This window comes from Nonomuraea maritima (assembly GCF_900100395.1).
GTDB lineage: Bacteria > Actinomycetota > Actinomycetes > Streptosporangiales > Streptosporangiaceae > Nonomuraea > Nonomuraea maritima.
In genome coordinates, this window is record NZ_FNFB01000015.1 from 1 (window position 1) to 115,343 (window position 115,343).

At 71.6% G+C, this 115,343-nt stretch carries 89 protein-coding genes (1 of these 89 running past the window's edge); 46 read left to right on the forward strand and 43 right to left on the reverse strand.

Features of this window, described 5'->3' with window-relative positions:
- On the forward strand, nucleotides 1-308 hold a 308-nt coding region (locus BLR04_RS22815), incomplete at its 5' end, for a transposase (RefSeq protein WP_143022151.1).
- Between the two features lie 32 nt (nucleotides 309-340).
- Here BLR04_RS22815 and BLR04_RS22820 read toward each other — a convergent pair.
- Nucleotides 341-1,669 carry a hydantoinase/oxoprolinase N-terminal domain-containing protein gene (locus BLR04_RS22820; RefSeq protein WP_090768830.1) on the reverse strand — a complete coding sequence of 443 codons (1,329 nt, stop codon included), beginning with the start codon at nucleotides 1,667-1,669 and terminating at the stop codon, nucleotides 341-343.
- A complete protein-coding gene (locus BLR04_RS22825; protein WP_090768832.1) occupies nucleotides 1,666-2,658 on the reverse strand; it encodes an S-methyl thiohydantoin desulfurase family protein in 993 nt (330 codons plus the stop codon). Before BLR04_RS22825 ends, BLR04_RS22820 begins: the two co-directional genes overlap by 4 nt.
- Nucleotides 2,659-2,746: 88 nt before the next feature.
- Between BLR04_RS22825 and BLR04_RS22830 the strand changes: the two genes are divergently transcribed.
- The 3 genes from BLR04_RS22830 (at nucleotide 2,747) to BLR04_RS22840 (ending at nucleotide 6,333) form a co-directional block, all read left to right on the forward strand.
- The gene (locus tag BLR04_RS22830) at nucleotides 2,747-4,246 is read left to right on the forward strand and encodes a PucR family transcriptional regulator (protein WP_090768834.1); all 1,500 of its coding nucleotides are present in this window, start codon (nucleotides 2,747-2,749) and stop codon (nucleotides 4,244-4,246) included.
- Nucleotides 4,247-4,404: 158 nt separating this feature from the next.
- Complete coding sequence (locus tag BLR04_RS41885; RefSeq protein WP_090768836.1) at nucleotides 4,405-4,680, forward strand: heavy-metal-associated domain-containing protein; 276 nt, start codon at nucleotides 4,405-4,407, stop codon at nucleotides 4,678-4,680.
- A 132-nt stretch (nucleotides 4,681-4,812) separates the two neighbouring features.
- A complete protein-coding gene (locus BLR04_RS22840; RefSeq protein ID WP_176903239.1) occupies nucleotides 4,813-6,333 on the forward strand; it encodes an alpha/beta hydrolase-fold protein in 1,521 nt (506 codons plus the stop codon).
- Between the two features lie 70 nt (nucleotides 6,334-6,403).
- Here the strand turns inward: BLR04_RS22840 and BLR04_RS22845 are convergent, their stop codons facing one another.
- On the reverse strand, nucleotides 6,404-7,222 hold the full coding sequence (locus BLR04_RS22845; protein WP_090768840.1) for an IclR family transcriptional regulator: 819 nt from the start codon (nucleotides 7,220-7,222) through the stop codon (nucleotides 6,404-6,406).
- Between the two features lie 203 nt (nucleotides 7,223-7,425).
- Between BLR04_RS22845 and BLR04_RS22850 the strand changes: the two genes are divergently transcribed.
- From BLR04_RS22850 to BLR04_RS22870, 5 genes are all read left to right on the forward strand, one after another.
- Nucleotides 7,426-8,565 carry an ABC transporter substrate-binding protein gene (locus BLR04_RS22850; protein ID WP_176903241.1) on the forward strand — a complete coding sequence of 380 codons (1,140 nt, stop codon included), beginning with the start codon at nucleotides 7,426-7,428 and terminating at the stop codon, nucleotides 8,563-8,565.
- Nucleotides 8,566-8,630: 65 nt separating this feature from the next.
- Entirely contained in the window at nucleotides 8,631-9,575 is a 945-nt protein-coding gene (locus BLR04_RS22855; RefSeq protein WP_090768843.1) for a carbohydrate ABC transporter permease, read from the forward strand.
- Nucleotides 9,575-10,405 (forward strand): carbohydrate ABC transporter permease, encoded by an 831-nt coding sequence (locus BLR04_RS22860; RefSeq protein WP_090768845.1) that lies wholly within the window; start codon nucleotides 9,575-9,577, stop codon nucleotides 10,403-10,405. Before BLR04_RS22855 ends, BLR04_RS22860 begins: the two co-directional genes overlap by 1 nt.
- A gap of 8 nt (nucleotides 10,406-10,413) precedes the next feature.
- Entirely contained in the window at nucleotides 10,414-11,595 is a 1,182-nt protein-coding gene (locus tag BLR04_RS22865) for a mandelate racemase/muconate lactonizing enzyme family protein (protein WP_090768847.1), read from the forward strand.
- Nucleotides 11,592-12,791, forward strand: a complete 1,200-nt coding sequence (locus BLR04_RS22870; protein WP_090768848.1) for a fumarylacetoacetate hydrolase family protein — start codon at nucleotides 11,592-11,594, stop codon at nucleotides 12,789-12,791. Before BLR04_RS22865 ends, BLR04_RS22870 begins: the two co-directional genes overlap by 4 nt.
- Before the next feature lie 74 nt (nucleotides 12,792-12,865).
- On the opposite strand, the gene BLR04_RS22875 is transcribed toward BLR04_RS22870, so the two are convergent.
- Nucleotides 12,866-13,435 (reverse strand): DJ-1/PfpI family protein, encoded by a 570-nt coding sequence (locus BLR04_RS22875; RefSeq protein WP_090768849.1) that lies wholly within the window; start codon nucleotides 13,433-13,435, stop codon nucleotides 12,866-12,868.
- Nucleotides 13,436-13,560: 125 nt separating this feature from the next.
- The gene (locus BLR04_RS22880) at nucleotides 13,561-13,995 is read right to left on the reverse strand and encodes an Rrf2 family transcriptional regulator (protein ID WP_090768850.1); all 435 of its coding nucleotides are present in this window, start codon (nucleotides 13,993-13,995) and stop codon (nucleotides 13,561-13,563) included.
- Nucleotides 13,996-14,122: 127 nt separating this feature from the next.
- On the opposite strand from BLR04_RS22880, the gene BLR04_RS22885 reads away from it, so the two are divergent.
- Entirely contained in the window at nucleotides 14,123-14,878 is a 756-nt protein-coding gene (locus BLR04_RS22885) for an SDR family NAD(P)-dependent oxidoreductase (protein WP_090768852.1), read from the forward strand.
- Here BLR04_RS22885 and BLR04_RS22890 read toward each other — a convergent pair whose 3' ends face one another.
- Genes BLR04_RS22890 through BLR04_RS22925 form a run of 8 tightly spaced genes read right to left on the reverse strand, consistent with a single transcriptional unit; the run spans nucleotide 14,879 to nucleotide 32,526 of the window.
- The gene (locus BLR04_RS22890) at nucleotides 14,879-16,705 is read right to left on the reverse strand and encodes a non-ribosomal peptide synthetase (protein ID WP_090768854.1); all 1,827 of its coding nucleotides are present in this window, start codon (nucleotides 16,703-16,705) and stop codon (nucleotides 14,879-14,881) included.
- 3 nt (nucleotides 16,706-16,708) lie between these two features.
- A complete protein-coding gene (locus BLR04_RS22895) occupies nucleotides 16,709-21,994 on the reverse strand; it encodes a type I polyketide synthase (RefSeq protein WP_245740422.1) in 5,286 nt (1,761 codons plus the stop codon).
- Nucleotides 21,991-25,374: a non-ribosomal peptide synthetase gene (locus BLR04_RS22900; RefSeq protein ID WP_090768855.1), complete on the reverse strand. Its 3,384-nt coding sequence runs from the start codon at nucleotides 25,372-25,374 to the stop codon at nucleotides 21,991-21,993. The genes BLR04_RS22895 and BLR04_RS22900 overlap by 4 nt, the downstream gene beginning before the upstream one ends.
- On the reverse strand, nucleotides 25,371-27,677 hold the full coding sequence (locus BLR04_RS22905) for a lantibiotic dehydratase (protein ID WP_090768857.1): 2,307 nt from the start codon (nucleotides 27,675-27,677) through the stop codon (nucleotides 25,371-25,373). Before BLR04_RS22905 ends, BLR04_RS22900 begins: the two co-directional genes overlap by 4 nt.
- Nucleotides 27,674-28,402, reverse strand: coding sequence for a thioesterase II family protein (locus tag BLR04_RS22910; protein WP_090768859.1), 729 nt, complete (start codon nucleotides 28,400-28,402; stop codon nucleotides 27,674-27,676). The genes BLR04_RS22905 and BLR04_RS22910 overlap by 4 nt, the downstream gene beginning before the upstream one ends.
- Entirely contained in the window at nucleotides 28,399-30,063 is a 1,665-nt protein-coding gene (locus tag BLR04_RS22915; protein WP_090768861.1) for a beta-ketoacyl synthase N-terminal-like domain-containing protein, read from the reverse strand. The genes BLR04_RS22910 and BLR04_RS22915 overlap by 4 nt, the downstream gene beginning before the upstream one ends.
- A complete protein-coding gene (locus tag BLR04_RS22920; RefSeq protein WP_090768863.1) occupies nucleotides 30,063-31,406 on the reverse strand; it encodes a DUF6002 family protein in 1,344 nt (447 codons plus the stop codon). Before BLR04_RS22920 ends, BLR04_RS22915 begins: the two co-directional genes overlap by 1 nt.
- 19 nt (nucleotides 31,407-31,425) lie before the next feature.
- The gene (locus BLR04_RS22925; RefSeq protein ID WP_090768865.1) at nucleotides 31,426-32,526 is read right to left on the reverse strand and encodes a Rossmann-fold NAD(P)-binding domain-containing protein; all 1,101 of its coding nucleotides are present in this window, start codon (nucleotides 32,524-32,526) and stop codon (nucleotides 31,426-31,428) included.
- Nucleotides 32,527-32,966: 440 nt separating this feature from the next.
- On the opposite strand from BLR04_RS22925, the gene BLR04_RS22930 reads away from it, so the two are divergent.
- The 5 genes from BLR04_RS22930 to BLR04_RS22950 are packed head-to-tail and all read left to right on the forward strand — an operon-like array spanning nucleotide 32,967 to nucleotide 48,571.
- Nucleotides 32,967-33,173 carry an MbtH family protein gene (locus BLR04_RS22930; protein WP_090768867.1) on the forward strand — a complete coding sequence of 69 codons (207 nt, stop codon included), beginning with the start codon at nucleotides 32,967-32,969 and terminating at the stop codon, nucleotides 33,171-33,173.
- A gap of 3 nt (nucleotides 33,174-33,176) precedes the next feature.
- Entirely contained in the window at nucleotides 33,177-42,509 is a 9,333-nt protein-coding gene (locus BLR04_RS22935; protein WP_090768869.1) for a non-ribosomal peptide synthetase, read from the forward strand.
- Nucleotides 42,506-46,393 carry a non-ribosomal peptide synthetase gene (locus tag BLR04_RS22940; protein WP_090768871.1) on the forward strand — a complete coding sequence of 1,296 codons (3,888 nt, stop codon included), beginning with the start codon at nucleotides 42,506-42,508 and terminating at the stop codon, nucleotides 46,391-46,393. The genes BLR04_RS22935 and BLR04_RS22940 overlap by 4 nt, the downstream gene beginning before the upstream one ends.
- Nucleotides 46,368-47,663: an MFS transporter gene (locus BLR04_RS22945; RefSeq protein ID WP_090768873.1), complete on the forward strand. Its 1,296-nt coding sequence runs from the start codon at nucleotides 46,368-46,370 to the stop codon at nucleotides 47,661-47,663. The genes BLR04_RS22940 and BLR04_RS22945 overlap by 26 nt, the downstream gene beginning before the upstream one ends.
- Nucleotides 47,664-47,665: 2 nt before the next feature.
- Nucleotides 47,666-48,571 (forward strand): TauD/TfdA family dioxygenase, encoded by a 906-nt coding sequence (locus tag BLR04_RS22950; RefSeq protein WP_090768875.1) that lies wholly within the window; start codon nucleotides 47,666-47,668, stop codon nucleotides 48,569-48,571.
- 73 nt (nucleotides 48,572-48,644) lie between these two features.
- Here the strand turns inward: BLR04_RS22950 and BLR04_RS22955 are convergent, their stop codons facing one another.
- Complete coding sequence (locus BLR04_RS22955; RefSeq protein WP_245740423.1) at nucleotides 48,645-49,334, reverse strand: FadR/GntR family transcriptional regulator; 690 nt, start codon at nucleotides 49,332-49,334, stop codon at nucleotides 48,645-48,647.
- 248 nt (nucleotides 49,335-49,582) lie between these two features.
- Here BLR04_RS22955 and BLR04_RS22960 point away from each other — a divergent pair, with 248 nt between their 5' ends.
- From BLR04_RS22960 to BLR04_RS22975, 4 genes are read left to right on the forward strand one after another with little or no spacing between them, the layout of a single operon-like run.
- A complete protein-coding gene (locus tag BLR04_RS22960) occupies nucleotides 49,583-50,830 on the forward strand; it encodes an ABC transporter substrate-binding protein (RefSeq protein WP_218129113.1) in 1,248 nt (415 codons plus the stop codon).
- Nucleotides 50,831-50,834: 4 nt separating this feature from the next.
- Nucleotides 50,835-51,818: a carbohydrate ABC transporter permease gene (locus BLR04_RS22965; protein ID WP_218129114.1), complete on the forward strand. Its 984-nt coding sequence runs from the start codon at nucleotides 50,835-50,837 to the stop codon at nucleotides 51,816-51,818.
- Entirely contained in the window at nucleotides 51,818-52,645 is an 828-nt protein-coding gene (locus BLR04_RS22970) for a carbohydrate ABC transporter permease (RefSeq protein ID WP_090768883.1), read from the forward strand. The genes BLR04_RS22965 and BLR04_RS22970 overlap by 1 nt, the downstream gene beginning before the upstream one ends.
- A gap of 25 nt (nucleotides 52,646-52,670) precedes the next feature.
- On the forward strand, nucleotides 52,671-53,822 hold the full coding sequence (locus BLR04_RS22975) for a mandelate racemase/muconate lactonizing enzyme family protein (protein WP_218129115.1): 1,152 nt from the start codon (nucleotides 52,671-52,673) through the stop codon (nucleotides 53,820-53,822).
- 60 nt (nucleotides 53,823-53,882) lie between these two features.
- On the opposite strand, the gene BLR04_RS22980 is transcribed toward BLR04_RS22975, so the two are convergent.
- A complete protein-coding gene (locus tag BLR04_RS22980; RefSeq protein ID WP_218129116.1) occupies nucleotides 53,883-54,623 on the reverse strand; it encodes a FadR/GntR family transcriptional regulator in 741 nt (246 codons plus the stop codon).
- A 525-nt stretch (nucleotides 54,624-55,148) separates the two neighbouring features.
- Here BLR04_RS22980 and BLR04_RS22985 point away from each other — a divergent pair.
- From BLR04_RS22985 to BLR04_RS23005, 5 genes are read left to right on the forward strand one after another with little or no spacing between them, the layout of a single operon-like run.
- Nucleotides 55,149-56,579, forward strand: a complete 1,431-nt coding sequence (locus tag BLR04_RS22985) for a sugar ABC transporter ATP-binding protein (protein WP_176903242.1) — start codon at nucleotides 55,149-55,151, stop codon at nucleotides 56,577-56,579.
- On the forward strand, nucleotides 56,580-57,593 hold the full coding sequence (locus tag BLR04_RS22990; protein ID WP_090768890.1) for an ABC transporter permease: 1,014 nt from the start codon (nucleotides 56,580-56,582) through the stop codon (nucleotides 57,591-57,593).
- Entirely contained in the window at nucleotides 57,590-58,540 is a 951-nt protein-coding gene (locus tag BLR04_RS22995) for an ABC transporter permease (protein WP_090768892.1), read from the forward strand. Before BLR04_RS22990 ends, BLR04_RS22995 begins: the two co-directional genes overlap by 4 nt.
- A complete protein-coding gene (locus BLR04_RS23000; protein WP_090768894.1) occupies nucleotides 58,527-59,717 on the forward strand; it encodes an ABC transporter substrate-binding protein in 1,191 nt (396 codons plus the stop codon). Before BLR04_RS22995 ends, BLR04_RS23000 begins: the two co-directional genes overlap by 14 nt.
- Before the next feature lie 46 nt (nucleotides 59,718-59,763).
- Nucleotides 59,764-60,597 (forward strand): sugar phosphate isomerase/epimerase family protein, encoded by an 834-nt coding sequence (locus BLR04_RS23005; RefSeq protein WP_090768896.1) that lies wholly within the window; start codon nucleotides 59,764-59,766, stop codon nucleotides 60,595-60,597.
- A 58-nt stretch (nucleotides 60,598-60,655) separates the two neighbouring features.
- On the opposite strand, the gene BLR04_RS23010 is transcribed toward BLR04_RS23005, so the two are convergent.
- The 5 genes from BLR04_RS23010 to BLR04_RS23035 all read right to left on the reverse strand — a co-directional run bounded on the left by BLR04_RS23010 (nucleotide 60,656) and on the right by BLR04_RS23035 (nucleotide 65,682).
- A complete protein-coding gene (locus BLR04_RS23010) occupies nucleotides 60,656-62,752 on the reverse strand; it encodes a Xaa-Pro dipeptidyl-peptidase (protein ID WP_090768898.1) in 2,097 nt (698 codons plus the stop codon).
- A gap of 565 nt (nucleotides 62,753-63,317) precedes the next feature.
- Entirely contained in the window at nucleotides 63,318-63,716 is a 399-nt protein-coding gene (locus BLR04_RS23020; protein WP_176903243.1) for a hypothetical protein, read from the reverse strand.
- Between the two features lie 733 nt (nucleotides 63,717-64,449).
- Nucleotides 64,450-64,875, reverse strand: a complete 426-nt coding sequence (locus tag BLR04_RS23025) for a hypothetical protein (protein ID WP_090768903.1) — start codon at nucleotides 64,873-64,875, stop codon at nucleotides 64,450-64,452.
- Nucleotides 64,872-65,135, reverse strand: coding sequence for a CopG family transcriptional regulator (locus tag BLR04_RS23030; protein WP_090769085.1), 264 nt, complete (start codon nucleotides 65,133-65,135; stop codon nucleotides 64,872-64,874). The genes BLR04_RS23025 and BLR04_RS23030 overlap by 4 nt, the downstream gene beginning before the upstream one ends.
- A gap of 40 nt (nucleotides 65,136-65,175) precedes the next feature.
- On the reverse strand, nucleotides 65,176-65,682 hold the full coding sequence (locus BLR04_RS23035; protein ID WP_218129117.1) for a MarR family winged helix-turn-helix transcriptional regulator: 507 nt from the start codon (nucleotides 65,680-65,682) through the stop codon (nucleotides 65,176-65,178).
- 110 nt (nucleotides 65,683-65,792) lie between these two features.
- Between BLR04_RS23035 and BLR04_RS23040 the strand changes: the two genes are divergently transcribed.
- Entirely contained in the window at nucleotides 65,793-66,362 is a 570-nt protein-coding gene (locus tag BLR04_RS23040) for an NADPH-dependent FMN reductase (RefSeq protein WP_143022153.1), read from the forward strand.
- Nucleotides 66,363-66,676: 314 nt separating this feature from the next.
- Complete coding sequence (locus tag BLR04_RS23045) at nucleotides 66,677-67,123, forward strand: QcrA and Rieske domain-containing protein (RefSeq protein ID WP_245740424.1); 447 nt, start codon at nucleotides 66,677-66,679, stop codon at nucleotides 67,121-67,123.
- A 60-nt stretch (nucleotides 67,124-67,183) separates the two neighbouring features.
- Here BLR04_RS23045 and BLR04_RS23050 read toward each other — a convergent pair whose 3' ends face one another.
- A complete protein-coding gene (locus tag BLR04_RS23050) occupies nucleotides 67,184-68,083 on the reverse strand; it encodes a hypothetical protein (protein ID WP_090768905.1) in 900 nt (299 codons plus the stop codon).
- A gap of 25 nt (nucleotides 68,084-68,108) precedes the next feature.
- Complete coding sequence (locus BLR04_RS23055) at nucleotides 68,109-68,690, reverse strand: YdeI/OmpD-associated family protein (RefSeq protein WP_090768906.1); 582 nt, start codon at nucleotides 68,688-68,690, stop codon at nucleotides 68,109-68,111.
- Nucleotides 68,691-68,808: 118 nt separating this feature from the next.
- Between BLR04_RS23055 and BLR04_RS23060 the strand changes: the two genes are divergently transcribed.
- The 4 genes from BLR04_RS23060 (at nucleotide 68,809) to BLR04_RS23080 (ending at nucleotide 73,208) form a co-directional block, all read left to right on the forward strand.
- Complete coding sequence (locus BLR04_RS23060) at nucleotides 68,809-69,264, forward strand: pyridoxamine 5'-phosphate oxidase family protein (protein ID WP_090768908.1); 456 nt, start codon at nucleotides 68,809-68,811, stop codon at nucleotides 69,262-69,264.
- 225 nt (nucleotides 69,265-69,489) lie between these two features.
- A complete protein-coding gene (locus BLR04_RS23065; protein ID WP_245740425.1) occupies nucleotides 69,490-70,542 on the forward strand; it encodes a TerC family protein in 1,053 nt (350 codons plus the stop codon).
- A 318-nt stretch (nucleotides 70,543-70,860) separates the two neighbouring features.
- Nucleotides 70,861-72,477 (forward strand): DUF885 domain-containing protein, encoded by a 1,617-nt coding sequence (locus BLR04_RS23075; protein WP_090768912.1) that lies wholly within the window; start codon nucleotides 70,861-70,863, stop codon nucleotides 72,475-72,477.
- 83 nt (nucleotides 72,478-72,560) lie between these two features.
- Complete coding sequence (locus BLR04_RS23080) at nucleotides 72,561-73,208, forward strand: TetR/AcrR family transcriptional regulator (RefSeq protein ID WP_090768914.1); 648 nt, start codon at nucleotides 72,561-72,563, stop codon at nucleotides 73,206-73,208.
- A 127-nt stretch (nucleotides 73,209-73,335) separates the two neighbouring features.
- On the opposite strand, the gene BLR04_RS42420 is transcribed toward BLR04_RS23080, so the two are convergent.
- From BLR04_RS42420 to BLR04_RS23155, 16 genes are all read right to left on the reverse strand, one after another.
- Nucleotides 73,336-73,461, reverse strand: a complete 126-nt coding sequence (locus BLR04_RS42420) for a hypothetical protein (protein WP_281191606.1) — start codon at nucleotides 73,459-73,461, stop codon at nucleotides 73,336-73,338.
- A 100-nt stretch (nucleotides 73,462-73,561) separates the two neighbouring features.
- Complete coding sequence (locus tag BLR04_RS23085; protein ID WP_090768916.1) at nucleotides 73,562-77,860, reverse strand: cation-translocating P-type ATPase; 4,299 nt, start codon at nucleotides 77,858-77,860, stop codon at nucleotides 73,562-73,564.
- 39 nt (nucleotides 77,861-77,899) lie between these two features.
- Nucleotides 77,900-78,526, reverse strand: a complete 627-nt coding sequence (locus tag BLR04_RS40815) for a hypothetical protein (RefSeq protein ID WP_176903244.1) — start codon at nucleotides 78,524-78,526, stop codon at nucleotides 77,900-77,902.
- Between the two features lie 239 nt (nucleotides 78,527-78,765).
- The gene (locus tag BLR04_RS23095; RefSeq protein WP_218129119.1) at nucleotides 78,766-80,058 is read right to left on the reverse strand and encodes a DUF2252 domain-containing protein; all 1,293 of its coding nucleotides are present in this window, start codon (nucleotides 80,056-80,058) and stop codon (nucleotides 78,766-78,768) included.
- Nucleotides 80,059-80,160: 102 nt separating this feature from the next.
- Nucleotides 80,161-80,772 (reverse strand): acyl-CoA-like ligand-binding transcription factor, encoded by a 612-nt coding sequence (locus BLR04_RS23100; protein ID WP_218129120.1) that lies wholly within the window; start codon nucleotides 80,770-80,772, stop codon nucleotides 80,161-80,163.
- Nucleotides 80,769-81,980, reverse strand: a complete 1,212-nt coding sequence (locus BLR04_RS23105) for a cytochrome P450 (RefSeq protein WP_090769093.1) — start codon at nucleotides 81,978-81,980, stop codon at nucleotides 80,769-80,771. The genes BLR04_RS23100 and BLR04_RS23105 overlap by 4 nt, the downstream gene beginning before the upstream one ends.
- A 144-nt stretch (nucleotides 81,981-82,124) precedes the next feature.
- Complete coding sequence (locus tag BLR04_RS23110; protein WP_176903245.1) at nucleotides 82,125-83,039, reverse strand: alcohol dehydrogenase catalytic domain-containing protein; 915 nt, start codon at nucleotides 83,037-83,039, stop codon at nucleotides 82,125-82,127.
- Nucleotides 83,040-83,053: 14 nt separating this feature from the next.
- A complete protein-coding gene (locus BLR04_RS23115) occupies nucleotides 83,054-83,956 on the reverse strand; it encodes an N-acetylglucosamine kinase (protein WP_090768925.1) in 903 nt (300 codons plus the stop codon).
- Nucleotides 83,953-84,990, reverse strand: coding sequence for an SIS domain-containing protein (locus BLR04_RS23120; protein WP_090768927.1), 1,038 nt, complete (start codon nucleotides 84,988-84,990; stop codon nucleotides 83,953-83,955). Before BLR04_RS23120 ends, BLR04_RS23115 begins: the two co-directional genes overlap by 4 nt.
- Nucleotides 84,991-85,152: 162 nt before the next feature.
- Nucleotides 85,153-85,944 (reverse strand): GntR family transcriptional regulator, encoded by a 792-nt coding sequence (locus tag BLR04_RS23125; RefSeq protein ID WP_218129121.1) that lies wholly within the window; start codon nucleotides 85,942-85,944, stop codon nucleotides 85,153-85,155.
- Nucleotides 85,945-85,969: 25 nt separating this feature from the next.
- Nucleotides 85,970-86,950: an NAD-dependent epimerase/dehydratase family protein gene (locus BLR04_RS23130; RefSeq protein ID WP_090768931.1), complete on the reverse strand. Its 981-nt coding sequence runs from the start codon at nucleotides 86,948-86,950 to the stop codon at nucleotides 85,970-85,972.
- Nucleotides 86,947-87,729 carry a sugar phosphate isomerase/epimerase family protein gene (locus tag BLR04_RS23135; RefSeq protein WP_090768933.1) on the reverse strand — a complete coding sequence of 261 codons (783 nt, stop codon included), beginning with the start codon at nucleotides 87,727-87,729 and terminating at the stop codon, nucleotides 86,947-86,949. The genes BLR04_RS23130 and BLR04_RS23135 overlap by 4 nt, the downstream gene beginning before the upstream one ends.
- Complete coding sequence (locus BLR04_RS23140; protein WP_090768935.1) at nucleotides 87,726-88,460, reverse strand: ThuA domain-containing protein; 735 nt, start codon at nucleotides 88,458-88,460, stop codon at nucleotides 87,726-87,728. The genes BLR04_RS23135 and BLR04_RS23140 overlap by 4 nt, the downstream gene beginning before the upstream one ends.
- Nucleotides 88,461-88,484: 24 nt before the next feature.
- Nucleotides 88,485-90,119, reverse strand: coding sequence for a type 2 periplasmic-binding domain-containing protein (locus tag BLR04_RS23145; protein ID WP_090768937.1), 1,635 nt, complete (start codon nucleotides 90,117-90,119; stop codon nucleotides 88,485-88,487).
- A 25-nt stretch (nucleotides 90,120-90,144) separates the two neighbouring features.
- The gene (locus BLR04_RS23150) at nucleotides 90,145-91,032 is read right to left on the reverse strand and encodes a carbohydrate ABC transporter permease (protein ID WP_090768939.1); all 888 of its coding nucleotides are present in this window, start codon (nucleotides 91,030-91,032) and stop codon (nucleotides 90,145-90,147) included.
- Nucleotides 91,029-91,976 carry an ABC transporter permease gene (locus BLR04_RS23155; RefSeq protein ID WP_245740427.1) on the reverse strand — a complete coding sequence of 316 codons (948 nt, stop codon included), beginning with the start codon at nucleotides 91,974-91,976 and terminating at the stop codon, nucleotides 91,029-91,031. The genes BLR04_RS23150 and BLR04_RS23155 overlap by 4 nt, the downstream gene beginning before the upstream one ends.
- A 206-nt stretch (nucleotides 91,977-92,182) precedes the next feature.
- Here BLR04_RS23155 and BLR04_RS23160 point away from each other — a divergent pair, with 206 nt between their 5' ends.
- From BLR04_RS23160 to BLR04_RS23215, 12 genes are all read left to right on the forward strand, one after another.
- Entirely contained in the window at nucleotides 92,183-93,787 is a 1,605-nt protein-coding gene (locus BLR04_RS23160) for a beta-N-acetylhexosaminidase (RefSeq protein ID WP_245740433.1), read from the forward strand.
- Between the two features lie 28 nt (nucleotides 93,788-93,815).
- On the forward strand, nucleotides 93,816-95,174 hold the full coding sequence (locus tag BLR04_RS23165) for a GH1 family beta-glucosidase (RefSeq protein ID WP_090768943.1): 1,359 nt from the start codon (nucleotides 93,816-93,818) through the stop codon (nucleotides 95,172-95,174).
- A complete protein-coding gene (locus BLR04_RS23170; protein WP_090768946.1) occupies nucleotides 95,168-96,886 on the forward strand; it encodes a glycoside hydrolase family 9 protein in 1,719 nt (572 codons plus the stop codon). Before BLR04_RS23165 ends, BLR04_RS23170 begins: the two co-directional genes overlap by 7 nt.
- Nucleotides 96,883-97,494, forward strand: coding sequence for a GNAT family N-acetyltransferase (locus BLR04_RS23175; RefSeq protein WP_090768948.1), 612 nt, complete (start codon nucleotides 96,883-96,885; stop codon nucleotides 97,492-97,494). Before BLR04_RS23170 ends, BLR04_RS23175 begins: the two co-directional genes overlap by 4 nt.
- Nucleotides 97,495-97,527: 33 nt before the next feature.
- Nucleotides 97,528-98,145, forward strand: coding sequence for a TetR/AcrR family transcriptional regulator (locus BLR04_RS23180; protein WP_090768950.1), 618 nt, complete (start codon nucleotides 97,528-97,530; stop codon nucleotides 98,143-98,145).
- The gene (locus BLR04_RS23185) at nucleotides 98,145-99,881 is read left to right on the forward strand and encodes an ABC transporter ATP-binding protein (protein WP_176903246.1); all 1,737 of its coding nucleotides are present in this window, start codon (nucleotides 98,145-98,147) and stop codon (nucleotides 99,879-99,881) included. Before BLR04_RS23180 ends, BLR04_RS23185 begins: the two co-directional genes overlap by 1 nt.
- A gap of 37 nt (nucleotides 99,882-99,918) precedes the next feature.
- Nucleotides 99,919-101,874, forward strand: coding sequence for an ABC transporter ATP-binding protein (locus BLR04_RS23190; RefSeq protein WP_090768952.1), 1,956 nt, complete (start codon nucleotides 99,919-99,921; stop codon nucleotides 101,872-101,874).
- A gap of 82 nt (nucleotides 101,875-101,956) precedes the next feature.
- Nucleotides 101,957-103,393 (forward strand): hypothetical protein, encoded by a 1,437-nt coding sequence (locus BLR04_RS23195; protein ID WP_090768954.1) that lies wholly within the window; start codon nucleotides 101,957-101,959, stop codon nucleotides 103,391-103,393.
- 8 nt (nucleotides 103,394-103,401) lie between these two features.
- A complete protein-coding gene (locus tag BLR04_RS23200; RefSeq protein WP_090768956.1) occupies nucleotides 103,402-103,896 on the forward strand; it encodes a hypothetical protein in 495 nt (164 codons plus the stop codon).
- 94 nt (nucleotides 103,897-103,990) lie between these two features.
- A complete protein-coding gene (locus BLR04_RS23205; RefSeq protein WP_090768958.1) occupies nucleotides 103,991-104,446 on the forward strand; it encodes a MarR family winged helix-turn-helix transcriptional regulator in 456 nt (151 codons plus the stop codon).
- The gene (locus tag BLR04_RS23210; RefSeq protein WP_090768960.1) at nucleotides 104,443-105,294 is read left to right on the forward strand and encodes an ABC transporter ATP-binding protein; all 852 of its coding nucleotides are present in this window, start codon (nucleotides 104,443-104,445) and stop codon (nucleotides 105,292-105,294) included. The genes BLR04_RS23205 and BLR04_RS23210 overlap by 4 nt, the downstream gene beginning before the upstream one ends.
- Nucleotides 105,254-106,102, forward strand: coding sequence for an ABC transporter permease (locus BLR04_RS23215; protein ID WP_090768962.1), 849 nt, complete (start codon nucleotides 105,254-105,256; stop codon nucleotides 106,100-106,102). Before BLR04_RS23210 ends, BLR04_RS23215 begins: the two co-directional genes overlap by 41 nt.
- A gap of 42 nt (nucleotides 106,103-106,144) precedes the next feature.
- Here the strand turns inward: BLR04_RS23215 and BLR04_RS23220 are convergent, their stop codons facing one another.
- Nucleotides 106,145-108,493: an ExeM/NucH family extracellular endonuclease gene (locus tag BLR04_RS23220; protein WP_090768964.1), complete on the reverse strand. Its 2,349-nt coding sequence runs from the start codon at nucleotides 108,491-108,493 to the stop codon at nucleotides 106,145-106,147.
- Nucleotides 108,494-108,643: 150 nt separating this feature from the next.
- On the opposite strand from BLR04_RS23220, the gene BLR04_RS23225 reads away from it, so the two are divergent.
- Nucleotides 108,644-109,603: an alpha/beta fold hydrolase gene (locus BLR04_RS23225; RefSeq protein ID WP_090768966.1), complete on the forward strand. Its 960-nt coding sequence runs from the start codon at nucleotides 108,644-108,646 to the stop codon at nucleotides 109,601-109,603.
- Here BLR04_RS23225 and BLR04_RS40820 read toward each other — a convergent pair.
- The 3 genes from BLR04_RS40820 to BLR04_RS23240 form a co-directional block, all read right to left on the reverse strand.
- The gene (locus BLR04_RS40820) at nucleotides 109,593-109,868 is read right to left on the reverse strand and encodes a hypothetical protein (RefSeq protein ID WP_176903247.1); all 276 of its coding nucleotides are present in this window, start codon (nucleotides 109,866-109,868) and stop codon (nucleotides 109,593-109,595) included. The genes BLR04_RS23225 and BLR04_RS40820 overlap by 11 nt on opposite strands.
- Before the next feature lie 67 nt (nucleotides 109,869-109,935).
- The gene (locus tag BLR04_RS23235) at nucleotides 109,936-111,105 is read right to left on the reverse strand and encodes a YbfB/YjiJ family MFS transporter (protein ID WP_090769099.1); all 1,170 of its coding nucleotides are present in this window, start codon (nucleotides 111,103-111,105) and stop codon (nucleotides 109,936-109,938) included.
- Nucleotides 111,106-111,164: 59 nt separating this feature from the next.
- Nucleotides 111,165-111,782, reverse strand: a complete 618-nt coding sequence (locus tag BLR04_RS23240) for an SDR family NAD(P)-dependent oxidoreductase (RefSeq protein ID WP_090768968.1) — start codon at nucleotides 111,780-111,782, stop codon at nucleotides 111,165-111,167.
- 123 nt (nucleotides 111,783-111,905) lie between these two features.
- Here BLR04_RS23240 and BLR04_RS42425 point away from each other — a divergent pair, with 123 nt between their 5' ends.
- From BLR04_RS42425 to BLR04_RS23255, 3 genes are read left to right on the forward strand one after another with little or no spacing between them, the layout of a single operon-like run.
- The gene (locus BLR04_RS42425) at nucleotides 111,906-112,880 is read left to right on the forward strand and encodes a LysR family transcriptional regulator (RefSeq protein ID WP_090768970.1); all 975 of its coding nucleotides are present in this window, start codon (nucleotides 111,906-111,908) and stop codon (nucleotides 112,878-112,880) included.
- Nucleotides 112,877-113,173, forward strand: coding sequence for an antibiotic biosynthesis monooxygenase family protein (locus tag BLR04_RS23250; protein ID WP_090768972.1), 297 nt, complete (start codon nucleotides 112,877-112,879; stop codon nucleotides 113,171-113,173). Before BLR04_RS42425 ends, BLR04_RS23250 begins: the two co-directional genes overlap by 4 nt.
- A gap of 55 nt (nucleotides 113,174-113,228) precedes the next feature.
- Nucleotides 113,229-114,140, forward strand: coding sequence for a hypothetical protein (locus tag BLR04_RS23255; RefSeq protein WP_143022154.1), 912 nt, complete (start codon nucleotides 113,229-113,231; stop codon nucleotides 114,138-114,140).
- Between the two features lie 4 nt (nucleotides 114,141-114,144).
- Here BLR04_RS23255 and BLR04_RS23260 read toward each other — a convergent pair whose 3' ends face one another.
- Nucleotides 114,145-115,343: the 3' portion of a serine/threonine-protein kinase gene (locus tag BLR04_RS23260; RefSeq protein ID WP_143022155.1), read on the reverse strand. The gene runs 280 nt beyond the window's last position; the window shows 1,199 of its 1,479 coding nt (coding positions 281-1,479); its start codon lies beyond the right edge, outside the window — the gene reads right to left on this strand; its stop codon occupies nucleotides 114,145-114,147.

Sequence of the window (115,343 nt, forward strand, 5' to 3'; positions counted from 1 at the left end):
GTAAGAACTACGCCGGGACCTCCCCGATCACTCGCGCGTCGGGCAAGAAGAAGGTCGCCCTGGCCCGGTTCATCCACAACGACCGGCTCATCGACGCCCTGCTTACCCAGGCCTTCAGCGCACTGAGGCTCTCGCCCGGCGCGCGGGCCTACTACGACCGGCAACGAGCCCGCGGCTCCAGTCACAACGCCGCCCTGCGTCAGGTCGCCAACCGGCTCGTCGGCATCCTGCACGGATGCCTCAAAACCGGCACCCTCTACGACGAGACGACCGCCTGGTCGCATCACGCAGAGTTCGTTGCGGCTTGACATCTACGCTCCTGGGATGTCTTTCAGGGGGGTTACCAAGAGGACGGTGGCCCCGCCGCGCGCGCCCGAAGCCGGACGAACGGGCCGGGGAGGTAGGCGATCGGGGTCTGGTCCACGTCGATGAGCCGCACGTGGCGGGGGTCGGCCCCGGCGTGCACCGCCGCGGCCCTGGCCTCCTCCAGTACGGGCTCCAGCAGGCCGGGCAGTGCCGAGCGGTCGGGCAGCCGCACGATGCGCTCGTACTGGCCGCCGACCGGGCTGACGGCCGCGCCGATCGCGCCGGCCGCCGGCCCGTGCTCGGGATGCGTCCCTTCCGGTACGGCGTGCGCGCCGCCGCCCACGACGACCAGCGGCAGGCGTCCGGCGGCCGGCTGGAGCCGGTCCACCGCCTCTGCCAGCTCGGCCGGGTCGACCGGCCGCGGCACCCGGATCAGCCCGGGGATGCGCAGCCCGACGGGCACGCCGCCGATGTCCGCGCCGCCCACGGCCTCCTCGGGCCAGCCGCCGGCCAGCACGCCGACCCGCACCCGGACGGCGCCCACGTCGGCGACCACGGCGTCGGCCAGGCCGGTGAGCGCACCGGCGCCGCGCAGCATGCTGGCGGGGCCGCTGCCCAGACTGAGCGACGGGTGCCGGGCCAGGTGCTCCAGGCTCATCAGCGTGCCGTCGCCGCGGGTCACGAACGCCGCAGCGCCAGGGCACAGCGCCGCAAGCACCTCCGACAGTCCGCTGGACACCGAGGTCGCGAAACCCGACAGGGCGGCGTCCAGCACGGTCGCGTTCTCGCGTTCCAGCAGGCCGAGCGTGCCGAGGCCGGCCGACAGGGAGATCGGCACCGCCGCGCCCAGCTCCGCCCGGACGATCGCGGCGGCCTCGCGTTCCTGCTCGCCGTCCAGGGGTGAGAAGAGGCCGGCGATGGCGACCGCCTGCGCCTGTCCGGCGACCTGCGCGGCGAAGCGGGCCACGGCCTCCCGGTCGAGCGGGGTGCGGTCCTCGGGGTCGAGCCCACCGCCGCCGTCCACGATCGCGGTACCCGTACTGACGGCGTCCCGCAGGTCACGCGGCCAGCCGGACAGCGGGCGCACGGCGGTCGCGGACGCGCCGCCGATGCGCAGCACGGCCACCTTCCGCAGCCCGGCCCGCCTGGTGACGGCGGTGGCCGCGCCGCGCAGCCCCACCGCGATCTGCGCCGGCCCTCCGGGTGTCGCGGTGGCCGGCGGGAGACGTTCCAGGGCCACCCGGACGCTGGCGACCGGGTCGTCAGGGACGGTGGCCACCTTGACGGTGGCGAGGACCTTGCCGTCGGCGGCGACGAGGGCGGCGTCGGTGTTGGTGGCACCGACGTCCACCCCGGCCCTCACGACGGCTCCTGATCGCTGGGGGAGACGAGACCGGCCAGGCCGAACGCGGCGGGTCCGGCCAACCGCAGTCCCTCAGGGGTGTGCCAGACCGGGTCGCACGGGACGCGCACCACGGCTACCCGCAGCCCGTACCGGATCTGCTCGGCCTGCAGCACCTCTCCCGTCCGCGAGTCCAGTACGGCGATCACGTCGGGGACGGCCGCGAGCGGCGCGCCGTCCTCGACCACCGCCGGGAACTCGCTGGCCGCCTCGATCCTGACCAGCCGGCCGGCATCCGGGCCGAGGCCCTCCACCAGGATCGATCCCGACGTGTCCGCCACCTTGCCGGTGACGAGGGGGTCGGGCAGCCGGGTGCCGAGGCGCACGGCCCGGGTGACGGATCCGAGTGCGGTGGCGGCGGCGACCTGGTCGCCGCGCATGATGTACTCGCTGGTCGCGACCTGCCCGCCGAACGCGTCCAGCGACGCCCTGACGAGCCGTTCCAGCCACGCGCCCGTCACGCGGTCGATGACCACCGTGCGACCGCGCTCGTCGCAGAGCACGGCCGGGGTCGGCGCGATGCCGCGCAACTGCATCACGGTCTGGTCCATGCGGGGGAAGGCGCGGCTCATGCCGTCGGCGTCGACCAGCGGCAGCCCCACCCGGGCGGCCCAGGCAACGGCCAGGCAGCCGTTCGCGCCGCCGATCTCGCTGGCCAGTATCGCGCCGACGGGCACGCCGAACAGTTCCTCGACCTTCTCGCGCAGGTACGCGGGCTCGTCCACGCCGCCCACGCGTTCGGACATCACCGCGGACGCGCCCGCCGTGCCGACCGGCATGACGAGCAGGCCGGGGTCGAGGTCGGCGGCCGGCACGACGCGCACCGGGCCGCGGTCCTCCAGCGCCTGCAGCGCCGCCGCGCGCGCGATCGCGACAGAGCCGCCCCCGCCGGAGCCGAGCACGGCGCAGCCCCTGGCGAACGCGGGCAGCAGCCCGGTGTCGATGTCCACCCGTTGAGGGTACGAATGCGCAGTTCAGGGAGGTTGAGCGGAGAGCACCCCTTTTATGCCTTCTGTGTGCTGATGGCACACTTATGGGATGTATCTGGGGCAAGAGCTGCGGAAACTCGCCGGACCTGCGACTCCGGAGCCCGCCACCGGCGTGCGGCTCGTCGAGGACCTGAACCGGGTGGCGGGCCAGCCGCCCGGCGCGGTGCTCGTGCTGACGGAGGCCGCCTCGCGGCAGGCGGCCGGGTACCGGCTCGACATCGCGCTCAGGGACGCGGCCGCGGCGGGAGCGGTCGCCCTGGTGCTCACGTCCGAGGGGGCGGAGCTCGACCGCAGCGCCGCCGCGCTCGCCGAACGGGGCCGCGTCGCGGTCTTCGCCCTCGCCCCACCCACCGGCCAGGACGAGGCCGCACCGGATCAGGTCGCACGCGACCAGGCGAGGCGTGTCAGAGCGGGACGGGATTCCGGCGCACCGGACCTGGCCGGGCCGGGCAGGGCGGTGCCGGATTCCGGCGGGTCGGGTGTGGCGCAGGGCGATCTGGCCGGGCTCGTGGTGGCGTTGGCGGGGGCCATCGCGGGGGACGCCGCCGACGCGCTCGTCAGGACCGCGCGTGCGGCGGAGGACGTCGTCCGCTCCGGCGGCGTCCCGGAACGCATCGCGCAGGCGGCGAGCGCCGCGCTCGGCGTCAGGGTCACCGCCGAGGGCACGTCCTTCACCGCAGAGCCGCATCCCGGGCACCTGGGCCGGGCGAGCGCGATCGTCCTCAGGCTCGCGTCGCTGGCCGCCGCCGCCGGCCCGGCCGACGAGCTGCCGGGCCGCTCACGGGCACAGCTCCTGACCGAGCTGCTGGTCGCCCCGGAAACCCAGGCCCAGGAACTGGCCCCGCGCGCCCGCGCGCTCGGCCTGCCGGTGGACGACTGGCACGTCGTCCTCCGCCTCGAACCCGTCATGGACCCCGGCCAGGAACGCCACGCCCTGCTGGAGACCGCGGCCTCGCGGGCCCTGCGGGCGACGCGCGAGCTCGTCGGCCCCGTCTGGAACGCCACCCTGGCCGACGACGCCCTGGTGGTGGTCCGCACCGCCCAGCGCGACCCGGGCCGGACGGGCCTGCGGGCGGCGGTGCGCGACGCCACGCGGTTGCTGGAGCGGGTCCGCCCGGCGGGCGCCGAGCTGCGCTGCGGTGTGAGCACCGCGCACGAGGGCCTGCTGGGGCTGCGCACCTGCGCGTCGGAGGCCAGGACGGCGCTGCGGCGCAGCGAGCTGCCGCTGGCCACGTACGACCTGGCCGGGCTGGACCGGATGCTGGAGGAGTGGTACGCCTCCGACGCCGCCCAGCAGGCCGTCAGGGAACTGCTGCAGCCGGTGCTCGACCTCGGCGGTGAGCGGGCCGGCCGCCTGCTCACCATCCTGCGCGCCTACCTCGACCACCACGGCTCGCCCGCCCGCGCCGCCGAGGAGCTGCACCTGCACCGCAACGCGGTCAGCAGGAACGTCCGCCGCATCGAGCAGCTGCTCCAGGCCGACCTCGACGACCCGCGGCAGCGCCTCGCACTCCAGCTGGCCTGCCGCGCCGCCCGCGGCCACGCCTGAGGACTCACGTACGGGAGGCGACGGCCTCATGGTCCGCCGTGGCGCGGGTGCGCAGGGTGACGACGGCGGTCATGGCGGCCAGGCCGCAGGCCTTTCGTGCAGCACGATCGGATCTGGCGCGGCGCAGTACCCCGCTGTGAAGCAGAAGGAGGCATCCCTTGATCACTCTTGCCTGCAGCCTCGTCGCCTATCGGATCACCGGCCTGTCCGCGGCGACGTGCGATCACTGCCTGGCCGCCGTCAGGTCGGAGCTCATCCAGGTGCCGGGCGTCGTCGGCGTGGAGATCGACGCGCCCGAAGGGCGGGTCGGCATCCTGACCGACGGCCCTGTCGACGAGACAGGGCGTTGCATGATGTGCAACGGCATGGACGGGATGTGCAATCGGATCTTGACATTGTTGCGTATGTTGCTCACGATCATTGCGCATGCGTAAACGGCCGGGCCGAATGTCCATCACTTCCCATTCCTGGAGGAATGCAGCATGCCTCTGGCACATCCGCGTCCTTTATCGAGATCACAGCGGCGTGGGCGGCTGAGGTCGGTTCTGGCGGGTCTGACGGTCGCGGTGGGCATCGCGACCGTCGCGTTGGCGGGTCCGGCGTCGGCCGCTCCCGCCGCTCCCGCCGCTCCCGCCGCTCCTCTCGGGCCGACCGTGGTCAGGACCGACGCCCCGCCGAGCGGGTACGCGGTGAAGTTCCGGTACGAGGCCCCCGCCGGCGTCGAAGCCGTGCACATCTACGGCGACTGGTTCTTCTCCCGGCCGGAGAACGTCCAGTGCGCCGACTGCGGCGACGGCCGTCCCCCTTCGGAGTGGCAGCCGGGCGACATCCAGGCGACTCCGTGGCAGATCCTGCCCATGGAGAAGGGGGCCGACGGGGTGTGGGAGACCACGGTCCCGCTGCCCGCCGGCACGTACCGGTACGCCTTCACGCACGACTGCACGAGCCCGCTGGCCACCGGCTGTGACCTGCATGACGACCCGGTCAACCGGTGGGAGGTGCCGCCGCCGTACCCGGGCGCGCCGGGCGCGGTGCGCAGCCGGGTGTACGTACCGGTCAGCAAGGACTTCCCCACCTACGACACCGCCTACCAGAAGCCGGCCGCCAAGCTCGGCAAGCTGGAGCCGCGGCGGTACCCGTCGCCGCTGTCGACCAACCCGGCCGGGGTGCACGACATCGTCGTCTACACCCCGCACGGCTACGACCCGAACCGGGCGACGCCGTACCCGACGCTGTATCTGAGCCATGGCTCCGGTGACCACTCGACGGCCTGGACGATGCAGGGCGTGGCGCACCACATCCTGGAGAACGCGATCCGCGACGGCGCGGCGCAGCCGATGGTCGTGGTGTCGACCGATTTCAACGGCCTGCCCGGCGGCAACCAGGGTTACGCGAACGAGCTGCGGAACAACGTCATCCCGTTCGTGGAGCAGAACTACAACGTCTCGACCCGCTCGCAGGACCGCGCGTTCGGCGGGTTCTCGGCGGGCGGGAGCCGCGCCTTCACCATCATGTACGACAACACCGACCTGTTCGGCTACCACGCCGCGTGGAGCTCGGGCGGGCCGGCGGCCTCGCAGGCGCAGATCGACCGGCTGAAGACGGTGCCCGGCGGCATCTTCATCGGCACCGGCCTGCAGGATCGTCTGGGCAACATCGGGGAGAACTCGCAGCTGCGGGCCGCGGCTCTCAAGGCCGCCGGCGTCGACGTCACCGAGTACAACGTCGACGGCGTCCACACGTGGCACGTCTGGCGTCCGCTGCTGAACTTCTACCTGCGGAGTCTGGCGTTCCACACGACCACGACGAGTGTGGACGTCGACGCCGAGCCCGCCGGGAAGTCCGGCAAGGTCAGGCTCACCGCGACGGCGACGGTGGACGCCGTGAGCGCCAACGTCGCCTCACCGACGGGGAGGGTGGAGTTCTACGCGGGTGCGACCCACCTCGGGTCCGCGCCGGTCAGGCATGGTGCGGCCACCTTCCGCAAGGCCGTCGACGGCGCGCTTCTCGACGGTCCCGTGGTCGCCCGCTACCAGGGTGACAAGCTGTTCAACGCCTCGCAGAGCGCACCGGTGAACGCCGGCTGACCTGCGGGTTCTCCTCCGGCGAGCCCTTGCCGTGGCGCCTGCCCCTGAGGCGCCACGGCAAGGTGCCGTCTCAGCTCGCCGTCGGCGCGGACGGACGCTCGGGGGTGAACCCGAGCTCCTTGGAGATCAACTCCGAGGTCTCCAGCAGGAGCGGCAGCTTCTCCTTCAATTGGTGCAGGTTCGCGATCACCTCGATCGCGGTCACGGAGACGGCCGCGATGACCTTTCCCCGTGAATCCATGATCGGTGCGGCGATGCACATGACGTACGCGTCGTGCTCGCCGTCGTCGAGGGCCCAGCCGCGTTGGGCGACGCGGGCGAGTTCGGCGTCGAGGGACTCGCGGTCGGCGAAGGTGGTGTCGGTGTACCGCTCGAAGGTGACGTGCGCGAGCAGGCGATCGCGTTCCTCCCGGGAGAGGTGGGCGAGGATCACCTTGCCCACGGCGCTCGCGTAGATCGAGACGGCACGGCCGATCCGCGACGGCAGCTTCACCGCGTCGAACGCGGGGCTGTCGACCTTGTCGACGTAGATGATCTCGTCGCCGGTCAGCTGTGCGAGGTGCACGGTATGGCCCGTCTGCCGCTGGAGCAGGCGCAGGTGCTCGGACGCGAACTGACGGAGATCCATCGAGCCGAGCGCGAGTTCCGACAGTTCGATCAGGCCGCTGCCGAACACGTACGTCCCCGCGCCCGTCTTGCGCACGAACCGTGCGCCTTCCAGCGTCTGAAGGATCCGGAGCGCCGTGGATTTGTGGACGCCCAGCATCTCCGCGGCCTCCGTGAGGGACATCGGATGCTCTGCCGACCGGCGTATCAGATCGATCGCACGCTGGATCGATTGGGACACTACCGTCCTCCTTTGCGTTGCGTATGCTGCAATGTATCGCATGACCTGTGCAACTGCCACTTGACAGCGTTGCACATGTCGCTACGATCGTTGCGATTCCGGCGGAGAAGTGCCCGGTTTTTACTCAGGAGTAACAAATGAGGCTGCATCGCATTCGCCGCAGCATGGTTGCGGCGGTCAGCGTCACCGGTATGGCCGCTGCTCTCTTGGCCGGCTGCGGCTCCGACGGTGGCTCGGAAGGCGGCGTGACCAAGTTGACGTTCGCCGCCTCGACGCTCGGCGACCCGGGCCGCGGCCCGCTGCTGACGAAGTGGCTCGAGGAGTTCAACAAGAGCCAGAACAAGGTGCAGGTCTCTCCTGCGGCGGTGCCGTACCCGACCTTCGGCCAGACCATCCTCACCCAGATGGGCAGCGGTAAAGGTCCCGACCTGATCCGCTTCGACATGCCGGAGTTCGAGTCCGCCTCGGACGCCGGCCTCATCGCGCCGCTCAACGACCTGATCGACGTCAGCAAGTACGACCTGCTCAAGCAGCCCGACCAGTTCATGGTCCACGACGGCCAGCGGCACGGGATCATCTTCGAGGCGTCGAACTACGCGATGTTCTACAACGCCGACCTGATCAAGAAGGCGCCGACCACCTACGACGAGTTCGTCGAGACGGCGAAGTCGCTGACCAAGGGCGACACCTACGGCCTGGCGTTCCGCCAGACCGAGGCCGAGGAAGCCGGTGTGTGGCAGGACATCTTCAACTATGTCTACGGCTTCGGCGGCGCCTGGTCGGACGGCAAGCAGCTGACGATCAACTCGCCCGAGAACCTCAAGGGCCTGCAGGCGTACAAGGACCTGTACGACGCCAAGGTGATCCCGCGCGGCACGGACGCGGCGACGTTCCGCCGCATGTTCGCCGAGGGCAAGGTCGGCATGGAGCTCAACAACGGCGGCTACGTGACGGCGACCCGCGGTCAGAACGCCGACCTGAACTTCAACGTCGCCCCCATCCCGTTCCCCGTCCGCAAGCAGGGCACGATCCTCGCACCCATCGTCATCAACGAGGCGAGCCCGGCGAAGGAGGAGGCGGCGACCTTCATCAAGTGGGCGCTCGAGCCCGCCAACCAGGTGAAGCTGCAGGAGATCCTCGGAGCGAGCAGCGTGGCGACGGTCACCCAGCGAAGCCCTGAGAAGCTCAAGGAGACGCCGTTCCTGACCGTCTTCGACGACCTCACCGAGTCGAGCCTGCCGCAGATCGTCCTGGGCTTCGAGGCGAAGACGCCGGACATCCGCAAGGTCGTCGTCAAGAACGTCATCGCGGCGCTCCAGGGCACGGTCGACCTCAAGACCGCACTGGACAACGCCCAGCAAGAAGCGTCCCAACTGGTTGGCTGACCGAATGACGCCGCCGGCGAGACACTCCCGCGGGCGGCGTCCTGTTTTTCGAAGGACCGAACGCGATGACCGCGCTGGAACAGCAGCAGCTTCCAGGGCCTCGATCCGGCACCCGGCGTCGAGGCAGCCCGCTGGGGAGCAAATGGACGCCCTACTTCTTCCTGGCCCCCGCAGCCCTCTTCATCCTGGTGTTCCAGGTCGTTCCGCTGGCGCAGGAAGTCTTCCTGAGCTTCACGCGGACCTCGCTGCTGAACCCCACACACAGCACCTGGGTGGGGTTCGACAACTTCGCCCGCATCTTCGGCGATGAGGACTTCCGCCGTACCCTGCTCATCACCCTCGTCTACGTCGTCGTCTGCGTCGTCGTCGCCGTGGGGACCGGGCTCGCGGTCGCCCTGCTCCTCAACAAGGGCTTCCGCGGCCGCGGGCTGGCGCGGGCGCTGGTGACCATTCCGTGGGCGGCGCCCGGCATCGCGGTCGCGCTCATCGCGATCTGGATGCTCAACCCCGACTACGGGATCGTGAACCGGTTCCTGGACACGATCGGCCTCGGCGTGCCGGGCGGCGCCATCCTGGACAGCCCGCGGTACGCCCTCCCGGCGATCCTCGTGACGACCATCTGGCAGCTGTTCCCGTTCACCTCTGTGGTGCTGCTGTCGGCGCTGCAGGCCGTCCCGCCGCACCTCACCGAGGCCGCGACGATGGACGGTGCCGGAAGATGGTGGACCTTCCGCGCCGTCACCTGGCAGTCCATCAAGCCGACCGTCGGCCTGCTCGCCCTCCTCATGACCATCTGGTCGCTGCGGCGGTTCGAGCTCATCTGGCTCATGACGAAGGGGGGACCGGTCGGCGCGACCGAGACGCTGGTCATCGACCTCTACTCGCAGGCCTTCGACTCCAAGCAACTCGGCTCGGCGGCGGCGGTCGGCATGGTCGGCATCGTCATCTCGCTCATCGTCATCGCAGGTAGCCGGTTCGTCGCCCGTGCCGCCGAGAGGGAGGCCCGCTGATGAGACTGCCCCACGTGGGTCTGACCCTGCGGATCATCGGTGTTCTCCTCGTGCTCGGGGTCGCCGTCTTCCCGCTGTACTGGATGTTCGTCACCGCACTGACCGGTGATTCTGAGCTCTTCGCCTCCGAGGCCCGGCTCGTCCCCGACTTCTCGCAGTTCGGGGTCTTCATCGACGCGCTGGCCGAAGGCAAGGCGACGACCTGGCTGCTCAACAGCCTGGTGATCGCCGCCGGCACGACGATCCTGTCGATCGGGCTCGGCATCCCGCTCGGCTACGCGCTCTCGCGGTTCTCGTTCCGCGGCAAGGTCATCGTGACCGTCGTGCTGCTGTTCACGCAGATGCTGCCCGAGGCGCTCATGGTCGTGCCGCTGTTCGCGCTCTTCCGGCGATTCGACCTCCTCGACTCCCTCGGCGGGCTCATCCTGGTCAACTCGGCCTTCGTCCTGCCGATCGTCGCCCTCATCCTCAAGGGCGCGATCGACGGCCTGCCTCGTGAGGTGGAGGAGTCCGCGCGGGTCGACGGAGCACGACCGCTCACCGTTCTGCTCCGCATCAACGTGCCGCTGATCGCCCCCTCGCTCGCCGCCACCGCGGTCATCGCGTTCTTCCACGCCTGGAACGAGTACGTGTTCGCCGTGACGTTCGTCTTCACCCCCGGACTGCAGCCGGCCTCGGTCGGCATCGCGAACTTCATCGGCGAACTCGGCACCCCCATCCAGACGGTCATGGCGGTCTCGTTCATGTTCACGGCGCCCGCCGTCGTCTTCTACCTGTTCGTACAGAAGTATGTGGTCGCCGGCATGACCGCCGGCGCAGTGAAGGGCTGAGCGGGAAGATGAAGATCACCGCAGTCGACACGCTCGTCGTCGACTTCTACCGCACCAACCTGGTGATCGTCCGCGTCTCGACGGACGAAGGGATCGTCGGCCTGGGTGAGGCGACCCTGGAGGGCAAGGAACGCGCCGTCCAGGGCGCCGTCGCCGAACTGGCCGAGGCCGTGGTCGGCAAGGACCCCACCCGGATCTCCGGCACCCTGTACGAGCTGGCGCGAGACTGGTACTGGCGCGGCGGCCCGGTCGTCATGACCGCGCTGAGCTCGTTCGAGACGGCGTTGTGGGACATCACGGCACGAGAGCTCGGCGTCCCGGTCTCCCGCCTGCTCGGCGGCGCCACCCGCGACCGGGTCCGCGCCTACGCCAACGGCTGGTTCTCCGGAGCCGTCACGCCCGAGGACTACGCGGCCGCCGCGAAACGGACCGTCGCCGGCGGCTTCCGCGGCCTCAAGTGGGACCCCTTCGAGAACTACGACCTCACGATCACCACAGGGCAGCTGGACCGTGTGATCGCGCAGATCGACGCCGTCCGCTCCGCCGTCGGGCGCGACGTCGAGCTGTTCATCGAGGGCCACGGCCGGTTCGACGTCGCCCACGCCGTCAAGATCGCGCGGGAGATCGCGCAGTTCGATCCGGTGTTCTTCGAGGAACCCTGCCCGCCGGACAACCTCGACGCCCTCGTCGACATCCGCCGGGCGTCGCCGGTGCCCATCGCCGCCGGTGAGCGCTGGTTCGGGCGGCAGGGCTTCGCGCCGGCGCTCGCCCGCCAGGCGGTCGACTACGTCCAGCCCGACGTGACGCACGCCGGCGGCATCGCCGAGCTGGCCTTCATCTCGACGCTCGCCGCGACGAGTTACGTCGGTTTCGCGCCGCACAACCCCAGCGGACCGCTGAGCACCGCGGCGACGCTGCAGCTCGGGGCCGCGCTGCCCAACTTCCGTTACCTGGAGATCATGGCGACCGACGTCCCGTGGCGTCCGGAGATCACCAACGAGAGACTCGTCCTGACGGAGGAGGGCGACATTCTCGTCCCGACCGGGCCAGGTCTCGGCATCGAGCTCGATCTCGAGGCGATCGCCCGGCATCCCTTCACGCCCCACCCCTTGCGGATGTTCCAGGACGCCGTCTTCGACATCCGGCCCAGGGACGAGCGGTCCTTCTTCAACCTGGGAGACGACGTATGAGCCAGTCACCGACCGACCAGGCCGCCTGGTTCGGGGCGGCCGCGGACGCGCTGCCGGACGACGCCGCCGACAGCGTCCTGATCGGCCGGATCTGGGATCCCCTCGTCGAAGGGCCCTCACCCGTGGTCGTCCGCGACGGGGAGGTCTTCGACATCAGCGCGGACTTCCCGACGGTCCGCGACATCTGCGAGCTGCCTGACCCCGCGGCCGTGGTCTCCGCGCTGAACGGCCGGCACGTCGGCAGCTTCGCGGACGTGCTCGCCAACACCGGGGTCGCGGACCGCGACCGTACCCGGCCCTGGCTGCTCGCGCCGGTCGACCTGCAGGCGCTCAAGGCCGCCGGGGTGACCTTCGCCGTCTCGATGATCGAGCGCGTCATCGAGGAGCAAGCCGGCGGCGACATGTCGCTCGCGGCGGAGATCCGCGAGCGGATGCTCGCCGGCGTCGGCGCCGACCTGCACGAGCTGTCGCCGGGCTCCGACGAGGCGGCGCGGCTGAAGGACCTGCTCGTCGCCGAGGGCATCTGGAGCCAGTACCTGGAGGTCGGGATCGGCCCGGACGCCGAGATCTTCACCAAGGGCCAGATCCTGTCCTCCATGGGGACCGCCGTGCCGGTCGGGGTGCTCGCCGCCTCGACCTGGAACAACCCGGAGCCCGAGGTGTCGCTCATCGTCCAGTCGAGCGGCCGGATCGTGGGGGCGACGCTCGCCAACGACGTCAACCTGCGCGACATCGAGGGCCGGTCCGCGCTCCTGCTGCCGATGGCGAAGGACAACAACGCCTCGTGCGCGCTCGGCCCCCTCATCCGGCTCTTCGACGAGCGGTTCGGCCTGGATCAGGTGCGCGACCTCGTGGTGCGGCTGGACATCGAGGGCGAGGACGGCTTCCACCTGGAGGCGGTCTCGGAGATGGCGCGGATGTCGCGCGAACCGGAAGCGCTCGTACAGCAGATGATCGGCCCGCACCATCACTATCCCGACGGCGCGGTCCTCATGCTCGGCACGATGTTCGCGCCCATCCAGGACCGCGACCGTCCTGGCGAGGGCTTCACGCACAAGCCCGGCGACGTGGTGCGCATCAGCTCGCCGGCGCTCGGCACCCTGGTCAACCGCGTCCAGCACGCCGAGAACTGCGCGCCCTGGAACTTCGGCGTCCGCGACCTCATGGGGAATCTCCACCGGAGAGGACTGCTGTGAGCACGGGCAGCCGCCCACTCGTGCGTTGACCACCGAAGAGCCCTTCGTCCTGATGGACGAAGGGCTCTCGGGTTCTATCGGACGGCGGGTGCGGGGGCTTTCTCCAGAACGTGCATGAAGGCGCGGGACCATTCGGGCAGGTCCGGCCAGCCGCGGCAGGAGACCATCGTGCCGTCCACCACATCGGGGGCGTCCACGAAGGTCGCGCCCGCCATCTCCATGTCGGTCCGCAGCGGCGGGAACGCCGCCGTGGTGCGGCCGCGCAGCAGGCCGAACGCGGCCGGCACCTGCGGGCCGTGGCAGATCGTGCCCACCGGCAGGTCGCGGTCGAAGAAGTGGTGGACGATCCGGGCGACGTCGGGGTCGGTGCGGATGTATTCCGGTGCGCGGCCGCCCGGGATCACCAGCGCCTGGTAGTCCTCGGGACGCACGTCGGCGAACGCGAGGTCGACCGGCAACTGATGGCCGGGCCGCTCGGTGTAGGCGTCCCAGCCGGGCTCGAAGTCGTGGACCACCAGCTTGACCGCGCGCGTGGTGGGCGCGGCCACGATCGCCTCGTGACCCCCTTCACGGAGCCGAAAGACGGGGTACATGGTGTCCAGCTCTTCGGCCGCGTCACCGGTCAGAACAAGAACTCGGGCCATGATTCACTCCTGTTCTCCCATGGCGGAGCTTAATCCGCATACGGCCGATTGGGCAGACCCGGCGAAAGAGGAGATCCGGCGTTTGATCGGTATGTCCCGGGATGGGCAGACCTGGAGACGCGGCGCTAGCGGGGTGTCGCGAGGATGTCGCGGAGGACGTCCTCCATGGTGATGCGGGACAGCTCGTGTCGCAGGGTTTTCTCGATGCCCGCGTAGATGTCCTGCATCACGGGCTGGATGTTGCAGCCGATCGCGCAGGACTGGTCGGGGGTGGCGCGGTGCAACGCGAACAGCGGGCCCTGCTCGACGGCCTCGTACACGTCGAGCAGCGTGATCGCGTTCAGCTCTCGGGCCATCGACCAGCCCGCGCCGGCACCTCTGCGGGACTCGACGAGCCCGGCGCGGCGGAGTTCGCCGAGCAGCCGCCTGATCACCACGGGGTTGGTGTTCGCGCTGCTCGCGAGCTGTTCCGAGGTGGCTACCTCGTAGCCTTGGCGCTCGTAGAGCCCGATCCAGGCCAGCGCGTGGGCGGCGATGGTCAGCCTGCTGTTGGCGCTCATGAACCTCGTCCCCTCAGCCGTAACGCTCCATGTTACGACAAGCTCTGTCGTAACCAGAACAGTTGCGACCATGCTGTCGTAACCAATATGGTTGCGACTTCGAACGTCTGACAGCGAGGTGGGAAGCATGGACAAGCCACTCACGGGCAAGGTCGCCCTGGTCACCGGCGGGTCGCGCGGACTGGGGGCGGCGACCGTACGGCAGTTGGCCGAGCAGGGGGCCGACGTCGCGTTCACGTATGTCAGCTCCGACGAGCGGGCGAAGGCCGTCGTCGACGAGGTACGCGGCACGGGGGCGAACGTCGTGGCCTTCAAGAGCGACCAGGCCGACACGAGCCGGGCGGGGGCGCTGATCGACGACGTGGTCGCGCACTTCGGAGGCCTCGACATCCTCGTCAACAACGCGGCGATCTCGTCGGAGTCCGGCCGTACCGTGGACGACCCAGACGCCGACACCGCCGCGCTCGACCACATGCACGCCACCAACTACCTCGGCGTGATCGCCGTCATCCGGGCCGCGTCCAGGGTGCTGCGTGCCGACGGCCGCATCATCACGGTGAGCTCGGGGCTGGGGTCGCGGGTGGGTCTCCCCGGCGTCGCCGATTATTCGGCGACCAAGGCCGGGGTCGTGAGGTACACCATGGGCGTCGCCCGCGACCTCGGCCACCGGGGCATCACGGCCAACGTCGTGGAGGCCGGACTGATGGAGAACGGCATGGAGCCGCCGGACGCCGAGACCCTCAAGACCCTGCTCGGCGCGCTGTCCCTGCAGCGGATAGGCCGTCCGGAGGAGATCGCCGCGGCGATCGTCTTCCTGGCCGGCCCCACCGCGTCGTACATCACGGGCGCCGTACTGGACGCCCACGGCGGCTACAACGCCTGATCAGGAGTCGCGGGTGGCGCGCCGTTTGCGGCGGAGTGCCGCTCGGTCGGCGGGGGTGTGGGGACGGCGCGTTCCCGGGTCCTCCTTTCCCTCGATGAGCCACTCGGCGAGGGAGCGGATCGTCGGGTGGGCGTAGAGCGTGGTCATCGGGACGCGTCTGCCCAGGGACTTTTCGAGGTGGCGCTGGACCTTGGCCATGAGGAGGGAATGGCCGCCGGCGTCGAAGAAGTTCTGGTCCGGGTCGAGCACCGGCACCCCGAGGACGGCTCGCCAGGCCGCCGTGACGTGCTCGGCAGGAGCGGCGAGCGCACCTGTGAGCCGCGAGCCCTCGGCCGAAGCCCCATCGGCTGGGGTCCGCGCACCCTCGACAGGAGTCCCGGGGCTGGGGAGTGCGTCGGTGTCGACCTTGCCGGTGGGGGTGAGGGGGAGCGCGTCCGTCACCACGAAGGCCGACGGCAGCATGAAGTCGGGCAGCACCAGCTCCAGGCCGCGCCGAAGCGCGGCCGTGTCGATCGCGTCACCGAGGACGTACGCGACGATCCGCCGCTCACCGTTGATCTCCCGGGCCGTCACGGCGCACCTGGACACCCCGGGCAGCACGGCGAGCGCCGCCTCCACCTCGCCCAGCTCGACCCGGTGGCCACGGATCTTCAGCTGCCTGTCGAGCCGGCCGAGATAGGCGATGCGGCCGTCGGGGAGCAGACGGCCCAGGTCGCCCGTGCGGTAGAAGCGGGTGCCGTCCGGGTCGCGGCCGAACCTGGCCTGGTCCCGTTCGGAGGCGCCCAGGTAGCTCGCCAGGTAGGAGCTCCGGATGACGATCTCCCCTTCGGAGCCGTCGGAGCCGTCCAGGACGATCTCCGCACCGTCGAGGGGGAAGCCGATCGGCACCACCGCGGTCCCGATGCCCCTGGCCGCCGCCAGATCGGCCGAGGTCAGGTGGTTCTGGACGGCGAAGGAGATCTCGGTGGCGCCGTACCCGTTGACGAACACGCAGTCGTCGGTGAAGTGCCTGCGGAAGCGGTCGAGGTCGGCATGGACGACCTCCTCCCCGCCGAGCAGGACGACCCGCACACCGGCCAGGACGTCCTCCGGCGACAGCGAGTCGAGCAGGTACCGGTAGACGGTCGGGGTGGAGTGGTAGACGGTGACGCCCCGCTCCGCCAGCACCTCGGCCAGATGGGACAGCCCGTGCGAGCGGAGGTCGACCGGCACCACCGCGGCCCCGTTGAGCAGGGCGGAGAAGCTGTCGGTCACCGCCATGTCGTAGCTGAAGGAGGAGACCACGCTGAGCCGGTCGGACGGCTGGATACGCAGGTTGGCGGTGTGCGTCCCGACCTGGAACAACACCCCCCGATGCGTCTGCACGACACCTTTCGGCCGGCCGGTCGACCCCGAGGTGAACAGGATGTACGCCGGCGCGTCCTGGTCCACGGCGACCGGCCGCAAGCCCGGGGCAGGCGGCAGGACGGTGGCGTCCACGACGCCGGCGGCTCCCGGGAGCAGGTCCTTGTGCTCGGGCAGGGCGAGCAGCACGTCGGGCTCGGCCAGCTCGGCCATGCGGGCCAGCCGCACCCGCGGGTAGCCGGGGTCGAGCGGGACGTACGTCGCGCCGGCGGTGAGCGTGCCGAGGATGCCTGCCAGCATGCGGCGGCCGTGGCCGAGCAGCAGCCCGACCCGCCTGGCCCCGCGCACGGCCGCCGCGACGGCGCGCGCCTCCTCCGCCAGTTCGGCGTAGGTGAGCGCGCCGTCGTCGTCGAGCACCGCCGGGCGTTGCGGATGTTTCGCCACCACGGCCCAGAAGCGGGCCGTGATCGATGCGTCGAGCACCTGCTACCTCTTCCTCGACAGGCGCGGAATGGTCGTGGCGGGGGCCTGCGCCTGCTGTTCCGCCCTGAGCTGCTCGACCTTGGCCGCCATCTGCCGCACGCTGGGCGCCTCGAACAGGGTGCGCATCGGGAGCCGCACCCCGGCCACCGACCGCGCCTGCGCGATCAGCTGGACGGCGACCAGCGAGTTGCCGCCGAGGTCGAAGAAGTCGTCGTCGGCGCCGACCTCGGGCACGCCGAGGATCTCGCTCCACACCTTGGCCAGCGCGGCCTCGAGCTCCCCTTCCGGCGCCACGAAGTCCTCCTGGCGCACCCGGACGGGCGCCTCCAGGCTCTCCCTGGTCAAGCGCTCGCGCCGGGTGATCTCGTCGAGCGAGGTCGCGCTGACGGCGATCTGCGGGCCCAGGTCCGCTGCCAGGACGCGGACGAACGCCTCGGCGCCCTGGCCGGGCGCGATGCCGGTCGCGGTGGAGGCGGGGCCGCCCACCGTCAGCGAGCCGGTGACCGCGTCGGCGTCGATGCGGCGCAGCACGAACTCCTCGATCTCGACGAGCACGGCACCCGACTCGTCGAGCAGGGTGAGGTCCGCCGTGACGACCTCACCGCCGCCGTCGCCCCTGCGCCGGAGATGGCTGTAGAAGCGGGCGGGCAGCGCCGACCGGACGAGCAGCCGCCCGTAGCTCAGCGGGAGATACGCGCCGGTCCCTCTGCCGCTGCCGAAGGACGTGGCGAGGTCGAGCAGCGCCGGGTGCAGCCCCCAGCTGTCCACCTCGGCCGCGACCTGCTCGGTCCCTTCGACGAACGCGAGCTCCTCGTCCTCGCCGACCCAGATCCGCTCCGGTGAGCGCCAGCGCGGGCCGAAGGTCAGCAGGCTCGCGTGCTCCTCGCCCTCGTCGGTGCTGACCGCGCGCAGCCTGCCCCGCACCGCGGCGAGGTCCGTGGACGCGGCGGGCTCGGGCCTGATCCAGGCGGCCGCGCCCTGGGTGTGCCGGCGGCCGCCCGCCCGTACCTCGAAGGACGAGTCGTCGGAGAAGGCCACGGTGAGCTGGGCGGTCGTCCCGTCGGGCACCGCGAGAGGCTGGAGGAAGACCACGTCGCGCAGCTCGACCGCGTGCCCGTCGCCGGGGGAGGGCACGGCCGCCGCGAACGCGGCCCGCGCGCACTCCAGCTGGCCGGTGGCCGGCAGGACGGGCACGTCGCCGATGCGGTGCTCGTCCAGCACCCAGTGCGTGGCCGCCGAGAGCGGCCCGGAGCACTCCGCGCCGGTACGGCTGCGCACCACGGGATGGCCGACGGCGACGGTCACCGCGTCCCCGGACAGGGCGGGGACCGGTGCGGCGGCCGCGGCCATGCCGACCTCCAGCCAGGCGCCCCAGTTGATGCTGATCACGCGGGTTCTGTGCGAGGCCCTGGCGTAGGCGTCCAGGAAGGCGTTGGCCGCGCAGTAGTCGACCTGGCCGAAACCGCCGCTGATCGCGGTCACCGACGAGCACAGAGCGACGAAGTCCAGGTCGAGATCGCCGAACGCCTGCCACAGCGCGACCGTCCCTGCGAGCTTCGGATCGAGGACGGCCTGCGCCGCGGCGCGCTCCTTGATCTCGGCCATGCCGCCGCCCGGCAGGCCCGCCGCGTGCACGACGCCGTGCAGGGCGCCGTACGCGGCGAGCGTCTCGTCCCTGACCTGACGCAGCCGTACGGGGTCGGTGACGTCGGCCGCGAGTACGGTCACCCGGCCACCGGCCTGCTCGATCCGCGCGATGGTGGCCGCCGCCCTGGGCGTGACGGTGCCGCTCCTGCCGAGCAGCACCAGCCGGGCCCGGTACCGGGTGCCGAGGAGCTCGGCGAGGGTGAGGCCGATGCCGCCCAGACCGCCGGTGATCAGGTAGACGCCCTCCTGCCTGAGCCCGGACCCCTCACCGCCGTCCGGCAGGCTGACCGGCTGGAACTCCTTGACCCAGCGCCGCTCGCCGCGCAGGGCGAGCACGTCACCGTCGGCCTGCCTGCGCAGCTCGGCCAGGACGGTCCGCGTGGGGGTGCCGGTGGGATCGAGGTCGAGATGGCGCACGCGCAGGCCGGGGACCTCCAGCGGCACCACCCGGGCGATGCCGGCGACCGTGGCGTGCTCCGGCCTGGTCAGGTCGCCGCCGAGGACGTCCTCGGTGCCGGCGGTGAGGACGTCGAGCTCGACGCCGTCGGCGAGCTGCGCGGCGGTCAGCGCCTGGACGAGGCAGAGCAGGCTGAACAGGCCGTGCTCCTGCGCGTCCGCCAGGGAGCCGAGGTCCGTGCCCGCGGGCTCGCCGTCCAGCGCCCACGCGTGCAGCACGCGGCCCGGCATCCCGCCGTTCTCGGCCAGCGCGGCCACGAGCGCGTCGTAGTCGGCCCGCTCGCCCGGCCGCACGGTGAAAGGCTCGGCGGAGAACACGCCGCCCGGACGGACCTCGATCACCTCCCCGCCGGCCGCCCTGATGGCGGACACCAGCTCCGCGCCCCGCTCACCGGCCACGAACGCCAGGCACCTGGTGATCGGCTCGCCGGGTTCCGGCGGCGCCACCTGCCGCCAGGTGGGGATCTCGAACCAGTCCTCCGGGGAGCGCGGCCCCGCGGACCGCTTCGGCGCGGCGGCCCGGCCCTCACCCGGTGGGATGAACCGGTACGTGCGCTCGTACGGGTAGCCGGGCAGCGGCACCCGCCGGCCCGTCGTCGGAAGCTCGACCGGCACGCCCGCGGTCCACAGCCGCCCGACCGTGGCGTACAGCACCGTCAGGTCGCTCTCGCCGGGGCCGGGCAGGCTGGCGAGCGGCGGCAGTGCGCCCTTCGAGATCGCCTGATGCATCTGCATCCGCGCGAGACTCGCGAGCTGCTTGCCAGGCCCGCATTCGACCAGCGCCCACGCGCCGTCGGACAGCAGCCGGGCCACGCAGTCGGCGAAGCGCACCGGACGGCGGATGTGCTGGGCCCAGTAGCCGGGGTCGGTCGCCTGCTCGGCGGTGATCCAGTCGCCGGTCACGTTCGACAGGAACGGCAGGCTCGGCGCCCGGCGCGGCACGTCCGCCACGAGGCTCTCGAACTCGGCCAGGATCGGGTCCATCATCGGCGAGTGGAAGGCGTGCGAGGTGCGCAGCAGCGTCGACCTGACGCCCTGGCCCGCGAGGTGTTCCCGGAAGGCCGCGACGGCCTCGGACGTGCCCGCCACCACGCACGTGCCCGGCCCGTTCACCGTGGCGACGCTCACCCCGTCGGGGAGCATCGGGGCGATGTCCTTCTCGTCCTTCGTCACGGCCAGCATCGAGCCGGTGGGGAGCGACTGCATCAGGCGTCCGCGGGCGGCCACCAGGCGCAGCGCGTCCGGCAGCGCGAAGACCCCGGCGAGCGTGGCGGCGACGTACTCGCCGATGGAGTGGCCGATCATCCCGGCGGGCCGCGCGCCCCACTCCTGCCACAGCCTGGCCAGCGCGTACTCGATCGTGAACAGCGCGGGCTGGGTGAGGCGGGTCTCGCGGAGACGGTCGTCGCCGCCCTCGGTGAACAGCAGGGGCCTGATGTCCTCGTTCAGCTCGGCCCGAAGGATCTCGGCGCACTCGTCGACAGCGGCGGCGAACGCCGGCTCTGCGGCGTAGAGCTCGGCGCCCATGCCGGCGTACTGCGCGCCCTGGCCGGAGAACAGGAACGCCACCTTGGGCGCGGCGCCGCTCGCCGTACCGGTGTGGCAGCGCCTGCGGTCGCCGAGCGCGGCCACGGCGTCCGCCAGGTCAGCGGCGACCACCGCCGCGCGGTGGGCGTGGTCGGCGCGGCCCACCCGCAGCGTGTGCGCCACGTCGGAAAGGCTGAGGTCGGGCTGCGCGGCGAGGAACTCGGCGAGCTGGGCCCGCATGGTCTGCAGCGCGCTCTCGGTGCGGGCGGACAGCCAGAGCGGCCGCGGCCCGGCGGCGGCGGTCGCGGGCTGCCGCTGCGGCGCCTCCTGGAGGACCACGTGCGCGTTGGTGCCGCCGATGCCGAACGAGCTCACCGCGGCCCGCCTGGGATGCGCTCCCGCGTCCCACTTCGACGGCGCCGACACGACGTAGAAGGGGCTGGTGTCGAAGTCGATCTGCGGGTTGGGCCGTTCGAAGTTGATGGTCGGCGGGATCACGCCGCGCTCCATCGCCAGCACCGTCTTGATCACGCCGACCACGCCGGAGGCCTGGCTGAGGTGACCGAGGTTCGACTTCACCGAGCCGATGCCGCACCAGCCGCTGTCGTCGGTGGCGCGCTGGTAGACCTCGGTGAGCGCGGCCACCTCGATCGGGTCGCCGAGGGCGGTGCCGGTGCCGTGCGCCTCCACGTACCCGATCGTGCGCGGGTCCACCCCGGCCACGCCGAGCGCCTCGGCCACCACCTCGGTCTGCCCCGCGTGACTCGGCGCGGAGAAGCCGATCTTGTTGCTGCCGTCGTTGTTGATGGCGTTGCCGATCACGACCGCGCGGATGTGGTCGCCGTCGGCCAGCGCGTCCTCCAGCCGCTTGACCACGACCACCCCGACGCCGCTGCCCCAGATCGTGCCGTCGGCGCCCGCGTCGAACGGACGGACGTGCCCGTCGGACGAGGTGAAGCCGTCCATGGCCGGGTACCCGATCCCGTGCGGCAGTTCGACGCACACGCCACCGGCCAGCGCCATGTCGCACTCGCCGCCGCGCAGCGCCTCGCAGGCGAGGTGCAGCGCCACCAGCGACGAGGAGCAGGCCGTGGTGACGGTCATCGCGGGGCCGCGCAGGTTCAGCCGGTACGAGACCGTGGTGGCGACGTAGTCGATGTTGTTGCCGACGGACATGCCGAGCTTGAGCGCCTCGCTGTCCAGGTCGGGGTTGGTCTGCAGGTTCAGCCACTGGTACTGGCTGGGACCGGAGCCGGCGTACACGCCGATGGCGCCCTCGTAGCGGCCGGAGTCGTAACCGGCGTCCTGGAGCGCCGCGTGCGACTGCTCCAGGAACACCCGCTGCTGCGGGTCGGCCAGCTCCGCCTCGCGCGCGCTCATGCCGAAGAACTCGTTGTCGACGTGCTCCATGTCGATCATCACGGGCGCGGCCTTGACGAAGTTCGGGTCGTCGAGCTGGGCCTGGGTGGCCCCGCGGGCGCGCTGCTCGTCGTCGGTGAAGAACGTCACCGACTCCACGCCGTCGATGAGGTTGCGCCAGAACTGGTCGAGATCGTTGGCGCCGGGCACGCGGGCGCTCATGCCGATGATGGCGATGGGTTCGGCACCCGTGTCGTCGTACGTGTCGTCGTACTGGGGGTCCTGCGACAACTCCGTCACTGTCTCCTCCTGCGCTTGTCCCGCAGCTGGCGGCGTGCACCCGCACGCCGATCGGCTCGGCTCAGTTCTGGGTGCCCTGACGCGCCGTCGAGGTGAGCGGCCAGGGCACGCACGGTCGGGTAGCGGAACAGCTCGACGACCGTGGTCTCGCGCCCGGTCAGCGCGGCCAGCCGGTCGCGGACCATGACGACGGCCATGGACGTGCCGCCCACGTCGAAGAAGTTGTCGGTGGCGCTCACCTCGGCGCGGTCGAGCACGTCGCACCAGATCCCGGCGAGCAGCCGCTCGGTCTCGGTCTCCGGCGCGCTGTGCCCGGTGTCCGCCGCCGGCGCGCTCGCGACCGGCTCGTCGGCGACGCCTTCGGCGAGCGCCGCCATGCCGGGGAGCGTGAACGACTCCACCGGGCTGCCGGGCTCGGCGACGGCCGCGCCGAGCAGGGTCGTGTACGCGGTGAGCAGTCCTTCGATCCGCTCCGCCGCGTACAGGTCGGTGTTGTAGACGATGTCGATCGCGTAGCGGCCCTCGCGCTCCACCACGTAGACGGTCAGGTCGAAGGGCGAACCGGCGGGCGCCGTGGCGATGCCCGTCGAGCTCAGCCCCGGCAGGCGGAGCCGCGCCTCGGGGAAGTTGTAGACGTTGAACAGCACCTGCACCAGCGGCGCCCGGCCGGGGTTCCGCGGCAGCGCGAGCCCGTCGACGATGTCCTCGATCGTGGTGGACGGCCTGGCCAGGGCGTCGATGACCGCGTCGGCGCAGTCGCGGACCCGCTGGGCCAGGCCGGCCCCCTCCGCCGCCCGCAGCCTGATCGGCACGATGTCGACGAAGAAGCCGACGAGGTCGTGGAAGGCCTCGTGCCTGCGGTCGGCCGCCGGGGTGCCGACGACGATGTCGGCGCGCCCGGTGACGCGGCGTACGAGCTCGGCGAACGCGGCGAGCAGCACGTTCGGGGCGGTGGTGCCGAGCCGGGTCGCGAGGTCGCGGATCGCGGCGGTGGTCGCCTGCGACAGCGCGGCGGTGGCCAGCGCGCCCGCGTACGTCTGCACGACCGGCCTCGGACGGTCGCGCGGCAGGTCCAGCACGGTCGGCGCGTCCCCCAGGTGGTCGGTCCACCAGCTCAGGTCGGCCTTGCCGCGCCGGCCGTCGCGTCTGGCCCGCCACGCCGCGTAGTCGGCGAACCGGGCCGGACGTTCGGGCAGCGGCTCACCCGCGTAGGCGCGGGCGAGGTCCTCCAGGAAGGGCCGCTGCGACCAGCCGTCGAACACCGCGTGGTGGAAGGCCACCGACAGCACGTGGTCCTGCGGCCCGAGCCGGAACAGCCGGGCCCGCCAGAGCGGGCCTTCTGCCAGGTCGAACCGGTGGGCCGCCGCCGCGGCGAGCCGCTCGTGGAGCTCGCTCTCGCCGACGTCCTCGACGTCCAGCGACACCGGTGCGGGCGGATCGACCTCCACGTGCGGGACGCCGCCCGCGTCCGGCACCCGCCAGCGCAGCACGTCGTGGTGGTCGGCCACCGCCGCGAGCGCGCGTTCGAGCGCGGGCACGTCCAGGGGCCCGTGGAGGCGTTCGGCGATCGCGATGTTGTAGGCGACGCTGTCGGGAGCGAGCCGGCCCAGGAACCACAGGCGTCGCTGCGCGGCCGTCAGCGCGGGAGGGCTGCCCACGGGCAGGTCGTCGGTCACCGGCGGGGCCCCGGCGAGCAGGCCGGCGAGGGCTCCCAGCGTGCGGGCGGTGTAGACGTCCTCCACCGTGACCTCGCGGCCGACCGCCGCGCGCAGGCCGCCGACCAGGCGCATGGCGCTGACGGAATGGCCGCCGCAGGCGAAGAAGTCGTCCTCGAGCGCGGGTTCCAGGCCGAGCACCCGCGACCAGACCTCGGCCACGTCGCGCTCCATCGGCGTGCTCGGCGGAGTGCCGTGACCGATGGACCGTCCGGTGAGCAGCGCGCGCAGGGCGGCGCCGTCCACCTTGCCCGACGCCGAGGTGGGCAGGCTCGGGAGGAACAGCACCTCGCCCGGCACCATCACCTCGGGCAGCCGTTCGGCGCAGTACGCCCGTACCACCTCCGGCTGCGGGTCCGCGCCGAGCGGGGTGCAGAAGGCCACGAGGCGGGTGCCCGCCGGGCCGTCGACCGCCTCGACGACGGCGTGCCCGACGCGCGGGTGGCCGCGCAGCACGGTCTCCACCTCGCCGATCTCCACCCGCTGCCCGCGGATCTTGATCTGCCTGTCGGTCCTGCCGAGCAGCAGCAGCTCGCCGTCGGGCTGCAGGACGGCGAGGTCGCCCGTCCGGTAGAGCCGGGCGCCCGGCTCGCCGCAGAATGGGTCGGGGACGAACCGCTCAGCGGTCACCCCGGCGCGCCCGAGGTAGCCGCGGGCCAGGCCCGGGCCGCCGATCAGCAGCTCGCCCGGCACGCCGGCCGGCACCTCCCGCAGCTCCTCGTCCACGAGATGGACGCGATGGCCGCCCATCGCCCTGCCGATCGGCAGCGAGCGGTCCCAGCGTCCCGTCGCCTCGAAGCAGGTGACCGCCACCGTGGCCTCGGTGGGGCCGTAGTAGTTCAGGAACCTGCGTCCGCCCGCGGTCCACCGCTCCACCTGCTCGGGGCCCGGCGCCTCGGCCCCGGTGACGAGCGTCCGCCACGCGGGCAGGCCGTCGGGGTCCAGCAGGGGGAGCAGCGAGACGGGGAGGCAGCCCCACGTGATCCCGTGCTCGGCGCAGAAGCGCTGCAGCCGCGCCGGGTCGCGCCTGTCCGGCTCTCCGGCGAGCATGACGACGCCGCCCGCCGCCAGCGGGACGAACAGGTCGTGCACCGACACGTCGAAGCCGAGCGAGGCGAACGCCAGCGCGCGGGTGCGCTCGTCCACGCCGGTCGACTCGATGACGGAGCGCACGTACGCGCACGCACTGGCATGGCTGACCACGACGCCCTTCGGCGCCCCGGTGGACCCCGAGGTGTGCAGCACGTAGGCGGGGTTGCCCGGCAGCGCGGGTCCGGGGCCCTCCGGCGCGGCCGGGCGGCCCTCGACCGGGACCAGCCGTACGTCCATGCCGTCGAAGCGGTCCGCCGTGTCGTCGTCGACCACCACGACGTCGAGGCCCGCGCCCTCGACGATCTGCTTCCTGCGCGCGGCGGGCCCGTCGGGATCGAGCGGCACGTACGCGCCGCCCGCCACCAGGACGCCGAGCACCCCGGCCACCATGGCCGGCTTCCGCCGCAGGCACACCCCGGCCGGCCGTTCGGGCCCCACGTCCGGTAACCGGGCGGCCAGCCCGCCCGCCATGGCGGCGAGCTCGCCGTAGGTCAGCACGTCCTGCCACTGCCGTACGGCCGGCGCGTGCGGGCGCAGCGCGGCCTGCGCGAGCACCAACTCCGGCAGAGTCATCCCTTGCCTCCCTGCAGCGGGTCGACCATGTGCATCCGCAACTCCGTGAAGTAACGGCGGCCGGCGGTGTCGGGCAGCCAGGCCTGGTCAGCGGTGGGCAGCATCTCCGTCACGACGAGCCGGACGTCCTGCCCGGCGCTCTGGCCGGCGGAGCGGACCATCGAGCACAGCAGGTCGCAGAAGACCGGGCTGGTGAGATCGACGTACGTCGGCTTGGTCTCGCTGCTCAGCTTGACGAAGACCTGGTCGGGCAGCCCGAGCCGGTGCCGCCACCGGCGCACCGCCAGATACCTGCCCCGCTCGCCCTTGGCCTCGGCCAGGCCCGTGGCGTGGACGGTGGTCCGCCACGTCCTGCGGGCGACCACCAGCCGGTCGATGGTGATCCTCGGGCTGTGCCCGTGCCGGTCGGCGCCGCCCAGCTTGAAACCGTCGACCGCGTGCATCGACACGAGCTGCGAGAACACCTCGATCAGCGGCCAGGACCTGCCGCCTGCGGCAGTGGCGACCAGGTCGCCGTCCTCCTCGGTCACCAGCATCGCCGCCGCCGTGAGCAACCGGTCAGGATCGGCGCCCGGCGCGGCGGTCCAGCCGAGCTCCCTGTCCGTGGGGTGGCTGAGCGAGTGGGACACCCGGCCCGTGTAGCGCGGCCAGTCGACGGGATACAGGGGCCTGATCCGGTGCGGGCCGAGATCGGCGGTGAGCGCGTCGCGCAGCGCGTCAGGGTCGGGGTGGGCGAGGGTGAAGACCGAACAGTCGAACGTCGCCCAGGCCGCGTGCATCTCGCCCATGACCACGAGGTAGTCGCCGCGGTTCACCGCTTCGACGCTCTCGGCGCAGATCTGCAGGTCGGGGCTGTGCAGCCGGCCCGCGGACCAGCCGGGGCGGTCGGCGGAGAAGGCGTTCGAGGCGGACAGCTCCCGCGCGGTGAAGGTCAGCTCCGCCGTGCCCGGCGGCACGTCGGCGAGGCGGAAGAGCTCCGACCAGCGGCGCGCGAACTCCCCGGCGATGGCGTCGACGGGCCTCGGGCCCGCGCCGAACAGCATGCCCTGCGCCAGGTACCACAGGTCGGACAGCCGTACGGGCCCGTCGGCGCGCAACTCGTCGAACAGCTCGCGCAGCGCCCGGCCGTACGCGTGCGCCAGCTCGGCGGTCAGCCAGCGGGCGGCGTCGAGCATCAGCTCCAGCGGCTCGGCGATGTCCTCCAGCAGCGAAGCGCCGAACGTCACCTGGACGTCTCTGGTGGTGTCCTCGTAGACCAGGCCGCGCGCGGCGTACGTCTGGCCCGCCCTGCGCTCGCCCGCGACACCCGTGAACGCGGTGAACTCGGCGCTCAGCGCGTCCAGTGCGGCGGCCAGCGACTCGGGGTCGCCCGCCGAGCGAGCCACCCGGTCCCTCGCGGCGCGGAGCCGGCTGAAAGCCGCCGTCGCCCGCTCCCGCGCCGCGGGGTCCTCGATGCCGGCCAGCAGCTCGCCCATCCGCTCCTCGGCGGCCGCCGACTGCGGCAGGTCGCCCTGCCAGGACAGCAGCCCGCGTTCGGCCAGCCGTTCCAGCAGCAGACAGGCGTCCTCCTCGGTACGGATGCCGGCCTGGCCGAGCACGTCGGCGGCCACGTCCGACGCCCTGCGCCTGCCGTCGCACCGGGACAGCACCGCCGCCTCGGCCGCCGACACGGGCAACGGCGGCTGCGCGGGACGCCGGATCGTCCGGCCGTCCAGCGCGAGGTGCGGCTGCAGGACCGGAGGCAGCGAACGGCGGATCACCGGATCGGCCGCCAGCACCTCCATGGACGAGCGCAGCGCCCAGTCCTCGAAGCGCACCCGCCGGTCGCCCAACAGCTCAGGACCGGGCGTGACGGTCAGGGCCGGGCCGTCCTGCGTGCACGTCACCCAGCTCACCGGGCCGAAGAAGCCGACGGTCTCGTTCTTGGCGCAGTACCGCTGCCAGTACTTGACCACGACCCGCTCGCGCTCGCGCCTGCGCGGGTCGCGCTTGCCCGCCGGGCCGCCGCGCACCAGGGCGTCCAGCGAGACCAGGACGCCCCGGTTCTGCCAGGTGACCGCCTCGCGGAACAGCGGGTCGGCGGCGATGTCGCACAGCTCCTCTGCGCTGTCGCGCGCGGCCTGCTCCAGCGCCTCGTCGAAGACCTCCGCGCCGATCTCGCCCGCCAGGAACGCGTCCGCGGCGGCCGCGCACGCGGGGGCGGAGAGCCTGTCGAGCCCGTCGGCGGGAAAGCCGGTGCTGCGGAGCAGCGCCTCACGCCACACCGACCAGCCCGTGCCGCCCAGCGGCATGCGGTGACTCATGCCAGCGCCTCCCTGAGGATCTGCTCCCGCCGTTCGTGGAGGAAGAAGTGGCCGCCGGGCTGGATGCGCAGGTCGAAGCCGGCCGTGGTGTGCCTGGCCCATCCGCGCATGTCGTCCGGGGTGACGGACCGGTCCTCGGCGCCGGCGAAGGCCACGATGGGCACCTCGAGCGGCGGCCCCGGCTCGTACTCGTAGGTGTCGAGCCAGGTGAAGTCGGCGCGCAGGACGGGCAGGATCAGCTCGCACAGCTCGGGTTCGGCGAGGATCTCCTCCGGCAGCCCGCCGAGCTCGGCGAGCCGGCCCAGCACCTCCTCGTCACTGACCCACGACAGCTCGGCCAGCGGCTCCAGGATGTCGGGCGGCCGGCACCCGCCGAGGCACAGCCGCAGCGGCTGCCGCTCGCCGCGCCTGCGCAGCTCGCGGACCACCTCGAAGCCCACCCGGCCGCCCATGGAGTGGCCGTAGATCGTGTAAGGACGGTCGGCGCGGGCGGCGATGGCCGAGGCGAGCCCGGCGATGTCGACGTCGAACGGCTCGGTGTAGCGGCTCTCCCTGCCCGGCAGCACCACGGGCAGCACCTCGAGGTCGGGCCCCGCGGCGGCGGCCCAGCCCACGAAGGCGCTCGCCCCCGCGCCCGCGTACGGCAGGCAGAACAGCTGCCGTCGCGCCCGCGGCCGGGGCGAGGGATCGGAGAACCAGCGGGACAGCGAGGTGGTGTCGGTCATGGTCGGTTCTCCTGCCAGTAGCGCTGCCGCTGGAACGGATGGCCGGGGAGCGACACCGTGCGCCCGTCCGGCAGCGGCCAGCCGATGCCCGCGCCCGCCACCCAGGCGGCCGCCTGACGCCGCAGCTCCTCCGGCGCGCCGGAGGCCGCGGGGACCGCCGCGTCGTGCCGGAGCCCGGCGACGGCCTCGGCGGTGTCGCGGCACAGCACCGCCACCCGGTGTCCGAACGCCCGGCGGCCGGTCGCCAGCGTGTGGGCGACGTCGTCCAGGCGGGTGCCCCGCGCGAGGTGGTCGGCCAGCAGCGTCCGCGCCGTGCGCAGGGCCTCGGGGGTGCGGGCCGACAGCGGCAGCACGTGCCACCCGTCCGGCTCCGGCCTCGGGGGCTCGGCCGGCGCCTGCTCGACGATCACGTGCGCGTTCGTGCCGCCCAGGCCGAACGAGCTCACTCCGGCCCGCCGCACCTCCGCCTGCCAGCCGACGTTCTTGACCGGGACGTAGAACGGCGAGGAGTCGAAGTCGATGTCCGGGTTGGGCCGGTCGTAGTGGAGATTGGCAGGGATGACGCCGTGCCGTACGGCGAGGACGGCCTTGATCAGCCCAGCGGCGCCGGCGGCGGTGTCCAGGTTGCCGATGTTGGTCTTGACCGAGCCGAGCGCGACGGAGCGCTGCGGCAGCGGATCCGCGCCGAAGACCTGGGCGAGGGCGGCCACCTCGATCGCGTCGCCGACCGGGGTGCCGCTGCCGTGGGCCTCGACGTAGCCGATCGACGCCGGTGCCAGCTCCGCCTCCGCCAGCGCCTCCGCCACCACGCTCGCCTGACCGTCCAGGCCGGGCGCCGCGAACCCCGCCCGCAGCGCGCCGTCGTTGTTGACCGCCCACCCGCGCAGGACGGCGATGACCTGGTCGCGGTCGACGAGCGCGTCCTCCAGGCGCTTGAGCGCGAGCACCGCGACGCCGCTGCTGTACCCGCTGCCCTGCCCGGCGGCGTCGAAGGAGCGGCAGCGGCCGTCGGGGGAGACCAGGCCGCCCGGCCGGTGCACGAACCTCGGTTCCAGCACGCTCACCCCGCCCGCGAGCGCCAGGTCGCAGCGGTAGTCGAGCAGCTGCTGCCCGGCCATGCAGATCGCGACGAGGGAGCTGGAGCAGGCGGTCTGCACCGTGACCGCGGGCCCGGTCAGCCCGAGCCGGTAGGCCACCTGCGCGGTCAGGTAGTCGGCGGCGAACCCTGGCTCCAGCGGCTCGTCTGGGTCGCCGCCGAACTGCTGGAACAGGAAGTACCGGTTGACCGCGCTCCCGGCGAACACACCGATGAGGCCGTCGTAGCCGGCCGGGTCGTACCCGGCGTCCTCGAGCGCCACCCAGGACTGCTCGACGAAGAGCCGGTGCTGCGGATCCATGCGGACGGCCTCGTCCTCAGGAACGCCGAAGAACGCGGCGTCGAACCCGGCCACGTCCGGCAGGCGCCCGCCCGCGCGCACGTGCGCCGGGTCGGCGAGCAGGCGCTCGCCGACGCCCAGCGCGCGCAGCTCGGCGTCGGTGTGGTCGTGCACGGCGTCGATGCCGTCCAGCAGGTTGCGCCAGAACGTGGCCACGTCGGGAGCGCCGGGGAACCGTCCGGCCATTCCGACGACGGCGATCCCGTCCGCCGGGTGCTGCTCCATCACCCGCAGACCACCGCGGCGACGTCCTCGACGCCGGAGACCTCGTGCATCGCCTCCGGTTCGAGCGGCCGGTAGTCGGCCGCGGTGTAGCAGCCCGAGCCGTGCACGACGACGTCGTCCCAGGGGTCGGCCAGGCCGCGGTCGATCGCGTTCAGCACGCCGGTCATGGCCATCACCAGCGACCACTCGCGCAGCTGCCGGAAGTCGGCGGGCAGTTCGCAGCCGGAGCCGGCGAGCAGCTCGCGCAGCTCCGCGTAGCGCGCCACGCACTCGGCCAGCGAGACGACGATGCCGTCACCGCCGAACCGCTCGATCAGCCCGTTCATCTCCGGGGAGGTCGCCGGCCGGTGGGTGTAGAACGTCGGGTCGAGCACCTCGTCGGGGTCGTAGGTCACCTGCGGGAAGCGCGGGTCGGCCGACTGGCGGTAGAGCCCGCCGTCGCGCTCGTAGGCGGGCAGGCCGGCCCGGTCGAAGTCGCCGTTGCGCAGGTTGAGCACCATGTCGGGGGTGCCCAGGTGCTGCACGAGCAGGCTGGCCGGCCTGGAGTCCTGGCTCACCGCGCCCGAGCCCTCCAGGACGGCCCTGCCCCGGTGGTAGCCGAGCAGCCCGAAGGCGCTGGAGACGGCGTGCGCGTGCAGCCGGGGCGCGGCGCCCGCCGGGGCCGCCTGCTGTTCGAAGAACGCCCTGGCGGTGTCGGCCACCAGGTAGTTGCCCAGTTCCAGCGAGAACCACAGGTTCTCGCCCCTCGCCCGCAGGTCGCCCGCGTACTTCTCGCTGAAGGCCCGGCCGATCGCCTTCACCTGCTCCGGTTCGGCCCCGCCGTAGACCAGCAGCGGGTTCAGCGCGCGCAGCGCCGGGTCGGTGGACAACCTGCTGGAGCGCAGCTTCGCCTGGCACGAGCGGGGCGCCAGGATCACGGTGCGCAGCTGCTCGGGCTCGGCCAGCCCGGCGTCGATGGCGCGCAGCACGGCGTCACGCAGCGCCACGCCCTTGTTCGCCGACGTCGGGGAGAAGATCGTGACGGCCTCGCCGTACCGCCTGATGTACTCGACCGCGCGCGCGACGATGAGCAGTGAGGGGAAGGTCTTGGTCGTGCCCGTCGCCGGGTTGCACGTCAGGTCGAGCAGGTTGAGCCGATGGCCGGAGTAGGAGCCCAGGGGCTGCCAGCGGGCGGTGGCCACGGAGAAGAACTTCTCGAGCTTCGCGTCCGGCTCGGGCAGCAGGAAACCGGGGGAGAACCCGGTGTCGCCCCTGACGGGTTCGGTGCCGTCGACGCAGGCCGCGATCGAGGTGGGCAGACGATCGTAGAAGTCGAGCAACAGGTTCGCTGCGTGGTTCGGCATCGCGGTGACGCACCTCTTGTTATGTACGGGTGACGGGATGAAGGCTCTGTTCCGGGGCCAGGTCGCGGAGCCGCTCGCGCAGCCGGCCCAGCACCTCGCCCGCGGGCGCCAGGTCGGCGACGGGGAAGCCGTCGGCGAGCTCCGGCGCCGGCCTGGCCAGCTGCTCCTGGGCGGCGGGGCCGAAGGTGACGCGCCCGCCGTCGACGACGACGCCGTCGCGCAGCGCGGCACGCTGGTTGAACGCCACGGCCTCCGCCCGGTCGACGCCCGGGGGCAGCCGCAGGTCGAGGCGTCCGGGGGAGAGCCGTACCGGATAGCCGCCCGGCAGCCCGAGCGGTCCTGGCAGGTTGGTGTCGATCTCCGCGCCGGAGAGCAGACCGCTCAGCAGGCGCGCCGCAGTGAGGCCGGTGACGTGGTTGAGCTCGGCGCGCCCGGCGGCTCGCTGCGCCGCGAGCAGCGTGCTCACGCGGGTGAGCGGCCGGTCGCCGTGCCAGGCGAGCGCCTCGTCCTCCGGTGACGACGGGGTGTACAGGTGGACGTGGTGGGCCAGCACGCGCAGGTCCCGCTGGTCGGGGAGCCCGAGTGCGGCTTGCAGGCTGGCGGCGAGGAGCCCCGCGTTGCCGACGCCGCACAGCACGGGCACCCCGGAGGCGCTCAGCACCGGGTTGACCGCGTCGGGGAAGCAGGCGTTGACGAACCACGCGTCCGTGCCGGTGGCCGCGAGGGCCCGGCCGACGCGCAGGGCGGAGTCGGCCTGGAACGGCAGCGTCAGGCCGAACCCGGCGTGCTGGACGAGGGCCGTCCACGCCGACGGCGAGGTGCGCGCCTCCCAGGGTGACTGGCTGGAGGCCGCGAGCAGCACGCCGTCGGGAGCGGCGGCGGCCAGCGCGTCCGTCAGGGCGTCGGCGCGGGCCAGGTCAACGGCCACGGGGTGGAACTCCGCGGACGTCCCGGACACCGCGGCCCGGGTGGAGGAGACGTAGCAGATCTCGGCGGCCTTGGTGGGGTCGCGGCCCACCACGGTCACCCGGATCGGGTGGGAGATCACGGCCAGGGCGTAGGTGATGGCTCGGGCGAGGCCGCCCGTGCCGATGACGACCAGCGAGGCCGGGTCGGTCATGGGACGTGGGTCGCCTGCGGGATGGGCAGGACGCTGTGCACCGTCATCTGGATGGACCCCTCTCACTGCCTGTTTGGCGCGAAATAAGGACTAACTCCATGAAGCGGACAAACCATCTGGTTTGTCTCATTCTGTGGTGACGGAATTTGGGCGGGGTCAATATTGCACATCCTGCGTCAGTGGGGCAATAGACGTCAACCGTGTCAAACGCACATTCGATCGGTAAGGCCGTGATTCCCCGCAATCTCTTGACTTGCCAGTGTTGATCGACTTCAATCGGCGAGGCTTCTGGCGTTTCGAGCGAACACCGCTGCCGGCGTTGAGATTGTGCGCTGCCAGCGGGTCAAGGCCGTAGCTTGTTCACTTCACGGCCTGCGGTCCCACATCATTCTTTGGCGTGCCCGGATACCCGGGCGCCGCGAAAGGGAGAAGGCGTGCCAATGCCCGGGGACGACTACAAGGTTGTAATCAACGACGAGGATCAGTACTCCATCTGGTCCGCCGGCCGACCAGTTCCCGCTGGGTGGCGGGCGGAAGGGTTTACGGGCGACCGGAATGCCTGCCTCGACTACATTGACCGAATGTGGACGGACATGCGGCCACGCAGCCTCCGCGAGGCCATGCAGGAACCCGAACGGGCCGGCTAGACGGTGAGCGCGCCCCTGGATCCCGCCGGCGGTTACGAACTTCCCGCGTCCTTCGCGCAGGAGCGGCTCTGGTTCCTGGATCAGCTCGAACCAGGGCTCGCCGTGTACAACATCGGCTTCGGCACCCCGGTCCCGCCGGGTTGCGACGCCGCCGAGGTCACCGCCGCGCTCGCGCGGGTGGTCGGCCGCCACGAGATCCTGCGCACCAGGCTCGCCGCGCGCGACGGCGGGCTCGTGCAGGTCGTCGAGCCCGAGGTGCCGATCGACCTCCCCGTCACCGACGTCCGTGACGAGGACGAGCTGGCCCGGGTGCGCGCCGCCGAGGCCGCCCAGGCCATCGCGCTCGACCGCGCCCCGCTGTGGCGGGCTCGGCTGATCCGCACCGGCGGCGAGGCGGACCACCTCTTCTTCACCGTGCACCACGTGGCCTTCGACGCCGCCTCCGTGGCCATCCTCCAGAACGAGTTCCTCGCCGCTCTCGAAGGGCGCGAGTCCGGCCTGCCGGAGCTGCCGATCCAGTACGGCGACTTCGCCGGCTGGCAGCGCGGCCAGTGGGAGCGCGGCAAGCCGGCCGACCAGCTCGGCTACTGGCGCAAGCAACTCGGCGAACTGCCGGGACCGCTGCGGCTGTCGCCGCGCGCCCCCGACCAGGACGTCTCCCGCCACTCCGGCGGCGACGTGGGCTTCGAGCTGCCCGAGCAGACCGTACGCGCCTGCCACGAGCTGGCCAGGAAACTCCGCACGACCCCGTTCGTGGTGCTGCTGGCCGGGCTCAAGGCGCTGCTCGCGCGCCTGGCCGGCCAGGCCGACGTGGTGGTGGGCTCACCCGTGGGCGGGCGGCCGCTGCCCGAGCTCGAACCGCTGATCGGCAACTTCGTCAACACCTTGCTGCTGCGTACCGACTGCGCGCCCGAGGTGTCTTTCGGCGAGCTGGTCGAGCGGGCGCGGGCCACCGTCCTCGACGCGCTCGACCACGACGAGGTGCCGTACGAGCGGCTCGTCGAGGAGCTGCGGCCCGACCACGCCGAGGGGGCCGGCGCTCCGCTGCACCAGATCGTGTTCAACCTGCTGCCCTCGCTGGTCACCAACGGGCAGCTGCGCAACGGCACCGCGAAGGTCGACCTGCTGATCGACCTGGCCGAGGTGGACGGCCGCATCGACGGGCGGATCGAGTACGCCAGGGCGCTGTTCGACGAGCGGTGGGTGCTGCACTTCGCCGAGCGCTACCGGCGTCTCCTCGACGCCGCGCTGGCCGATCCGGCGACCCCGCTCGACCGGCTGCCGATCCTGCTGCCCGGCGAGGAGGAGCGCCTCCTGCGGGCCGCCGCGCCGGCGGAGCCCGTCGCGGTGACCGCGTCGGTGACCGACACGTTCGCCGCCCAGGTGGCGGCGCGTCCGGACCAGGTCGCGGTCGCCGACGCCGCGGGCCGCACCCTGACGTACGCCGAGCTCGACCGCAGGTCCAGCAGGCTCGCCCGGCACCTCGCGGGGACGGCCCGCCCCGACACCCCCATCGCGATCCTCCTGGACACCGACGTCGACCTCGCCGTCGCCGTGCTCGCCGTGCTCAAGAGCGGCGCCGCCTACCTGCCGCTCGACCTGGAGCACCCCCAGGAGCGGCTCCGCCACCTGATCGCCGACTCCGGCGCGACGGCCGTGCTGACCAGGTCGGGGCTGGACGTCCCCTCGACGGACGTCCCCGTCGTCGACCTCGACGCGGACGCCGACCTCGTCGCCGCCCACCCGGACACGCCGCCCGACGTGATCCGGCACCCCGACACGCTCGCCTACGTCATCTACACCTCGGGTTCGACCGGGCTGCCGAAGGGCGTGGGCGTCGCCGACAGGCATCTCACCGCCTACGTCGCGGGCGTCACCGGCCTGCTCGGGCTGGCGCCGGGGCTGCGGTCGTCGATGCTCCAGCCGCTGACGTTCGACTTCGGCGTCACCGTCTTCCACGGCGCGCTGCTCACCGGCGGCACCCTGTACCTGGTGCCCCGCGCCCAGGCCACGGACGCCGCCTGGGTCGCCGAGCACCTGCGCGACGACCGGATCGACCTGCTGAAGATCACGCCGTCGCACCTGGCCGCCCTGCACACCGGCGTCGCCGACCTGCTGCCCCGCCGTACGCTCGTGCTCGGCGGCGAGGCGTCCCGCTGGGAGTGGGTACGCCGCCTGCGGGCGCTGCCGGGCGCTCCCGCCGTCGTCAACCACTACGGCCCCACCGAGACCACCGTCGGCGTGCTCGCCCTCGCGGGCGACCAGGAGCCCGCCGGGGCCGGGGTCGTCACCCCCATCGGCCATCCGCTGCCGCACGCCGAGGCGTACATCCTCGACGAGAACCTGGGCCTCGTCCCGGACGGTGTGGTCGGCGAGCTGTGCGTCGGCGGGGTCACCGTCACCCGCGGCTACCTCGGCCGCCCCGGCCAGACCGCCGCCGCGTTCGTGCCCGACCCGTTCTCCGGGCGCGCGGGCGCCAGGCTCTACCGCACCGGCGACCGGGCGCGCCGGCTGCCCGGCGGCGCGATCGAGTTCCTCGGCCGCGCCGACCATCAGGTCAAGATCCGTGGACACCGCGTCGAGCCGGGCGAGGTGCAGGCCGTCCTGGCCGCGCACCCGTCCGTGGACGACTGCGTGGTGGTGGTGACCGGCGAGGAAGAACCGGCGCTGGCGGCCTACGTCGTCGGCGCCACCCCGTCCGCGGAGCTGCGCGGCTACCTGGCAGAACGGCTGCCCGACCACATGATCCCGGCACACCTCGTCGAGCTGCCCGCGCTGCCGCTGGCCGCGCACGGCAAGGTGGACAGGTCCGCGCTGCCCGAGCCGGGCGCGGTGTCCTGGCCGGTGCGGGAGGCGCCGCGCGGCCCGGTGGAGGAGCTGGTCGCGGCGCTGTTCGAGTCGGTGCTGCAGACCGGTCCTGTGGGGCGTGACGACGGCTTCTTCGCGCTCGGCGGCCACTCGCTGCTGGCGATCAAGCTCATGGGACGGCTGCGCAAGGCGTTCGGCTCGGGGCTGCCGCCGCGGGCGCTGTTCGAGTCGCCCACGGTCGCCGGCCTCGCCGCGCGGCTGGCGGCCGTCCGTGGCCGCGGGCTCGACCAGGTCCCGCCGGTCACCCCCGTGCCGCGCGACGGGCTGCTGCCCGCCTCCTACGCCCAGCGCCGGCTGTGGTTCCTCGACCAGCTGGAGACGGACGCCGCCGTCTACAACACGCACATCTGCCTCAGGATCAAGGGCCTTCTCGACGTGGGGGTGCTGGAGCGGGCGCTGCTGGCGCTGGCCGAGCGGCACGAGGTGCTGCGGTCGCGGTTCGTGCAGGTGGATGACGAGGTGCTGGTGTCGGTCCGGGCCGAGCCTGTGGTGCCGTTCGAGGTGGTGGAGCTTCCCGATGCTCGTCCGTTCCTGCTGGAGGCGGCGGGCCGGCGCTTCGACCTGACGGCCGAGCCACCGCTGCGGGCGCATGTCGTCCGGCACAGCGCACGTGATCACCACCTGCTGGTGACGGTGCATCACGTGGTGAACGACGCGTGGTCGGCGGTGCTGTTCGCCCGTGAGCTGGGCGAGCTGTACGCGGCGCTGTCGGAGGGCAGGGCCGCTGCGTTACCGGAGCTGCCGGTCCAGTACGCCGACTACGCGGCCTGGCAGCGCGCCCGGGTGGAGGGCGAGCTGCGGGACACCCAGCTGGCCTACTGGCGCGAACGGCTGGCCGGCATGCCGGAACGCCTCGAACTCCCCGCCGACCGGCCGCGCCCCGCCCTGCGCGACTACCAGGGCGCGAACGTCCCGGTCACCGTCCCCGAGCAGGTCGTGGAGCGGCTGCGCACCCTCGGCGCCGACGAGAACGCCTCGCTGTTCATGACCATGGTCGCCTGTCTCGCCGTCGCGCTCTCCCGCGCCACCGGCCAGGACGACATCGTGGTCGGCACACCCGTCGCCGAGCGGCCAAGGCCGGAACTCGAACCGCTGATCGGCTGCTTCCTCAACACGCTGGTGCTGCGTACCGACTGCTCGGGAGACCCCACCTTCCGCGAGCTGATCCGGCAGGTCAGGGCCACCACCCTGGACGCCTTCGCCAACGCCGAGGTCCCCTTCGAAACGCTGATCGAGGAGTTGCGGCCCGAGCGCGACCTCGGCGCGACGCCGCTGGTGCAGGTCCTGTTCAGCCTGGAGGACGCCGACCGTCCGCCGGTCGACGCCGGCGGCCTGAGCATGGCGTGGCGTCCGGTCGGCACCTCGACGGCCAAGTTCGACCTCACCTTCTACCTCCGCAGGGAGCCGGGCGGCATCGGCGGCATCCTGGAGTACCGCACCGACCTGTTCGACGCGGCCACCGCCGAGCGCGTCGCGGCCCTCTACACCGAGGTGCTCGCCGCCGCGGCCGCCGGGCCGGAGCAGCGGCTGTCCGCCGCTCCCGCGCTCACCGCCGCCGACACCGCGACGATCGAGCGGTGGAACGCCACGGGCGCCCCGGAGGGGTTCGCGTCGCTGCCCGAGCTGCTGGCGCGGCGGGTGGCCGCGACGCCGGACGCGCCCGCGGTGTGCGACGCCGACGGCAGGTGGCTGACGTACGCCGAGTTCGGCGGCCGGGTGAACGCGCTGGCCCGGGTCCTGCGCGAGCGGGGCGTGCGGCTGGGCGACGTGGTGGGCGTGTGCCTGCCGCGCGGCGTCGACCTGGTGGTGGCCGTGCACGCGGTGGTGGCGGCCGGGGCGGCGTACCTGCCGCTCGACCCTGGCCACCCCGACCAGCGGCTGGCGTTCATGGCGACGGACGGCGGGGCGCGGGTCGTGATCACCGAGGAGCCGGACCGCTTCCCCGGCCTCGTCACGACGGGCCCGGAGACGGCGGGCGACGGCGAGCCGTTGAAGCTGACGATCCCGCCCAGGGCTCCCGCCTACCTGATCTACACCTCCGGCTCAACCGGCACCCCCAAGGGCGTCCTCGTCTCCCACGAGGCGATCGTCAACCGGCTGACCTGGACCGACCACGCCTTCACGCTCACGCCCGGCGACCGGGTCATGCTCAAGACCACCTTCACCTTCGACGTGTCGGTCTGGGAGCTGTTCTGGCCGCTCATCGCCGGCGCCGGCCTCGTCGTGGCCCCGCCGGACGCGCACCGCGACCCGGCCGCGCTCGCCCGGCTCATCGCCCGGCACGACGTCACGACCATCCACTTCGTCCCGTCCATGCTGGACGCGCTGCTGGACGAGCCCGTGCTGGACCTGCCCTCCGTACGCAGGGTGATCTGCTCGGGCGAGGCGCTGCCGGCCGTGCTCGCCGCTCGCCTGCACGCCCGGCTGCCCGGCGTCGAGCTGCACAACCTGTACGGCCCCACCGAGGCCGCCATCGAGGTGACCTGGCACCGGTGCGAGCCGGGCGAGACGCACACCCCCATCGGCGCCCCGATCAGGGGCATCAGGATCGAGATCCTCGACGCCGACCTGCGCAGGACGCCCATCGGCACCCCCGGCGAGCTGTGCATCGCGGGCATCGGCCTGGCCGAGGGGTACGCCGGCCGGCCGGGGCTGACGGCGCGGCAGTTCGCGCCCGACCCGTACGGCCCGCCCGGCGCCCGCCTCTACCGCACCGGCGACCTGGCGAAGTGGCTGCCCGGTGGCGAGGTCGACTACCTCGGCCGGATGGACGACCAGGTGAAGATCCGCGGCATGCGGGTCGAACCCGGCGAGATCGAGTCGCTCCTCGCCGAGCACCCGGCCGTCCGCACCGCGGTGGTGCAGCCCGTACGCGGGGTGCTCGCCGCGTACGTCGTGCCGTCGGGCGACGTCCCGCCGGAACCCGCCGAACTCCGCGCCCTCCTGCACGAGCGGCTGCCCGACCACATGGTCCCCACCACCGTCACGTTCCTGGACGAGCTCCCGACCAACGCCAACGGCAAGCTCGACAGGTCGGCCCTGCCAGAGCCGGGGGCTGCGGCCGGGCCGGTGCGGGAGGCGCCGCGCGGCCCGGTGGAGGACTCGGTGGCGGCGCTGTTCGAGTCGGTGCTGCAGACCGGTCCTGTGGGGCGTGACGACGGCTTCTTCACGCTCGGCGGACACTCGCTGCTGGCGATCAGGATGGTCACCCGCCTGCGGGCCGCCTTCGCGATCGAGCTGCCGGTACGGGCCCTGTTCGAGGCGCCCACCGTGGCCGCCCTGGCCGAGCGCATCACCGCCGCCCGGCGCACGACAGCGGCCCCGGTGCCCGAGGTGCTGCCGTTGCCCCGTGGCGGGCTGCTGCCCGTGTCGTACGGACAGCGCCGGCTGTGGTTCCTCGACCAGCTGGAGACCGGGCGCGCCGTCTACAACACCCTGGTCTGGCTGCGGCTGCGCGGCCCCCTGGACGTGGGGGTGCTGGAGCGCGCGTTGCTGGCGCTGGCCGAGCGGCACGAGGTGCTGCGGTCGCGGTTCGTGCAGGTGGATGACGAGGTGCTGGTGTCGGTGGCGGCCGAGCCTGTGGTGCCGTTCGAGGTGGTGGAGCTTCCCGATGCTCGTCCGTTCCTGCTGGAGCAGGCGGGCCGCCGCTTCGACCTGACGGCCGAGCCGCCGCTGCGGGCGCATGTCGTCCGGCACAGCGAGCGTGATCACCAGCTGCTGGTCACGGTGCACCACGTGGTGAACGACGCGTGGTCGGCGGTGCTGTTCGCCCGTGAGCTGGGCGAGCTGTACGCGGCGCTGTCGGAGGGCAGGGCCGCGTCGCTGCCGGAGCTGCCGGTCCAGTACGCCGACTACGCGGCCTGGCAGCGCGCCCGGGTGGAGGGCGAGCTGCGGGACACCCAGCTGGCCTACTGGCGCGAGCGGCTGGCCGGCATGCCGGAACGCCTCGAACTCCCCGCGAGCAGGCCACGTCCGGCCCGACGCGGTCACGACGGGGGCAACGTCCCGTTCATGATCCCGAGTGAGGTCTCCGTGCGGCTGCGGGCGCTGGGCGCCGAGGAGAACGCCTCACTGTTCATGGTGCTGCTCGCCGCCTTCGCCGTCCTGCTCTCCCGGCACACGGGGCAGCGGGACATCTCCGTCGGCACGCCGACCACCGAACGGCCCAGGCCGGAGCTGGAGCACCTGATCGGGTTCTTCCTCAACACGCTGGTGCTGCGTACCGACTGCTCGGGAGACCCCACCTTCCGCGAGCTGATCCAGCAGGCCAGGACCACCACGCTGGACGCCTTCGCCAACGCCGAGGTCCCGTTCGAGGCGCTCGTCGAGGACCTGCAGCCGCGCCGCGACCTGGGCAGCACGCCGCTGGTCCAGGCCATGCTCAGCCTGGAGGACACGGAACGGCCGGCGCTGCGGGCCGGAGAGCTCGACGTCGAGTGGGTGTCGGCGAACACCACGACCGCCAAGTTCGACCTCTCGCTGCACCTCCAGCGCTTCCCCGGGCAGCTGGGCGGCATCTTCGAGTACCGCACCGACCTCTTCCACGCCGACGTGATCGAGCGCGTGGCCGAGCACTTCGTCGCCCTGCTCGCCGCGGCCGTGGACGACCCCGACGCGCCCGTCTCCGGTCTCTCCTTCTTCTCCAGGGACGTGGCCGCGGTGGAGGAGTGGAATGCGACGGGGACGGCGCGGGAGTTCGTGTCGCTGCCGGACGCGGTGGCCGCCCGGGTGGCCGCGACGCCGGACGCGCCCGCGGTGTGCGGCCCCGACGGCACGTGGCTGACGTACGCCGAGTTCGGCGGCCGGGTGAACGCGCTGGCCGGAGCCCTGCGTGAGCGTGGCGTGCGGCTGGGGGACGTGGTCGGCGTGTGCCTGCCGCGCGGTGTCGACCTGGTGGTGGCCGTGCACGCCGTGATGGCGGCGGGAGCGGCGTACCTGCCGCTCGACCCCGGCGACCCCGGCCGGCGGCTGGCGTTCATGGTGACGGACAGCAGGGCGCGGGTCGTGATCACCGAGGAACCTGAGCGTTTCGCCGGGTGCGACACGGTCGCTCCGGCGGCCGAAGGGAAGCCTGGACGCGTGCCGGTCCCGGAGAGCGCGCCGGCGTACGTGATCTACACGTCGGGCTCGACCGGGCGGCCGAAGGGCGTGGTCGTCCCGCATCGGGCGATCGCGAACCGGCTCGTGTGGATGGGCGAGGCCTTCCCGCTGGAGCCCGGCGACCGGGTGCTGCACAAGACGCCGTTCACGTTCGACGTGTCGGTGTGGGAGCTGTTCTGGCCGCTGATGTCCGGCGCGGGGCTGGTGGTGGCGGCCCCGAATGCGCATCGCGACACGTCCGCCCTGATCGAGCTGATCCGCCGGCACGAGGTGACGATGGTGCACTTCGTCCCGTCGATGCTGGAGGCGCTGCTGGAGGAGCCCGTCCTGGACGTGCCGTCGCTGCGGCGCGTGGTGTGCTCGGGTGAGGCGCTGCCGCCGTCGCTGGCGGGACGGTTCTCCGAGCGGATCCCGCACGCACGACTGCACAACCTGTACGGGCCCACCGAAGCGGCGGTCGACGTCAGCCGGCACGCGTGCGTGCCGGGCGAGACCCGCACCCCGATCGGCGCCCCGATCCGGGGCATCCGGCTGGAGGTCCTCGATGAGGACCTGCGGCGGGTCCCGCTGGGCGCGGCGGGCGAGCTGTGCATCGCCGGAGTCGGCCTGGCCGACGGCTACGTCGGCAGACCGGCGCTGACGGCGCGGCAGTTCGTCCCCGATCCCTACGGGCCGCCGGGCTCGCGGCTGTACCGGACGGGTGACCTGGCGCGCTGGTCGGCGGACGGCGAGGTCGACTACCTCGGCCGCATCGACCACCAGGTGAAGATCCGCGGGATGCGGGTGGAGCTCGGCGAGGTCGAGGCGGTGCTGGCCGGGCACCCGTCGGTCACGGCGGCCGTGGTGCGGCCGTACGGCGGCGGCCTGGCCGCGTACGTCGTCGGCGAGCCGGACGCGGAGGAGCTGAAGGGGTATCTGCGCGCGCAGCTGCCCGAGCACATGGTCCCGTCCTGGTTCACGGTGCTGGAGCGGTTGCCGGTCACCGCCAACGGCAAACTCGACCGCGCGGCCCTGCCCACGCCCGAGGCCCCGGCGGGCGTGCCGTACGAGGAGCCGAGCGGCGCGGCCGAACAGGCGGTCGCCGAGGTCTGGGCCGAGGTGCTGGACATCGCGCCGCCGGGCGCCCACGACGGGTTCTTCGCCCTCGGCGGCGACTCCATCAGATCACTCAAGATCGTCGCGCGCCTCAGGGCCCGCGGCTACACCCTCAAGCTCGAGGACGTCTTCATCCACCAGACGGTACGCGAACTGGCCAGGGCGATCAGCCTCGGCGACACCGACGAGAGCACGGGCAGCCAGGCGTTCGGCCTGCTCGGCTCGGCGGATCTCGATCGGCTCAAGCGGCGATTCCGAGGAGGCAGGCGTTGACGGCGACAGACTCCGTGACCGGGCTGGAGGACGCCTACCCGCTGACCGCGCTGCAGGCTGGCATGCTCTTCCACAGCGCCTACCAGGACGACTCCGCGACCTACCACGACGTCTTCACCCTGATGCTGCGCGGCACGTACCGGAGCGAGGTGTTCAGGTCGGCGCTGGCCGACGTCATGGCCAGGCACCCCGTCCTGCGGACCTCGTTCGACCTGACCGGGTTCGACGAGCCGATCCAGCTCGTCTGGGACGACGTCGAGCCGCCCGTGCAGGAGATCGACCTGTCCGGGTTCGAGGACCCGCGGCAGCGGCTCGGCATCTGGCGGGAGGAGGAGAAGCGGCGGCCGTTCGACTGGGAGGCCGCGCCGCTCTTCCGCGCCGTCGTCCACCACCTCGCGCCGGAACGGTTCGCGCTCACCCTGAGCTTCCACCACGCGATCCTCGACGGCTGGAGCGTGGCCACGCTCGTGACCGAACTGCTCGGCCGCTACGCCGCCAGGTTCGCCGGAGAGCCGGCGGGGCCGCGTGAGGCGCCGAAGCTGACCTTCCGTGACTTCGTCGCCAGGGAGAAGGCCGCGGTGGCGTCCGCCGGGACCGGGCGGTTCTGGCGGGACGTGCTGGCCGACGCGCCGGCCGCCACGCTGCCCCGGCTGCCCGGCTACCGCACGGGGGACGCGGAAGAGACGACGGCGCACGCCGTACCCCTCGGCAAGCCGCTCGTGGCGGCGCTCCAACAGGTGGCGCGCCAGGCCAGGGTGCCGCTGCGGACCGTGCTGCTCACCGGCCACCTGCGCGTGCTCGCACTGCTCACCGGCGACGCCGACGCCGTCACCGGCCTGGTCACGCACGGCAGGCCCGAGCACGAGGCGGCCGAGCAGGTCCTCGGCCTGTTCCTCAACAGCGTTCCCGTCCGGGTGCGGACGGACGAGGGCACCTGGCAGGAGCTCGTCAAGAAGGTCTTCGACGCCGAGGTGGCCCTCCTGCCGCACCGGCTCTACCCGCTGTTCGAGATGCAGCGGCTCACCGACCGGTCGCCGGTGATCGACGTCCTCTTCGACTACCGCGACTTCCACGTCTACCGCGACCTCGGCCCCGGCGGCCCGATCGAGGTCATGGAGAGCGAGTTCTTCGAGCAGACCAACCTGCCGCTCTCGGCCAACTTCACGTGGTCGCCGCAGAGCGGCGAGCTCGAACTGAAGCTGAAGTACGACGTCACCCAGTTCTCCGCGGACCAGGTCCTGCGCATGGGCGAGTACTACCACCAGGTCTTCACCGCGATCGCCGCCGACTCGGCGGGCGACCCGCGCGGCGCCGCCGAGCTCCTCGCCAGGGACGTGGCGGCGCTGGAGGAGTGGAACGCGACCGGCCCCGCGCACCCGTTCGTGTCGCTGCCCGAGGCCGTGGCGCGGAAGGTGGCCGCGACGCCGGACGCCCCCGCCGTCTGCGGCGGCGACGGGGTGTGGCTGTCGTACGCGGAGTTCGGCGCACGGGTGAGCGCGCTGGCTTCCGCCCTCCGTGAGCGGGGGGTGCGGCTGGGCGACGTGGTGGGGGTGTGCCTGCCGCGCGGCGTGGACCTGGTGGTCGCCGTGCACGCGGTGATGGCGGCGGGCGGCGCCTACCTGCCGCTGGAGCCGGAGTACCCGGACGAGCGGCTGACGTTCATGGTGGCCGACACCGGGGCACGGGTCGTGATCACCGAGGCGCCGGAGCGCTTCGACCAGGTGGAGACCGTCTCCGCCACCGCGCAGGACGCTGCGCACGAGCCGGTGGCCGTTCCTCAGGAAGCGCCCGCGTACGTCATCTACACGTCGGGGTCGACGGGGCGGCCGAAGGGCGTGGTGGTCTCGCATCGTGCCATCGCGAACCGGCTGGCCTGGATGGGGGAGGCGTTCCCGCTCGGAGCGGACGACCGGGTCGTGCAGAAGACGCCGTTCACGTTCGACGTGTCGGTGTGGGAGCTGTTCTGGCCGCTGGTGGAGGGCGCCGGCCTGGTGGTCGCGCCACCGGGCGCGCACCTGGACGCGCCGGCGTTGGTGGCGCTGATGCGGCGCGAGCGCGTGTCGGTCGTCCATTTCGTGCCGTCGATGCTGGACGCGGTGATGGAGGTGCCGGACCTCGCGGTGCCGTCCCTGCGGCGGGTGGTGTGCTCGGGGGAGGCGCTGCCGAGCGCGCTCGTGGCCCGCGTCCATCAGAGATGGCCCGGCGTGGAGGTGCACAACCTGTACGGGCCGACCGAGGCGGCGGTGGACGTCACCTGGCACCCGTGCCGGGTGGGGGAGGAGCGGACCCCGATCGGCGCGCCCGTCCGGGCCACGCGCATCGAGATCCTGGACGCCGACCTGCGGCGGGTGCCCGTCGGCACGGCAGGACAGCTGTGCATCGGCGGCGTCCAGGTGGCCGAGGGGTACGTGCGGCGGCCCGGCCTGACCGCCGAACGGTTCGTCCCCGACCCGTACGGCCCGCCGGGGTCGCGGCTGTACCTCACCGGTGACCTGGCGCGGTGGCTGCCGCACGGCGAGGTCGACTACCTGGGCCGGATGGACGACCAGGTCAAGGTCCGCGGGATGCGGGTGGAGCTGGGTGAGATCGAGGCGGTCCTCGTCCGGCACCCCGAGGTGCAGGCCGCGGCCGTACGGACGGCGGGCGACGTGCTGGCGGCGTACGTGGTGGGCCGGGCGGACGATCTGGTCGGGTTCCTGCGCGAACGGCTGCCGGAGCACATGATCCCCGCGTCGTTCACCGAGCTCGAACGCTTACCGGTCACCGCCAACGGCAAGCTCGACCGCGGTGCGCTCCCCGACCCGGCGCCGGCGTCCCGCGCCCCGTACGAACCTCCCCGGGACGACCTGGAGCGGACCCTCACCGAGATCTGGGCCGACATCCTCGGGGTCGAGCGGGTCGGCATCCGTGACGACTTCTTCGACCTCGGCGGTCACTCGCTGCTGGCGCTCCGCCTGGCGCTGCGCATGCGCCAGGAGCTCGACCGCGAGGTCCCGGTGGCGACGGTCCTCGCCGCCCCCACCGTGGCGTCGCTCGTCGAGGCGCTCGCCGACGAGGGCGACAACCCGGTGTCGCGCGGCCGGGTCGTCCCGCTGCGCACCACGGGCAGGCGTCCGCCGCTCTTCCTCGTCCACGCACTCGGCGGGCAGGTGTTCCGCTACCGGCCGCTCGCCCAGCACCTGGGCGAGGACCAGCCGGTGTACGCCATCCCGGCACACGGACTCACCGCGGGCGACCCCGTGCACACCTCGATCGACGAGATGGCGGAGTCGTACGCGGGCTACATCCGCGAGATCGCCCCGGAAGGGCCGTACTTCCTGGGGGGTTTCTGCATCGGCGGGAACATCGCCCTCGAAGTGGCCCGTCGGCTGCGCGCGTCCGGCGCGTCGGTGCCGTACGTCTTCCTCGCCTGGTCCTCGGCGGACGAGCCGGTGGTCGGCTCGACCCTGGAGGACGACACCGCGCTGATGGTGCACGCGCTCGCCGGCGGCGCCACCTCGCTCGACCCGCGCGAGCTCAGCCGGCTCGAACCGGCCGAGCGCCTGCTGCGGATCGTCAACGCGGCCACCAAGGAAGGGCAGCTGCGGACCGAGACCGACGACCTCGACCAGATCCAGCGCTACGTGGAGGTCTTCCGCGCCAACGCGCACGCGGTGGGCCGCTACCGGCACGACGTCTACGACGGGCCCGCCGTCCTGCTGATCCCAGAAGAGGACGACGCGCCCGCCGACGAGGACTACGGCTGGCGGCCGATCGTCCCCGGCCTGGACACCGGGCCCATCCCCGGCGCCCGCTTCAGCGCGTTGTACGAGCCCTACGTCACCAGAACCGCCCACGAATGGAGGAGGTGGATGGACCGTGGCCTCGGACACGCCGACCACTGAGACACCGGCACCCGCACCAGCCGTAGACAAGCCCCCGTCCCTGTGGAAGAACCGGGACTTCCTCAAGCTCTGGCTCGGCTACACCACCTCGCAGCTGGGCAGCCAGATCACCGTGGTGGCCATGCCGCTGGTGGCGATCGTCATCCTCAGCGCCAACGAGGCCGAGGTGGGCACGCTCGGCGCGGTCAGCCGCCTGCCGTTCCTGCTGTTCCTGTTCGCCGGGTTCTGGGCCGACCGGTTCCGCAAGCGGCCCACCATGATCGCCGCGGACGTCGGCCGCGCCCTGCTGCTCTTCCTGATCGTCGTCATGTACCTCACGGGGACGCTCACGCTCTTCTGGCTCGGCACGATCACCTTCTTCTCGGTCTCGATGTTCGTGTTCTTCGAGGTCGCCAACATGTCGCACCTGCCGTTCCTGGTGGGGCGCGAGCACCTCGGCGACGGCAACGCCAAGCTGCAGCTGAGCAACTCCGTCTCGAGGATCGCCGGCAACAGCATCGGATCCGCCCTGGTCAGCGTGTTCGCCGCGGCCCTCGTGCTGGTCGTCGACGTGGTGACGTTCCTCGTCTCCGCGGTCAGTTGCGCGCTGATCCGCAAGCCGGAGCCGGAGCCCTCCTCGGAAGGGGACCGGCCGAGCGTGTTCTCCTCGATCGCGGAGGGCCTGCGCTGGGTGTGGCGTGACCGGCTGATCAGGCCCAGCGTGCTCGCGGCCGGCTGCTACATGTTCTTCTACACCGGCATCGAGGTGCTGCTGCCGCTCTGGATGGTCGAAGGGCTCGGCCTCAGCCCGTACTGGCTCGGCATCCTGCTGGCCGTCGGCGGCCCCGGCGCCATCCTCGGGTCGCTGCTGGCCACGCGGTCGATGAAGTGGATCGGCATCGGCCCGGCCTTCTTCTGGCCCACCGTGGTCGGCAACCTCTCGCTGTTCCTCGTCGCGCTGGCCACCGGGCCGACCTGGCTGCTCCTCGTCATGATCGGAGCCACCCAGTTCCTGCTGGGCATCACCGGGCCCATCGCGATGGTGGCGAGCGCGACGCTGCGCATGGGCGCCACCCCGCAGCAGCTGCAGGGCCGGGTGATGGCCTCACAGCGGGCCGTCGCCCTCAGCCTCGCCCCGCTCGGCGCCCTGCTCACGGGCCTGCTCGCGGCCGGGATCGGGATGCGGGCCACGCTGCTGATCTGCGCGGCGGGCGCGGTCGTCCCGATCTTCGTGCTCGCGCTGTCACCCGTACTCAAGACCAAGGGCATGCCGGAACCGCAGGAGCACTGACCATGAACAGGATCACCTCAGGCGCGACCACGATCGCCGTCCTCGACGACGCCGCGCGCGGTCCCGCGGACGAACTGCTCATGCGGTACGGCGCCGTGCTGTTCCGCGGGCTCGGCCTCGCCTCACCCGCCGACTTCCACCGGTTCGTCGGCACGTTCGGCGAACCGTTCACCGACTACCGGCACGGCAACTCCCCCCGCACGGCCGTGCAGACCGGCGTGTGGACCTCCACCGAGTACCCGGCGGAGTACGAGATCTCCCTGCACAACGAGCTGTCGTACGCCCACCGCTGGCCCTCGCGCCTGTTCTTCTACTGCGACCAGGCCCCCGGGACCGGAGGCGCGACGCCCGTCTCCGACTCGCGGGCCGTGCTGGCCGGCCTCGCCCCCGAGGTCCGCGAGCGCTTCGCCGGCCGTGGCGTCGCCTACCTGCAGAACCTGCACGGGGGGTTCGGCTTCGGCAAGTCGTGGCAGGACACGTACGAGACGACCGACCGGGCCGAGGTGGAGCAGGCCCTGGCGGGGACCGGCGCGGAGTTCCGCTGGACCGACGACGAGGAGCTCCGCGTACGTCAGGCCCGCCCGGCCGTCCGGCGGCACCCCGTCACCGGCGAGGAGGTCTGGTTCAACCAGGCCGAGCAGTGGCACGTCTCCAACCTCCCGGACGACGAGGCCGAGGCCCTGCTGGAGATGGCGGAGACCGACGAGGACCTGCCCCTCCAGGCCACCTACGGCGACGGGACCCCACTGGACGTGGCCGACCTCCAGCACGTCCGCGACGTCGCCAAACAGAACGAGTGCTTCTTCCCGTGGCAGCAGGGCGACGTCATGATGATCGACAACCTCCTCGTCATGCACGGCCGCCACGCCTACACCGGCCCGAGAAGGATCCTGGTGTCGATGATCTGAACGGTGTCGGCCCCGACGCCCCACCCGGATCGAACCGTCCGAGGCGCCCTCGCCCTGATCCGTGCCCCCCGCGCTAGCGCTGCAGGCGTACGGGGTCGGCCGTTCCGCTGCGGCGGACGATCCAGGCCTCGGTGATGTGCTGGAACATCGCCTCGGCGGCGCCGTCGGGGTCGTGCGCGGCGATGCGCTCGTAGATGCGGCGGTGGCCGAGGTTCGAGGCCACGCACAGATCCCGCTCGGTCCGGCCCAGGTATCGGGCGGTGTTGACGACCTGGCCTTCCAGCGACCGTACGACGCCGCGAGCGATGCGGTTGCCGGACGTCCGCATGATGGTGTCGTGGAAGGCGCGGTCGCTCTCGGCGTACGTGACCGGGTCGTCCACGAGCTCGTCCATCTGATCCACCAGGGCGCGTAGCTGATCCACGACGTCCGGCCCGGCCAGGCGGGCGGCGACGTTGGCCATGTCGGACTCCAGCACGCGCCGCGTGACGACGAGGTCGTCGAGAATCGCCAGGCTTTCGTCCTCGGCGATGGTCGCGGTGAGGACGAGCTCGTCGAGCATGTCCCACGTCGCCGGTGGGGTCACCATGGTGCCGGAGCCTTGGCGGACCTGTACGAGTCCTTTCTCCTGCAGAATTTTCACCGCCTCCCGCACGACGGTGCGGCTCACGGAGAACGCCGCGCACAGCGCGGGCTCGGGCGGCAACGGGGTCCCCGGCGGGTGCACTCCGCGGACGATGCGCTCCACCAACTCGGCGGTCACCGCTCTCGCGAGACTCGCCGGGCGCCGCGCCCAGGCCGGTGGTGCCGGGACACTGTCGGCTGTTTCCTGCGATGCCGTCATGGCGCCTCCGGTGGCCTGGCAGGTGACAGCGTCACCCGGGTCAGTATACGCCAGCCTCTTGCCGTCAGACGTCATACGAATTATGTTCGGCCGCAGACGGCCCGGATCCGGCGGCCGCTCCCGGAAAGCGGGTAGCGATGAAGCACCGAGCGTTATGGTCGGCCCTGATGGTCGCGGCACTGGCCGTGACCGGTTGCGGCAGCGCGAGCCGGACGGACTCGCCGTCCGGGGACGCGCAGCAGAACCAGCGAAAACTCGTGGTCTGGGATTGGAAGTCCGGCGAACCGGCCGCCGCCGACTACATCGACAAGGCGAAGGCGGACTTCGCCGAACGGCATCCTGATGTCGCCGTCGAGTTCGTCGCCCAGCCGTTCGACCAGTACTACACCCTGCTCGGCACGGCGATCCAGGCCAGCAAGGGACCCGACGTCATGCTGTTCAACGGAGGTGGGCAGATCCGTGACCGGGTCGACGCGCTCCTTCCGCTGGACCCGTACGTGGCCGAGGACAGGAGCCGGCTGGCGGGCTGGGAAGCCTTCACCAAGGACGGCAAGGTCTACGCCGCACCGGTGACCCTGCAGGGGCACCCGATCTACTACAACAAGACGCTCTACGAGAAGGCCGGCCTCGACCCCGCCGACCCGCCCAGGACATGGAACGAGTTCGTCAGCGGCTGCGCCGCCATCAAGAAGGCGACCGGGGCCGCGTGCTTCGCGCTCGGCAACAAGGAAGGCATCGGGATCCAGTTCTTCCTGTCGGGCCTCGGATCCGGCGTCCTGACGCCCCAGGAGTACGACGACTGGATCGCAGGCAAGCGCGACTGGACCTCTCCTCGGGTGAGGCGGATCTTCGAGCTGTGGAAGGAGGCCGGCGACAAGGGACTGAACAGCAAGGGCGCCAACTCCACCGCGATGTTCAACGACATCTTCCGAGTCTTCGAGACCGGCGAGGCCGCTCACATCATCGGGCTGATGTCGGACATCGCGCACTGGCGGGACTTCGAGGAGTTCCTGCCGCCCGACAAGATCGGCGTCATGCAGGCCCCGGTCGTCACCGACGGATCCACCCCGAGCCTTCCGTACGACGGCGGCATCGGTTACGCGGTCGCGAAGTGGACCAAGGCCCCGGAACTGGCCGCCGATCTGGTGCGATCCCTGACCTCGACCGACGCCTTGACGACGTTCTACGTCAAGGCCGGCGCGATCGCGTCCGACACGACGATCGACGTCGGGCAGGCCGGCCCGGCCGTCGCCACGATCACCTCCGAGATCAAGGCCGGCAAGCCCGCCCTGCACGTGGCGCTGTCGTCCAAGACCCTGGACGTGATGGGAAGACTGTCCCAGCAGCTCCTGAGCGGGTCGACCACCGTGGACGAGGCGCTGGAGCAGCTGGCCGCCTCCGACCGGACGGGCTGACCGCGTGCCGACCGGAGGCCCGTCGCCGCCGGCCCGCCCCGCCGACTCGGAGCGGGCCGGCGGGGCAGCAGTGAAGCAGCCGGGACGCCGCGCCACCCGTACGGCAACCCGGCAGTCCTTTCGTAGGGCCCGCGCCGAGCGCCTCGCGCCCTACGTGCTGGTGGCCCCGGCCGTACTGATCATCGTGGCGCTGCGGCTGTGGCCGTTGGCCCTGGGAGTGAACTTCTCCTTCACAGGTGACGGCGAGCTCAACGGAACTGCCGTCGGGCTGGGCAACTACCTGGAGCTGGCCGGCGACCCGCTGTTCCGCACGTCGATGCGCAACGTCGGACTGCTGGTGCTGCTGCTTCCCCTGGCCGTGGCGATCCCGGGGCTGCTCGCGACCTTCATCTATCTGCGCGTGCCGGGTCACCGGGTCTACCGCAGCGTCTATTTCTTCCCGGCCGTGCTCTCACCGGTGATCGTCGGCGCGATCTTCAATCTCATGCTCGGGTACGACGGCCCGTTGAACTCCGTCCTCGCTGTGATCGGCGCCGGTCCCGTCGACTGGCTCGGCGATCCGGGCATCGCCATGTTCACGGTCACCGGCGTGCACGTCTGGGCGACGTTCGGGATGGCCCTGGTGGTGTTCCTCGCGGGATTCAGCACCCTGGACGCCTCACTGCTGGACGCCGCCCGCGTGGACGGCGCGTCGCTAGGCCGGACCATCTGGCACGTGATCATCCCGAGCCTGACCCGCACCATTCAGTTCGTCTTCGTGACGACGATGATCGGAATGCTGACCTCCATGTTCGGCCTGCTCTTCGTCATGACCAGCGGGGGCCCGGAAGGGACCACCTACCTGCCGGAGTACTACATCTGGCACCAGCAGGGACAGCTGAACCGGCCGGCGCTCGCCTCGGCCGCCTCGACGGTCCTCTTCGTCGTCATGCTCGTGGTGGGGCTCCTGCAGATCACCCTGATCCGTCGCGCAGGGAGGCAGGACTGATGCCCGGGATGCGTCTGGCCAGATGGGCGGCCGCCGTTCCGATGGCGGGTCTCGCGCTGGCGACGATCTATCCTCTCGTGTTCACCGCCAACGTCGCGATGAAGTCCCGTCGCGACTACATCCTCGACCGGTTCTCCCCGGCGGGTTCCCTGAGCTGGGACAACCTCGCCGAGGCGTGGGCCGGAGCCGGAATGGCGCGGTACTTCGTCAACTCGTTCGTCGTTGTGGCATGCGCCGTGGCCCTGATGCTGCTGTTGGGGTCGATGGCGGGCTTCGCACTGGCTCAGCTGCGGTTCCGCGGCTCCTCGGTGATCTTCCTGGGCTGCCTCGCGGGGCTGTTCATCCCGTTCCAGGTGATCATGGTCCCGCTCACCAGGGTCATGGCCGACAGCGGGCTCGTCGACACCTATCCGGGGCTGATCCTGGCCTACGTCGCCCAGTTCCTCCCGTTCACCGTCTTCCTGATGACGAGTCACTACAGGACCATTCCGCGGGAGATCGTGGACGCGGCCAGGATCGACGGCAACACGGTGTACGGGGTGTACCGGCGCATCATGCTCCCGCTGGGCGTTCCTGCGCTGCTGTCGGTCGGCATCCTCGACGCCCTGTTCTGCTGGAACGACGTGCTCATCGCCCTGCTCATGATGCCGTCGCCGGAGCATCGCACCCTCATGGTCGGGGTCAACGCGTTGCGCGGACAGTATTCCGACGACATCCCCACCTTCGCCTCGGGGGTACTGATCGCTGCAGTGCCTCTGCTGATGATGTACCTGTTCCTCCAGCGCCAGATCGCCGACGGCGTCACCGCCGGTTCCACGAAGGGCTGACATGCGTATCACGGGGTATCGCACCATGACGACGATCCAGGAATGGGGCCGTCCCGTCGGTGACGTCAACGGCGTCTTCGCCGACGGAGTCGTGCCGGTGCCGCTCGTCATGGTGGACACCGACGAGGGGATCACCGGTGTCGGCCTCGGGCCGCACGTGGAGATCGAGACTGTCTTCTCCGCGATCGAGGGTGAGGACCCGCGTGGCGTGACGGCGCTCTACGACCGCATGCTGCGGCGGACCTTCAAGGCGGGCCATGCCGGCGCCGTGTTCGGGACGATCGGCGCACTCGACACCGCCCTGTGGGACATCAAGGCACAGGTGGCCGGTGAGCCGCTCTGGCGCCTGCTCGGCGGACGCGACCGGGAGGTGCCCGCCTACGCCTCCGGCCTCGACATCGGCCTGACCGACGACGAACTCGTCTCCGCCTACCAGGTCTACGCCCAGCACGGCCTGCGTGCGGCCAAGATCAAGGGTGGCCTCGACATCGAACGCGACCGGCACCGCCTGACTCTGGTACGGGATGTCCTGGCCAAGGCGGGGCGCGGAGCGCGGCCGAGTCTGATGCTCGACGTGAACGAGGCCTGGACCCGCAAGCAGGCGGTCCGGCACGTCTGTGAGCTCGAACGCACGCTGGATCTCACCTGGATCGAAGAGCCGGTGCGGCGATGGGACGCCGAAGGCCTGGCCGTGGTCGGTCGCGGGATCCGCGCCTCCGTCGCCACGGGGGAGAACCTCACCGGGCTTGAGCAGTTCCGTCCGCTGCTGGCCGCGGGGGCCGTGGACATCGTCCAGACGGCCGTCGTCTGGGGGGTGTCCCACTTCCTCCGGGTGTCCGCGCTGGCGCACGCCCACGAGCTGCCGGTCAGTCCGATCGGGGCCACGCCCGTCGCGCTGCTGCACGCCGCGACGTCGGTGCCCAACCACCTGGCCAGCGAGTTGCAGGATCTGCACCCGCCGTTCGGACTGTCCCTTGATCTGCACGTCGAGGACGGCGCGTTCGTCCTCGGCGACTCGCCAGGCATCGGCATCACGGTCGACGAGCAGGCGATCAACGCGATCACCCGGCTGCCGGACGCCAGGGCGGCCGGCAGCCCCAACATCCGGCCGGAGGACGCCGGACGACGGCTGCTGGCGGCCACCGGCGGCTCCTCCTCGACGCGGTCCCGGGGATGAGGCGAAGCCTGCCGCGGCTGACGGCCGCCGCCGCCCGCGCCCCGGCCGGAGAACGCCGGATCAGTGCGACGAGAAGAAGAGGCGCTGCTGGATCTCCTTGCGGTAGTCGTCGAGGGTGTTGTCGATGTGCGTCGCCGCGGACCGGGCGGCCGCTTCGGGATCGCCGGCGCGGATGGCCTGGTAGATGGCGTCATGCTCCTCGACGGCCTTGGTGGCGTGCCCGCCCACCGAGCCGCGCAGGCCGATGAGGCTCGACTGCGCCTGCAGCCTACGGGCCTCCCGCACGGCGACCTGGAGGAACATGTTGTGCGAGGCCGTGGCGATGGCGGCGTGAAAGGCGTCGTCCCCCTCGTTGAACAACGCCTCGCGTCCGGTGTCGAAGCCGTGGCGGCACACGCCGGCCGCTTCTTCGATGGCCCTCAGCTCGCCGGGGGTGGCGCGGCGGGCGGCCAGCCGGCTGGTCTCCATCTCCTGCGCCCGGCGGAACTCGAACAGCATGTAGACGTGGTCGAGGTCGGTCGGGAGGAAGAACGACCCCCGGCGCCCGGTGCCGAACATCCCCTCGTCGTCGGCCACGTACAGGCCGCGGCCCTTCTGGGCGCGTACGCGGCCGAGCGCGGAGAGGATCTTGACCGCCTCGCGGACCACGGTGCGGCTCGTGCCCAGTTGCCGGGCCAGCTCGTTCTCGGTGGGCATGCGGTCGCCCGGGCTCAGGCCGAGTTGGACGATCAATTCCAGCACCTGCTCGGCGGCCACCTCGTAGCCCGGCCGGTATCCGCTTTCGCGCGGGGCGTCGGTCACCGTGCTTCCTCCTCGCCGTTCCCCGCAAGAGTATGACTGATGAGCTGGCATTTCCCGCCCGAGCACCCCCGATGAGTACGACTCATCCGAACGGCTCATCAAGAGTGACCGCCGCCGCTTTGACGATGGCCGCCCTGGATTCGTTATGCCGATGGTCAAGCATAAGTACGCTCTTTGCCGTCATAATTACCCTGATGTCCCATTCAACAGAGCCTCGGGGAGGCTCTCGACCAGGGATTCGGTACGGGCGACGGATCAGTTCCGTGTATCGGCACGACATTTTTCGGCGGCGTCCCCACTTTATGTCGTACCGGTACGAACTTTTGCTTGACCTTCGATTTAAGCCCGCCTAGCATCCCGCATCATGAGGCATCCAAGCCTGAAACTTTTCGATTGCCCCGGAGCGGGGTTCATCGGGACAGGTTTCATGGGGCAGGCCGGCCATCTCCACGCCCACCGCTTCCGCGACTGTGTCGGCGCCGCGCTCACGTCCGCCCGGGCGGAAGGGCGGACCTCGTGCTGAGCATGCGCGGCATAGGCAAGAGCTTCCTGGGCGTACGGGTGCTGTCCGGGGTGGACCTGGATGTGGCGGCCGGCGAGGTCCACGCCGTCGTCGGCGAGAACGGCGCCGGCAAATCCACCCTCATGAAGATCATCTGCGGGGTGCACGCCCCGGACGAGGGCACGATCGAGATCGACGGCACGCCCGTCTCCCTCGGCCATCCGCTCGAGGCGCAGCGCTCCGGCATCGCGATCATCTACCAGGAGTTCAACCTGCTGCCCGAGCGCACCGTCGCCGAGAACGTGTTCCTCGGCCGCGAGCCCGTCAGGCGCGGCCTGGTCGATCGGGCCGCCATGGAGGAGGCGACCGCGCGGCTGCTCGACGAGCTCGGCGAGGACCCCTTCGGCCCTCGCGACCTCGTCAAGCGCCTGCCGGTGGCCCAGCAGCAGATCGTCGAGATCGTCAAGGCGCTGTCGATGAACGCCAGGCTCGTCGTCATGGACGAGCCCAGCGCGGCGCTCGCCGAGCACGAGGTCGAGCTGCTCTACCGGCTGATCGGGCGGCTGCGGGAACGCGGCGTCGCCGTCGTCTACATCTCCCACCGATTACGCGAGGTGTTCGACCTCGCCGACCGGGTCACCGTGCTCAAGGACGGCTCGCGCGTCACCACGCTCCCGATCGGCGAGGTGACCCCCGACGAACTCATCCGCCTGATGGTGGGCCGCGACCTCGGCACCTACTTCCCGCCCCGCTCGGCGGCCGCCGGCGAGGTACGGCTCAGCCTGCGCGGAGCAGGCAACGACAAGCTCCGCGACATCGACCTGGAGCTGCGTGCCGGTGAGATCGTCGGCATCGCGGGCCTCCAGGGGTCCGGCAGGTCGGAGCTCGCCAAAGCGATCTTCGGCGCCGAGCCGTTCACCGCGGGCGAGATGACCCCCTCGCGCCCGCGTTCGGTCCGCGAAGGCGTGGCCATGGGCATCGGGCTCGTCACCGAGGACCGCAAGGCCGAAGGGCTCGTGCTGCGCCAGTCCGTGCGTGACAACGCCCTGCTCGTCGCCCGCGCGGTGCGCGCCGGGAACCGCGCCGGCGTCCGCGACCTGCTCGAACGGGTACGCCTCCCAGCCGCGCGCCAGGAACAGGAGGTCCGCTACCTGTCCGGCGGCAATCAGCAGAAGGTCGTGCTCGTCAAATGGATGACGATGGCGCCGCGGGTGCTGCTGTTCGACGAGCCGACCCGGGGGGTCGACGTCGGGGCCAAGGCCGCGATCCACGACCTGATGCGCGAACTCGCGAACGACGGCATGGCCATCATGATGATCTCTTCCGAGTTGCCCGAGCTCATCGGCATGAGCGATCGCGTCGTCGTCCTGCGCGACGGCCGCATCGCGGGCACGCTGCCGGCCGGGGCCTCCGAGGAGGCCGTCATGCGCCTGGCCGCAGGAGAGGGGGCCTGAATGGACCTGCGCACGCGCGTCCGCCGCCCCGCCCGCCGCAGCCGGGCGCACGGCGGCCTGGCGGCCCACCTGCGCGAACCCACGCAGGTGGTGTTCCTCGCGCTGCTTGGGCTGGTCGCGGTCGGCTGGGCCCTCGTCGCGTTCGACGGCGGTCAGCTGCTCACCATGGAAAGCGTCGTCGGGATCCAGCAGCGTTCCGCGGCCCTCGGCATCGTGGCGATCGGGCAGACGCTGGTGATCCTGGCCGGGTCGCTCGACCTGTCCGTGGCGTACCTGATCAGCCTGACCTCGTTGGTCGCCGCAGAGATCATGGCGGGCCAGGACGGGAACATCTGGCCGGCGGTCACCGCGGTGCTGGTCATCAGCTCGCTGGTGGGACTGGTCAACGGACTGGTCATCACCAGGCTCCAGGTCCACGCCTTCATCGCCACACTCGGCGTCGGCCTGATCATCAAAGGCATCGTCGACCACCTGTACGACGGCCCGGCGGGCGAGGTGCCCGCGTCGTTCCAGGTCCTCGGATACTCCCGCGTCGGGCCGATCCCCGTGTCCGCCATGCTCTGGGCGGGCGTGGCCGTCGTGGCCTGGTTCCTGCTGAGCCGGACCCGGCTGGGATACCGGATCTACGCGGTCGGCGGCAACGAGGAGGTGGCCCGGCTGTCCGGGGTCCGTACCGCCCGCGTCACCGTGATCACCCACGTGCTCTGCTCGCTCTGCGCCGGCATCGCGGGTCTGCTGCTGGCCGCCAGGCTCGGGGCGGGGACACCCACGGTGGGCACCGACGGCGGCTACGACCTGGAATCCATCGCCGCGGTGGTGCTCGGGGGGACCGCGCTGGCCGGAGGCAAGGGCGGGGTCGCCGGAACCGTGGGCGGGGTCCTGCTGCTGGCAGTCCTGGACACCATCTTCAACCAGCTCGAGGTCAACTCCTTCGCCAAGGACGTGGTCCGCGGCGTGGTCATCGTCATCGCGGTGGCCGTCTACGCCCGGCGCGGAACGAGGCGGTCGGCATGAAGCGGGCACTTCCCATCCTCGCGGTTCTCGTGGTGCTGCTCACCGCGATCGCCGTCGTCAACCCCTTCTTCCTGGAGCCGGCCGGGTTCCTGGCGTTCCTCAAACGGGCCGCGCCGCTGGTGATCCTCGCCGCGGGACAGTACTTCGTCATCGTCTCCGGCGAGTTCGACCTGTCGGTCGGCTCGCTGGTGACGGCCGAAGTGGTGATCGCCGCGCGGCTCATCGACGGCGACGAGTCCGCCACCTGGCCGGTCCTCGCCCTGCTGATCGCCGTCGGGCTGCTCGTCGGGCTGGTCAACGGCGTGGTCACCACCAAGCTGCGGGTGCCGTCGTTCATCGTGACGCTCGGCATGCTGCTCGTCCTCAGCGGAGCGGTCTTCCTCTGGACCGGCGGCGCGCCGCGTGGCGCGCTGTCGGAAGGCTTCCGGGCGTTCGGTCGCGGCGGCCTCGGGCCGTTGCCGTGGTCGGTGCTGATCCTGCTGGTTCTGGGCGGGGCGGCGATCTGGCTCATGCGCGCCGATTTCGGCAAGATCCTCATGGCCACCGGTGACAACGAACGTGCCGCGGCGCTGTCCGGGGTCCGGGTCGATCGGGTCAAGGTCTTCGCCTTCATGCTCTCCGGTCTGTCCGCCGCCGTCGCGGCGATCCTGCTCGGCGGTTTCGCCGGGGTCTCGGCCCAGGTGGGCCAGGGTCTGGAGTTCTCCGCCATCACCGCGGTCGTCCTCGGCGGCGTGGTGCTCGGCGGCGGCCGCGGCTCCGTGCTGGCCGCCATGGCCGGGGCCGTCACGCTGGAGGCGCTGTTCACCCTGCTCAACCTGTACGGAATCTCGGGGGCGCTGGAGTACACCGTGCAGGGCGTCATCATCATCGCCGCGGTCGCGGCGGGAGTCATCCGACTTCCCCGGAAGTCCACCCCCCGAAGAGGAGACGCACATGCCGCGTCATAAGGCCGCAGTCGCCGCGTTCGCCGCGCTCGTCCTCGCCGGCTGCACCACCGACGCACCGGTGGCCACAGCCCCACAGGCGACGCCCGCCACGAGTGCTCCAGGCTCCGGCACGGGCGCGCAGTCGAAGTTCTTCGTCCAGGCGGACTTCGACGCCCAGCTGGCCATGCGCTCCCAGACACCCGAGGGCCCCGAGGCCAAGCCCTGGGAGCAGGCCATCGCCCCGAAGATGATCGACACGGCGCAGTACAAGAAGGACGGGCCGTACCACCTGTGCTTCTCCAACGCGGCCGTCAACAACCCCTGGCGTCAGGTCGGCTGGAAGACGATGCAGGCCGAGGTGGGCCTGCACAAGGAGATCGAGGAGTTCACCGCGCTCGACGCCGAGGGCAAGGACGACAAGCAGATCTCCGACATCGCCGAGCTGCAGGCCAAGGGCTGTGACGCGCTGATCGTCTCGCCGAACACCACGGCGACCCTCACCCCCGCCGTGACGGCCGCCTGCGAGAAGGTGCCCGTCATCGTGTTCGACCGGGGCGTGGAGACGGACTGCCCGGTGACGTTCATCAAGCCCATCGGCGGCTACGCCTTCGGCGCCGACGCGGCCGAGTTCCTGGTCGAGAAGGTGCCGGCGGGCGGGAAGGTACTGGCGTTGCGCATCCTGCCCGGCGTGGACGTGCTGGAGACCCGCTGGTCGGCGGCGAAGGTGGTCTTCGACAAGAGCGGCCTCCAGGTGGTGGGGGTGGAGTTCACCGACGGCGACGCCGTCAAGACCAAGAGCATCGTCAGCGACTACATCCAGCGGCACGGCAAGATCGACGGCGTCTGGATGGACGCCGGCGCCACGGCGGTGGCCGCGATCGAGGCGTTCGAGGACGCCGGCCAGCCGGTGCCGCCGATCAACGGCGAGGACCAGCAGGACTTCCTGCAGAAGTGGAAGGACGCCAACCTCACCGCCGTCGCACCCACATACCCGACCTACCAGTGGCGCACCCCGGTCATCGCCGCTCTGAAGATCCTCAAGGGCGAGGAGGTGCCCGAGATGTGGAACCTGCCGCAGCCGAAGGTCACCAGCGAGAGCCTGTCGGCCTACCTCAAGCCCGACATGCCGCCGCTGCACTACGCGCTGTGCGGTTGTGAGGACCTGCCCGGGTTCCCTGAGGGCTGGGGCGGCAAGTAGAGCTGATCGGCTCGCCTCGGCGAGCCGGCGAAGAAGAGGGGTGCCAATGTTCTCCATCGGAGTGAACACCTGGGTCTGGGTCTCCCCGCTGACCGACGACGACCTGGTGCGGCTCGCGCCGCGCATCGCCCGGTGGGGGTTCGACGTCGTCGAGCTGCCCGTCGAACGGCCCGGCGACTGGAACCCGGACAAGGCCGCGGCGGTGCTGGCCGAGCACGGGCTGGCCGCGTCCGTGGTGCTGGTCATGCCGCCGGGACGCGAACTCGTGGCCGCCTTCCAGGAGACCGTCCGCGAGACCCAGGACTATCTGCGGCACTGCGTCGACGTGGCGGTGACCGTCGGCTCCCCGGTGGTCGGGGGGCCGGCGTACGCCTCGGTCGGCCGTACGTGGCGCCTGTCCCCGGACGAACGCCGGGGCGTCTACGCCGAGTTGCGTGAGCATCTGCGACCCGTACTCGACCATGCGGGCGAGCGCGGGGTGAAGCTCGCGGTCGAGCCGCTCAACCGGTATGAGACCAGCCTCGTCAACACGGTCGAGCAGGCGCTCGACGCGCTGCCCGAGGACTGCCACCTGGCACTCGACGTCTACCACATGAACATCGAGGAGAAGGACCCCGTCCAGGCGGTGCGGCTCGCGGCGGATCGCATCGCGCACGTGCAGGTGTGCGGCACCGATCGCGGCACGCCGGGGGCCGACCGCTTCGACTGGCCCGGCTTCACGGAAGCCCTGCGGGACGTCGGCTACGCAGGGCCGCTCGTCATCGAGTCGTTCACCGCGCACAACCAGAGCATCGCCACCGCGGCCTCCATCTGGCGTCCCCTCGCGGAAAGCCAGGACGCACTGGCCGCGGACGGACTCGCCTACCTCCGCACCCTCTGACCCGAAACGGGCAGCCGGTGCCGCCGCCGGAACCGACGGCGGCACCGGGCGTCCGGAGTTACTTGCCGACCTTCGAACGGGCGGCCGCGCGGACGAGGTCGGCCCGGTCGCGGGGGCTGATCACGTCCGCCTTGACGAGCTGGTCGGCGACCTCGGTCACGTGCCGGACGAACTGGCCGTGGTTCGGCCACTCCTCCGTGTCGAGGATGTGGTCGTTGACCGTGCAGGTGCCGGTCAGCGACCGGTTCGGCACGCCGCTGTCGATCCCGCCGACCACGACCGTCGGCCCGGTGTCCGGCTCGGCGCAGATCGGCATGGCAAGCGGCCCACCGACGACGGGCAGCTCGACCGACGTCCTGGCCAGGTCGACGGTGAGGACGGTGCCCGGCTCGGGGTGCAGGGTGAACTCGTGGTCGGTCGAGAAGATCATCAGCCCGATCCGCGACCCCGCCGGGATGACCTGGTCGTCCGGCTGCAACGGCACGGTCAGCTCGACGAACCTGCCCGGCTCGAGCGGCTCGCCGTGCCGCAGCGAGCGGCTGTTCTGCGGGTCGGCCCAGCCCCGGGTGATGACGCTGGTCGTCGAGCCGCGGGTGCTGGACTCGCAGCCCGCGCCGCCCGTCCACGGCAGCTTCACCAGTGCGATCGACAGGTTCGCCGCCGGCTTGCTCGCGGCCAGCCGGATCTTCACCCGCGTGGTGCCCGAGATGTGCACGGGCGCGCTCAGCTCAGGGCTGACGTACAGCAGCCGGTTCTCCGACTCCTGGGTGGCCAGGGTGCTCGCGTTGCAGGCCAGCGCTCCGGCGTCCACGAACTGCTCGGTACCGCTGCCCGGCCGGGCCAGTGAGCTCAGCCCGCCGCCGCTCAGCGGGTTCATGGTGACCGGCTCAGCCTCCGGGTTCGGGTAGTCGGCGTACGGCGTGAGCTCGCTCGTCCCCGTCTCGTTGCGGACGATGAAGGCCTTCGGGTCGTTCTCGACGCCGTTGCGGACGCCGTACAGGTAGCGGGTGAACCACCGGTTGCGCATGTCCAGCGGCGGCGCGCCGCCGTGCCCGCCCTGGTGGAAGTACTGCTGCACCGGCGTGCCCTGCTTCTTCAACGCCTCGGTGATCCGGACGCTGTGCTCGGGCACCACGTTCCAGTCGTTGAAGGCGTGCGCCATGAGGGTCGCGGCCCGCACCCCGCGCACCTGGTTGAGCAGGTCCCGCCCCGCCCAGAAGTCGTTGTAGTCGCCGGTGGCCCGGTCCTGGTGCCGGTTCATCTCGTCGACCCGTACGTGCTGGGCGCAGTAGTCGCGGGTCTCCGGGTAGCCGCTGCTGATGTAGTCGAAGAGGTAGTCGATGTCCTCGCCGGGCCAGCCGCCCGGGTTCCGCACCAGCCCGTTCGATCGGTAGTAGTGGTAGTACGAGGTGTTCGGCGCGATCGGGATGATCGCCTCCAGCCCCTTGACCCCGGTGGTCGCGGCCGCGAGCGGAAGCGTCCCGTTGTACGACGTACCGGTCATCCCGACCTTGCCGGTGGACCAGTCGGTCGCGGACACCGGCTCACCGCCGACGGCGCTCGTGTACCCCTTCGCCCGGCCGTTCAGCCAGTCGACGACCGCCTTCGGCGCCAGCGACTCGTTGGCGCCGCCCACCGTCGGACACCCCTGGGACAGACCGGTGCCCGGCGAGTCCGAGTGCACGACGGCGAAACCGCGTGGCACCCACGTACCGACCTCGCTGGTCGACACGGACGTACGGTCGGGCCGGTGCGTGATGGGCGGCGGCGAGGTGCGGGGCGGAGGCTCCGCGCCGACCTCGACGTTCATGTTCCAGAAGTACTGCCGCTCGGTCGAGGCCGTTCCGGCATAGTACGGACTGGTCTCGTAGACGACCGGCACCTTCAGCCCGTCGGCGGTCGGCCCCGGCCTGGTCACGTCCACGTGCATGCGGTCACGCCGGCCGTCGCCGTCGGAGTCGAACTCGGTCTCGACCCATAACCGCTCCCGTATCCAGGTGCTTTGATCGGCGAATTCCGGCACCACCTGTGCCTGCCCGTCGACGAAGACCGGTTGTGGCAGCGGGTCGGCGGCGGCCGGCCCGGCGAACCCGGTGGCCGTGATCAAGGCCCCCAGAACCGGCAGAGTGAGGATTCGCGGCGCTCTTCGTGTCATCGTGGATCACCTCGTGGTCAGCGCTTTGGCTGACGGAGCGGTCCCGACGGCATCGAGGGGGCGCGACACGACACCGCGCTCACGCTGCCCACCGGACCGATGCTCCGCCTGGTGAGCCGACCGTAACCGCCCACCCCGACCCGTATCACCCGACACCTGACGAAACTCGCACGCCCTCCCTTCGACTCCCGTAGAGAACCGTCAGTCCAGGGCGGCGATGGCGTGGGCCTGGGCTCACCGCGAGGACGCTACTGTCGCTGTGGTCCGTCAGAACGGTCGGCCTCACCCTGCTCGACCCTCTCGCGAGGCATCGGGAGCGAGGCGTTCTCGGCGGCCGCCGACCGGACCGCGAACTCGCCGTAGGTCCTCGGCCGGACAGGCTGGACCGACCGTGCCCGTGCCGGCGTGACAAGGGAGATGGCGAAGCCGTCGGGCCACACGGTGGTCTCGTCGCACACCACGCGTCTCACCTGACGGGCGGCTCCACTACGCGTGGGTCCGCGATCCGGACGGCCACCAGGTCAAGTTCGTACAGAAGCTCTGACCTGACGACACCGGAACCGGGTCAGCGCCAGAAGAACACCAGCGCGGTGAGGGCGAGGGTCAGCACCACGAACTCCGGCGTCCTCGGGCGGCGGGCGGCCTCCTGGCGCGCCGAGATCACCAGGACGGCGGCCATGGTCAGCGAGGTCAGCAGGTGCAGGACGTACCAGACGAGGACGGGGATCCTGCCGAGGACGGTCCCGGACAGCAGGTCGTCCACGGCGCCGAACCCGGCCAGGCCGCTGAGCAGCGCGAGGCCGAGGCCGAGCAGCGCGGGGAGGTACCGGAAGAGGCCCAGCAGTGCCCAGATGACGGCGCCGATCACCAACAAGGTCGAGAACCGGTAGTGCGTCTGGCGGGCGAGCAGGCCGCTGGGCGACTCCATGCTCAGCCGCAGGACGGACTCGTACGCGCCACTCATCTCCACCCCGTGCAGCGGCGTGTAGCTCCCGGAATACGGGGCCGTTCCACCGTCGGGATTGTAGAAGAAGGTCAAATACGCGCCGGTGATCAGGACAATGGCGAAACAGTAGACCAACATCTCGCCGACCAACTGCCTCGCCCGCTCCATTCGTCATATTTCACCACAAATACGCTTGCGGGACTGGGTGATCCATCTGGCGGCGGCTTCAGCGTCTTCGTGACCCTCTACTCCGGTGTTCTACGAGGGGAGGGTGAATCATCAGCCGATTGCGCGGTGACCGAGATGCAGGCGTCCCACGCCGAGCCGCCGTATGGACATTCCCCGGAAGGCGATGCCGCGCTCGCGTCCGACCCATGGGTCTCCGACCTGCTCTCGGGTGGCGAGGTCCCACACCCGCACGGTGCTTTCGGACCCACCCGACACGGCCACCTTCCTGCCGTCAACCTCACCGACGGCGACGCACCCGACCTCCGACGGCTCTAACGCACCGCTTCGCGAATGGCCGACGGCGGAGCCGCGGTGCTTGTCACCGTGCAAATCGGCAGTGTGAGTTCCCATGGCAACCACGCATATCGCCGATCACCCTGCCATATCAGGCCACGGCGCCGCCATCAGTCATCTGTTCGAGTCCGCGCAGAGGCTCGGCGACATGCGTTCTTGGCCAGAACGACGGCAATCGCGAACAACGCTGCAAACAGCAGAAGCGACGTCATCGGGCTCCCGTACGAGGTCATACCTTCTTGATGACGATGGTATCCGGGACGAGCTTTTCGAGGTCGTCCACGTCTGAGGTGAAGATGGTGACCTGGCCCTTCTGCCGGCGGGCGATGACGGCGAGTACGGCGTCGACCGCGTGCTTGTGGCCGTGCAGTTGGGCGTCGGCCAGGAGGCGGCGGGCCTCGCGGGCCTCGTCCTTGCCGATGTCGGCGACGTCGAGCCGGGAGAGCACCCAGTCCCAGCGCTGCTCGGTGGTCCTGCCGTCGTGGGCCTCGACCACCGTCATCGGGGACGTCACGACCTCCGCCTGACCCCGGGCGGCGAGGTCGAGCCAGGCGATCATCTTCCGGTCGCCCCGTACGGCCAGGGACAGGGCCTCGCGGTCAAGGACGAAGATCCGCAGCGGCGTCGTCCCGCGCGCACCGCTTCGCTTGTTCACGCAGCCTCTCCTGCGGTTCGGCGGCGTTTGTGTTCGGCGTCGAGTTCGTCCAGTTCTTCCCTTGCCGCCGCGCGCTCGTCCTCGGCGACCGGGCCGTACTCTTCCTCCAGCCAGTCGACCATCTCCACCAACCGGTCGCGGTCACGCTTGAAGCGCAACGCCTCGGCGACGTAAGCCGACAGACCCCGCTCTGCCGCCTCGGTACGGATCTCGTCGAGAAGCTCCTCGGGGATCGTCACCGTTATCTTCTTCGTCGCCATACCGAAGACCATGCTTCAGGTATCAGACTCCGTACCAGCGTCAGCTGTCGGGGTGGATGGTGGCGATGTAGATGGAGGTGCCGGGGCCGAAGGGGTCCTCGGCGATGCGGGACATGACGCGGTTGGCGATCGTGGTCAGCGCGTCCATCTCGTCAGGGGTGAGCTGGTCGAGGAAGAGGCGGCGGACGGCGTCGATGTGGCCGGGCTGGACCGCCTCCAGTGCCTCGCGTCCCTCGTCGGTGAGGTGGACGGTCACGCCGCGGGCGTCGTCGGCGCAGTCCTTGCGTTGGACGAGCCCCCGCTGCTCCATGCGCCGGAGCTGGTGGGAGATGCGGCTGCGGTCCCAGCGGACCAGCCGGCCGAGGTCGCGGGCGCGCAGGCGCTGGTCGGGGGCTCTGGAGAGCACGGTCAGCAGCTCGAAGTCGGAGCTGGACAGGCCCGCCGAGGCGAACTGGCGTTCCAGGGCCTGGTTGAGGTGACGGGACATGTCGTTGTAGGCGAGCCAGGTGCGATTTTCCCGACTGTCCAGCCACCGGGTCTCCGTCACCCGGCCATCCTAGCTGATGTTGACGTGACAGCAAAGTGGTCCTATTTTTGTTGATGCATCAGCGACAGGGTCTGACCTGGCGCTTTGTCTTTTCGAGAGGTCTTTCGATCATGAAGATCGCCATCATCATCGGCAGCACGCGCCCTGGGCGCAAGGGCGAGGCAGTCGCCCGGTGGGTGCACGACATCGCGGCCAAGCGCGGTGACGCGCAGTACGAGATCGTCGACATCGCCGACTTCGCCCTGCCCCACATGGACGAGCCGTTCCCCCCGATGATGGGCCGCTACAGCCGGCCGCACTCCCACGTGTGGGCTGAGAAGATCGCGTCCTACGACGGGTTCGTCTTCGTGACCCCGGAGTACAACCACGCGCCGGGCGGCGCGCTGAAGAACGCGATCGACTACCTCTTCGCCGAGTGGAACCACAAGGCCGCCGCCTTCGTCGGCTACGGCGCCTCCGGTGGCGTGCGCGCGGTCGAGCACCTGCGCCTCATCCTCGCCAACTGCGCCGTCGCCACCGTGCGTCCCCAGGTGGAGCTCTCGCTGTTCCACGACTTCGCCGAGATGACGCACTTCACCCCGGGCGCGCACCAGGAGCCCGCGGTCGGCGCGATGCTGGACGAGCTCGTCCTGTGGTCGGACGCGCTCAAGCCGATCCGCGAGGCCAAGGCCGCCGTCTGACATGCCGGGGGAGGGGCCCCGCAGGGGCTCCTTCCCGCGTGCGCCGTCGCAGGTGGAGGCCGATTTCCTGGTGTGTGGAAAAGTGCATGGTCCGGTCGGTCGGCCTCCGGCAGGCTCGTCACGGGCTTCGCTCAAGACGCCGCCGTCCGGGGTCAGGACGGAGCCCGAAGAGACTGTCCGAGATGCTCGCAGGTCGTACGGCACGGAGCCGGGACCAGCGGATAGGCACGAACCTGGGAAGGGCCACCGATATGTGCACGAATTCAGGTCAGGGATGCCCGGCGCGAGTCGCGGCGGACGACCGGAGGGAGACGGTGGACGCCTCGCGCCGCGCCGTCATGATGGGCGTGGGAGGCGTGGGCCTGATGGCCGTCCTCGCCGCCTGCTCCGGGTACGGCCAGCCGAACGCCGGCGCGGCCGCGCCCGCGTCCCAGGCGCCGAGCTCGCCCGCGGGTGACGCCCCGGCCGCCGGCGGCGGCGCGGGCCTCGCGAAGACCTCCGACATCCCCGAGGGCGGCGGGAAGATCTTCGCGGACCAGAAGGTCGTCGTGGTCCAGCCCGCGGCGGGCCAGTTCCGCGCCTTCAGCGCCACCTGCACCCACCAGGGCTGCACCGTCGACAGCGTCGAGTCCGGCATGATCAACTGCCCGTGCCACGGCAGCATGTTCAACCTCGACGGCACCGTCATGGGCGGCCCGGCCACCAAGCCGCTGCCCGAGGTGCAGATCAAGGTCGAGGGCGACACGATCTCGCTCGCCTGAACGCCATGGGCGAGCGCCTGCCGAAGCCCCTGACCCGCTCGGGAACGCGGGCCGGGGGCGTCACGGGGACGCGTCCTGGACGGATCTGACCAGGTCGAGGTACTCCGAGCGGTCGATCCGGTGCACCGACAGGAGCAGGTCGTGGCGTTCGGCGAAGCGGTTCGCGTTCTCCGCCGACCAGCGGCCCGGAATGTGGTGGAGGGCACGGCCGTCCATGTCGAGGACGAACAGGCCGGTGAGGCTTTCGTACCGGTAGAGGAGAAGGCTGAAGGCCTGCCTGCGGGACGGCCCCGTACGGAGGCGCGCGACGACGACGTCGCCGTGGTGCACGAGGAGGTACTCCGCGTGGTCGACGGTCAGGTACGGACCTCCGGCCGACATGAGGATCGCGCCTTTCCCGGCCTTGCGGCGGCGGATCCAGCCGGCGACGGGACGGACGACCAGGAGCGCCGGGCTGAAGGCCACGGCGAGCCATTTGACGTCGATGACGTCCAGGATGATGCGCCCGAACACGCTCAGGCCACGCCAGGCGAACCACAACCCGGACGAGAGCAAATACGCCATGACGGCCGCGCCCAGGATCGCCGCGCAGACGACGATCGCCTTGCGCCGGCCGGTGAGACGACGGGACGGCCGGTCGGACACGCGCCGCCAGCCGGGGGCGCGGCCGGCGAGCACCGCGCGCACCTGGGGGCCGGGCCGTTTCCTGACGTCCTCCAGCGGGATCGTGCCGGACGCGGCCGGCTCGCGCAGCTCGACGTCGTCCCAGCTGCTCGGGAAGTCGAGCATGACCAGGCCGTCGGCGTCCAGCAAGGCGACGCCCTCGACCGCCGGTTCCTGCTCTTCGTCGCGGTAGAGGTAGAGCCGGTTCGGTGTCAGGGTCACCGAACGCCCGGACTCGGACACGGTCACTGTCGGCCCGTCGAACAGGAGGGCGGGCGTGGGGTCGTCATCGGTCAAGTGATTCACCTGGCACCCCCACGGCTCATGGGTGGATCTTCTGGTGTTCCCGCAGCATCGTGACGTACTTCTCGATCCGCGCCGCCCGCGTCGCGGGCCGCTTGGCGTCGCCGACGCGGTAGAGGATGGCGTACCGGTTGGCGCTGTCGAGCGTGGCGAAGAACTCGGCCGCAGCCGGGTCGGCGTCCAGCGCCGCCTGAAGATCATCCGGTACGGTCGCGGTCCGCTGTGAGGCGTAGGCCGCGTCCCACCTGCCGTCGGCCTTCGCCTCCTCGACCCGGGCCAGGCCGGCGGGGCGCATCGCACCGGCGGCGACGAGCGCCTCGACCCGGCCGCGGTTCACCTTCGACCACTTGCTCCTGGGCGTGCGCGGGGTGAAGCGCTGCAGCCAGTGGTCGTCGTCCAACTTGGCCTTCTGCCCGTCGATCCAGCCGAAGCACAGCGCCACGTCGACCGCCTCGGAGTAGGTGACGGACGCGATGCCTGACTCCTTCTTCGCGATCTTCAACCAGAGCCCCGGCGACACCTCGTGCTCGGCGTCGAGCCACTTCTCGAACGCGGCCCGGGACGCGAAAGCGATGATGGGCAGGTCCTGCTTGTCCGTCATGACGGGAAGAATCCCTTCGGGGGGCACCGGCGGCTTCGACCATTCTGTCCCACGGGAACAGGGCCTGTCGTGCGTCAACCGCCTCCGGAGCCGTACCGATCAGTGCCATCATCGGCGTATGACGGCGTGGCGTGAGGTCGAAGAGGCGGTTCCGGATTTCGCGCGGCGCGTGCGCGCGCTGTTCGACGCGCGCAGGCACAAGACGATGGCCACCCTGCGCGCCGACGGTTCGCCACGTATCTCGGGCATCGAGGCGGCGTTCGAGGGCGGCGAGCTCCTCTTCGGCTCGATGCCGAACGCCCGCAAAGGCGCCGACCTGCGTCGTGATCCCCGGTTCGCCCTGCACAGCGCCACGGTCGACCCGGTCGAGGGCGCCGAGGGGCAGTGGCCGGGCGAGGCGAAGATCTCCGGCCGGGCGATCGCCGCCGGACGGATCACCGACGGCCCCGACGGCGACCGCTTCGTCGCCGACATCGCCGAGGTCGTGCACACCCACCTCGACGAGGCGGCCACGATGCTGGTCGTCGAATGGTGGACGCCCACGCACGGGCTCCGCAAAGTCGAACGGCAGTGACGTGTAACGCGCGGCGTTTCGGAAGCCCGTAACAAAACCCCCTCTACCGACTGGGGTACCTCGTATGTACGATGGCGACAGAATTTAATGGAGGGGAGTACTCCTTCGCGGCCACGTCGTCAATACGGCACCCGGCCATCCGGGGCCCGGCGCGGTCGGTCCGACTGAGAGCGCGGGCGGAGAAGACCTCCGACAGACGTACAAACGCCGAGTCGGAGGAGCATCATGCCCCCACCTATGTCCGTGCCCGCCTGGGTCTGGGCCGTCGCCCTCGCCACCTTGACCGCACTCGTCCTGCTCGACCTCATCGTGGTGAACAGGAATCCGCACAGGATCACTGTGCGGGAAGCGACCAGGTGGGTGGCCTTCTATGTCGGGTGCGCCGTGCTCTTCGGCGTCGGTGTCTGGATCTTCGGCGGCAGCGAGCACGCGGCCGGATTCGCGACCGGTTACATCACTGAATACTCGCTGAGCGTCGACAACCTGTTCATCTTCATGATGATCATGGCGAATTTCGCGGTCCCCGCGATTCACCAGCACCGGGTGCTGCTCATCGGCATCGTGCTCGCCCTCGTCATGCGCGGCGTGTTCATCGGCGTGGGCGCGCAGGCCGTCCAGAACTTCAGCTGGATCTTCTGGCTGTTCGGCGCGATTCTCATCTACACCGCCTGGAAATTCGCGTTCAACCAGTCGGAGGACGACGAGTACGACCCCAACGGCGGAGTCGTCCGGCTGGTCCGCCGCATGTTCCCGGTGACCGACGAGTACCACGGGTCGCAGCTGACCATCAAACGCGACGGTCGCCGCTGGCTGACCCCGATGTTCATCGTCATCGTCGCCATCGGCGGGGCCGACCTGGTCTTCGCGGTCGACTCCATCCCGGCGATCTTCGGCATCACGCAGGACGCGTTCCTGGTGTTCGCGGCCAACGCGTTCGCGCTCATGGGCCTGCGCCAGCTCTACTTCCTGCTCGGCGGGCTGGTCGAGAAGCTCGTCTACCTGTCGTACGGGCTGGCGGTCATCCTCGGCTTCATCGGGGTGAAGCTGGTGCTGCACGCCCTGCACGAGAACGAGCTGCCGTTCATCAACGGCGGCGAGCACGTGACGTGGGTTCCCGAGATCAACAACTGGCTCTCGCTCGGCGTCATCGTGTCGGTGCTCGGCATCACCACGGTGGCGAGCCTGCTGAAGACCCGGCGTGACGAGCGGGCGGGCGGCGGCGCGGCCGCTGCCGCGCCCGCCGCGCAGGCCGAGGAAGCCGGCAACGCGCCGCACTGACGCGTCGCGTTGCTCCGCCTCCGGGCCGGGCTGGGGTCACAGACGGCCCGGGCCGGAGGCGGGACCTCGCTTGGACGAACCCCCGGCTCCACAGCTTCACGAACCAGTGGTTCGAGCAGGCGGACGCGTTCCTCCTCGGGCGCAGGACGTACAAGATCTTCGCGGCCTACTGGCCGGGGCGCGTGCCGACGGCACTGCGCCTGATCGAGTCGAGGAGCACCGGGAGTGGCTGCGTGCTCAGCGTCTACGAGCCGGCGGGAAAGCCGACGTACGGCGACTTCTCCGGGTGACGAGATCGCCGTTGGATACTGTGGCCGGATGACGCCGATTTTTGCGCTTTGCGATGAGTATGTCCGGAAGTTAGCCGTCCTCGATCCGGTCGGTGCGGGAGCCAGGGGCATCGCCGGCAGCTTCGCCCCGGCGACCGACTACGGCCCCGACGGCCACGCCGCCCGCGCCGACCTCGTCCGCGGCACTCTCGCCGCGCTGGACGGGCTGCCGGTGACGTCCGAGGCCGACCGGCACGCCGCCGCCCACCTGCGCGAGCGGCTGGAGGCCGAGGCGGCCTGGCACGCGAGCGGCGGGCCCCTGCGCATGCTGCGCGCCCAGTTCGGGCTGGTCACCTCCATCCGCGACAGCGTCGACCTGCTGCCGCGCGGCGACGACGACCAGTGGCGGAACATCGCCGCCCGCCTCGCGGCCGTGCCGGAGATGCTGGCGAGCTGGCGGACGAGCCTGGAGCTCGGCGCGTCGAAGGGCCTCGTCGTGGCGCGCCGGCAGGTGCTGGAGCTCGCCGCCCAGGCCGACCGCTTCGCCGGGATCCACGACAAGCTGGTGACCTCGTACGGCGACGGACGGCTGGCGGGGGAACTCGCCGAGGCGGCCAAGACCGCCCACGCCGCCTACGCCGAGACGGCCCGCTACCTGCGTACCGACTACGCGCCCCGCGCGGTGGAGCAGGACGGGGTCGGCGCCGAGCGCTACGCGGTGGCGGCCCGGCAGACCCTCGGCTACGACCTCGACCCCGCCGAGGCGTACGCGTGGGGCTGGGCCGAGCTGGAACGGATCGAGGCCGAGATGGCCGCCGAGATCGACCGCATCCGCCCGGGCGCGACCTGGCAGGAGGTGAGCGCCTACCTCGACGAGACCCACAGCGTGGACGGGGTGGACGCCTACCACGCGTGGCTGCGGGAACGGCACGACCGGGCCATCGCAGAACTGCACGGCACGCACTTCGACATCGCGGAACCGCTCCGGTCCGTCGACGTGGTCATCGCCTACGGGTCGGCGTCCGGCGCCCCCTACTACACGTCGCCGAGCGAGGACTTCACGCGGCCTGGCCGTACGTGGTGGCCGTTGCAGGGGCGGGAGCGGTTCGCGACCTGGCGTGAGCTGACGACGGTCTTCCACGAGGGCGTGCCCGGCCATCACCTGCAGCGGGGCGCCGAGAAGACCGCCGCGCCGGACGCCTTGTCGCGGTTCGCGAAGACCGTGGGGGTGAGCGGCCACAGCGAGGGCTGGGCGCTCTACGCCGAACGGCTCGGCGACGAGCTCGGCTGGTTCTCCGAGCCCGGCACCCGGCTGGGCATGCTGGCCGCGTCGGCGATGCGGGCGGCCCGCGTCGTCATCGACATCGGTGTCCACCTGGACCTGCCGCTGCCGGACGGGTCGCGGTGGACGTTCGAGAAGGCGTGCGAGGTGCTGAGCGAGCGCGGGCGGGCCAACTCCTCGCGGGTGCATCCCGAGGTGGTGCGCTACTTCGGCTGGCCGGCGCAGGCGATCTCGTACAAGCTCGGCGAACGCGCGTGGCTGGAGGCCCGCCAGGCGGCGGCCAGGCAGCCGGGCTTCGACCTCAAGCGCTGGCACACCGCCGCCCTCGCCCTCGGCCCGATCGGGTTGGGCGGCCTGGCGGAGGCCCTGGAGGGCGTGGGCTGACTGGGCTGTTAGCGTCTGAAGGCCGGCGGCCCGTGGTGATTGTTCCGTTGACGGAGTGAGCGCTCACTCCGTAATGTGAAGTCATGACGGAAACCACCCCCCGCCGGCGAGCGCCGGCGATGAGCACCGAGCAGCGCAGGGCCATGATCGTGGCCGCCGCGCTCCCGCTGGTGGCCGAGCACGGAGCCGCGGTCACCACCAGCCAGATCGCCCGCGCGGCCGGCATCGGCGAAGGCACGATCTTCCGGGTCTTCGCCGACAAGGACGAAGTGCTGCGGGCGTGCATGGCCGAGGCCATGAACCCCGATCACGTCCTGCGCGAACTCGACTCGATCGCGCTCGACGAACCCCTGGCCGCCCGGCTCGTCCAGGCGGGCGAGGCCCTGCGCGCGCACCTCGACCGGATGGGCACGGTGGCCGGCGCCCTGTACGCCTCGGGCCACCACCACGCCCGCACCCGCGACACCGATCCGGCACCCGGGGCCGCCGCCGGCCGTCCCGCCACGGGCAGGCCGGCGGTGAACGGCAGGGAGGCTTCGATGGAGGCCGTCGTCGCCGCGGTGACCCAACTGGTCGAACCCGACCGTGAGGCGCTCCGCCTCGAACCGAGGAAGATCGCCGCGATCTTCCTCGGCATGCTGTTCACCCGGTCGAGGGTTCAGGGCGCGGAGCTGACCCCCGACGAACTGGTGAGCGTCCTGCTGGACGGCGTCCGCCGCCCGGCCGCCTGAGAAGGGGAACCCGCCGTGACCTGGGCATGCGGAACCCGCGGGGTGACCCTGGGGTGAGGCGGGAAAGGTGATCGTGCGGCGGGAGAAGCCGGGACGTGCGAATCCGGAGAAGCGCCCTGAGGGGCGGTCAGGCGAACTGGACTCCCGCCGGGCGGATGATCGACGAGGCGAGGCTCTGGACGATCCGCACGAGCAGAGCCTCCAGAAGCATGAGGGCGGCCTTGGCAAGCACCGAGGCGAGGAACTCGGACATCTGTCTACCTAACGCTCATAGCGGCAATTAAAGGCATGCTTAACCACATAGATGTCAATATGGTATCAAAGTCTGCATCGATTCGGTGAACCCTCGATGACTATCCGGTGATGGCACGCCGTTCGATCAGCATGGCCACGAGGGTCGCCGCGACCGCGCAGCCGAGGCCGATGCCCCAGCCGATCGGGCCTGTCGGGCTGCAGCCGAAGAGCTGGCTGAGCCCAGGGACGGAGACGATGACGCCCAGCGCGGCCAGTGACGAGACCGCGGCAAGCACCACCATCTTGTCGCGCGTCCCGAGCGCGAGAGTCTGCAGGAGCTGCGCCGACACCAGCCCGATGAGCCCGACCGTGTCGGCCCGCGTCCGCGTGCCGGTCACCCGGGCCATGAGCCACGACGCGGTGGCGGCGGCCGCCGTGATGACGGCGCGCAGGTAGATGTCCCGGGTGAGGGCCGAGCCCAGCGACGCCTCAGGGCCCTCCGACAGCAGGCGCTCGGGGCTGGACGCGCCAGGCGGCCGCACGGCCACCGCCATGGCGGGCAGCATGTCGGTGAGCAGGTTGACCAGCAGCAGCTGGCGGGTGTTGAGCGCGCTGCGGCCGGTCAGCAGGCTCGACCCGAGCGTGAAGGCGATCTCGCCGATGTTGCCCCCGAGCAGGATGCCGAGGGCGTCGCGCACAGAGGCCCACATGCCCCGGCCCTCGACGATCGCGTCGATGATCGTCTCGATGCGGTCGTCGGCCATGACGATGTCGGCGGCGGCCCTGGTGGCCGGGGCGGCGTTCGTCCCGAGGGCGATGCCCACGTCGGCGAGCCGGATGGCCGGCACGTCGTTGGCGCCGTCGCCGGTGACGGCCACGACCTTGCCGGCGTCGCGGAAGCAGGTGACGATCCGCGCCTTGTGCTCGGGCGTCGTGCGGGCGAACACCGCGACCGACTCCAGCTCCTTGGTCAGGGCGTCGTCGTCGAGGGCGTCCAGCTCGGGGCCGGTCATCACGCGCAGGCCGTTCAGCGCGCCGATCTCCGCCGCGATGGCCTCGGCCGTGCTGGGATGGTCGCCGGTGAGCATGACCACCCGCACGCCCGCCCGTACGAGCTGCTCCACGCTGCGCTTGGCGGTCGGGCGCACCGGGTCGGCGAGCCCGACGAACCCCCGGAAGCACAGGTTCTGGATGCGCGACTCGTCGAGGTCGGCGCGGCTGGAGGCGGGCCGCTCGGCCACGGCGAGCACGCGGTAGCCCTGCAGCGCCAGCCGCTCCATCTCCTGCATCAGCTCACGCCTGGCGCTCTCGTCCAGCGGCACCTCGCGCTGGTCGACGAGCATGTTGGTGGAGCGGGCGATCACCACCTCGGGGGCGCCCTTGACGCTCAGCACCTGCCCCGACTCGGTCCGGCCGAGGACGGCGTGGTAGCCGCGAGCCGGTTCGAAGGGCAGCTCGTCCACGCGCTGCCACGTCCGCAGGCCGTCCTCGGGGGTGATCCCGATCCGCTCGGCGCCGTCCACGACGGCGCGGTCCGTGGGATGCGGGATGGCGCGCCCGCCGCCGAACTTCGGGCCCGCGCGCAGCGCCGCGCCGACGATCGCGCGCAGCTCGGGCGAGGCGTCCTCCACGTCCTGCTCGATCCGGCCGTCGGAGACCCGGCGCAGGCTGATGTGTCCCTCGGTGAGGGTGCCCGTCTTGTCGAAGCAGAGCACGTCCACCCGGCCGAGGGCCTCGATGGTGGACGGGTTGCGCACCAGCGTGTTGCGGGTGGACAGCCGCTTGGCCGAGGCGAGCTCCGCCACGGTGGCGACGAACGGCAGCCCCTCGGGCACGGCCGCCACCATCATGCTCACCGCGGGGGCGAGCGCCTGGGCCGCCGGCGCCCCGCGCAGCAGCTCGACCAGCAGCAGCACCACGCCGGAGCCCAGCGCGGTCGGCAGGATCTTGTGGCTCAGGGCGCGCAGCCGCAGCTCCACCCCGCTCGGCGGCGCCTCCGCCTCGCTCAGCCTCGCGGTCCTGCCCGCCACGGTCGCCTCGCCCGTGGCCACGACCACCGCGAGACCGTGCCCGGCCGCGACGGTCGTCCCCTCGTAGACCATCGACGCGCGGTCCGCGACGGCGGGCGCGGCGGTGGGTTCTGCGGTCTTGCCGACGAGCTGTGACTCGCCGGTGAGGGTGGACTCGTCGATCTCCAGCCCGGCCGCGAGGAGCAGCCGCCCGTCGGCCGGTACGGCGTCGCCCGCCCGGAGCTCGATCACGTCGCCGGGCACCAGGGTGTCGGCGTCGGTGATCAGGGAGCCGCCGGGGCGGCGCAGCCGCGCGGTGACGGCGGTGGTCCGGGTGAGGCGGTGCAGCGCGTGGTCGGCGCCCCGCCGCTGCGCGCCGCCGAGCAGCGCGCCCGTCACGGCCACGCCGCTGATGAGCCCCGCGTCGAGCACAGAGCCGAACGCGGCCGACAGTCCCGCCCCGCCGGCGAGGAGCGGGGTCATCGGGTTGATCAGCTCGATCAGCGCCGCGCCCAACAGGGACTGCGGGCCCTTGGCGGCGGGACGGGAGGTCCTGCGGTGCTCGGCCTCCTCCTCGGTCAGCCCGTGCGACGTGGTGCCGAGCCGGTCCAGCACGTCCTGGCCCGCCATGGCGTGCCAGGGCGTATGGTCGGCGCGCACCGGCGCGGGCTGCCGGCTCACCGCCCTGGCCGACCATTCGCCCACCGCGAAGGCGGCCAGCGCCGTGCAGTCGCGCGCGATCGCCGAACGCCTGACCGACGTCGTGGCCGGGCCGAGGAACGCCACGCCGACCCCCGCCACCCCACCCGCGGCCGCCGTACGGACGGTTCGCCTGCTCACCTTCCTGGCCGCCGCCAGGTAGCGCAGCACCTGGTGCACCTCGTCGAGCTCGCACACCACGTCGGCGTCCCACGGCAGCTGCCGCATCTCGTCGAGCACGCCGATGCCGAGGTCGGCGTCCCGCAGGGCGCGCCGCGCGTCCTTCGACACCAGGGCGACGCCGTGCCCCTCGGCCTGCAGCTCCCGCACCACCACGGCCGGCCCCGCCTCGCCGACCTCGACCCGCTCCACGCCGAGGCGGCGGGCCAGGCTGGGTTCGCCGCCGGCGACGATCACCTCGCACGCCCCTCCGGGAGCGCTGACCAGCGCCTCGGCGAGCGGATTCAGCTCCCTGGCCAGCCCGACCACGGCGACGGGGGTGCCGTCGTGCGCCACCTCGACCACCTGTAGGTCCTGCTCCCGCCACTCCTCGGGCACCTCCGCGCGCGGACGGACGCTCCACCCCTCCCGTTCGCGCTCCGCCGAGGGGTCGGTGAGGTCGACGAGCCCGTACAGGTGGGCGTGCAGCTCGTCCGAGTTCAGGTCGGGGGAGAGGTGGATGACGCCGTCGATGGTCCAGGCGTCCGTGGTGAGCACGGCGGCGTCGAGGACGACCGTGTCGATGCGGTCCATCCGGTGCAGGGCCTCGCGGTCGAGGACCACGGCGCCGCGCGCGGCCAGCCGGCGCGCGACGGCGCTGGTGTAGGCCTCCCTGCCGAACCCCGCGGCCTTGGGGGTGCCGCTGATCAGCACGGACAGGCCTCGCTGGTAGTCGCGGCCGACGACCGCCGTGACCCCGTGCGCGGCCAGCGTCGTGGCGCTCGCCGCGTCGGCGTAGCGCTCCACGGGCCCGCGCGGCAGGGGGAGCGGCCGCGCGGGCTCGCCCGCCGTGATGTGCCGGTACGCGCCCTCCGCGGCGGCGAACTCCTTCTCCCGCCGCTGCCATGTCCGCCTCCGGGTGCGCGCCTCCAGATAGCGGCCGGCCGCCGCGACCGCGTCGACCAGCAGCGCTTGGGGGCGCATGGCCAGGGTCTGGGAGGCGATCCTGGTCGTCAGCAGGATCGCGTCCATCGCGGGCTTGCCGAGGCGTCGTTCCAGCTCCGTACGGACCCAGGGGGTGTGTTCGGCGAGCGTGACGAAGCCGGGCACGGCGACGGGCACGCTGGGGAACCGCGCCAGCCACCCGGTCGCGGCCAGCCCCGCGCCCGCGAGGTGCAGGCCGAGGCTCATCGCGGCCCGTGCCTGCTGCTCCGCGCCGTCGAGCACGCGGGCAGAGCCGAAGGGGGCGCCCTCCGCGTCGGAGTCGTCCACGATGGACAGGAGCTTGTCGAGGTCGGACGTCTCGTCGCAACCCACGAACACGCTGCGGAGCGCCCCGTTCACCTCCGCGCGGACCACGCCGGACGCCCGGAGCCGCTCCTCGAGAGCGCGGGCGGTCTCCTCGGTGAGAGGGCCGCCGATGTTGCGCAACTCGATGCGGTACCCACCGGGGCACGGCGTGATCCGGCGCGAGCGCGGCAGGACGCTCCGAACAGGATCGGGAAGCATGTCAAGCAGCGTGTCTGCGGAGAACAGGCCGAACAGCGCCATACCTCTCGCGCTCCTGTCTATGGCGGTGGTCGGTGTCGGCTACTTGCCGGAGGCGTTCTTGCGGCGCCCGGCGGTCGCGGTGACCCTGGCGCCGGTGGCTCTGCGGCCGATGTCCTCGGCCTTGGCGCCGGCTCGCTGCCTGGTGGCCGTCGTGCGCTTCTTCGCCGCCTCCTCCTTCTTGGCGGGCGTGGGCGTCACCTTCTGTTCCTTCTGCGCAGGCGTACGGGGCGCCGCGCGCCCGGCGGGCGTCTCCTTCTGGGCCTGCGCGCCCGTCTCACGCTGCGCGCCCGTCTCACGCTGCCCGTCACGCGCCTTGGCCGCCTGGCGGCGGCGCTGCGCGATCATCATTCCCACGCCGATGGCGGCCGCGACCGGCCAGTCGATGGCCCCGAGCGCCGCCATCGCACCGAGAGCGCCGTAGTAGGCGATGCGCTCCGGCGGTGGAAGCACCGTACGGGCGACATCGACGTAGTGACCGAGTTCCTGCTTGCTGACGTGCGGCATCGGGATGTTCGGCTTCGGGATGTGCGGCATCGAGACATGCGGCAGCGAGACGTCCGGCTTGCGGACCTCGATGCTCAGCATCGGCATGTCAAGGGTGTACCGCTTGGGCACCTTGCCGTTGGACGTGGCGGACCCACGCTCGGTTGCCTGGGTGTCGGCCATGACCCCTCCTCCTAGGTGAGGAAACTCCATATGCTCCTATCCCGCGACTGTGCGTCTTATTCCGGACACCAGATATTTGGCGATTTTGCCCATCCTGTACGGTCAATTCGCCCGCCCGCGCGGCTCGTGGGTCTTGACCTTTTCCGGGCACGGAATTTGGGTCGGCCATTCACCGATTGCCGGCGCTTCCGCGTGATTTTTCCGGCCTTTTCCGGCGAGTCAGCGGGTACGGCCGGGCCTCACAGACCCGGGATCAGGCGTTCGTTGCGGAACAGGTCGACGAAGAGCTGGTGGTCGGCGCGTGCGCGGACGCCGTAGACGTGCGCGAAGTCCACCAGAACCCGGATGAAACCATCGTGGTCGTCGCCGATGACCCCGAAGATCGCGTCCTCGGTGGAGAAGTCGACCAGGTCGTGGGCCGACTCGTCGTCGGCGACCGAGTGCATGCGCGCCACCGCGACCCCGAGGTGCCGTACGACGCCGGCGAACTCCTCCGGCTCGTTGACGTCGTCCCAGTCGAGGTCCGCCGAATACGGGGAGACCTCGGCGACCAGCTGGCCCACGCCGTCCAGCTCGGTGTGACCGAGCCACGGGTCGGCGTACGCCTGCAGCGCCCGCTGCGACTCCGCCGTGCGATGGCCCTGGTGGCGGAAGTACGACCGCACCCGCTCGTCGTCGATGTGCCGCGCCACCGCGGGCGTCTGCGCCTGCTTCATGTACAGGATGACGTCGTTCTCCAGCGCCTGTGTGTGGCCCTCCAGCAGCAGGTTGTACGACGGCAGCCCGGCCGAGCCGATGCCCACGCCCGTGCGCAGCGCGACGTCCTTGATCTCCAGCGCGATCCCGGGGATCTGCGGCAACGTGGTGAGGTAGTCGGCGAAGGCCGCCTCCACCCGGCGGCGCACGGCCTCGCCGACCGCGACGCGGCCCTCCATCACGCCGAACCGGCGGTCGTAGTTCTCGATCGTCGTCTCCAGGTCGAGCAGCGCGACCCGGGTGTTCAGCCGCGCCCGCTGGAGCACGTGGTGCAGCACGCCGCTGGTGGTCGCCAGCGTGAGCGAGCCGATCGCGTCGTCGCCGCCGTGCACGATCGCGTGCAGCTCCGACAGGTACGCCTCGGCGAAGCGGCGCACCAGCGCGCTGATGGCGTCGTCCGACAGGGCCTTGGCGTAACCGATCAGCGCCAGGCTGGCCGCCAGCCGCTTGAGGTCCCATATGTACGGGCCGACGTACGCCTCGTCGAAGTCGTTGACGTTGAAAACCAGCTCGCCGGAGGCGTTCATGTACGTGCCGAAGTTCTCGGCGTGCAGGTCGCCGTGGATCCACACCCGGCTCGTCGGCTTGTCCAGGTAGGCGTCGTCGGCGAACCCGCCGGTCAGGTCGGCGTAGAACAGGCACGCGCTGCCGCGGTAGAACGCGAAGGGCGACGCGGCCATCTTGCGGAACTTGCGCCGGAACGCCGCCGGGTCGCGGGCTATCGACGGGCCGAACTCCGTCACGAACACGTCGAGGATGTGCTGCGATCGATCCACGACTTCCCTTATAACGCCGGGCGTCCCTCCCGCCTCCCCTGCGTCCCGCCCAGTGGAACGCCCGCGCGCCTCACGGCCGGTCCAGCGAAGCGCCCGCGCGCCTCACGGCCGGTCCAGCCCTCCGGCCAGGACGGCGATCGCCTGGTCGACGTCCTCCCGCAGGACGTCCACGGGCGGCGGCTGCTCCGGGTCGGTCGCGCGTTCGAGCCACCGGTCCATGACCACGCGCAGCGCCGTGAGCGCCGTCGCCGCGCACAGCGCCGGATAGATCCCGCCGGCCGTGCCCGGCCCGACGCGTTCGGCGACCGCCTCGGCGAGCGCGCGTTCCTGCGCGGCCAGCACGGCGAGCTGATGCGGCACGAGCGACGGCGACCTGCGGACGAGCTGCAGCGCCCTGACGTAGTCGCGGCCGGTGGCGTCACCGCGATCGGCGACGGCGAGCACCGCCTCGCGCAGGGCTCCCAGCACCGACTCTGTCGCGGGCCTGGCCCGGAACTCGGCGATGAGCGCCTCGGCCCCGGCCGCGGCGGCGGCTACCAGCGCTTCCTCCTTGCCGGGGAAGTAGTTGAAGAACGTCCGCAGCGCGATGTCGGCCTCGGCAGCGATCTGCTCGACGGTGACGTTCTCGACGCCGTGGCGCAGGGCGAGGCGCAGCGCCGCCTCCCGGACGGCGGTCCGGGTGGCGAGCTTCCTGCGTTCGCGGCGGCCGGTCATGCCCATGTGACGGGGAGCGAGTGCACCCCGAAGACGAGCATCTCGTTGCGCAGCGGCACTTGCTCCGCTGGAACGGCGAGGCGCAGGCCAGGCATCCGGGTCAGCAGCTCGCCGAGGCCGACCCGCATCTCCACCCGGGCGAGCTGCTGGCCCAGGCACTGGTGGACGCCATGCCCGAAGGCCAGGTGGGAGGTGCGGGGCCGGAGCACGTCAAGCCGGTCGGGGTCGTTCCAGTGGCGGGGGTCGCGGTTGGCCTCGGGCGTCGCGATGATCACGGTGGCGCCGGCGGCGATCTCGACGTCGCCCACCTTGACGTCCTCGGTGGCGACCCGGGTGACGCCCATCTGGATGATGGACAGGTAGCGCAGCAGCTCCTCGATCGCGTTGTCGAGGAGGGCCGGGTCGGCCCGCAGCGCGCCGAGCTGGTCGGGGTGCTCCAGCAGCGCGAACGTGCCGAGGCCCAGCATGTTGGCGGTGGTCTCGTGGCCGGCGCCGAGCAGCACGAGCGCCATGTCGACCAGCTGCGCGTCGGTCAGCGGCGGGTCGGCGTCGTGGATGAGCCCGGACAGCATGTCGTCGGCCGGCTCGGCCCGCTTGGCCGCCACCAGCTCCTGGATGAAGCCGTACAGTTCGAGGCCCGCGCGGGCCCGCTCGTCGTCGCCGCTGGTGGAGTCGAGCGCGATGGCGGTGTTCCGCTGGAACCGCGCGCGGTCGGCGTAGTCGACGCCGAGCATCTCGCAGATCACCAGCGAGGGGATCGGCAGCGCGTACGCGGGCACGAGGTCGGCCTCGGTGCCGGCGGCCCGCATCGCCTCGATGTGCTCGACCGCGATGTCGCGGATGTGCGACTCCAGCGCCCGCATCCGCCGGACGGTGAACTGCCCGGTGAGCAGCCGCCGCAGCCGCGTGTGCTCGGGCGGGTCCATAAAGATGAACATGCCATCGGTACGGCCCCCGGGCGGGGGCGCGGGCTGCCCGGCCGCTTGCTGGTGGGTGGCGTCGGGGTGGCGTACCCGGTCGGAGCTGAAGCGGGGGTCGCTGAGGACGGCGCGGGCCTCGTCCAGGCCGGTGACCATCCAGGTCGAGGCGCCGTTGTGCAGCGTCAGCGGCTGCACCGCCCCCTGGCCGCGCCGCTGCCGCAGGCCGGGCGGCGGGTCGAAGGGGCACCCGTCGCGCTCGACCAGGTCGGCCGGCAGCAGCCGGCGCATCGCGGTGGGCGACTCGTCGGCCGGCACGGTCGCGTTCTCGTCACCGGAGCTCGTCATCGGCACATCCTCTCCACGGGAAGCCTGTCGCCGACCACTGTAGAACGTGCATGTCGTGCATTCATGCACAACGTGCACGTTCGTGGCTCAGCCGGCCGTGACGACGCACTTGACGAAGCCCGGCGGCCGGTCGGCGAAATACCCGAAGCCGCGGTCGACCTCGTCGAGGGGCACGGTGTGGGTGATCAGAGGTTCGAGGGTGAGGCGGCGGTCGGCCATCAGCCGCAGGCCCTCGCGCAGCGCCGCCATGGTCCGCCGGCGCTCGCCGCTGAACCCGTTGACGATCGTCACCCCGCGATACCACAGCTCGATGTCCAGCTCACGAGGGCCGTCGTGGTGGTAGCCGGCCACGCAGAGCGTGCCGTGCCGCGTCACCAGGTCGCCCGCCAGCTTCAGGCCGGCGGCCCTGCCGGTGAACTCCACGACCACGTCGAAGCCGGACGCGAGCCCGGCCGCCTCCTCCGGCGTGCACACCTCGTCGGCGCCCAGGGCCGGCGCGAGGTCGCGTACGTGCGGCAGCGGGTCGACCCCGACCAGCCGGGCGGGTGCGTGCCCGGCCGCCACCTGCACCGCGATGAGGCCCATGAAACCGAGCCCGACCACGGCCACCCGCTGCCCGGGGGCGAGCGGACAGCGCGACAGCGCCTCGACGACGCAGGCCAGCGGCTCGCCGAGGGCCGCCGCGTCCGGCACGTTCGCCGGCACCGGCAGCAGCGCCGCGGCGGGGACGTGCACCGCGTCGGCGAAGGCGGGGGAGGCGAAGCCGGTCACCCGGTCGCCGGGCGACCAGCCGTACACGCCCGCACCGAGCGCCTCGATGACGCCGGTCAGCTCGTGTCCCAGGCGGGTCGGGGGTCCCTGGTGGCGGGCCCAGGCCGACTCCTCCGAGGAGCAGATCCCGGAGGCCAGGGTCCGTACCCTTACCTCACCGGGGCCGGGCGGGGTGTCGGCGACCTCGACGATCTCCGAACGACCCGGTGCCACCACCTGTGCGTACCGCACGCATCCTCCTCGATTCACCGGACCGCCAGGCGGCGGGCCAGTTCGACGGCGCCCGCGACCGGCGGCTCGCGCAGCAGCGTCGCCGTCACCCCGGGCAACAGCGCCATTAGTTCGCTCTCGAACGCCGTGAACAGCGCAGGACGGCCCACGATCACGCCGCCCGCCGCGACCACGGCACGGGTGTCGGCGCCCCGCCTGGCCAGCGCCGCCACCAGATGGGCCAGCGCCGCACCGCCCCGCTGGACGACCTCGCGGGCCGTGGCGGAGCCCTCGTCCGCGGCATCGAACACGGCGGGCGCGTGCGCGGCCCACGTCTCGACCCCGCCGTCCCAGCTCATCGCGGCGGCCAGCTCGGGCAGGCCGGGCACGCCGTACGAGCGCAGCAGGGCGCTGCCGAGCGCGTCGAGCGGCTCGCCCTCGTCGGCGCGGGCGAGCACCGCGCGGGCCGCGTCGCGGACGAGCGCCGAGCCGGAGCCCTCGTCGCCGAGCACCCAGCCCCAACCGCCCGCCGACAGGTGGGCGCCGGTCTCGCGGTGGCGGCCCACGGCGATCGAACCGGTGCCGGCGACCACGCCGATCCCGCCGGGCAGGCCCGCCGCGGGTACGAGCAGCTGGGCGTCGTTGACCACGGTGGCGGGCACGCCCAGGGCCGCCTCCAGCTCGCGTCCGAGCCGGTCGCACTGTTCGGGTGTCTCGCACCCGTGCGCCCCGGTGACGACCCGCACCACCTCGTCGCCAGGACGTGGCAGCGCCCCCACCCGTTCGGCCAGCCACGAGGCGGCGGCGGGCAGCGACCGGGTCTGCCAGCCGGTGCTCGGCACCGTGCGGTCGGCGGCGATCTCACCGGCGGCCAGGTCGAGCAGGCGCATCCGCGTCTTCGTGCCGCCGGCGTCGACGCCCACCACGACCCGGCTCATCCGACGGGTTCCTCCACCTTCGTGTCGCTGTTGTGGAAGACGAAGTCCTCGATGTCCACGCCGCGCGCCTCGGCCAGCGCGGCCGCCAGGCGCTGCAGCACGGCGGTGGCGAGGACGACCCGCACCGGGAGGGGGGCCTCGGCCGGGAGCGGCACCACGTGCAGGTGCTCGGCGGGCGCGAAGTCTGCCGAGGTGACGCAGAGGGTGTGGTGGCCGGCCGCGGCGAGGGTCGTGGCCAGCTCCAGCTCGCGGCCGTCGCCGATGACGACGTGCAGGGTGTCGCCGGCCGACTCCATCTCGCCGTGCAGGTAGTTGCGGGTGACCAGCGCGGAGGCGGGCACCCGGCACACCTCGCGCAGCAGCAGGGCGCCGGACTCGGAGACGGCGCGGAAGACGCCTGAGGAGACGACGTCGGCGGCCACCGCGCGGGCGGCGCGGCGGGCGACCTCGTCCACCACCGGGGCGAGCGCCTCCTCGTGCCGCTCCAGGGCGGCGCCGATCCCGGACCACTCCTCGGCGACCTCGGCCGCGGGCGTGCCGAGCAGCGTCCTGGCCACCATGGTGAGCGCGACCAGCGTGCCGGTGTAGCCGATGGTGGAGGCGTAGCTGTCGGGCTCGTTCCCGAGGTCGACGCAGTGGTCGGCGGCCCTGCTGAGCAGCGAGGGAACGACGTTCACCAGCGCCGCGCGGTGCGCGCCAGGCAGCAGGGAGAGCGAGTCGATGGTCTCCGGGCTGCGCCCGGACTGGGAGACGGCGAGCACCAGGTCGGCTCCCGTCAGCGAGAGGCCGTCGCCGAGTTCTCCGGCCAGTTCGCGGCGGGCGAGGACGCCGCCTTCTGCCAGCAGCTGGACCGGCAGGGTGAGAGCCGCGTAGCTGGCCCCGATGCCGACGAAGACCGGCCGCTTCACCCCGGCGAGCGCGCCGTCCGCTGCGGCGAGTGCGGGGAGCTGGGCCGCGACCCGGGCCGCGATCCGCTCCAGGGCCGCCGGCTGGCCCGCCCGTCCTGCCAGGAAGGGGATTCGCACCCCGGTCATGTCGTTGGTTTCCTCTCGAGGGGAGATACCAGAAATATCATTAATAAGACCACACCATACCACGTAAGGCCATAAAGGAGCCGGGTTGTGGGGATTCATCGGTGGCCGGCCGCTGTGGGGAGCCGGCCGGGGTGTGTGTACGTGGGGGGTGGGTGAATCGGGTCAGGAGCCGCGGACGAACGAGGTGCGCAGCCGGTAGCGGTCGCCCCGGTAGGTGATGGTCGAGACGAGCACCACCCGGTCGGTGGCGTCCGTCATGGTCTGGCTCATGGTCAGGACGGGATCGCCCGGCTCGAGCTGCAGCGGCTCGGCGTGCTCGGGGGCGCACCCCCTGGCCTCGATGGTGGACTCGGCCACGACCGGCTCGGCGCCCGCCGCGACGAGCTCGTCCAGCAGCGACGCGCGGCTGAAGTCGACGGACGCGAGGCCGGGCACCAGGTTGGCCACCACGCGGGAGGAGTCGACCGCGATCGGCACCCCGTCCAGCATGCGGACGCGCTCCAGCAGGAAGACGTCGGCGCCCGCCGCCACGCCGAACTCGTCGGCCTCGTCCAGCGACGCGTGCTTGACCTCGGCGCGCAGCACCCGCGACGTGGGCACGAGGCCCTTGCGGCGGGCCGTCTCGGTGAAGGACTCCAGCGAGTTCGGCCACTCGCGGTCGGAGCGGGCCGCGACATACCACCCGCGACCGTGCGAGGACCGCATGACGCCGCGCTCGACCAGGTGTTGCAGCGCGCGGCGGAGCGTCACCCGGCTGATGCCGAGCTGGGTGCACAGGTCGCGTTCCGCGGGCAGCCGTCGCCCGGCGGGCAGGACGCCCTCGCGCACCTGACGTTCGATCAGCTCGGCGGCCTGGACCCACAGCGGCTCTGGGTTGTCCGGTGCGATGAGGGACCTCTGAGGCGACGTGCTCACCCCGTCCATGTCTTTTCCCGTCCCCAGCTTGTGTCTCATCGTCGAACCCCGCGGCCGGATACCATTATCCATCACAATCTCCGGCAAGTCGGTCGAAGGCCGCGTCCAGCTCGGCGTCGACCTTCTGCCTGGACGGATCGGCGTCGAACCACCGGAGAATCTCCCGGGCTCCCTGCTCGAATGGCACCCGAGCCGAAAATCCCGGTACGAGCCGTTTAATCCTCGAATTGTCATAAATCATGGAATGCCGGAAATCTTCCTCCAGGACGGTCCCCATCCACGGGATTTCCCGGCCGATGTCCGCGCTCGACCGGTGCACCATCCTGGGTTCCACCCCGGCGGCCCTGGCGAGCGAGAAATGAATGCCGTCCCAGGTGAGCGGTTCGTCGGAGGTGATGTGCACGCTTTCCCCCACGGCGGCCCGGCCGGCCACCACCCCGGAGAGCCCCACGGCGAAGTCGCTCGCGTGGGTGAGGTTCCACAGTGAGGTGCCGTCCCCGTGCACGACGGCCGGTCTGCCGCGCCTCCAGCGGTCGATCACCGTCCAGCCGGCCAGGACGGGGAACACGGTCTCGTCGTAGACGTGCGCGGCCCGCACGATCGTCGCCGGGAAACCCTCGTAGCGGTAGGCACGTTCCAGCTCCTCCTCGCAGCGCAGCTTCTGCGCCGGGTAGTCGAAGTCGCCCGCGCGCCGTGCCGACGCCTCCGTGACCGGCAGCGTGGGCGCGGGCCTGGCGTACACCGAGCCGGTCGAGATGAACACGTAGTGCCCGGTACGGCCCGCGTACCTGGACACGTCGGCGGCGATGTCGGCGGGGACGTACCCGACGAAGTTGACGACCGCGTCGAAGGTCTCGTCGCCGAGCGCGGCCCGCATGGAGGCGTCGTCGTGCACGTCGGCGGTGAGCGCCCGCACGCCGTCCGGCAACGGCCGCGTGGTGCTGCGGCCCCTGGTCAGCGCGGTGACGTCGAAGCCGTCGGCGGCGAACCGGCGGGCGCAGGCCGCGCTGATCACGCCCGTGCCGCCGAGCAGGAGAACTTTCATGACGCCTCCACGGGACGGCGGCCGGTCGCGAGGCCCGCGCCGACGAGGTAGTCGTAGCACGAGCGCAGCAGCTCGTACATGTCCTGGTGGGACCGGTCGGCCTCGACGATGTGCCACCTGACCGCCGGGTTGGCCCGCGCCGCCGCCGCCACGTCGACAGTCCCCTCGCCGAAGGGCACCATGTGGTCGTCCATACCGGTCGCCGGGCCGTCCTTGAGGTGGGTGAACTCCAGCCGGTCGCCCAGCCCCGCGGCCACCCGCGCCGGGTCGAGCCCGGCCACGGCCACCCAGTACGTGTCGAGCTCGACGACCACCGCGGGATCGAGCTCGGCGAGCAGGACGTCGTAGGCCCACCGGCCGCCGAACTCGTTGCGGAACTCGGCGAAGTGGTTGTGGTAGGCGATCCGCATGCCGCGCGCCGCCGCGTTGGCCGCCGCCCGGTTGACGCGCTCCGCCCCGGCGAGGACGCCGTCGAGCGTGCCGAACTCCTCCGGCTCCAGGCTCCACACCAGCGTCTCGACGCCGAGCTCCGCGCACCCGTCGAGGACGGCCGCGGCGTCAGCGCCGGACGGGAACGGGACGTGCATGCTGCACAGGCCGAGACCCAGCCGGTCGAGGGCGGAGCGGACGACCGACGGCGGGTGGTTGTACAGGCTGATGGGTTCGACCGCGGCGAAGCCGATCTCCGCGACGCGCTCCAGCACGCCGAGCAGGTCCTTGGAGGCGTCCTCGTGCAGCGACCAGAGCTGCGCCGCGACCGGCGGGACGTGGCCGCTCATACCGGGTCCCCGATGAACCGGGCGTTGCCCAGCGGCCAGCGGGTGGACCAGGTGCCGATCGCGTCGTCGTCCACGCCGGCCGCCCACAGCACCGCCTGCCGGACGAGCTGGCGGAACCAGGGGTTGCCCCAGGCCCGCGCGTCGTGGCCGAGCGAGGTGTAGCAGACCCGGCCGGCGCCGTGCTCGCGCACGTAGGCCACCGGTTCCGTGCCCTCGCTCGTGCGCCGCTCGGCCACCACCTGGACGTCCGGCGCGTACTCCAGCACGTAGTACTCGTCGTCGACGGCGAAGTCGTCCAGGTGCTTCGTGACGGGGTGTCCGCCGCGCACCGAGACCTCGATCCGGCCCTCCGAGCCCGCGTCCCCGTGCGAGAGGTAACGCGAGCCCACCAGCTCGTACGCCGCCCGGTCGGCGGCAAGGCCGCCGGGCCCGAAGCCGAACAGGTTGCTCGCGTGCACCGCGACCAGCCCCTTCCCGGCCGCCACCAGCTCCGACAACGCCCGTTGCTGGACGGGGTCGAAGGTGACCGACGAGCGGTAGAGCACGTAGACGTCCGCCTCGGCCGTGGCCGGCATCGGGTCGACGAACCGGTCGAGGCCGACGGCGCGGGCGGCCGGCAGACCGCCCTCGATCACGATCTCCTGCAGCGCCAGCGCGGCGCCCAGCAGATCGTGGTGGAGATCGGTGCCCTCGACGATCACCAGTGCCGAGGGCCCGTGTCTGAGTTTCATTCCGAAGGACTCCTGTTCCGCAGGTCAGCGGGCCTGCGCGTACTCCCTGGCCATCTGGTCGCCGCCGCCGGACTTCCACTTCTGGATCGCGGCGGTCAGGCTGGAGGCGGGCTCGCGGCCGAGGAACACCGCGACGACCGCGTCGTCCATCTGCTTCTGCAGGGCGGCGCCCTTGGTGTTGTAGGTCTGCGAGTACAGATGCTCGGCGGGGTTGGGCAGCAGCGTCGAGACCACCTTCTGCTGCCAGTCGTAGTTGAGCTTGTCGACGCCCGGCGTGCCCTGCGGGTTGCACAGCACCTGCGGGCCGCCCGCGATGTAGGCCATGCCGAGGTCCTGCTCCCGCTGTCCGCGCGTGGTGAGCACGGCCACGCCGTCCTTGACCGTGTAGTCCTCGCCCTCGACGCCGTAGTTGATCACGAACGACTCCCTGGTGCCGAACGGGGCCGAGATGTAGTCGAGCACCTTGAGGAACATGTCGATGCGCTTCTTGTCGGTCGTCTTCTTGATCATCGTGATCGCGTAGGCGCCGTTGCCCGTCCAGTGCACGGCGTCGCCGCCGTCCTTGCCGAACGGCAGCATGATGTCGAAGACGAGCTCGCGGTCGTCGGCGACGATGCCGAACGCGCGGTTGCCGTCGTGCACCATGGCCAGCTTGCCCGAGCGGAAGAGCGCGTCCCGCTGCACCTTGTTCTCGATGAGCGTCGCGGTGTCGGGGTGGAAGACGCCGCTCTTGTAGAGGGCGGCCAGCTCGGCGATGGCCGGGATGAACGCCTCGTGCTCGTAGGCGGAGACGAAGGTGCCGTCGCTCTTGCGCGTCCACTTGTTGGGCACGCCGAACATCATCTGCAGGAAGCCGGCGATGTTGCCGCCGAAGGCGTACACGCCGGCCTTCGGGTCGGTGACCGCCTTGGCGAGGTCGCGGAACTCCTGGAGGTTCTTCGGCTGCGGGTTGGCGCCGGCGGCCTCGATGACGTCCGTCTTGGTGTAGATCTGCGTGCTGAAGATGGGGTCGGAACGCGGGACGCCGTAGATGCGGCCGTTGAGGTAGCCGTTGAGCCAGCCGGCCTCCTGGATGCCGGCCAGGTTCGGGTACTTCTTCACCGCGTCGCCGGAGAGGTACTCGCTCAGGTCGGTGAACTGCGCCTCGGCGAGCTGCGGCAGGCGGGAGACGTTCTGGAAGATCGGTACGGAGACGAACTCCGGCAGGTCGTCACCGGCGACGAGGGCGGGGAACTTCGTCTGGAAGTCGGCGAAGGGCACCTGCACCGGCTTGATGTTGAGGTTGAGCTCCTTGTTCAGCAGCTGCCAGTAGACGTTCTCCTCCAGGGGCGGGGCCGGCTGGCCGTACGTCATGATCATGACGTTGAAGTCGGTGCCGTCACCGACGGGGCCGGTCACCGTCTTCGGGCCGTCCATGGGGAAGGACTCGTAGACGTCCATGACGCCCTGGGCGGTGCCCTCGTACAGCGGCTTGGGCTTGTTCGGCGGCACGTACGTGGGCAGCGGCACCGCCTGGCCGGCGCTCGCCGACCCGCCGCCGCCCGCGCTCCTGGTTCCCGAGCCTGAGCCGCAGGCGGCGAGCGCTCCGCCGAAGGGCGCGAGCGCCGCGGCCAGGCCCGCGCTCCGCAGCAGCGATCGGCGACTGATTCTGCTAGACATGATGTCTTCCTTTACAGATGTCCGGTCAACCCTTGATGGCCCCGGTGAGCATCCCCTTCGACATGTGCTTGGTCAGGAAGGGATAGACACACAGGATCGGCAGTGTGGCGATCGCCACGAGCGCCATCTGCACGGACTGCGCGGGGGGTGCCACGTATCCGGGAATGGCCTGCGCATTGGTGGTGACGTTGTTGTCCAGCACGAACGTCCGCATGACGAGCTGGAGCGGCCACATCTCCGTATCGTTCAAATACAGCAGCGGGCCGAAATAGTTGTTCCAGTAGCCGACCGCGATGAAAAGGCCCACCACCGCGATGACGGCTTTGGAATTGGGCAGCACGACCGACCGCAGAATGCGCCATTCCCCGGCGCCGTCCATGCGGGCCGCGTCGAACAGCTCGTGCGGTATCGCCTGGATGAACCCGCGGACGATGACGATGTTGAACGCGCTCACCGCGGTGGGGATGATCAGCGACCAGTACGTGTTCAGCATGCCCAGCTGCTTGACCATCAGGTAGACGGGGATCATGCCGGGCGCGAAGAGCAGGGTGAAGAGCACGAACGACAGCAGGCCACGCTGGAAGAGCGACTGCCTGCGGCTCAGGCCGTAGGCCGCGAGCACCGTGCAGGCGAGGCTGAAGGCGGTGCCCACCGCCGTCACCCCCACGCTGATCACGATGGAGCGCGACACCTGCGTGCCGTTGAAGATCTCCTTGTAGGCCTCGAAGGAGACGCTCGTCGGCCAGATCACGTAGCCGCCGTTGGCGTCGATCTGCTGCTGGGTGGCGATGCTGGTGGAGATCACGACGAGGAACGGGAAGACGACCACCGCGCAGATGAGCGTGAGCGCGAGCGCCTTCAGGGCGATGGCGATCGGCCGGGGCTTGCCCAGCCATACGGGACGGGTGTTCATCGCCGGTAGACGCCCTCCTCTCCGAGCCGGTGGGCGAGTTTGTTGGCGGCGAGCACGAGCAGCAGGCTCACCACGCCTTTGAGCAGGCCGGCGGCGGTCGCGGTGCCCCAGCTGCCGTCGACCACGCCGTTGAAGTACGTGAAGGTGTCCAGCACCTCGGCGGCTCCGGGGCCGACCGCGTCGCGCTGGAGCAGGATCTGCTCGAAGCCGACGGTGAGGGAGTCGCCGAGCCGCAGGATGAGCATCAGCACGATGATCGGCCGCATGCCGGGGAGCGTGACGTGCCAGAAGCGCTGCCAGGCGCCGGCGCCGTCGATGGTGGCGGCCTCGTACAGGCCGGGGTTGATGGCGGCGATGGCCGCCAGGAAGATGATCGTCCCCCAGCCGGCGTCCTTCCAGATGGCCTGCGTGGTGAGCAGCAGCTTGAAGGTGTCGGGGTTGGACATGATCTCGAAGGGCGACATGTCGTGCGTGAGGAGGAAGCGGTTCAGCACGCCGTTGCCGCCCAGGACCTGCTGGAACAGCGCGACGATGATCACCCACGAGAGGAAGTGCGGCAGGTAGATCACCGACTGCACGAACCTCTTGGCCATCGGCATGGCGACCGTGTTGAGCAGCACCGCCAGCAGGATCGGCACGGGGAAGAACAGGACGATCTGCAGCAGGGTGATCTGCGCCGTGTTCCACAGCGCGTTCCAGAACGCCGTGTCGGAGAACAGTGAGCTGAAGTTGGCCCATCCCACCCACTCCGACCCGGTGAAGCCGAGGAAGGGGACGTAGTCCATGAACGCGATGACGCTGCCCAGTAACGGGATGTAGGTGAAGAGCAGCAGGATGAGCACCGCGGGAGCCACCATGACGAGCAGGGGCGAATCCCGCCAGAGCTTGGTGAGGAAGGGCATTTTCCGCTGGGTGTGGAGCTTGTTCTCGGGTGGCGGGTTCACTCGAGGCAGGGTCTGATTGACCGCCATGATCACCTCTCCATGAGTCGGGAAAAAGCTCCGCGACCAGGGCGAAATACCAGTGAAGTACCGGGAAGATACCACTTGCGCCAAAGTAAGACAACCAGTACGTTCGCCCACTATAAGAAGGACCTTCACAGATCCCGAAATGACGAGGTGAATGAGCGGTGAACGGCTTCTCCTCCCTGGTGCCGAGCCCGGCGACGGTCCGGCCGGAGCCCGGTACCTGCCGTTTACATGCGGATATGCCGCTCACCGTGGACGGCCCGCCCGAGGCCGCGGCACTCGCCCGCCGGTTCCTCGCGAGCCTCGGTGAGGCGGGGAACACGCCACCGAATACCACTGAGACCACGTGGTTCTCCGTGCGCGCCGCCGTCGATGGGCCGCCGGGAGGCTATGCCCTGCACGTCACCGAGCAGGGCGTCACCGTCGAGGCCGGCGACGTCGAGGGCGTGTCCGGCGCTCTCACCGTCCTGCGCCAGCTCCTGCCGGACCAGGTCTGGCGCAGAGCGGGCGTCCCGTCCGGCGGCTGGACCGTGCCGTGCGGCACGGTCTCCGACGCCCCCGCGTACGGCTGGCGCGGCGCGATGCTCGACGTGGCCCGGCACTTCCTGCCCAGGACCGCCGTGCTGCGCTACGTCGACCTGCTCGCCGCTCACCGCTACAACCGGCTGCACCTGCACCTCACCGACGACCAGGGCTGGCGGGTGGAGAGCCGCCTGCACCCACGCCTGCACGAGGTCGGCGCCTGGCGGCCGTCCACCAGGCTCGGCCCCGACGGCGTGCCCGACGGAACCCCGCACGGCGGTTACTACAGCCTCGACGACCTCGCCGAGATCTCCGCGTACGCGCGGTCCCATGGGATCGTGCTGGTGCCGGAGATCGACGTGCCCGGGCACACGTCCGCGCTGCGCGCCGCCTACCCCGAACTCGGCCGCCCGGGGGAGGAGCAGGCCGTGCTCGACACGGTCTGGGCGGGCGGCTCCTCGATCAGCCCCACCGAGCCGGTCGCCGCCTTCCTGCGCGACGTGCTCGGCGAGATCGTCGACGCGACCGGCGCACCGTACGTGCACCTCGGCGGCGACGAGTGCGACATGAGCTGGTGGGCGGACGACCCGGCCATCGCCGCCGAGATGGCGGCGCACGGCTACACCGAGCCCCGCCAGATGCACGGCCACTTCCTGCGCGGGCTCGGCGGCTTCCTCGCCGGCCGCGGCGTGCGCATGATCGTGTGGGACGAGGCCTTCGTCACCGGCGGCGTGCTGCCCGACACGATCGTCATGGCCTGGCGCGGCCACGAGGTGGCCGAGCGCGCCGCGCGCACCCACGACGTGGTCCGCGCCCCGCTCTTCCCCACCTACTTCAACTTCGACCAGTCCGACCTGCCGGAGGAACGGCGTTCGGAAGGCGGCCCGATCACCCTGGCCGACGTGGCCGCCTTCACCCCGGCGCCGCCGGAATGGCCCGCCGAGCTGCGCTCGCGGGTGCTCGGCGCGCAGTGGCAGGTCTGGAGCGAGTGGGTGCCCCACGAGCGGCACCTCGACTACCTGGCCTTCCCGCGCGCCTGCGCGCTCGCCGAGGTCCTGTGGCGCGGCGGCGTCGACGATCCCGCCGCGTTCGAGGACCGGCTGCGGGCCCACCTGCCCCGGCTGGACGCCCTCGGCGTGGAGTACCGTCCGCCCGGCGGCCCCCGTCCCTGGCAGGCCGGCGGCACGGGCGCCTGGCGGCGTACCGGGCCAGGACGGATCGAGGAGACCAGGAAATGGGTCGAGTCGATCTCCCGCGAGCCGTGATCCATCCCGACACAGGAGTGCACCACCGATGACACAGAAGTTCCTCTGGGGCGTGGCCACCTCGTCGTACCAGATCGAGGGGGCCGTGGACGAGGACGGGCGCACCCCGTCCATCTGGGACACCTTCTGCGCCACCCCGGGCGCGGTGTCCGGCGGCGACACCGGCGCCGTCGCCTGCGACCACTACCACCGCATGCCGCAGGACGTCGCGCTCATGAAGGAGCTCGGGGTGGACGTCTACCGCTTCTCGCTGGCCTGGCCACGCATCCAGCCCGACGGCAGGGGCCCCGGCAACCCGGCGGGCATCGCCTTCTACGACCGCCTGGTGGACGAGCTGCTCGAGGCCGGCATCCTGCCGTGGATCACCCTCTACCACTGGGACCTGCCGCAGGCGCTGGAGGACGCCGGTGGCTGGCCGGCCCGCGACACCGCCCACCGGTTCGCCGACTACGCCGCGATCGCCTACGACGCGCTCGGCGACCGGGTCAGCCAGTGGACCACCATGAACGAGCCGTGGTGCTCGGCGATGCTCGGCTACGTCCACGGCCAGCACGCGCCGGGGCGCAAGGACGTGCGCGCGGGCATGGCCGCCGTCCACCATCTGCTGCTCGGCCACGGTCTGGCCACGCAGGTGATCCGTGACCGGGCGGACGCCGCCGGCCGCGCCGACGGTCTGGAGGTCGGCATCACGCTCAACCTGTCGCACAAGATCCCGGCCAGTGACGCGCCCGCCGACCTCGCGGCCGCCCGCTGGGACGACGGCATGAGCAACCGGCTCTACCTCGACCCGCTGCTGCGCGGCGCCTACCCCGAGGACATCGCCGGCAAGCTGGCCGAGCTGGGCTGCCCGCTCCCGGTGCGGGACGGCGACCTCGAAGTGATCGGACAGCCGGTGGACGTGCTCGGCGTCAACTACTACACCTCGCGGGTGGTGAGGGCGGCTCCGGCCGGCGACAACGGCTGGCCGGCGTCCACCTCGGTCGCGCGCGACGTCGAGCGCACCGCGATGGACTGGGAGGTCACCCCAGAGGCGCTCACCGACCTGCTGCTGCGCCTCGACAGCGACTACCCGGGCACCACCTGGTACATCACCGAGAACGGCGCCGCCTACCCCGACGTCGCCGACGAGAACGGTTACGTCGACGACGCCGACCGCGAGCGCTACCTGCGCGCCCACATCGACGCCGCGCTCGCCGCCCGCGCCCAGGGCGTCGACCTGCGCGGCTACTTCGCCTGGTCGCTGATGGACAACTTCGAGTGGGCCTACGGCTACGACCGCAGGTTCGGCATCGTCCGGGTCGACTACGAGACCCAGGAGCGCGTCCCGAAGCGTTCGGCCCGCTACTACGCCGAGCGGATCGCGGCCGAGAAGGGCGCGCGGTGCTGAGCGTTCTCACCAGTCACCTCGGGTACAACGCCACCGGTTCGAAGAAGGCGGTGGTGCTCGCTCGTGAGCCGGTCGAGCTGCTGTCGGCGGGGCTCGTCGCCGCCGACGGCAGCCGGACCGACCTCGCCGTGAGCCCGTTGCGTCAGGTCGACCGGTGGTCGGCCGGCCTGTTCGCCCGGATCGACTTCGGTCACGTACGCGCCGAGGGCACGTACCGGGCGGAGGTCACCACCGCGGACGGCGCGTGGTCGTCGGCGCCGTTCGAGATCGCCGAGCGGCGCGTCCACCACCAGACGCTCTCGGACGTCCTGTACTACTTCAAGGCCGTACGCTCCAGCGGCGAGATCGACCGCAAGGACCGGCACGCCCGCTTCCACCTCGACGACTCAGGACGCACGGTCGACGCGAGCGGCGGCTGGCTCGACGCCTCGGGCGACCACAGCAAGTTCCTCAGCCACCTCAACTACACCCGGATGATGAACCCGCAGCAGACCCCGCTGTGCGCGTGGGCGTTCCTGGCCGCCCGCGACCACCTCAGGGCCACGCATCCTGAGCTGTTCCGCGTGCTGGGCGCCAGGCTGCGCGACGAGGGGCTGTACGGCGCCGACTTCCTGGTGCGGTTCCAGTCGGAGGAGGGCTACTTCTACACGGCGGTCTTCGACGCCCTCACCAAGCAGCTCGACGAACGCGTGATCAACGCGCCGCTGCAGGACTGCGTGCGCACCACCCGCTGGCAGGCCGCGTACCGGCAGGGCGGCGGGATGGCGATCGCGGCGCTGGCCAGGGCCGCCGTCCAGGACGACCACGGCGACTTCACGCCGCGCGAGTACTTCGCCGCGGCCCACCGCGGCTTCACCCACCTGGAGGAACACAACGCCGACTACTTGTACGACGGCCACGAGTCGGTGATCGACGACTACTGCGCCCTGATGGCCGCCACCGAACTGGCCGACGCCGCCCACCACGGCTTCGGGGCGGAGCACCTGCCGGTGTTCGCGGCGGCGGCCGAGCGCCGGGCCGCCGCGCTGGCCGCCCGGTACACCGACTCGGGGCACGGGTTCGGCTACCTGAAGGGCGACGTCGAGGGACGGCCGTTCTTCCACGCGGCCGAGCCTGGCCTGCCTGCCGTTGCGCTGCTGCGCTTCGCCGAGGTGCTGCCCGCGTCGGCCGAGGCGGAGCGGGCGCGCGACCTGGCCCTCGCGCTGCTGCGCGACACGGTCACGCTGACGGACGAGGTGGCCAACCCCTTCGGCTACCCCCGCCAGTACGCGCAGCCGCTCGGCGGGCAGCCCAGGGCCGGCTTCTTCTACCCGCACGAGAACGAGACCGGCTACTGGTGGCAGGGGGAGAACGCGGGCATCAGCTCGACCGCGTACGCCGCGCTGCTCGCCGCGGGGGCGCCCGGCTGCCCCGAGCCGCTGCGCGAGCGGCTGCGCGTGCTGGCCGAGGACCAGGTGCAGTGGATCGTCGGGCTCAACCCGTTCGACGCGTCCATGCTCCAGGGGCGCGGCAGGAACAACGTGGAGTACTCCACTGCCTTCCAGAACGTGCCGGGCGGCATACTCAACGGCATCACCAGCGGGTTCGATGACGAGCACGACATCGCCTTCATGCCGCAGGAGCACCGCGACGGCGGGTATTCGTGGCGGTGGGCCGAACAGTGGATCCCGCACAGCGCCTGGTTCCTGCTCGCGATGTCGGTGACGCGATGATCCGCCCGTTCCAGCCGTACGACCTGGCCGGCATGTACCGCGTCTGCCTGGAGACGGGCGACTCCGGGCGGGACGCCACGCGGCTGTACCGCGACCCCGAGCTGCTCGGGCACGTCTATGCGGGGCCGTACCCGGTCGCCGACCCCGGCCTGACCTGGGTCGCGTACGACGAGCACGGGCTGCTCGGGTACGTCGTCGCGACGGCCGACACCGCGGCCTTCGAGGACTGGCTGGAGGAGGAGTGGTGGCCGGGGCTGCGCGCCCGGTATCCGCGGCGGGCGGCCGCCGACCCGGGCGACGGCACCCAGGACTGGCTGCGCGTCGCCCACCTCCACGACCCGCCGCGCACCGAGACCGACCTCCTGGAGACCCACCCGGCCCACCTGCACATCGACATCCTGCCGCGCGGCCAGGGGAAGGGGCTGGGCCGCCGGCTGATCACGACGCTGACCGCCGCGCTGCGCGAGCGCGGCGTGCCCGGCCTGCATCTCGGGGTCGGCAGCGGCAACCCCCGGGCCTTCGCTTTCTATCTGGCCATGGGGTTCGACGAGCGGCAGCGCGGCGCCTGGGGCTCCACGATGACGATGGGTCTCCGAAAATCAATTTGAACGAGTGAGTACTCGCTCAGTACGCTCTTCGGCATGACCAAAAGGCGAAGAGTGCCGGCCATGGCGCCCGAGGACCGACGTGCCGCACTCATCGCCGCCACCCTGCCCCTCCTGCGCGAACACGGCACCGCGATCAGCACGCGTCAGATCGCCGAGGCCGCCGGCGTGGCCGAGGGCACGATCTTCGGCGTCTTCCCCGACAAGGCATCCCTCGTGCGGGCGGCGCTGATGCACGCGTTCGACCCCCAGCCGGCGGTGGCCGCCCTCCACGCCATCGACCAGCCCGACCTGCGCGTACGGCTCCGCGAGGCGGTCGCGGCGCTGCGCGCCCGCATGAGCGCCAACGCCAACCTGGCCGCCGTCCCCCGGGAGCTCATGGCCGACGACGCCGAGTTCCGCGACCGCATGATGGCCGCACGGCACTGCATGGCCGACGCGCTCGCCGTCCTGGTGGAGCCCGACCGGCACCGGCTGCGCCGCTCTCCCGAGGCCACGGCGCAGATGCTGCTCATGCTGGTCGCGGTGACCGTGCACCGCGGCACCGCGGTCCCCGACTTCGGCGACATGGACGACGACGAGATCGTCTCCGTCCTGCTCGACGGGCTGCTCGTCCGGGCCGACTCCTCCCCCTCCACAGAAAGCTCCCCCTGATGCTGCTTCGCCTCCTGCGGGGCCAGTTGCGGCCGTACGGGAAAGAGATCACGCTCGTCGTCCTCTTCCAGTTCGTGCAGACGCTGGCCACGCTCTATCTCCCCACGCTGAACGCCGACATCATCGACTACGGCGTCGTCACCGGCGACACCGGTTACATCGCGCGCATCGGGCTGGTGATGCTCGGCGTGACGCTCGTCCAGATCCTCTGCTCGGTCGTGGCCGTCTACTACGGCGCCCGTACCTCGATGGCGCTGGGCAGAGACCTGCGGGCCGCTATCTTCCACCGCGTCCAGGACTTCTCCGCCCAGGAGGTCAACAGGTTCGGCGCGCCGTCCCTCATCACGAGGACCACGAACGACGTGCAGCAGATCCAGCTGCTCGCGCTGATGACGTTCACCCTGATGGTGGCCGCGCCGATCATGTGCGTCGGCGGCATCGTCCTCGCGCTGCGCCAGGACACGGCGCTGTCGTCGCTGCTGCTCGTCGTGCTGCCGGTGATGATCGTCATCGTCGGCACGATCGTGACGCTCATGCGTCCCCACTTCCGGGCGATGCAGGAGCGCATCGACCGCATCAACCAGGTGCTGCGCGAGCAGATCACCGGCATCCGGGTCATCAGGGCGTTCGTCCGCGACCAGCACGAGCGCGAGCGGTTCGGCGTGGCCAACGCCCAGCTGACCGACGTGTCGCTGCGGGTCGGGCGGCTGATGGCGCTGATGTTCCCCACGGTCATGCTCGTCGTGAACGTCTCCAGCGTCGCCGTCATCTGGTTCGGCGGCCACCGCATCGCCGACGGCACCATGGAGGTGGGCGCGCTCACCGCCGTCATCTCCTACCTGATGCAGATCCTCATGTCGGTGATGATGGCGATGTTCATGTTCATGATGATCCCCCGGGCCGAGGTCTGCGCCGAGCGCATCCAGGAGATCCTCGACACCGAGCCCACCGTCCACCCGCCCGCGAAGCCCGTCACCCCGGAGCAGCGCATCGGCGAGCTCGAGATGCGCTCGGTCGACTTCCGCTACCCGGGCGCCGAGGAGCCGGTGCTGAACGACATCACCTTCGTCGCGCGCCCCGGCCGCACGACCGCGATCATCGGCAGCACCGGCAGCGGCAAGACGACGCTGCTCAACCTCATCCCGCGCCTGTTCGACGCGACCGAGGGGGAGGTGCTGGTCGACGGCGTCAACGTCCGCGACCTCGACGCCCGCGCGCTGTCCCGCGCGGTCGGGCTGGTCCCGCAGCAGCCCTACCTGTTCACCGGCACCGTCGCCTCCAACCTCCGCTACGGCCGCCCCGACGCGACCGACGAGGAGCTGTGGCGCGCCCTCGAGGTGGCGCAGGCCCGCGAGTTCGTCGAGGCGATGCCCGGCGGCCTCGAGGAGCCCATCTCCCAGGGCGGCACGAACGTCTCCGGCGGTCAGCGCCAGCGCCTGGCCATCGCCAGGGCCCTCGTGCACCGGCCCGAGATCTACCTGTTCGACGACTCCTTCTCTGCCCTCGACTACGCCACGGACGCCCGGCTGCGCGCCGCGCTGGCCGAGGAGATCACCGACGCCACGATCGTCATCGTGGCCCAGCGGGTGAACACGATCCGCGACGCCGACCGCATCCTCGTCCTCGACGAGGGCCGTGTGGTCGGCAGCGGCACCCACGGCGAGCTCATGACCAGCTGCCCGACGTACCGCGAGATCGTCCTTTCCCAGCTGACCGAACAGGAGGCCGCGGCGTGACCCCCGAGCGCGGAACCCTCACCACCAAGGAGGGCGCATGACCGCCCAGGCGCCCGAGCGCCGCCCCCAGCCCCGGTTCGGCCCCGGCGCCCGGATGATGGCCGGGCCTACCGAGAAGGCCCACGACTTCCGCGGCACGATCCGCCGCGTGCTGCAGCTGCTGCAGCCAGAACGGGCCCTGCTGATCGTCATCCTCGTCCTCGGCACGGCCAGCGTCGCGCTGACCGTGACCGGCCCCAAGATCCTCGGCCACGCCACCGACGTGATCTTCTCCGGCATCATCGGCGGCAGCCTGCCCGCCGGGATCACCAAGGAACAGGCCGTGGCCGGGCTGCGCGCCAGGGGCCAGGACACGTTCGCCGACATGGTGTCGTCCATGAACGTGGTGCCCGGCCACGGCATCGACTTCACCGAGCTGGCCCACGTCCTCGCCTGGGTCCTCGTGATCTACCTGCTGGCGGCGGGGCTCGGCATCGCGCAGTTCCGGCTCACCACGATCGTCGTGCAGCGGTCGGCGTCGCGGCTGCGCGAGCGGATCGAGGCCAAGCTGTCCCGGCTGCCGCTCAGCTACTTCGACGGCCAGCCGCGCGGCGAGATCCTCAGCCGGGCCACCAACGACACCGACAACATCGCCCAGACGCTGCAGCAGACGATGAGCCAGCTCATCACCTCGGTGCTGACGGTCGTCGCGGTGCTGGTCATGATGTTCCTCATCTCGCCGGTCCTGGCGCTCATCGCGCTCGTCACGGTGCCGGTGTCGGTCGTCGTCACGGCCACCATCGGCAAGCGCTCGCAGCCGCAGTTCATCAAGCAGTGGGCGTCCACGGGCAAGCTCAACGGCCACATCGAGGAGATGTACGGCGGCCACACGCTGGTCAAGGTGTTCGGCAGGCAGGACGAGGCCGCCGAGACGTTCGACCAGCACAACGACGCCCTGTTCAACTCGAGCTTCCGCGCCCAGTTCATCTCCGGCACCATCCAGCCCGCGATGATGTTCATCAGCAACATCAACTACGTGCTCGTCGCCGTGGTGGGCGGGCTCAAGGTCGCCTCGGGGTCGATCTCGCTGGGCGACGTGCAGGCGTTCATCCAGTACTCACGGCAGTTCAGCCAGCCGCTCACCCAGGTCGCCGGCATGGCGAGCCTCGTGCAGTCGGGCGCCGCCTCCGCCGAGCGGGTCTTCGAGCTGCTGGACGCGCCCGAGCAGTCGCCCGAGCCCGCCGAGCCCGCGCGTCCCGACCAGGTCAGGGGCCGGGTGGCGTTCGAGGACGTGTCCTTCCGCTACACCGAGGACCGTCCGCTGATCGAGAACCTGACGCTGACCGTGGAGCCCGGCCAGACCGTCGCCATCGTCGGCCCCACCGGGGCGGGCAAGACGACGCTGGTCAACCTCATCATGCGCTTCTACGAGGTGACCGGCGGCCGCATCATGCTCGACGGGGTCGACATCGCCCAGATGTCGCGCGAGGAGCTGCGCTCGAACATCGGCATGGTGCTGCAGGACGCCTGGCTGTTCGGCGGCACGATCGCGGAGAACATCGCCTACGGTTCGCAGGGCGCCACCCGCGAGCAGGTCGAGGCGGCCGCGGCCGCGGCCCACGTCGACCGCGTCGCGCACACGCTGCCCGACGGTTACGACACCGTCCTCGACGAGGAGGGCGCGACGGTCAGCGCGGGCGAGAAGCAGCTCATCACGATCGCCAGGGCGTTCCTGTCCGAGCCGGCCATCCTGATCCTCGACGAGGCGACCAGCTCGGTCGACACCCGTACGGAGGTGCTGATCCAGCGGGCGATGAACTCGCTGCGCGAGGGGCGTACGAGCTTCGTGATCGCACACCGGCTGTCGACGATCCGCGACGCCAGCCTGATCCTGGTCATGGAGAACGGGCGCATCGTCGAGCAGGGCACGCACGAGTCGCTGCTGGCCGAGGGCGGCGCCTACGCCCGGCTGTACTCGGCCCAGTTCACGGCCGCCGCCACCGACGTCGACTGACCCGCCCGGAGTTGTGCGGCTCGTCAGTGCCGGAGCCGCGCGGCTCCGGCACTGACGGTGGGCGCCGCTAGGGTGCGCTGTCATGGTCGGCCGATTATTCGTGTGGGCCGCCGCGGCGACGACCGCGGCGGCGCCCACGCTCTACTCCCAGTTCCTGTCCGGCGGCCCCACGTCGTACTTCTACGCGACCATGTTCTCGGGGTGGTGCGCCGGGCATGAGATCAACACCCTGCTGCGCCCCGCGATGGCGGTCGTGTCGTCCGTTCCGCTGTTCCGGTACGACGGCACGCCGCTGATCGTCCTCGCCTTCGCGCTGTGGTGGCTGAGCGACCGGCGCGGCAGACCGGGCCTCGGCCGGGCGGTCGCGCGCACGGCGGCCGGTGTGCTGATCTTCGTGTCGCTTCGCCTGCTCGTGCCGCTCCTGATCGACGCGGCGGCGGGGCCGCACTGCCTCGCCGCATGGGGGCCGGCGGAGCTGGTGAGCTTCACCGCGTACTGGCGGATCTACGAGCTGGTGCCGCCGATCCTCGTCCTCATCGCGGTACGGTCGCCCCGCCGCGCCTTCGTCCGGCGCGGACGCCCACTCCGGGTGACGGCCGCCGTCCTGACGGCTGCCGCGACGTTCCTGGTCGCGGCGCAGGCGGCCCCGAGCGGCCGGATCAGCACGGAGGGCGAGCTCGACTGCGCCGGTTTCGGCGACGGCACGGCCCGGCACCTGAGCCTGGCCGAGAAGACCTTCCTGTGCGACGTGCGCGGCCACAACGACTTCTACGGCCTGGGTGGCATCGAGATGTGGGCGCGGAGCTCCGACGCGGTGGTCCTCGCGCAGGGGCGACGGCTGTGCGCCCTGGCCCAGCGGTACGGCGGGAACCTCGACACGCCGCAGGTCAAGGACGCGCCGCACGGATCGCTGCGGAACGCGCTCGGACCACTGTGCCCGGCGGCGGCCGCGTGGCAGGTCAGGGAGGGCGAGCGCAGGCAGGCCGAGGAGCGGGAGTACTACGCCAAGGGGGAGCGGGCCTGCGCCGCGCACCCGGCGCACCGCCCCAGGATCAAGCCGGTACGTCAGCGCCGCACCACCATGTGGACCGAGTTCTGGGAGATCAACGCCTTCGACAAGGGCTTCGAGGAGACCATGCCGGACGAGACGCCGGAGCTGGTCGCCGATGTCGTCGGCAGCGCTCCGGGGATGCTGTCGTTCTGGGCCGCCCGCCAGACAGGGCACGCCTGCGTGACCGTCGAGTCCTACACCAGGCGGCCGCCCGTCGAGACCCGGCGCTGGAAGCAGGTGGTCGAGGTCGGCTACGAGAGCCCGACCGGCTCGCTGACCCTCCGCGACGGCATCGGGAACACGCTGGGCGGGCTCATCGCGGGCGGGCGTCCTGGCTCCTATCGGGTCCGCGTTCACCTGCGGGGCAGGGAGCTGGTCCAGGCTGTGCCGTGGCCGCCGGACGGCTCCGTGGAAATGCTGATCATGGTATACCCGGGCGAACGGAAGAGTTCCGTCATCTACCGATGAGGTGTTCCTTGCGACCGTTACCCGAAGAGAGCCAGTGGCAGCTGCTGACCGAGGCCGGGCTGCACGAGGACTTCCAGGCCATGTGGATCGGGAGCGACGACCTCGACGAGATCGCCGCCCGGCTCGGCCTCGACACCACCGGGGCCTTCGAGTGCGACCTGGCCACCGCGTTGCGCTGGCACGGCGCGGGGTCACACCCGTCCGTCTTCTGGTTCGGGCCGCACGCGCCCGGATGGACGGTCGTGCTGATGGTCGCGGGTGGGTTGCCCCTCTTCGAGCTGCCTGACGGCCGTGTGTTCACGTTCCGCTACCTGCGGGCGACCGGCGAGTTCCACGCCGTGCCCGGCCTGTACGACGCGGCTGGGCTCGACGACCTCGACCTCAAGGACCGGCACGGGGACGAGAGCGACATCGACCCGCACCTGGTCGCCGTCGGGCGGCTCACCGGCCGGTTCGTCGACCGTGCCTGGCTCGCGGAGCGGCGTACCCTCTGCCGGGGCTAGGCAGGTTCGGTACGAGGGGCGCCCGGATGCGCCCCTCGTACCTGTGACCAGCGACATGTCGAAATACGTCGTAAGCAGAGCTAATATTTCGGATATGAGTACGGCAGATGTGCCCGAGGCCTTCGCCGCCGTCATGGGCGGGATCAACCGGCTGGTCCGGCGCAGGCTGCGGCGTGACCTCACCGGCCCCCGCCTGCGCGGCGCGCAGGTCGAACTGCTGCGGCTGGTCTCCGACAGCCCCGGCATCAGCGTCACGGCAGCGGCCAAGGAGCTCTACCTGGCGGGCAACTCGGTCTCCACGCTCGTCAACCAGCTCACCGAGGCGGGGCTGCTGCGGCGCGAGACCCGCCCCGAGGACCGCCGCTCCGCCCGGCTGCTCGTCACGCCAGAGGCCGAGGAGCGATTGCGCGCCTGGCAGGAGCGCCGTACGGCACTCATCAGGGAACTCGTCGAACGGCTCGGCGACGACGACCAGGAGGCGCTCGCCGCCGCGCTCCCCGCACTGCGCAGGCTGGCCGACAGCCTGCGGGAAGAGGTGACGTCCGCATGACCGACGACAACACACCACCAGGACAGACACCTGCCGCGCTGACCTGTACCGGGCTGACCTACGCCTTCGGCGACGGCGCCAAGGCCGTCGACGGGCTCGACCTGTCGGTCGCGTCCGGCGAGGTGTTCGGGCTGCTCGGCCCCAACGGCGCCGGCAAGACCACCGCGATCCGCTGCGTGACCACGCTGCTGCCCGTGCCCGCGGGCATGGTGCGGGTCTTCGGGCACGACGTGGCCGCCGACCGGATGGGGGTGCGCCGCCTGCTCAGCTACGTGCCCCAGCAGCTGTCCGCCGACTCCAGCCTGACCGGCCGCGAGAACGTCTCGCTCTTCGCGCGCGTCTTCGACGTGCCCCGCAAGGAACGCGCCGGACGCGTCGCCGAGGCCCTGGAGGCCGTCGGCCTGACCGAGGCCGCCGACCGGATGGCGGGCACCTACTCCGGCGGCATGGTCCGCCGCCTGGAGCTCGCCCAGGCGCTGGTCAGCTCGCCGCGCCTGCTCATCCTCGACGAGCCCACGATCGGCCTCGACCCCATCGCCCGTACCAGCGTGTGGGAGCACATCATGGCGGTACGCGCCGCCAGCGGCATGACCGTCCTGGTCACCACGCACTACATGGACGAGGCCGAGCAGTACTGCGACCGGGTCGCGCTCATGCACAAGGGCCGGATCCGCGCGCTCGACACGCCGCACCGGCTCACCGACGACCTGCGCGAACGCCGCGGCGACGGCTCGTCGCCCACGCTGGAGGACGTCTTCCGCGACGTCGCAGGCAGCGGTCTCGACGAAGAAGGAGGGGAGTTCCGCGATGTCCGCCGTACCCGCCGCACCGCCGCCCGTGTCGGCTGAGGCCGGGCAGGGGCTGCTGTTCGTCCCGCCGCGCGCGCGGCCCGCCTGGCGGCTGATCCCGGCCAGGGTCGTCGCGATGTGCGTGGTGGAACTGCAGAAACTCCGCCACGACCGCACCGAGCTGTACACCCGCGCGATCCAGCCCGCGCTGTGGCTGGTGATCTTCGGGGAGACGTTCAACCGGCTCAACGTCATCCCGACCGGCGGCATCCCGTACCGCGACTACCTGGCCCCGGGGATCATCGCCCAGTCGACGATGTTCATCGCGATCTTCTACGGCATTCACATCATCTGGGAACGCGACTCCGGCGTGCTGACCAAGTTGCTGGTCACGCCGACCCCGCGGGCCGCGCTGGTCACCGGCAAGGCGTTCGCGGCCGGGGTGAAGGCGATGGTGCAGGCCCTGGTGGTGCTGGTCATCGCCGCGCTCCTCGGCGTGACGCTCACCTGGCAGCCGCTGCGCCTGGTCGGGATGCTCGCGGTCGTGGTGCTCGGCTCGGCGTTCTTCTCCTGCCTGTCGATGACCATCGCCGGGATCGCCCGTACCCGTGACCGGCTGCTCGGCATCGGGCAGGCCATCACCATGCCGCTGTTCTTCGCCTCCAACGCGCTCTACCCGACCGCGTCCATGCCGAGCTGGCTGCAGGTGATCAGCGCGATCAACCCGCTCAGCTACGAGGTGAGCGCGCTGCGCGGGCTGCTGCTCGGCACCCCCACGAACCTGCCGCTCGACTTCGCGGTGCTGGTCGTGGCCGCGGCCCTCGGCATCGCGGCCGCCTCGGCGCTGCTCGGTCGGCTCGCCCGCTGAACCGTTGGGCCGTGGCTCCCGCCACGGCCCAACGGGCGTCCGTCAGAGGTTCAGGCCCACCAGCAGCGGGTCGTGGTCGGACGAACGGTACGGGTCGGGCGCGTACAGGTACGGCGGGTTGAACTCGGTGTTGTAGTCCATGAACCGGCCCTCGTCGGCGTTGACGTGCCAGATCGTCGCGCCGGTCACCAGCTTGCGCAGGTCCTTTCCGGCCAGGGCGTGGTCCAGCTCGCCGGACAGGCCGTCGAAGACGTAGCTGTAGCGGTCGTCCTTGGCGACGTACTTCTTGCTGAGGCTCGTCAGGCCGCCGTCCTCGAAGGCGCGGATCGGGTCCTCCTCGCCGTAGGCGTTGATGTCGCCGACGACGAGCACGTTGTCCAGCCTCAGACTGTCGACGAGGCTCAGCACCGCCTTGGCCTGCTTGACGCGCTTGGCGTTGTAGCAGCTCTGGCCGTCGCCCTGGTCGGCGTCGGGGCCGGTGGCGGGCCCGTCGGCGTCGCTGCAGCCCTTCGACTTGAAGTGGTTGACGATGATCGTGAAGCTCTTGCCGTTCTTGCCGGTCTTACGGAAGGTCTGCACCAGCGGCGGACGGTTGAAGATCGGGTCGGACGACGAACGCGCCTCACCGACCGGCGACACCGCGGCCGGCTTGTAGATCAGCGCGGTCTGGATGGCGTCGGTGCCGGGCAGGGGGTGGCCGACCGCGCGGTACGTGCCCGCGCCGGCCTTCGCGTTCAGCGCGTCCACCAGGGCGTTCAGTGCGACGTCGCCGTTGCGCTCGACCTCCATCAGCCCGGCGACGTCCGGGTTCAGCGTGAGGATGTTGGCGACCAGCTTGGCGAGCTGGCGGTCGCGCTCGGCGGCGGTGGTCGCGCCACGCGAGCCGAGCGTGGTGAACCAGTTGAGCGTGTTGAGGCCGGCCACCCGCACGTCGCCGCCGACCTTGCGCGGGGCGGCCGGGCGCGGGTTCTTCGGCCGGAAGACGACCGGCTGCGTCGGCTGGACGCGGTAGAGGTCGAAGCCGTAGGTGAGCACGCCGGTCAGCTTCGCGACCTCGTCACCGATCCGGACGGAGTCGGACCCCTCGGTGCGGTACGGCAGCGTGGCCGGGTTCTGCGCGGTGGAGGCGTCGTCCAGCAGGATCTTGCGCCGCGCGTCCTTCTCGGTGTCCACGCCCGCGCGGTCGGTCGGCTGCCAGAGCCGGCCGCCCTCGGCGAGGGTGATCTCGCCGTACCGGCCGAGGTTGTAGATCTCGGACGCGGCCAGCTTGTCCTTGAACGTGACGAGCATGTTCTCGTAACGCTCGAACGTGACGCCCTTGGGCAGCGGCAGGTCCACCTTGACGGGCTTCACCGGCTTGGCGGCGCCGCAGACGTCCACCTTGGTGGCGGGCGAGATCTCGGTCAGGCCGTTGAACTCGATCGCCTTGCCCGAGACGAGCACCCGGTCACCGGTGCGCACCGGCGCTGACGAGAACACGAACAGGCCCTCGGAGGTCGCCGGGTCACGGTCGGGCGTGCCGCTCTGCACGGAGAAGCCGCCGAGCCGGCCGCTCGCCTGGAAGGCGCCCGTGACGACGCCCTCGATCCTGACGTCCTGCCCGGCGACGGGGCTCGCGTCGCCGCTGCCCTGCACCTGCGCGATGGTGTGCGTGGCCGCGGTGTCGCACGTGGGGTCCGGCGTGGGGTCCGGCGTCGGGGTCGGGGTGGGCGTGGGGTCCTCGCCGCCGCCCTCGCAGGGCGCCGCCGGGGTGGCGCTGTTGCGCGGGGACGGGGCGGCGACCTCGAAGTCGGCGCCGTTGTCGTCGGTGTCGGCGCAGCCGCCGTTCCTGCGGATCGCGGCGGTGGTGTTGCTCAGACCGGGCGCGGCGCCGCCCTCGGAGAAGTTCGCGGTGCCGAACCCGACGAGGTCGGCGACGAGCGCGAGCTGCTCGGGCGTGCAGGCGGTGGTGGAGCCGTTGCAGGCCAGGCCGTCGGCCGAGCGGACGAGGGCCATCTTGCCCGCCGTGGCGCTGACGTTGATGCCGCCGGTGGTGTCGGGCGCGGGCAGCGGCGTGCCGGGGTTGGCGCCCGCCGCGAGCTGGACGAGGTGGTACCGGCCCGGGGCCAGGGTTCCGGACAGGCTCGTCCGGTTGGCGGCGAAGTTCCCGGTGCCGGTGGCGCTCGTGTACTGCACCGACCAGCCGTCCAGCGAGACGGGGGCGCCGCCGCGGTTGAAGAGCTCGACGTAGTCGTTGGCGAAGGGGGCGCCGGAGTTCCCGCCGCCGCCGTACACCTGACTGATGACGACCGTGCCCGCCGCGGCCGTGGCGGGGGCGGAGGGGAGGGCCGCGATCGTGCCGGCGGAGACGCCGGCGGTGGCGAGGATCGCGAGTGCTCGTAATGCACGCATTGCCCGAGAGTAAAGGGAAGGCCCTCCCTTTTCGCTAGCAACTTTGTTGATGTCCTATGAATTCGGGATGTATTGCCGAAGTGGCAAGGGAATTACCGGGATCGCGGCGGTCCGCGACATCGTGGAGACACGTGCTTCCAAGGAGGACTCATGAACCATCGGCTGGTGCCGACACCGGCGGGCCGGATCCATCTGGTCGAGCAGGGCGAAGGGCCGCTCGTGCTGCTGGTGCACGGCTTCCCCGAGTCCTGGTACTCCTGGCGCCACCAGCTTCCCGCGCTGGCCGCCGCCGGCTACCGGGCCGTGGCCGTGGACGTGCGCGGGTACGGCCGCTCGTCCAAGCCCGGCGAGGTGGCCGCCTACCGGATGCTGGAACTGGTCGAGGACAACGTCGCCGTGGTACGCGCGCTCGGCGAGGAGACGGCCGTCGTCGTCGGCCACGACTGGGGCTCGCCCATCGCCGCGAACAGCGCGCTGATCCGTCCGGACGTGTTCACCGCCGTCGCGCTGCTCAGCGTTCCCTACAGCCCGCCCGGCGGCTCCCGTCCCACCGAGGCGTTCGCCCGCATGGGCGGCGACGAGGAGTTCTACATCAGCTACTTCCAGGAGCCCGGCCGGGCCGAGGCCGAGATCGAGCCGGACGTGCGCGGCTGGCTGGCCGGCATCTACGCGGCCCTGTCGGCCGACACCATGCCGGGCCCCGACCGGCCCGCACCCGGGTTCGTGGCCCGCGGCGGCAGGATGCGCGACCGGTTCCCCGCCGGGCGCCTGCCCTCCTGGCTGAGCGAGGACGATCTCGACGTCTACGCCGCCGAGTTCGAGCGCACCGGCCTGAGCACGGCGCTGAACCGTTACCGCAACATGGACCGCGACTGGGAGGACCTCGCCCCCTGGGACGGCGCCCCTGTCGTCCAGCCGTCGCTGTTCATCGGCGGTGCCAAGGACGCCACCACCCTGTGGCTGTCGCGCGCGATCGACGCCCACCCCACGACCCTGCCAGGCCTGGTCGCCTCCCACCTGCTCGACGACTGCGGCCACTGGGTCCAGCAGGAACGGGCCTCCGAGGTCAACCGGCTGCTGATCGGCTGGCTCGACGGGCTCAAGCGCTAGGCAGCGCGCTCTCGTACGAGACGCCGGTGAGGCGTTCGGAGGCCTCCCACAGCAGCCGCGCCGTGACGGTGTCGCCAAGTGCGGGGTCGCCGGTGCGCAGCCGCAGCCCGGCGGCGTCGGCCCGGCGCTGGAGTTCGAGCGCGAAGTACAGGACGGCCCGCTTGGCCACCGCGTACGTGAACATGGGCGCGTAGCCGCGCTCGGCGTTGAGGTTGTCCAGGTCGAAGCGGGCGTAGCGCTGCGCGAGGCTGGTGAGGGCGACCACCCGTGGGCCGGGCGCGGCGAGCAGGTGGGGCAGCAGCAGGCCGGTCAGCGGTGTCAGCGCTTGGCGATCATGGCAATGCCCGTACGCGGCGGGGGAGCGGGCCGAGGTGGTGGGGGAAACGGTGGCGCAGCGCGCCGGCGGCGACCGCGGCCAGCGCGACGAGGCCGGCGCCGACCAGCAGCGCCGGACGGTAGCCGGAGCGCAGCAGCGGGGTCACCACCACGGGGCCGAGGATCTGCCCGACGCTGTAGCCGGTCGTGAGGATCGCGACCGCACGCGGCACCCGCAGGTGCCCGCCGGCGGCCAGGGCCAGCGTCGCGACGCCGAGGAACGTGGCGCCGAACAGCGCCGCCGAGACCAGCGCGGGCACGACCCCGCCCACCAGGACCGGCAGCGCGATGCCTGCGGCCTGCACGGCGAGCGCCGCCACGAGCAGGGCGGGCCGCGACCACGTACGGCTCAGCCACGCCCACAGCGCCGACGACGGCAGCGCGGCGACCCCGGCGAGCACCCATGCGAGGCCGCCCGCCGGGCCGGGCGCGCTCTGCTCGATCGCGGTGACGAGGAACGTACCGGCGATGATGTAACCCGTCCCCTCCAGGGTGTAGCTGACCAGCAGCACGCCGAACCACCGCCGGCCGGGCGGGGGCGCGCCCCTGTCCAGCCCTCGCCGCTCCACCCGCGGGGACGGCGCCGTGCCCTCACCCAGCCCTCGCCGCCCCACCCGTGGGGGCGGCGTCGCGGCCCCGCCCAGCCGCCAGGCCGGCACCGACAGCAGCGCGGTGAGCGCCGCCGTGGCCCACCACGCCTGCTGCCAGGTGCCGACGTCTCGCAGGACCAGCACCAGGACACCCGACAGGGCGATCCCCGCGCCGATGCCGCCGAACGCCCACCCGGTCAGGTGGTGCGCGTGGCCCCGCAGCCCGGCGAGCATCGCGTCGGCCGCGACCACGAAGATCAACGCGCTCACGACGCCGGCGACCAGGCGCAGCGACGCCCAGGCGGGGCCGCCGTGCACGGCCGGCATCAGGACCAGCGTGGCGACGAGGATGACCAGCGACGAGCGCAGCGCCCGCCGGGAGGCGAACACGCCGGGGGCGACGATCGCGGCCACCGCGCCGAGCAGGTACCCGACGTAGTTGGCGGTGGCCAGGTCAGCGCCCGTCTGCGGCGACAGCCCGGCCTGCGCCTGCATCAAGGGCAGGATCGGGGTGTAGACGAAGCGGCCGACGCCCATGCCGGCGGCGAGCGCCGCCGCGCCCTGCCCGACGACCCGCCACGCCTGTCCTGAGCCGCTCACCGGCCTCCGTCGACGCGCACGACGACCCCGGTGACGAGCTCGGCGGTCTCGAGGTGGACGATCGCGTCGACGACGTCGCCGTCCCCGGGCGCGTGTGCCGGGGTGACCGCGTTGACCCGGATGTCCTGGGAGGCGTACTCGGCGGCCAGCGATCTGGTGACCGCGTCGAGACCGCCCCTGGTCAGCGACGCCAGCGCCGACGGCAGCCCGTTGTCCCTGCTCGCCGTGACGGTGACCAGATGCCCGCCCCCGTGGGTGAGCATCACGTCGATGGCCCGCTGGGAGATCTCGAAGAACCCGCGCAGGTTGACGCCCGTCACGCGGGCGTAGTCGTCCTCGGTGTACTCGGTGAACGGCTTGGCCACGAAGACGCCCGCATGGTTGACCAGGGTGTCGACGCGGCCGAACGCGCTGACCGCCTCGCCGATGGCGTTCGCCCGGACGGCGGGGCAGGCGATGTCGCCGGCGACCGTCCTGACCATCGGGTCGGTGGAGGGGGCGATCGAGCGCGCGTTCGCGACGACCGCGTAGCCGAGCTCGCGGTACGCGGACACCAGCGCCGCGCCGACGCCCTCGGACGCTCCCGTGATCACGACAACCTTGGGTGTGTTCATGGCTCTCTTCCGGCTGTTCGGTGGTGCCTGTACTGCCAGGGTGCGTGGAGTGGCCGCGACGGCGCCACGACCGGTTTCCTCCCGGCTGGTAGGCCGAAACTCCCACCGCACTACGATGGGCAGGTGGAGCTACGCCAGCTGCGATATTTCGTCGCAGTGGCCGAAGAGCTGAACTTCGGCCGTGCGGCCGCCCGGCTGCGCATCGCGGGCCCGTCGCTCTCCCAGCAGATCAAGGCACTCGAACGAGACCTCGGCGTACGCCTCTTCGACCGTGACCGCCGCTCGGTCACGCTGACCGCGTCAGGGCAGGCGCTGCTCGCCCCCACCAGGGCGCTGCTCGGCCGGGCCGACGACCTGCGTCGTCAGGCGGCCGGCATGGCCGAGGGAGAGCCGGTACGGCTCGGCTACGTCAACTGGAGACCGCCCGACCTGGTCGCGCGCGTGTCCGGCGTCGCGCCCCTGCACCTCGACACGTGGGTGATGCCCTCCCACGCGCAGGCCGCGCGGGTCGCCGACGGCAGCATCGACCTGGCCATCTGCTGGGTGCAGGACGACGACCTGGCCGCCCACGACCTGCAGGCCCGGCTGCTCGGCGTCGACCGGCTCTTCGCCGTCTCCACCGGCGCCGACGCGTCCGAGGTTCCCGCCAAGGACACGCTGGTGCTGCTGGACGCCGACACGGCGGGCTGGGACTCGTGGAACCGGTACGCCGAGGAGTTCGCCCGGGCCACCGGGGCCGCGATCGTGCGCATCACCGGCGGGGGCGTCACCGGCCCCGAGTTCTTCGACCACGTGCGCCGGCTGCGCCGTCCCGTGCTCAACAACCCGAAGGGGCAGACCATGCCGGTGCCGCGCGACCTGGTCAAGCGCCCGATCATCGACCCGGCGCCGTACTGGACGTGGGCGCTCGTCTCCCGTCGCGCCGAGACGCGCCCGGCCGTGCACGCCGCGATCGAGGCCCTGACCCGCGACACCGCCCCCCTCGATCTCGACCCGGCCACCACCTGGCTCCCCGCCGCCGACCCGTTCCGCCAGGGTGCTTATGGTGGAAAGAGCGTCATCAAGCCGATTCGAGAGTCTCGGAGGAGGCCGCGATGAGGGAGCAGTTCATCTGGGTGACGACGCGCCGTATCAGGCCCGGCACGCTGGAGGAGTTCGAACGGGCCTGGCGCCCGGAGCCGTGCCCGCAGGGTCTGCGCCAGGCGTACGCGTACTGGTCGGAGGACGGGCAGGAGATCACCGGGGTGTCCTTCTGGGACTCCAAGGAGGACTGCGACGCCTGGCGGAACTCCGACTCCGAGATGCGCCGGCGCGAGGCCATGGAGCCGTACGTCGTCGAGGAGAAGGAAGGCTTCTACCGGGGACGCGAGCTCGCCATCCCGGTGCGGTGAACTCCGGAAAGCGGCAGGCAACCAGCGTGTAAGAAGGCATCACCACAATGGCCGCATGACTGGTTTCCCTGCTTTACGTCCTGTCACACCGGTCCGGCGCGGCGCCGTCCTCGGTGTCCTGCTGATGGCGGTCGTCGGCTGCGGCATGGTCGGTGGTGACACCGGAGCCGGCGACACCGCGCCGGCCGATGTGACCAGCAGCGTCACCGCGCCCCCGAAACCCAGGATGGAATCCGACGCGCAGTCGAACGCGTCCCCGCCCGCCGCGGATCAGGGCGGCGGCGACGCGCCCGCCGCCGAGGAGAACTCGTCCCCGGTCGAACCGGGCGGGGTGCTGGCCGACGGCAGCACGGTCGCGGCCGAGCTGACCCGCGCCGGACAGAAGGACACGTTCACCCTCGACCTGGGCGACGCCAGGGAGTTCTACGTCACCGACATGCACGGCGACGGCATCCAGCTGCAGGTGTTCTCCGAGGCGGACGGCCGGCCGCTCGGCCCTTCGAGCATCGCTCTGAGCTTCGGCACCTCCGTCGTCAAGCTGACCAAGGCGGGCGGCCACCGGCTGGAGGTCTGGGGCGAGACCGGCGTCATCGGCGCCTACAGCTTCAGGATCGCGACCGTCAAGGTCCGTACGTTCCCGGCGGCGATCGGGCTGCAGATCGGCGAGGGAAGCCCGGACGGGGCGGGGCGGCTGGACGTCGCCGGACGGATCGACCGTTTCGAGTTCGCCGCGGACGGCGCCACGGCCATCAAGGTCCTCGGCGGCGCCGGGGCCTGCGAGGCCATCGAGATGGAGCTGGTCGACGCTGCCGAGCGGAGCGTGGCCACCGCCCGACAGCCGTTCCCGCTGTGCGGCTACGAGTTCGACCTCCCGCTGTCGAACGGCGACGGCCGTTACGCGCTGATCGTCCGGTCACCCACGGCGAAGACCGGCGCGTACTCCTTCCAGATCACCCGAGCCGCCTGACGGTTCATGGGCGGCGCAGGTTGCCGCGGAACTCCAGCGCGCCCGCGCCCTCCTGCGCCCTGAGGTCGAGGGTGTCGGGGGTGGCGAGGGTGAGGGTCATGTCCCCGCCCACGCACGTGCCCTGCTGCAGGACGGTCAGTTCGAGCGCGGGGCCGGTCCTGACCCGCGTGAGGGTGACCTGCTGCTCGCAGTCGCCTTTCCGCCAGGTGCCGGTGTCCTGGCCCGGCGGCAGGGTCAGGGTGACGTCGGACGTGTCCTGGCGCGCGTCGTTCGTGGTGACCTGGCCGGTCCATGTCCCCCCGAAGGCCGTGGGGACGCCGCCCGCCGGGCCGGACGGCGACGCCTCGGTGGCGGACGCGCCGGGCCCGGTGGTGGAAGCGCCGGGTTCGGCTGCGGCTGAGGTGGACGCGTCGGGCTCGGCGGTGGTGCCGCTGGCGGGTGTGGTGGCGGGGTCCGCGAGGGCGGGGGTGGTGGTGGGTTGCGGTCGCGCCGTCGTACCGAGGCCGCCGAACCAGCCGGTCGCGTACAGCACGCCGGCCGCCACGACCGCCGCGACCGCGACGGCGGCCACCGGGACGGCCGGCCGCCGCGCCCTCCGCACCGGAGGCGGCGCAGGAGCGGGCGCCGTCCAGTCAGGTGGAAGGTACGCGGTGGGGACCGGCCCCACACCGGGCACCGTGACGGTCGCGGCTCCTGGATCGACCAGCCGCATGAGGAGCGCACGAGAAGTGGGACGCCTCCCCGGGTCCTTCGACAGGCACACGGCCAGGGTCTCGCGCAGACCCGGCGGAACGGCCGACAGATCGGGTTCCTGGTTGAGGATGCGGTGGAAGACCGCCGCGACGGTGTCGCTGCCGAACGGCGGACGTCCGGTCGCCGCGAAGACCATGGTCGCGGCCCAGGCGAACACGTCGGCCGCCGGGGACCCGTGCTCGCCCCTGAGCTGCTCGGGGGCCATGTAAGGGGGAGTGCCCGACAACGCCGACGTCACCGTACCGGCGTCGAGCGGCCGGGCGATGCCGAAGTCGACCACACGCGGGCCGTCGGGCCCGAGCAGGACGTTGGCCGGCTTGAAGTCGCGGTGGACGACCCCGGCGCCGTGGATGGCGGCGAGCGCGGAGGCCGTGCCGACCGCGAGCCGTTCGAGATCACCGTCGCGCAGCGGCCCGCCGCCGCGCACCCGCTCCTGCAACGACGGGCCGG

Coding starts and splice junctions, on each gene's coding strand:
- BLR04_RS22950 (WP_090768875.1), top strand. CDS start 47,666: ATGAACAGGATCACCTCAGGCGCGACCACGATCGCCGTCCTCGACGAC.
- BLR04_RS23210 (WP_090768960.1), top strand. CDS start 104,443: ATGACCGACGACAACACACCACCAGGACAGACACCTGCCGCGCTGACC.
- BLR04_RS23130 (WP_090768931.1), bottom strand. CDS start 86,950: ATGAAAGTTCTCCTGCTCGGCGGCACGGGCGTGATCAGCGCGGCCTGC.
- BLR04_RS23065 (WP_245740425.1), top strand. CDS start 69,490: ATGCCCCCACCTATGTCCGTGCCCGCCTGGGTCTGGGCCGTCGCCCTC.
- BLR04_RS22995 (WP_090768892.1), top strand. CDS start 57,590: ATGAAGCGGGCACTTCCCATCCTCGCGGTTCTCGTGGTGCTGCTCACC.
- BLR04_RS22975 (WP_218129115.1), top strand. CDS start 52,671: ATGACGACGATCCAGGAATGGGGCCGTCCCGTCGGTGACGTCAACGGC.
- BLR04_RS23060 (WP_090768908.1), top strand. CDS start 68,809: ATGACGGCGTGGCGTGAGGTCGAAGAGGCGGTTCCGGATTTCGCGCGG.
- BLR04_RS22905 (WP_090768857.1), bottom strand. CDS start 27,677: ATGAGTCACCGCATGCCGCTGGGCGGCACGGGCTGGTCGGTGTGGCGT.
- BLR04_RS42420 (WP_281191606.1), bottom strand. CDS start 73,461: ATGTCCGAGTTCCTCGCCTCGGTGCTTGCCAAGGCCGCCCTCATGCTT.
- BLR04_RS23180 (WP_090768950.1), top strand. CDS start 97,528: ATGACCAAAAGGCGAAGAGTGCCGGCCATGGCGCCCGAGGACCGACGT.
- BLR04_RS23205 (WP_090768958.1), top strand. CDS start 103,991: ATGAGTACGGCAGATGTGCCCGAGGCCTTCGCCGCCGTCATGGGCGGG.
- BLR04_RS23080 (WP_090768914.1), top strand. CDS start 72,561: ATGACGGAAACCACCCCCCGCCGGCGAGCGCCGGCGATGAGCACCGAG.
- BLR04_RS22870 (WP_090768848.1), top strand. CDS start 11,592: ATGAGCCAGTCACCGACCGACCAGGCCGCCTGGTTCGGGGCGGCCGCG.
- BLR04_RS22915 (WP_090768861.1), bottom strand. CDS start 30,063: ATGGAGCAGCACCCGGCGGACGGGATCGCCGTCGTCGGAATGGCCGGA.
- BLR04_RS23055 (WP_090768906.1), bottom strand. CDS start 68,690: ATGACGGACAAGCAGGACCTGCCCATCATCGCTTTCGCGTCCCGGGCC.
- BLR04_RS23175 (WP_090768948.1), top strand. CDS start 96,883: ATGATCCGCCCGTTCCAGCCGTACGACCTGGCCGGCATGTACCGCGTC.
- BLR04_RS22930 (WP_090768867.1), top strand. CDS start 32,967: ATGCCCGGGGACGACTACAAGGTTGTAATCAACGACGAGGATCAGTAC.
- BLR04_RS23020 (WP_176903243.1), bottom strand. CDS start 63,716: ATGAGTGGCGCGTACGAGTCCGTCCTGCGGCTGAGCATGGAGTCGCCC.
- BLR04_RS23135 (WP_090768933.1), bottom strand. CDS start 87,729: ATGAGCGGCCACGTCCCGCCGGTCGCGGCGCAGCTCTGGTCGCTGCAC.
- BLR04_RS23255 (WP_143022154.1), top strand. CDS start 113,229: ATGACTGGTTTCCCTGCTTTACGTCCTGTCACACCGGTCCGGCGCGGC.
- BLR04_RS22855 (WP_090768843.1), top strand. CDS start 8,631: ATGACCGCGCTGGAACAGCAGCAGCTTCCAGGGCCTCGATCCGGCACC.
- BLR04_RS22875 (WP_090768849.1), bottom strand. CDS start 13,435: ATGGCCCGAGTTCTTGTTCTGACCGGTGACGCGGCCGAAGAGCTGGAC.
- BLR04_RS22880 (WP_090768850.1), bottom strand. CDS start 13,995: ATGAGCGCCAACAGCAGGCTGACCATCGCCGCCCACGCGCTGGCCTGG.
- BLR04_RS22925 (WP_090768865.1), bottom strand. CDS start 32,526: ATGACCGACCCGGCCTCGCTGGTCGTCATCGGCACGGGCGGCCTCGCC.
- BLR04_RS23105 (WP_090769093.1), bottom strand. CDS start 81,980: ATGCGCCGGCTGCTGCCGGCCGACCTGGTCGAGCGCGACGGGTGCCCC.
- BLR04_RS23190 (WP_090768952.1), top strand. CDS start 99,919: ATGACCGCCCAGGCGCCCGAGCGCCGCCCCCAGCCCCGGTTCGGCCCC.
- BLR04_RS22985 (WP_176903242.1), top strand. CDS start 55,149: ATGCGCGGCATAGGCAAGAGCTTCCTGGGCGTACGGGTGCTGTCCGGG.
- BLR04_RS23040 (WP_143022153.1), top strand. CDS start 65,793: ATGAAGATCGCCATCATCATCGGCAGCACGCGCCCTGGGCGCAAGGGC.
- BLR04_RS23250 (WP_090768972.1), top strand. CDS start 112,877: ATGAGGGAGCAGTTCATCTGGGTGACGACGCGCCGTATCAGGCCCGGC.
- BLR04_RS23030 (WP_090769085.1), bottom strand. CDS start 65,135: ATGGCGACGAAGAAGATAACGGTGACGATCCCCGAGGAGCTTCTCGAC.
- BLR04_RS23150 (WP_090768939.1), bottom strand. CDS start 91,032: ATGAACACCCGTCCCGTATGGCTGGGCAAGCCCCGGCCGATCGCCATC.
- BLR04_RS23000 (WP_090768894.1), top strand. CDS start 58,527: ATGCCGCGTCATAAGGCCGCAGTCGCCGCGTTCGCCGCGCTCGTCCTC.
- BLR04_RS22920 (WP_090768863.1), bottom strand. CDS start 31,406: ATGCCGAACCACGCAGCGAACCTGTTGCTCGACTTCTACGATCGTCTG.
- BLR04_RS23195 (WP_090768954.1), top strand. CDS start 101,957: ATGGTCGGCCGATTATTCGTGTGGGCCGCCGCGGCGACGACCGCGGCG.
- BLR04_RS23115 (WP_090768925.1), bottom strand. CDS start 83,956: ATGAGCCGGGTCGTGGTGGGCGTCGACGCCGGCGGCACGAAGACGCGG.
- BLR04_RS22860 (WP_090768845.1), top strand. CDS start 9,575: ATGAGACTGCCCCACGTGGGTCTGACCCTGCGGATCATCGGTGTTCTC.
- BLR04_RS23225 (WP_090768966.1), top strand. CDS start 108,644: ATGAACCATCGGCTGGTGCCGACACCGGCGGGCCGGATCCATCTGGTC.
- BLR04_RS22910 (WP_090768859.1), bottom strand. CDS start 28,402: ATGACCGACACCACCTCGCTGTCCCGCTGGTTCTCCGATCCCTCGCCC.
- BLR04_RS23165 (WP_090768943.1), top strand. CDS start 93,816: ATGACACAGAAGTTCCTCTGGGGCGTGGCCACCTCGTCGTACCAGATC.
- BLR04_RS22990 (WP_090768890.1), top strand. CDS start 56,580: ATGGACCTGCGCACGCGCGTCCGCCGCCCCGCCCGCCGCAGCCGGGCG.
- BLR04_RS23085 (WP_090768916.1), bottom strand. CDS start 77,860: ATGGCGCTGTTCGGCCTGTTCTCCGCAGACACGCTGCTTGACATGCTT.
- BLR04_RS22900 (WP_090768855.1), bottom strand. CDS start 25,374: ATGACTCTGCCGGAGTTGGTGCTCGCGCAGGCCGCGCTGCGCCCGCAC.
- BLR04_RS22960 (WP_218129113.1), top strand. CDS start 49,583: ATGGTCGCGGCACTGGCCGTGACCGGTTGCGGCAGCGCGAGCCGGACG.
- BLR04_RS23100 (WP_218129120.1), bottom strand. CDS start 80,772: ATGACCGGCCGCCGCGAACGCAGGAAGCTCGCCACCCGGACCGCCGTC.
- BLR04_RS23120 (WP_090768927.1), bottom strand. CDS start 84,990: ATGACCGGGGTGCGAATCCCCTTCCTGGCAGGACGGGCGGGCCAGCCG.
- BLR04_RS23145 (WP_090768937.1), bottom strand. CDS start 90,119: ATGTCTAGCAGAATCAGTCGCCGATCGCTGCTGCGGAGCGCGGGCCTG.
- BLR04_RS23235 (WP_090769099.1), bottom strand. CDS start 111,105: ATGGGCGTCGGCCGCTTCGTCTACACCCCGATCCTGCCCTTGATGCAG.
- BLR04_RS23125 (WP_218129121.1), bottom strand. CDS start 85,944: ATGAGACACAAGCTGGGGACGGGAAAAGACATGGACGGGGTGAGCACG.
- BLR04_RS22830 (WP_090768834.1), top strand. CDS start 2,747: ATGTATCTGGGGCAAGAGCTGCGGAAACTCGCCGGACCTGCGACTCCG.
- BLR04_RS22885 (WP_090768852.1), top strand. CDS start 14,123: ATGGACAAGCCACTCACGGGCAAGGTCGCCCTGGTCACCGGCGGGTCG.
- BLR04_RS22970 (WP_090768883.1), top strand. CDS start 51,818: ATGCCCGGGATGCGTCTGGCCAGATGGGCGGCCGCCGTTCCGATGGCG.
- BLR04_RS23010 (WP_090768898.1), bottom strand. CDS start 62,752: ATGACACGAAGAGCGCCGCGAATCCTCACTCTGCCGGTTCTGGGGGCC.
- BLR04_RS23185 (WP_176903246.1), top strand. CDS start 98,145: ATGCTGCTTCGCCTCCTGCGGGGCCAGTTGCGGCCGTACGGGAAAGAG.
- BLR04_RS23075 (WP_090768912.1), top strand. CDS start 70,861: ATGACGCCGATTTTTGCGCTTTGCGATGAGTATGTCCGGAAGTTAGCC.
- BLR04_RS22865 (WP_090768847.1), top strand. CDS start 10,414: ATGAAGATCACCGCAGTCGACACGCTCGTCGTCGACTTCTACCGCACC.
- BLR04_RS23005 (WP_090768896.1), top strand. CDS start 59,764: ATGTTCTCCATCGGAGTGAACACCTGGGTCTGGGTCTCCCCGCTGACC.
- BLR04_RS22845 (WP_090768840.1), bottom strand. CDS start 7,222: ATGCGATACATTGCAGCATACGCAACGCAAAGGAGGACGGTAGTGTCC.
- BLR04_RS23215 (WP_090768962.1), top strand. CDS start 105,254: ATGTCCGCCGTACCCGCCGCACCGCCGCCCGTGTCGGCTGAGGCCGGG.
- BLR04_RS23240 (WP_090768968.1), bottom strand. CDS start 111,782: ATGAACACACCCAAGGTTGTCGTGATCACGGGAGCGTCCGAGGGCGTC.
- BLR04_RS23140 (WP_090768935.1), bottom strand. CDS start 88,460: ATGAAACTCAGACACGGGCCCTCGGCACTGGTGATCGTCGAGGGCACC.
- BLR04_RS23220 (WP_090768964.1), bottom strand. CDS start 108,493: ATGCGTGCATTACGAGCACTCGCGATCCTCGCCACCGCCGGCGTCTCC.
- BLR04_RS40815 (WP_176903244.1), bottom strand. CDS start 78,526: ATGGCCGACACCCAGGCAACCGAGCGTGGGTCCGCCACGTCCAACGGC.